General features: G+C 45.7%; 100 protein-coding genes and 4 pseudogenes (2 of these 104 running past the window's edge). 82 read left to right on the top strand and 22 right to left on the bottom strand.

Features of this window, described 5'->3' with window-relative positions; genetic code table 11:
- The 4 genes in view from purM to purD are tightly spaced (at most 15 nt apart) and all read left to right on the top strand, a layout consistent with a single transcriptional unit that may run on beyond the window.
- Window positions 1–991, top strand: the 3' portion of a protein-coding gene (gene purM / locus MKX38_RS03535) for a phosphoribosylformylglycinamidine cyclo-ligase (protein WP_003233945.1). 50 nt of this gene lie to the left of the window's left edge; the window shows 991 of its 1,041 coding nt (coding positions 51–1,041); the start codon falls outside the window, past its left edge; its stop codon occupies window positions 989–991.
- Complete coding sequence (gene purN, locus MKX38_RS03540) at window positions 988–1,575, top strand: phosphoribosylglycinamide formyltransferase (RefSeq protein ID WP_015252651.1); 588 nt, start codon at window positions 988–990, stop codon at window positions 1,573–1,575. The genes purM and purN overlap by 4 nt, the downstream gene beginning before the upstream one ends.
- Window positions 1,572–3,110, top strand: coding sequence for a bifunctional phosphoribosylaminoimidazolecarboxamide formyltransferase/IMP cyclohydrolase (gene purH / locus MKX38_RS03545; RefSeq protein ID WP_167407941.1), 1,539 nt, complete (start codon window positions 1,572–1,574; stop codon window positions 3,108–3,110). The genes purN and purH overlap by 4 nt, the downstream gene beginning before the upstream one ends.
- Before the next feature lie 15 nt (window positions 3,111–3,125).
- The gene (gene purD, locus MKX38_RS03550; protein WP_339188627.1) at window positions 3,126–4,394 is read left to right on the top strand and encodes a phosphoribosylamine--glycine ligase; all 1,269 of its coding nucleotides are present in this window, start codon (window positions 3,126–3,128) and stop codon (window positions 4,392–4,394) included.
- 38 nt (window positions 4,395–4,432) lie between these two features.
- Here the strand turns inward: purD and MKX38_RS03555 are convergent, their stop codons facing one another.
- A complete protein-coding gene (locus MKX38_RS03555) occupies window positions 4,433–4,855 on the bottom strand; it encodes an Lrp/AsnC family transcriptional regulator (RefSeq protein ID WP_069322430.1) in 423 nt (140 codons plus the stop codon).
- Window positions 4,856–4,998: 143 nt separating this feature from the next.
- Between MKX38_RS03555 and MKX38_RS03560 the strand changes: the two genes are divergently transcribed.
- On the top strand, window positions 4,999–6,273 hold the full coding sequence (locus MKX38_RS03560; protein ID WP_095252637.1) for an amino acid permease: 1,275 nt from the start codon (window positions 4,999–5,001) through the stop codon (window positions 6,271–6,273).
- A 14-nt stretch (window positions 6,274–6,287) separates the two neighbouring features.
- Here MKX38_RS03560 and MKX38_RS03565 read toward each other — a convergent pair whose 3' ends face one another.
- Window positions 6,288–6,515 carry a DUF2892 domain-containing protein gene (locus MKX38_RS03565; RefSeq protein WP_003233931.1) on the bottom strand — a complete coding sequence of 76 codons (228 nt, stop codon included), beginning with the start codon at window positions 6,513–6,515 and terminating at the stop codon, window positions 6,288–6,290.
- Between the two features lie 128 nt (window positions 6,516–6,643).
- Here MKX38_RS03565 and MKX38_RS03570 point away from each other — a divergent pair, with 128 nt between their 5' ends.
- Genes MKX38_RS03570 through MKX38_RS03580 form a run of 3 tightly spaced genes read left to right on the top strand, consistent with a single transcriptional unit; the run spans window position 6,644 to window position 9,725 of the window.
- A complete protein-coding gene (locus MKX38_RS03570; RefSeq protein WP_339188632.1) occupies window positions 6,644–8,386 on the top strand; it encodes an adenine deaminase in 1,743 nt (580 codons plus the stop codon).
- A gap of 26 nt (window positions 8,387–8,412) precedes the next feature.
- On the top strand, window positions 8,413–9,408 hold the full coding sequence (locus MKX38_RS03575; protein WP_339188633.1) for a DUF3048 domain-containing protein: 996 nt from the start codon (window positions 8,413–8,415) through the stop codon (window positions 9,406–9,408).
- Between the two features lie 2 nt (window positions 9,409–9,410).
- On the top strand, window positions 9,411–9,725 hold the full coding sequence (locus MKX38_RS03580) for a YerC/YecD family TrpR-related protein (RefSeq protein WP_003219429.1): 315 nt from the start codon (window positions 9,411–9,413) through the stop codon (window positions 9,723–9,725).
- 37 nt (window positions 9,726–9,762) lie between these two features.
- Here MKX38_RS03580 and MKX38_RS03585 read toward each other — a convergent pair whose 3' ends face one another.
- Window positions 9,763–11,340, bottom strand: coding sequence for an FMN-binding glutamate synthase family protein (locus MKX38_RS03585; RefSeq protein ID WP_339188635.1), 1,578 nt, complete (start codon window positions 11,338–11,340; stop codon window positions 9,763–9,765).
- Window positions 11,341–11,604: 264 nt separating this feature from the next.
- Here MKX38_RS03585 and MKX38_RS03590 point away from each other — a divergent pair, with 264 nt between their 5' ends.
- The 5 genes from MKX38_RS03590 to MKX38_RS03610 all read left to right on the top strand — a co-directional run bounded on the left by MKX38_RS03590 (window position 11,605) and on the right by MKX38_RS03610 (window position 18,980).
- Window positions 11,605–12,291, top strand: coding sequence for a heptaprenylglyceryl phosphate synthase (locus tag MKX38_RS03590; protein WP_339188637.1), 687 nt, complete (start codon window positions 11,605–11,607; stop codon window positions 12,289–12,291).
- A 61-nt stretch (window positions 12,292–12,352) separates the two neighbouring features.
- A complete protein-coding gene (gene pcrA / locus MKX38_RS03595) occupies window positions 12,353–14,572 on the top strand; it encodes a DNA helicase PcrA (protein WP_339188638.1) in 2,220 nt (739 codons plus the stop codon).
- 23 nt (window positions 14,573–14,595) lie between these two features.
- Complete coding sequence (gene ligA / locus MKX38_RS03600) at window positions 14,596–16,602, top strand: NAD-dependent DNA ligase LigA (protein WP_024573222.1); 2,007 nt, start codon at window positions 14,596–14,598, stop codon at window positions 16,600–16,602.
- A 15-nt stretch (window positions 16,603–16,617) separates the two neighbouring features.
- Window positions 16,618–17,808 (top strand): CamS family sex pheromone protein, encoded by a 1,191-nt coding sequence (locus MKX38_RS03605; RefSeq protein ID WP_003242795.1) that lies wholly within the window; start codon window positions 16,618–16,620, stop codon window positions 17,806–17,808.
- Window positions 17,809–17,969: 161 nt separating this feature from the next.
- Window positions 17,970–18,980, top strand: coding sequence for a phosphotransferase enzyme family protein (locus tag MKX38_RS03610; protein ID WP_015252640.1), 1,011 nt, complete (start codon window positions 17,970–17,972; stop codon window positions 18,978–18,980).
- Window positions 18,981–19,017: 37 nt separating this feature from the next.
- Here MKX38_RS03610 and MKX38_RS03615 read toward each other — a convergent pair whose 3' ends face one another.
- Both MKX38_RS03615 and opuE read right to left on the bottom strand, forming a co-directional pair.
- Entirely contained in the window at window positions 19,018–19,716 is a 699-nt protein-coding gene (locus MKX38_RS03615) for an MgtC/SapB family protein (RefSeq protein WP_076458657.1), read from the bottom strand.
- Window positions 19,717–19,821: 105 nt separating this feature from the next.
- Window positions 19,822–21,300, bottom strand: a complete 1,479-nt coding sequence (gene opuE / locus MKX38_RS03620) for a proline transporter OpuE (RefSeq protein WP_339188640.1) — start codon at window positions 21,298–21,300, stop codon at window positions 19,822–19,824.
- A 413-nt stretch (window positions 21,301–21,713) separates the two neighbouring features.
- Here opuE and gatC point away from each other — a divergent pair, with 413 nt between their 5' ends.
- The 3 genes from gatC to gatB are packed head-to-tail and all read left to right on the top strand — an operon-like array spanning window position 21,714 to window position 24,921.
- Entirely contained in the window at window positions 21,714–22,004 is a 291-nt protein-coding gene (gatC, locus tag MKX38_RS03625; RefSeq protein WP_003219442.1) for an Asp-tRNA(Asn)/Glu-tRNA(Gln) amidotransferase subunit GatC, read from the top strand.
- 15 nt (window positions 22,005–22,019) lie between these two features.
- Window positions 22,020–23,477 (top strand): Asp-tRNA(Asn)/Glu-tRNA(Gln) amidotransferase subunit GatA, encoded by a 1,458-nt coding sequence (gatA, locus tag MKX38_RS03630; RefSeq protein WP_003233901.1) that lies wholly within the window; start codon window positions 22,020–22,022, stop codon window positions 23,475–23,477.
- Window positions 23,478–23,490: 13 nt separating this feature from the next.
- Window positions 23,491–24,921 carry an Asp-tRNA(Asn)/Glu-tRNA(Gln) amidotransferase subunit GatB gene (gene gatB / locus MKX38_RS03635; protein ID WP_029317417.1) on the top strand — a complete coding sequence of 477 codons (1,431 nt, stop codon included), beginning with the start codon at window positions 23,491–23,493 and terminating at the stop codon, window positions 24,919–24,921.
- Between the two features lie 14 nt (window positions 24,922–24,935).
- Here the strand turns inward: gatB and MKX38_RS03640 are convergent.
- Window positions 24,936–25,806: pseudogene (locus MKX38_RS03640) on the bottom strand (TetR/AcrR family transcriptional regulator).
- Between the two features lie 131 nt (window positions 25,807–25,937).
- Between MKX38_RS03640 and srfP the strand changes: the two are divergent.
- The 8 genes from srfP to MKX38_RS03680 all read left to right on the top strand — a co-directional run bounded on the left by srfP (window position 25,938) and on the right by MKX38_RS03680 (window position 36,392).
- Entirely contained in the window at window positions 25,938–29,096 is a 3,159-nt protein-coding gene (gene srfP / locus MKX38_RS03645) for a surfactin resistance protein SrfP (RefSeq protein ID WP_128738584.1), read from the top strand.
- A gap of 153 nt (window positions 29,097–29,249) precedes the next feature.
- Window positions 29,250–30,161, top strand: coding sequence for a diacylglycerol kinase (locus MKX38_RS03650; protein ID WP_003233894.1), 912 nt, complete (start codon window positions 29,250–29,252; stop codon window positions 30,159–30,161).
- A 255-nt stretch (window positions 30,162–30,416) separates the two neighbouring features.
- A complete protein-coding gene (gene rlmD / locus MKX38_RS03655; protein WP_153255770.1) occupies window positions 30,417–31,796 on the top strand; it encodes a 23S rRNA (uracil(1939)-C(5))-methyltransferase RlmD in 1,380 nt (459 codons plus the stop codon).
- Window positions 31,797–32,193: 397 nt separating this feature from the next.
- Window positions 32,194–32,577: a hypothetical protein gene (locus MKX38_RS03660; protein WP_024572635.1), complete on the top strand. Its 384-nt coding sequence runs from the start codon at window positions 32,194–32,196 to the stop codon at window positions 32,575–32,577.
- A 97-nt stretch (window positions 32,578–32,674) separates the two neighbouring features.
- Window positions 32,675–33,496, top strand: a complete 822-nt coding sequence (locus MKX38_RS03665) for a hypothetical protein (protein ID WP_024572636.1) — start codon at window positions 32,675–32,677, stop codon at window positions 33,494–33,496.
- A 16-nt stretch (window positions 33,497–33,512) separates the two neighbouring features.
- Entirely contained in the window at window positions 33,513–34,229 is a 717-nt protein-coding gene (locus tag MKX38_RS03670) for a hypothetical protein (protein ID WP_024572637.1), read from the top strand.
- A gap of 817 nt (window positions 34,230–35,046) precedes the next feature.
- Complete coding sequence (locus MKX38_RS03675; RefSeq protein WP_024572639.1) at window positions 35,047–35,691, top strand: ATP-binding cassette domain-containing protein; 645 nt, start codon at window positions 35,047–35,049, stop codon at window positions 35,689–35,691.
- Complete coding sequence (locus MKX38_RS03680; protein WP_024572640.1) at window positions 35,691–36,392, top strand: hypothetical protein; 702 nt, start codon at window positions 35,691–35,693, stop codon at window positions 36,390–36,392. The genes MKX38_RS03675 and MKX38_RS03680 overlap by 1 nt, the downstream gene beginning before the upstream one ends.
- Window positions 36,393–36,497: 105 nt before the next feature.
- On the opposite strand, the pseudogene MKX38_RS03685 reads toward MKX38_RS03680, so the two are convergent.
- Window positions 36,498–37,541: pseudogene (locus MKX38_RS03685) on the bottom strand (T7SS effector LXG polymorphic toxin); the annotation flags it as partial.
- A gap of 165 nt (window positions 37,542–37,706) precedes the next feature.
- On the opposite strand from MKX38_RS03685, the gene MKX38_RS03690 reads away from it, so the two are divergent.
- The 36 genes and pseudogenes from MKX38_RS03690 to MKX38_RS03865 all read left to right on the top strand — a co-directional run bounded on the left by MKX38_RS03690 (window position 37,707) and on the right by MKX38_RS03865 (window position 74,563).
- Window positions 37,707–38,045, top strand: coding sequence for a hypothetical protein (locus MKX38_RS03690; protein ID WP_024571793.1), 339 nt, complete (start codon window positions 37,707–37,709; stop codon window positions 38,043–38,045).
- A 12-nt stretch (window positions 38,046–38,057) separates the two neighbouring features.
- A complete protein-coding gene (locus MKX38_RS03695) occupies window positions 38,058–38,978 on the top strand; it encodes a DUF5655 domain-containing protein (RefSeq protein ID WP_024571794.1) in 921 nt (306 codons plus the stop codon).
- Between the two features lie 156 nt (window positions 38,979–39,134).
- Window positions 39,135–40,295, top strand: coding sequence for a lysozyme inhibitor LprI family protein (locus MKX38_RS03700; protein ID WP_024571795.1), 1,161 nt, complete (start codon window positions 39,135–39,137; stop codon window positions 40,293–40,295).
- Window positions 40,296–40,442: 147 nt separating this feature from the next.
- A complete protein-coding gene (rapH, locus tag MKX38_RS03705; protein ID WP_339188650.1) occupies window positions 40,443–41,573 on the top strand; it encodes a response regulator aspartate phosphatase RapH in 1,131 nt (376 codons plus the stop codon).
- The gene (gene phrH, locus MKX38_RS03710) at window positions 41,563–41,736 is read left to right on the top strand and encodes a phosphatase RapH inhibitor PhrH (RefSeq protein WP_003242557.1); all 174 of its coding nucleotides are present in this window, start codon (window positions 41,563–41,565) and stop codon (window positions 41,734–41,736) included. Before rapH ends, phrH begins: the two co-directional genes overlap by 11 nt.
- A gap of 159 nt (window positions 41,737–41,895) precedes the next feature.
- On the top strand, window positions 41,896–42,615 hold the full coding sequence (locus MKX38_RS03715) for a YebC/PmpR family DNA-binding transcriptional regulator (protein ID WP_003242611.1): 720 nt from the start codon (window positions 41,896–41,898) through the stop codon (window positions 42,613–42,615).
- 133 nt (window positions 42,616–42,748) lie between these two features.
- Window positions 42,749–43,186, top strand: coding sequence for a spore coat protein YeeK (gene yeeK, locus MKX38_RS03720; protein WP_003244206.1), 438 nt, complete (start codon window positions 42,749–42,751; stop codon window positions 43,184–43,186).
- Window positions 43,187–43,300: 114 nt separating this feature from the next.
- The gene (locus MKX38_RS03725) at window positions 43,301–43,885 is read left to right on the top strand and encodes a TetR/AcrR family transcriptional regulator (RefSeq protein WP_235120614.1); all 585 of its coding nucleotides are present in this window, start codon (window positions 43,301–43,303) and stop codon (window positions 43,883–43,885) included.
- A gap of 78 nt (window positions 43,886–43,963) precedes the next feature.
- Window positions 43,964–44,410, top strand: coding sequence for a nuclear transport factor 2 family protein (locus MKX38_RS03730; RefSeq protein WP_339188653.1), 447 nt, complete (start codon window positions 43,964–43,966; stop codon window positions 44,408–44,410).
- Window positions 44,407–45,272 (top strand): annotated as a pseudogene (locus MKX38_RS03735) (NmrA family NAD(P)-binding protein). Before MKX38_RS03730 ends, MKX38_RS03735 begins: the two are co-directional and overlap by 4 nt.
- Window positions 45,273–45,398: 126 nt before the next feature.
- Complete coding sequence (gene cotJA / locus MKX38_RS03740; RefSeq protein ID WP_003219489.1) at window positions 45,399–45,647, top strand: spore coat-associated protein CotJA; 249 nt, start codon at window positions 45,399–45,401, stop codon at window positions 45,645–45,647.
- Window positions 45,631–45,894, top strand: coding sequence for a spore coat protein CotJB (gene cotJB / locus MKX38_RS03745; protein ID WP_003219491.1), 264 nt, complete (start codon window positions 45,631–45,633; stop codon window positions 45,892–45,894). The genes cotJA and cotJB overlap by 17 nt, the downstream gene beginning before the upstream one ends.
- Window positions 45,895–45,908: 14 nt before the next feature.
- The gene (cotJC, locus tag MKX38_RS03750; RefSeq protein ID WP_003233850.1) at window positions 45,909–46,478 is read left to right on the top strand and encodes a spore coat protein CotJC; all 570 of its coding nucleotides are present in this window, start codon (window positions 45,909–45,911) and stop codon (window positions 46,476–46,478) included.
- A 124-nt stretch (window positions 46,479–46,602) separates the two neighbouring features.
- Window positions 46,603–47,145: a GNAT family N-acetyltransferase gene (locus tag MKX38_RS03755; protein WP_339188656.1), complete on the top strand. Its 543-nt coding sequence runs from the start codon at window positions 46,603–46,605 to the stop codon at window positions 47,143–47,145.
- Window positions 47,146–47,167: 22 nt separating this feature from the next.
- A complete protein-coding gene (locus MKX38_RS03760) occupies window positions 47,168–47,470 on the top strand; it encodes a YesK-like family protein (protein ID WP_339188657.1) in 303 nt (100 codons plus the stop codon).
- Between the two features lie 114 nt (window positions 47,471–47,584).
- On the top strand, window positions 47,585–48,214 hold the full coding sequence (locus tag MKX38_RS03765; RefSeq protein WP_339188659.1) for a YesL family protein: 630 nt from the start codon (window positions 47,585–47,587) through the stop codon (window positions 48,212–48,214).
- On the top strand, window positions 48,211–49,944 hold the full coding sequence (gene yesM, locus MKX38_RS03770) for a two-component system sensor histidine kinase YesM (RefSeq protein ID WP_339188660.1): 1,734 nt from the start codon (window positions 48,211–48,213) through the stop codon (window positions 49,942–49,944). Before MKX38_RS03765 ends, yesM begins: the two co-directional genes overlap by 4 nt.
- Window positions 49,944–51,050, top strand: coding sequence for a two-component system response regulator YesN (gene yesN, locus MKX38_RS03775; RefSeq protein ID WP_339188663.1), 1,107 nt, complete (start codon window positions 49,944–49,946; stop codon window positions 51,048–51,050). Before yesM ends, yesN begins: the two co-directional genes overlap by 1 nt.
- 103 nt (window positions 51,051–51,153) lie before the next feature.
- Entirely contained in the window at window positions 51,154–52,437 is a 1,284-nt protein-coding gene (locus MKX38_RS03780) for an ABC transporter substrate-binding protein (RefSeq protein WP_339188665.1), read from the top strand.
- Window positions 52,434–53,363 carry a sugar ABC transporter permease gene (locus MKX38_RS03785; RefSeq protein ID WP_003233835.1) on the top strand — a complete coding sequence of 310 codons (930 nt, stop codon included), beginning with the start codon at window positions 52,434–52,436 and terminating at the stop codon, window positions 53,361–53,363. Before MKX38_RS03780 ends, MKX38_RS03785 begins: the two co-directional genes overlap by 4 nt.
- A 3-nt stretch (window positions 53,364–53,366) precedes the next feature.
- Entirely contained in the window at window positions 53,367–54,257 is an 891-nt protein-coding gene (locus MKX38_RS03790; protein ID WP_339188668.1) for a carbohydrate ABC transporter permease, read from the top strand.
- A gap of 15 nt (window positions 54,258–54,272) precedes the next feature.
- Window positions 54,273–55,307, top strand: coding sequence for a rhamnogalacturonyl hydrolase YesR (gene yesR, locus MKX38_RS03795; protein ID WP_017695606.1), 1,035 nt, complete (start codon window positions 54,273–54,275; stop codon window positions 55,305–55,307).
- 22 nt (window positions 55,308–55,329) lie between these two features.
- Window positions 55,330–57,615, top strand: a complete 2,286-nt coding sequence (gene yesS, locus MKX38_RS03800) for a transcriptional regulator YesS (RefSeq protein WP_339188672.1) — start codon at window positions 55,330–55,332, stop codon at window positions 57,613–57,615.
- A 13-nt stretch (window positions 57,616–57,628) separates the two neighbouring features.
- Window positions 57,629–58,327, top strand: coding sequence for a rhamnogalacturonan acetylesterase (gene rhgT / locus MKX38_RS03805; protein WP_339188675.1), 699 nt, complete (start codon window positions 57,629–57,631; stop codon window positions 58,325–58,327).
- Window positions 58,320–58,982 (top strand): YesU family protein, encoded by a 663-nt coding sequence (locus tag MKX38_RS03810; RefSeq protein WP_212059996.1) that lies wholly within the window; start codon window positions 58,320–58,322, stop codon window positions 58,980–58,982. The genes rhgT and MKX38_RS03810 overlap by 8 nt, the downstream gene beginning before the upstream one ends.
- A complete protein-coding gene (locus MKX38_RS03815) occupies window positions 58,979–59,605 on the top strand; it encodes a YesL family protein (protein ID WP_339188678.1) in 627 nt (208 codons plus the stop codon). The genes MKX38_RS03810 and MKX38_RS03815 overlap by 4 nt, the downstream gene beginning before the upstream one ends.
- Before the next feature lie 120 nt (window positions 59,606–59,725).
- Window positions 59,726–61,588, top strand: coding sequence for a rhamnogalacturonan lyase (rhgW, locus tag MKX38_RS03820; protein WP_339188681.1), 1,863 nt, complete (start codon window positions 59,726–59,728; stop codon window positions 61,586–61,588).
- A gap of 46 nt (window positions 61,589–61,634) precedes the next feature.
- Entirely contained in the window at window positions 61,635–63,473 is a 1,839-nt protein-coding gene (rhgX, locus tag MKX38_RS03825; protein WP_339188683.1) for a rhamnogalacturonan exolyase, read from the top strand.
- A gap of 158 nt (window positions 63,474–63,631) precedes the next feature.
- Window positions 63,632–64,285, top strand: coding sequence for a rhamnogalacturonan acetylesterase (locus MKX38_RS03830; protein WP_339188685.1), 654 nt, complete (start codon window positions 63,632–63,634; stop codon window positions 64,283–64,285).
- A gap of 8 nt (window positions 64,286–64,293) precedes the next feature.
- Window positions 64,294–66,285, top strand: a complete 1,992-nt coding sequence (gene yesZ / locus MKX38_RS03835; protein WP_339188688.1) for a beta-galactosidase YesZ — start codon at window positions 64,294–64,296, stop codon at window positions 66,283–66,285.
- A gap of 43 nt (window positions 66,286–66,328) precedes the next feature.
- A complete protein-coding gene (locus MKX38_RS03840) occupies window positions 66,329–68,902 on the top strand; it encodes a hypothetical protein (RefSeq protein ID WP_339188691.1) in 2,574 nt (857 codons plus the stop codon).
- A 121-nt stretch (window positions 68,903–69,023) separates the two neighbouring features.
- Window positions 69,024–70,532 (top strand): extracellular solute-binding protein, encoded by a 1,509-nt coding sequence (locus MKX38_RS03845; protein WP_015252604.1) that lies wholly within the window; start codon window positions 69,024–69,026, stop codon window positions 70,530–70,532.
- 54 nt (window positions 70,533–70,586) lie between these two features.
- A complete protein-coding gene (locus MKX38_RS03850; protein WP_017695596.1) occupies window positions 70,587–71,543 on the top strand; it encodes a sugar ABC transporter permease in 957 nt (318 codons plus the stop codon).
- A 13-nt stretch (window positions 71,544–71,556) separates the two neighbouring features.
- A complete protein-coding gene (locus tag MKX38_RS03855) occupies window positions 71,557–72,444 on the top strand; it encodes a carbohydrate ABC transporter permease (RefSeq protein WP_003242715.1) in 888 nt (295 codons plus the stop codon).
- Window positions 72,445–72,452: 8 nt separating this feature from the next.
- Window positions 72,453–73,793 carry an alpha-galacturonidase LplD gene (lplD, locus tag MKX38_RS03860; protein ID WP_339188696.1) on the top strand — a complete coding sequence of 447 codons (1,341 nt, stop codon included), beginning with the start codon at window positions 72,453–72,455 and terminating at the stop codon, window positions 73,791–73,793.
- A 74-nt stretch (window positions 73,794–73,867) separates the two neighbouring features.
- Window positions 73,868–74,563, top strand: a complete 696-nt coding sequence (locus MKX38_RS03865) for a DUF421 domain-containing protein (RefSeq protein ID WP_014479125.1) — start codon at window positions 73,868–73,870, stop codon at window positions 74,561–74,563.
- 36 nt (window positions 74,564–74,599) lie between these two features.
- On the opposite strand, the gene hmoA is transcribed toward MKX38_RS03865, so the two are convergent.
- From hmoA to MKX38_RS03880, 3 genes are all read right to left on the bottom strand, one after another.
- Window positions 74,600–74,926: a heme-degrading oxygenase HmoA gene (gene hmoA, locus MKX38_RS03870; RefSeq protein ID WP_014479126.1), complete on the bottom strand. Its 327-nt coding sequence runs from the start codon at window positions 74,924–74,926 to the stop codon at window positions 74,600–74,602.
- A gap of 102 nt (window positions 74,927–75,028) precedes the next feature.
- Window positions 75,029–75,391, bottom strand: coding sequence for a VOC family protein (locus MKX38_RS03875; RefSeq protein WP_339188699.1), 363 nt, complete (start codon window positions 75,389–75,391; stop codon window positions 75,029–75,031).
- Window positions 75,392–75,482: 91 nt separating this feature from the next.
- Window positions 75,483–75,977 carry a hypothetical protein gene (locus MKX38_RS03880; protein ID WP_003233802.1) on the bottom strand — a complete coding sequence of 165 codons (495 nt, stop codon included), beginning with the start codon at window positions 75,975–75,977 and terminating at the stop codon, window positions 75,483–75,485.
- A gap of 197 nt (window positions 75,978–76,174) precedes the next feature.
- On the opposite strand from MKX38_RS03880, the gene MKX38_RS03885 reads away from it, so the two are divergent.
- The 4 genes from MKX38_RS03885 (at window position 76,175) to MKX38_RS03900 (ending at window position 79,115) form a co-directional block, all read left to right on the top strand.
- A complete protein-coding gene (locus tag MKX38_RS03885; RefSeq protein WP_029317447.1) occupies window positions 76,175–77,047 on the top strand; it encodes an STAS domain-containing protein in 873 nt (290 codons plus the stop codon).
- 154 nt (window positions 77,048–77,201) lie between these two features.
- Window positions 77,202–77,369 carry a YezD family protein gene (locus MKX38_RS03890; protein WP_003244522.1) on the top strand — a complete coding sequence of 56 codons (168 nt, stop codon included), beginning with the start codon at window positions 77,202–77,204 and terminating at the stop codon, window positions 77,367–77,369.
- 109 nt (window positions 77,370–77,478) lie between these two features.
- Window positions 77,479–78,123, top strand: coding sequence for a Bax inhibitor-1 family protein (locus MKX38_RS03895; RefSeq protein ID WP_041056996.1), 645 nt, complete (start codon window positions 77,479–77,481; stop codon window positions 78,121–78,123).
- Window positions 78,123–79,115, top strand: coding sequence for a DMT family transporter (locus tag MKX38_RS03900; RefSeq protein ID WP_041851198.1), 993 nt, complete (start codon window positions 78,123–78,125; stop codon window positions 79,113–79,115). Before MKX38_RS03895 ends, MKX38_RS03900 begins: the two co-directional genes overlap by 1 nt.
- Window positions 79,116–79,138: 23 nt before the next feature.
- Here the strand turns inward: MKX38_RS03900 and yetL are convergent, their stop codons facing one another.
- Window positions 79,139–79,642 (bottom strand): transcriptional regulator YetL, encoded by a 504-nt coding sequence (yetL, locus tag MKX38_RS03905; RefSeq protein WP_003233796.1) that lies wholly within the window; start codon window positions 79,640–79,642, stop codon window positions 79,139–79,141.
- A gap of 162 nt (window positions 79,643–79,804) precedes the next feature.
- Here yetL and MKX38_RS03910 point away from each other — a divergent pair, with 162 nt between their 5' ends.
- A complete protein-coding gene (locus MKX38_RS03910) occupies window positions 79,805–80,914 on the top strand; it encodes an FAD-dependent oxidoreductase (RefSeq protein WP_339188707.1) in 1,110 nt (369 codons plus the stop codon).
- Window positions 80,915–80,948: 34 nt separating this feature from the next.
- Here the strand turns inward: MKX38_RS03910 and MKX38_RS03915 are convergent, their stop codons facing one another.
- Complete coding sequence (locus tag MKX38_RS03915; protein WP_003233793.1) at window positions 80,949–82,019, bottom strand: DUF3900 domain-containing protein; 1,071 nt, start codon at window positions 82,017–82,019, stop codon at window positions 80,949–80,951.
- 149 nt (window positions 82,020–82,168) lie between these two features.
- Between MKX38_RS03915 and cypD the strand changes: the two genes are divergently transcribed.
- From cypD to MKX38_RS03950, 7 genes are all read left to right on the top strand, one after another.
- Window positions 82,169–85,354 carry a bifunctional P-450/NADPH--P450 reductase gene (cypD, locus tag MKX38_RS03920; RefSeq protein ID WP_339188712.1) on the top strand — a complete coding sequence of 1,062 codons (3,186 nt, stop codon included), beginning with the start codon at window positions 82,169–82,171 and terminating at the stop codon, window positions 85,352–85,354.
- A gap of 446 nt (window positions 85,355–85,800) precedes the next feature.
- Window positions 85,801–87,720, top strand: coding sequence for a lipoteichoic acid synthase LtaS1 (ltaS1, locus tag MKX38_RS03925; protein ID WP_003243930.1), 1,920 nt, complete (start codon window positions 85,801–85,803; stop codon window positions 87,718–87,720).
- A 235-nt stretch (window positions 87,721–87,955) separates the two neighbouring features.
- A complete protein-coding gene (locus MKX38_RS03930; protein ID WP_003244408.1) occupies window positions 87,956–88,720 on the top strand; it encodes a glucose-1-phosphate cytidylyltransferase in 765 nt (254 codons plus the stop codon).
- A gap of 6 nt (window positions 88,721–88,726) precedes the next feature.
- Window positions 88,727–89,695: a GDP-mannose 4,6-dehydratase gene (locus MKX38_RS03935; protein ID WP_080529050.1), complete on the top strand. Its 969-nt coding sequence runs from the start codon at window positions 88,727–88,729 to the stop codon at window positions 89,693–89,695.
- Between the two features lie 23 nt (window positions 89,696–89,718).
- Window positions 89,719–90,630 (top strand): putative nucleotide-diphospho-sugar transferase, encoded by a 912-nt coding sequence (locus tag MKX38_RS03940; protein ID WP_144483507.1) that lies wholly within the window; start codon window positions 89,719–89,721, stop codon window positions 90,628–90,630.
- 28 nt (window positions 90,631–90,658) lie between these two features.
- On the top strand, window positions 90,659–91,837 hold the full coding sequence (locus MKX38_RS03945; RefSeq protein ID WP_003233779.1) for a glycosyltransferase family 2 protein: 1,179 nt from the start codon (window positions 90,659–90,661) through the stop codon (window positions 91,835–91,837).
- A complete protein-coding gene (locus MKX38_RS03950) occupies window positions 91,838–92,773 on the top strand; it encodes a putative nucleotide-diphospho-sugar transferase (protein ID WP_181216883.1) in 936 nt (311 codons plus the stop codon).
- Between the two features lie 30 nt (window positions 92,774–92,803).
- Here the strand turns inward: MKX38_RS03950 and MKX38_RS03955 are convergent, their stop codons facing one another.
- The 3 genes from MKX38_RS03955 to MKX38_RS03965 form a co-directional block, all read right to left on the bottom strand.
- Window positions 92,804–94,033: an MFS transporter gene (locus MKX38_RS03955; RefSeq protein ID WP_174223584.1), complete on the bottom strand. Its 1,230-nt coding sequence runs from the start codon at window positions 94,031–94,033 to the stop codon at window positions 92,804–92,806.
- A 111-nt stretch (window positions 94,034–94,144) separates the two neighbouring features.
- The gene (locus tag MKX38_RS03960; protein ID WP_021481231.1) at window positions 94,145–94,852 is read right to left on the bottom strand and encodes a YjjG family noncanonical pyrimidine nucleotidase; all 708 of its coding nucleotides are present in this window, start codon (window positions 94,850–94,852) and stop codon (window positions 94,145–94,147) included.
- A gap of 92 nt (window positions 94,853–94,944) precedes the next feature.
- Window positions 94,945–96,330: an amino acid permease gene (locus MKX38_RS03965; protein ID WP_015715491.1), complete on the bottom strand. Its 1,386-nt coding sequence runs from the start codon at window positions 96,328–96,330 to the stop codon at window positions 94,945–94,947.
- Window positions 96,331–96,579: 249 nt separating this feature from the next.
- Here MKX38_RS03965 and yfmT point away from each other — a divergent pair, with 249 nt between their 5' ends.
- From yfmT to MKX38_RS04000, 7 genes and pseudogenes are all read left to right on the top strand, one after another.
- Window positions 96,580–98,037, top strand: a complete 1,458-nt coding sequence (gene yfmT, locus MKX38_RS03970) for a benzaldehyde dehydrogenase (RefSeq protein WP_116316374.1) — start codon at window positions 96,580–96,582, stop codon at window positions 98,035–98,037.
- 13 nt (window positions 98,038–98,050) lie between these two features.
- Entirely contained in the window at window positions 98,051–98,911 is an 861-nt protein-coding gene (locus MKX38_RS03975) for a methyl-accepting chemotaxis protein (RefSeq protein WP_015252586.1), read from the top strand.
- Between the two features lie 133 nt (window positions 98,912–99,044).
- Window positions 99,045–100,934, top strand: a complete 1,890-nt coding sequence (locus MKX38_RS03980) for an ABC-F family ATP-binding cassette domain-containing protein (protein ID WP_339188720.1) — start codon at window positions 99,045–99,047, stop codon at window positions 100,932–100,934.
- 122 nt (window positions 100,935–101,056) lie between these two features.
- Entirely contained in the window at window positions 101,057–101,503 is a 447-nt protein-coding gene (locus MKX38_RS03985; RefSeq protein ID WP_003243426.1) for a YfmQ family protein, read from the top strand.
- 124 nt (window positions 101,504–101,627) lie between these two features.
- Window positions 101,628–102,050 carry a MerR family transcriptional regulator gene (locus MKX38_RS03990; protein WP_043857940.1) on the top strand — a complete coding sequence of 141 codons (423 nt, stop codon included), beginning with the start codon at window positions 101,628–101,630 and terminating at the stop codon, window positions 102,048–102,050.
- A gap of 66 nt (window positions 102,051–102,116) precedes the next feature.
- Entirely contained in the window at window positions 102,117–103,307 is a 1,191-nt protein-coding gene (locus MKX38_RS03995) for an MFS transporter (RefSeq protein ID WP_339188723.1), read from the top strand.
- 291 nt (window positions 103,308–103,598) lie between these two features.
- Window positions 103,599–103,685: pseudogene (locus tag MKX38_RS04000) on the top strand (hypothetical protein); the annotation flags it as partial.
- Between the two features lie 157 nt (window positions 103,686–103,842).
- Here the strand turns inward: MKX38_RS04000 and MKX38_RS04005 are convergent.
- Window positions 103,843–105,399 carry an ABC-F family ATP-binding cassette domain-containing protein gene (locus tag MKX38_RS04005; protein ID WP_014476110.1) on the bottom strand — a complete coding sequence of 519 codons (1,557 nt, stop codon included), beginning with the start codon at window positions 105,397–105,399 and terminating at the stop codon, window positions 103,843–103,845.
- A gap of 172 nt (window positions 105,400–105,571) precedes the next feature.
- Between MKX38_RS04005 and MKX38_RS04010 the strand changes: the two genes are divergently transcribed.
- Both MKX38_RS04010 and MKX38_RS04015 read left to right on the top strand, forming a co-directional pair.
- Complete coding sequence (locus tag MKX38_RS04010) at window positions 105,572–106,702, top strand: DEAD/DEAH box helicase (RefSeq protein ID WP_339188726.1); 1,131 nt, start codon at window positions 105,572–105,574, stop codon at window positions 106,700–106,702.
- Between the two features lie 68 nt (window positions 106,703–106,770).
- Complete coding sequence (locus MKX38_RS04015) at window positions 106,771–107,217, top strand: GNAT family N-acetyltransferase (protein WP_015252579.1); 447 nt, start codon at window positions 106,771–106,773, stop codon at window positions 107,215–107,217.
- A gap of 52 nt (window positions 107,218–107,269) precedes the next feature.
- Here the strand turns inward: MKX38_RS04015 and MKX38_RS04020 are convergent, their stop codons facing one another.
- Both MKX38_RS04020 and MKX38_RS04025 read right to left on the bottom strand, forming a co-directional pair.
- Window positions 107,270–108,289: an NADP-dependent oxidoreductase gene (locus MKX38_RS04020; protein ID WP_033883243.1), complete on the bottom strand. Its 1,020-nt coding sequence runs from the start codon at window positions 108,287–108,289 to the stop codon at window positions 107,270–107,272.
- A 481-nt stretch (window positions 108,290–108,770) separates the two neighbouring features.
- Window positions 108,771–109,991, bottom strand: a complete 1,221-nt coding sequence (locus tag MKX38_RS04025; protein WP_003233743.1) for an MFS transporter — start codon at window positions 109,989–109,991, stop codon at window positions 108,771–108,773.
- A gap of 336 nt (window positions 109,992–110,327) precedes the next feature.
- On the opposite strand from MKX38_RS04025, the gene MKX38_RS04030 reads away from it, so the two are divergent.
- Window positions 110,328–111,791, top strand: coding sequence for a formylglycine-generating enzyme family protein (locus MKX38_RS04030; protein WP_003244287.1), 1,464 nt, complete (start codon window positions 110,328–110,330; stop codon window positions 111,789–111,791).
- A 571-nt stretch (window positions 111,792–112,362) separates the two neighbouring features.
- Here MKX38_RS04030 and yfmF read toward each other — a convergent pair.
- From yfmF to yfmC, 4 genes are all read right to left on the bottom strand, one after another.
- On the bottom strand, window positions 112,363–113,163 hold the full coding sequence (gene yfmF / locus MKX38_RS04035) for a Fe(3+)-citrate ABC transporter ATP-binding protein YfmF (RefSeq protein ID WP_003233737.1): 801 nt from the start codon (window positions 113,161–113,163) through the stop codon (window positions 112,363–112,365).
- Between the two features lie 12 nt (window positions 113,164–113,175).
- A complete protein-coding gene (gene yfmE, locus MKX38_RS04040; protein ID WP_213415009.1) occupies window positions 113,176–114,177 on the bottom strand; it encodes an iron chelate uptake ABC transporter family permease subunit in 1,002 nt (333 codons plus the stop codon).
- Window positions 114,174–115,175 (bottom strand): Fe(3+) dicitrate ABC transporter permease FecD, encoded by a 1,002-nt coding sequence (gene fecD, locus MKX38_RS04045; RefSeq protein ID WP_015482945.1) that lies wholly within the window; start codon window positions 115,173–115,175, stop codon window positions 114,174–114,176. The genes yfmE and fecD overlap by 4 nt, the downstream gene beginning before the upstream one ends.
- Before the next feature lie 71 nt (window positions 115,176–115,246).
- Window positions 115,247–115,343, bottom strand: the final stretch of a protein-coding gene (gene yfmC / locus MKX38_RS04050) for a Fe(3+)-citrate ABC transporter substrate-binding protein YfmC (protein ID WP_015715495.1). The gene runs 851 nt beyond the window's last position; only the last 97 of its 948 coding nucleotides appear in the window; its start codon lies beyond the right edge, outside the window; its stop codon occupies window positions 115,247–115,249.

Consider the following 115,343-nt stretch of genomic DNA (forward strand, 5'->3'; position numbering starts at 1 on the left):
AGCTGTAAAACGAATGAAAAAACACGTGGAGCGCACGAAACGGCTTGGCGTTATGGGCAGCCTTGGCGGTTTTGGCGGCATGTTTGACCTGTCTGAGCTTTCTTATCAAAAACCAGTTCTCATTTCGGGAACGGACGGTGTCGGCACAAAATTAAAGCTCGCTTTTTCCATGGATAAGCATGACACGATTGGCGTGGACGCTGTTGCAATGTGTGTCAATGACGTGCTGGCACAAGGTGCAGAGCCGCTGTTTTTCCTCGATTATTTAGCGGTCGGCAAAGCGGACCCAGTGAAAATTGAACAGATTGTACAAGGTGTTGCGGAAGGCTGTGAGCAGTCAGGTTCAGCCTTAGTCGGCGGTGAAACGGCTGAAATGCCGGGGCTCTATACAGCTGATGAATACGATATTGCCGGTTTCTCAGTCGGAGTGGCAGAAAAGGACGAAATCGTGACTGGAGAAAACATTGAAGAGGGCCATCTGTTGATCGGCCTCAGCTCCAGCGGCCTTCACAGCAACGGCTTTTCCCTTGTCAGAAAAGTGCTTCTGGATGATGCGGAGCTGGACCTCGATACAACATATGAGCCGTTTGAACGCCCGCTTGGCGAGGAATTGCTTGAACCGACAAGGATTTACGTGAAGCCTGTGCTTGCCGCGGTCAAAAGCGGAAAAATCGACGGCATGGCGCACGTGACAGGCGGAGGATTTATTGAAAATATTCCGCGTATGCTTCCGGAAGGCTTAAGTGCGGAAATTGATCATGGCTCATGGCCGATCCCGCCAATTTTTTCTTTCTTGCAAGAGTACGGCAAGCTGAAGGAAGAAGACATGTTCAACGTCTTTAATATGGGTATCGGTTTTGTTTTGGCTGTCAAAGAAGAGCATCTGACAGATGTGATCGGAACGCTTGAAAGCCATGGCGAAAAAGCCTATTTAATCGGGCGAGTGAAAAAAGGTGAAGGCGTCACATTCGGCGGTGCGGCACTTTCATGAAAAAGTTTGCGGTATTTGCATCAGGAAACGGTTCAAACTTCGAAGCCATTGTCACGCGTTTGAAGGAGGAGAACTGGGATGCGTCAGCAGCGCTCCTCGTTTGCGACAAACCGCAGGCGAAAGTCATCGAACGGGCGGAAGCATTCCACATTCCATCCTTTGCATTTGAGCCGAAGTCTTATGAAAACAAGGCCGCATTTGAACAAGCCATCATTGAACAGCTTCGTCTTCACGAGGTTGAATTGATTGTTCTTGCCGGCTATATGAGGCTGATCGGTGATACGCTCCTTCAAGCATATGGAGGAAAAATCATTAACATTCACCCGTCGCTTCTTCCGGCGTTTCCTGGGATCGACGCAGTCGGACAGGCGTTCCGGGCGGGTGTGAAGGTGGCCGGAATCACCGTGCATTATGTCGATGAAGGAATGGATACAGGTCCGATCATCGCTCAAAAGGCAATCGAAATTGATGAACATGATACATTGGAAACAATCGAACAGCGGATTCACAAGCTTGAGCATAAATGGTATCCGAGTGTGATTAAACAGCTATTAGGATTAAATAACAGAGGTGAAAAGGCATGACCATTAAACGTGCGTTAATCAGTGTTTCAGATAAAACAAATCTCGTTCCTTTCGTAAAAGAACTGACAGAGCTTGGCATTGAAGTCATCTCCACAGGCGGAACGAAAAAGCTTCTTCAAGAAAACGGTGTGGATGTGATCGGAATTTCTGAAGTGACAGGCTTCCCTGAAATTATGGACGGCCGGTTAAAAACCCTTCACCCGAATATTCACGGCGGCCTTCTGGCGGTTCGCGGCAATGAAGAGCATATGGCGCAGATCAATGAACACGGGATTCAGCCGATTGACCTCGTTGTCGTCAACCTCTATCCATTTAAAGAAACGATTTCTAAGGAAGACGTCACATATGAAGAAGCGATCGAAAATATCGACATCGGCGGACCTGGCATGCTGCGTGCGGCATCAAAGAACCATCAGGATGTCACGGTTATCGTCGATCCGGCCGATTACAGCCCAGTGCTGAATCAAATCAAAGAAGAAGGCAGCGTATCTCTTCAGAAAAAACGCGAGCTCGCGGCAAAGGTATTCCGTCATACTGCGGCATATGATGCACTGATCGCTGACTATCTGACAAATGTTGTCGGTGAAAAAGAACCAGAGCAATTCACTGTGACATTTGAGAAAAAACAATCGCTTCGCTATGGAGAAAACCCGCATCAGGAAGCAACTTTCTATCAAACAGCTCTTCCTGTCAAAGGCTCCATTGCGCAAGCAGAACAGCTTCACGGAAAAGAGCTTTCTTACAACAACATTAAAGACGCGGATGCGGCAGTTCAAATCGTTCGTGAATTCACTGAACCGGCTGCGGTTGCCGTGAAGCATATGAACCCGTGCGGCGTGGGAACAGGAAAAACGATCGCCGAAGCGTTTGACAGAGCGTTTGAAGCGGATAAAACATCTATCTTCGGCGGCATTATCGCGTTGAACCGTGAAGTGGATAAGACAACTGCCGAATCGCTTCATAACATTTTCTTAGAAATCATCATTGCGCCTTCATTCAGCCAAGAAGCGCTCGACGTCCTGACTGCGAAGAAAAATCTCCGCCTGCTGACGCTTGACGTATCTGCTGCTGTTCAAAAGGAAAAACAGCTGACATCCGTTCAAGGCGGGCTGCTGATTCAAGATTTAGATATGCACGGCTTCGATGATGCTAAGATTAGCATTCCGACAAAAAGAGAGCCGAACGAGCAAGAGTGGGAAGACTTGAAGCTTGCTTGGAAAGTCGTGAAGCATGTGAAATCAAATGCGATTGTTCTCGCGAAGGACAACATGACAGTCGGCGTGGGAGCAGGCCAAATGAACCGCGTCGGATCGGCAAAAATCGCAATCGAGCAAGCAGGGGAAAAAGCGAAAGGCAGTGCGCTCGGATCTGATGCATTTTTCCCAATGCCGGATACTGTTGAAGAAGCAGCAAAAGCGGGCGTTACAGCCATCATTCAGCCGGGGGGATCTGTGCGTGACGAGGATTCCATCAAAAAAGCGGATGAATACGGCATTGCCATGGTATTCACCGGCATCAGACACTTCAAACATTAAGGGGATGAAAACGACGTGAATGTATTAATTATCGGTAAAGGCGGAAGAGAACATACGCTGGCGTGGAAGGCAGCGCAAAGCAGTCTCGTCGAGAATGTATTTGCAGCTCCTGGAAATGACGGCATGGAAGCTTCCGCACAGCTTGTAAACATTGAGGAAAGCGACCACGCAGGGCTTGTCTCGTTTGCAAAAGAAAACCAGGTCGGCCTGACCATTGTCGGCCCTGAGGTTCCTTTAATTGAAGGTCTGGTGGATGAATTTGAAAAAGCGGGTCTGCGCGTGTTCGGCCCGTCAAAAGCCGCGGCGATCATCGAAGGAAGCAAACAGTTCGCTAAGGATTTAATGAAGAAATACGACATTCCGACCGCAGAATACGACACGTTTACATCCTTTGATGAGGCGAAGGCATATGTGCAGGAAAAAGGTGCTCCGATTGTGATAAAAGCAGATGGACTTGCGGCTGGAAAAGGCGTTACTGTTGCTATGACAGAGGAAGAAGCAATTGCGTGTCTGCATGACTTTCTTGAAGATGAAAAGTTCGGTGATGCGAGCGCGTCCGTTGTCATTGAAGAATACCTTTCTGGTGAAGAATTTTCTCTAATGGCCTTTGTCAAAGGAGAAAAAGTGTATCCAATGGTGATTGCCCAGGATCACAAGCGTGCGTTTGACGGAGACAAAGGCCCGAATACGGGCGGAATGGGCGCTTACTCTCCAGTTCCGCAAATTTCGGAAGAAACGGTTCGCCATGCTGTAGAAACGATCGTTAAGCCGGTCGCAAAAGCAATGGTACAAGAAGGCCGTTCCTTCACTGGCGTTTTGTACGCTGGATTGATGCTTACTGAAAACGGCTCGAAGGTCATTGAATTTAATGCCCGTTTCGGCGATCCGGAAACACAGGTCGTGCTTCCGCGCATGGAATCTGATCTGGTACAGGTGCTTCTTGATCTTTTAGATGATAAGGAAGTTGACTTAAGATGGAAGGATACCGCTGCTGTTAGTGTGGTGCTTGCTTCTGAAGGATATCCGGAAAGCTACGCAAAAGGCACGCCGATCGGCAGCCTTGCTGCGGAAACTGAGCAGGTCGTGGTCTTCCATGCCGGAACGAAAGCAGAAGGCGGAGAGTTCGTTACAAACGGGGGGCGCGTTGCCAATGTGACAGCTTTTGATGAATCGTTTGAAGCGGCTAGAGACCGAGTGTACAAAGCGGTTGATGAAATATTCAAACCGGGACTCTTTTTCAGAAAAGACATTGGGGCACGCGCTTTACAGGCTGCCCAAAAATAAGTGAGGAAAACCCGCAGATGAAGCTGCGGGTTTTTTTATTATGTAAAAGCGGGGTGGTGAGCGGAAGAAGAAAGGACAACGAGCGTGGTCGGTTTTCCATGGGCCATAGAGGCGTCAATAAAATCTTCAAGCGTATGTACCGATTCAGTCACGACCTTTGTCACATAGCTGTACATCCCCGTGATGCGGTGATTTTCTGCTACATCAGGATGCGATGTTGCAAAGGCGGCGTAGTGCTTGCAGCTTTTTGGCTCCATGAGAATAAAAGCGGTGACATGCTTGTTTAGTTTTTCGTAACAGATATTCGCACTGTACCCGGTAATCACTCCTTTGTCTTCAAGCTTCCTGACACGCTCCGCCGCGCTAGGCGAGCTGAGTCCGACAAGCTTTCCCAGCTCAACCATCGTTAATCTGCCGTTTCGCTGCAAATGCGAGAGAATCTGAAGGTCTGTATCGTCCATTTGTCCGGCTCCTTTACATATTTAGGCGAATGAATGAAAATTCCTTTGATCATAAGGCAATGCTGTTGACTTACCTTCATTGTAGCATATGGATGCCGTCTTATTTTTTCTATAATAAAGCCATCAATCAGAGAGGAGGCATCATGTTGCCAGAATTACAGCGCTCTATTACTTGGATACAAGGGACGGCGTTAACGATTGGGGCGGTTTTAGGATGCGGGATATTAATTTTGCCGTCTGTTACCGCGGATACGGCCGGTCCGGCTTCTTTATTTGTCTGGGTATTCATGTCTTTTTTATCTTTTCTTCTCGTCGGCACGCTGGCACGGCTTGTGAAAATTGCGCCTAGTGCGGGAGGAATCACTGCTTATGTGCAGCTGGCCTTTCAGAAAAAAGCCGGGGCTATTTTGGGCTGGATCATGTTAGGGTCCGTTCCGATCGGCGTTCCCATCATCGCTTTGACTGGCGCGCATTACGTCAGTTACGTCACAGAGGCGGCCGATTGGCAGGTTACATCGATTGCTGGTTGTATGCTGGCTATATCTATTTTGCTTCATATGAAAGGGATTCAACTATCAGCAAACATCAGTACACTCGTTATATGTGTCATTGTATTTCTGCTTGTCACTTCTATTGCTGTGTCATTGCCACACGTCACGATAGCAGAATTCAAACCGTTTCTTCCGCATGGCTGGTCTGCCGCGGGATCTGTTTCTGTTATGATTTTTTTCTCTTTTGTAGGCTGGGAAATGATTACCCCATTGGCTGAGGAGTTTCATCGCCCTGAAAAAGATATCCCGCTCAGCTTGTTTTTGGCAGCGTCTTGTGTGGCGGGGCTGTATATCTTGCTGTCATTTGTGACGGTGGGAACTCATTCATACGGAGAGAATGGAGAAATTGCCTCGCTTGCCATGCTCATCTCAAAAGGAGCAGGGGAAAGCGGTGTATATGTTACGGTATGTTTAGCGCTGTTTATTACATTCGCCACCATCCATGCCAATATTGCTGGTTTTTCAAGAATGGTGTACGCATTGGCGAGAGAGGGGCACATACCCGTATTTTTTGGAAAACTCAGTGCGACAAAACGTACGCCTATTCGCGTTTTGACAGCGATGGCCGCAGTGTTTGGCTTAGTGCTTGCGGCGCATGGCCTGTTTCAAATCGATTTGACGACTCTGTTGAAAGGGCCGAGCGCGGCTTTTATCGCATCTTACATATGTACAATGGCGGCAGCACTGAAACTGCTGGGCAGGAGAGATATAGGCTGGTGGATGGCGCTCGGGGCATTTGCGGCGTGCGCGGTGATTTATTCATTCAGCGGCTGGGCACTGCTTTATCCGGCAGTGCTGGCAGCTGCAGGATATTTCTATATGAAAACAAAGGGTGGGCATAAAAAAAAGCTTGATCACGTTTTGTGATCAAGCTTTTTCATTTATCCGTTTTGATGCTCGTTATTTCCAGAATCACTGTGTTGAAACATGTAGGTCACAGGGCAGAATCGAAGGATTCCCGAACCCGCTTTCATGGCCCCCATAAAGATGTAAAAGAGATGCATTCTGCACCAAGGTTTTTTCGTAAACTTTGCGCTTGCGGCTGACATAATCGTCAATCCGCAGGCGATTCTGAACACGGCGTTGATGAGACTGATGTTTGGCTTCAAGGAAATCCGCTCCTTTTACTTAAAAAAGTTTTTTAACCGAACCTTCAAAAATTTGTAACGTTTTTATCGTGCGTGATGAGGAAGGATGTGATACCATGAGTCTAATACATGTAAAGGAGAGTATGTGAATGTCCGAACGCACCTTTAACTGGAAAAACAAAGACATCAGGGCACAGGTTGATGTTGTAGACTCAAAGCTGCTTCCAACGCTCCTTTTACGGAATGCTCTCGTCTTAAATCCATATGTAAAACAATGGCTGAAAAAAAACATTTGGATTTATCAGGACCGCATTGTTTATGTGGGTCATGAACTTCCGGATAGAGCCGAAGAAATTCATACGATTGATTGTGAAGAAAAATACATTGTGCCAGGTTATATTGAACCGCACGCACATCCTTTTCAAATATATAATCCCCAAACACTGGCGGAATATGTGTCTCAATATGGAACAACGACATTCGTGAATGATAACTTATTTTTGCTTTTGCAAAGCGGAAAAAAGAAAGCGCTTACGATTTTGAATGAACTCAAAAAGCAGCCTGTCCAGTATTTTTGGTGGTCACGCTATGACCTCCAGACCGAGGTTCTGAACGAGGACCACGTCCTTCCATTTGACGTCAGAAAACAGTGGATTGAACATCCGGATGTGATTCAAGGCGGAGAAATGACCGGATGGCCTCGCCTGGTAGATGGTGATGATTTAATGCTCCACTGTATGCAAGCTACAAAGAAACAGAGAAAACGCATTGAAGGGCATTTTCCCGGCGCTTCTGATAAAACGCTTACAAAAATGAAGCTGTTCGGAGCGGATTGTGATCATGAAGCGATGACAGGTGATGAAGTGATGAGAAGGCTGGAACTGGGCTATTATGTTTCCCTTCGGAACTCTTCCATTCGCCCTGATGTAAGAAAAATCTTGCAGGAGCTGCATGAGAAGGGCTTCCGCTATTATGACCACTTCTTTTTCACGACAGATGGCGCAACCCCGAATTTCTATAAAGGCGGCATGACAAACGAGCTGATTCGCATCGCGTTAGAAGAAGGCGTACCTGCAATCGATGCCTACAATATGGCATCATTTAATATCGCAAAGTATTACCAAATGGATGATTATTTAGGAGTTGTCGGACCGGGCAGACTGGCATCGCTGAACATATTGGAAGATCCGTTAAATCCGAATCCCGTGACTGTTCTGTCAAAAGGGACCATTCTGCGTGAAGACGGCTGTGATTTGAAGGCGTTTACAAAGACGGACTGGCGCAAAGGCGGTCTTGTCCCGCTTGAGCTTTCATATGATATGACGATGGATGACTTGCAGTTTTCTATGCCGATGGGCGTGAAAATGCGGAATGCGGTCATTATGGAGCCGTATATGGTTGAGATCGACAATTCGATGGAACAGCTCTCGTTTGACCATGATGAAAGTTATTTGACGATGCTCGACAGACACGGGAAATGGCGCGTCAATACGATGATAAAAGGGTTTGCCTCAAGCGTGCAGGGATTTGTAAGCTCCTTTACGACGACGGGCGACATTGTCGCGATTGGAAAAAATAAAGCGGATATGCTGCTCGCTTTTGCCCGCATGAAAGAAATCGGAGGAGGAATTGTTTTAGCGGAGAACGGAAACATTCTGCATGAAATCCCGCTTGCGCTGTGCGGCTGCGCCTCTTCGGAAGCGTATGAAGACGTGCTTGAGAAGGAACAAAAGCTGAGAGATCTTTTGACTGAAAGAGGCTATGAGTTTTGCGATCCTATCTATACGCTGCTCTTTTTACAAAGTACGCACCTTCCGTATATACGCATTACGCCAAGAGGAATCTTCGACGTCATGAAAAAAACTGTACTCTTTCCATCGATAATGCGTTAAAATATAAAAGAGCAGGGAGCCGACATATGAAAAAATGGATGACAGTTTGCGCGCTGTGTTTCGTGTTTTTTCTGCTGGTATCCTGCCAGCAGAAGGATGCTGTCCCGGATACTGCAAAGAAGCTGAAAGCTCCTTTAACGGGGCTAAAGAGTGAACAGAAGGTGACTGAACGCCGGCCTGTTGCTGTTGTGGTGAACAATCACCCGAAGGCGAGGCCGCAGTCGGGTCTGTCTAAAGCCGACATTGTCATAGAAGCGCTAGCCGAAGGGCAAATCACAAGATTTCTGGCCATTTTCCAAAGCCAGATGCCTGAAACTGTCGGACCTGTGCGGAGCGCGCGGGAATATTTCGTCACTCTCAGCAATGGCTTTGACAGCATATTTGTCCATCACGGCTGGAGTCCCGGCGCCAAAGAGCAGCTGGAATCCGGAGCTGCCGATTATATGAACGGATTGGATTTTGACGGAAGCTTATTTTGGAGAGCTGATTTCAGCAAACCGCCCCACAATTCCTATACGTCTTATGATTACATAAAAAAGGCGGCGGAACAAAAGGGTTATAAGCTGAAGCAGGAAACAAATCCGCTGCTGTTTCAAACATCAGATGCAAAACCTGCAAATGAATCTTACAATGTTCGGGTAGATTATGGAACAAAAAACGTTACAAATCTTGTCGAATACAACTATGATAAAAAAGCTGAATCTTATACAAGAAGCTCTGATGGTGTCATAACGACAGACCGGGAAACCGGAAAGCCGGTTGCAATGCAAAATATTTTCATTGTTGAAGCCAGCCATCATATTATTGATCAAGATGGAAGGCGGGACATCGACTTGGAATCAGGGGGAAAAGGTCTGTTGTTTCAGCACGGAAACGTCATTGAAACAGACTGGAAACAAGTGAATGGCAGAATTGTGCCGGTAAAAGACGGCAAGTGGCTTCCGTTTGTGCCAGGAAAGACTTGGATCAATATCGTACCTGATCTTGATGCGGCTTCCATTAGTAAAGGAGAAGGTGTGTAACGATGCAAATCGATAAATTACGCGGCAAAGAGCTGGACCAGTTATTTAACTCGATCTTATCGCTGAAAGACCTGGAGGAATGTTACCGATTCTTCGATGATCTATGCACAATTAACGAAATTCAATCGCTGGCTCAGCGCCTTGAAGTGGCGCGCATGCTTCGCGAAGGAAACACGTATCATAAGATTGAAACAGAAACAGGCGCTTCCACGGCTACGATTTCCCGTGTGAAACGCTGCTTAAATTACGGAAATGACGCTTATGAAATGGCGCTTGACCGTGTGAAGGAGACGGAAACTGAGTCTTCTTCAAAATAACATAGAACCGCCCTGCCGTTCGGCAAGGGCGGTTTCTTTATGAAACAAATTGATGGATCAGGTTGTCGATATCGATGAGACTGCCATCCTCTTTCCGATAGACAACATGCTCCTTGGAAAAATGAATCGGCGAATTGATCCCTGCTGCGGCTGCAAGGTTAAACAGCCCCTCGCGCAGGGAAATGACGTAGTTGCAGACACGATGCTGTTTTTCCTCAACGCTCAACGCTTTTTGCAATTTCGGATCTGTCGTCGCCACACCTGCCGGACAGGTGTTGGTGTGGCAGACGAGAGCGCGGATGCAGCCAACGGAAAACATCATGCCGCGTGCGATGTTGACAAAGTCAGCGCCGAGGGCTAAGGCGACCGCGATTTTATCAGGAGTCAGGAGCTTTCCGGAAGCAAAGATTTTCAGCTGGCTGCGCAAGCCGTACTGTTTAAGAAGCGTGTCAACAATAGGCAGCGCTGTCATAATCGGAAGGCCGACTGTATCCGCGAGCTCGTAAAAGGAAGCTCCGGTACCGCCTTCACTTCCGTCGATCGTGATAAAATCCGGATGCTTTCCGCTTTTCTGCATATAAGAGAAAAGCTCATGCAATTCTTCAGGATGCCCTGCGACAAGTTTGATGCCGACTGGCTTTCGCCCGACATCTCTAAGTTTTTCAATAAAATCGAGCATTTCATGAGGGTTTGAGAATTCATAAAAACGGTTCGGGCTGTCAATCGACTTTCCAGGTTCGACATTCCGAATGTCTGCCACTTCCTCTGATACTTTGGCGCCGTCCACATGGCCGCCCCGGGTTTTCGCTCCTTGTGCCAGCTTTAGCTCAAACGCTTTAATCTGGTCAATCCTGCTTTTTCTTTTAAATTCCTCCCATGAAAATTCCCCGTTTCTTTTGCGCACGCCGAATAGGCCCGGTCCGATTTGGCAAATGATATCGGCGCCGCCCTTTAAGTGATACTCAGACAATCCTCCTTCACCTGTATTCATCCAGGTTCCGCCTGCCTGATGGAGCCCTTTTGAGAGCGCCGTAACAGCCCGTTCTCCAAGAGAACCGTAGCTCATGGCTGACTGGCCGACTAAGCCCTTCACATAAAATGGCTTCTCGCATGTATGCTCGCCAATCACCTGCACATCATCAGGATGGAGAAAGTACGGGTCTGCCTTGATATGTTCGGCATGCTCCTTGCGTTTGAACAGATTGTCAGCATCCATTTTATAGATTTGGGTTTCAATTTTTGGCGTTTGATTTACGTGCATTTCTTCCCTTTGTTTTGGAAACATAGCGTTACGGATATAATAGCCAGGTTTATCAAAATCTCTTACAGATCCAAAGCCCATCATTCTGCTTTTGTATTTGCCGGAGATGACGGTTTGCTCATATTCCTTTCGAGAAAAAGGCTGCTCCTCATTGTCATTGCTGTATAAATACTGCCTCAGCTCCGGCCCGATTTTTTCAAGGATATACCGAAACCTTCCGATGACGGGATAGTTGCGAAGAATTGAGTGCTCCTGCTGTTTTTCATCCTTTATGTAGATCCAGGCAAACAAGACGATCGGGATAGCGATGATCCCAATGATAAATGCGATGAGTGCTATTATGATGGTTTCCATCTCTCAGCCTCCCTTTTTATGTAACCATTTCCACAGTAGAACACTTTCCAAACAATAGCAGAAGGAATCTGGTGAAAAATGTGTGCTCCTGCCGATACAGGACTCACCATGCAGGTACTGCCATATGCTCTCTTTTTTTATGAAAATAGAATCAAAACACCTTTTTCAGTGAATAACGAGATTAACGGCTTTTTCCGTTTTTCCGCGCTATGTGAATTTGTTATAATGTTTAAATGGTAACAAACGAATGGAGGAACGTATGACGTGTACGATGTAACAGAGTGGAAGCATGTCTTTAAACTCGATCCAAATAAAGATTTCCCTGACGAACAGCTGGAGATTCTTTGCGAATCAGGAACGGATGCGGTCATTATCGGAGGCAGTGATGGTGTGACAGAGGATAATGTCCTGCGGATGATGTCTAAGGTAAGACGGTTTTTGGTACCGTGTGTCCTTGAGGTATCAGCGATTGAAGCGATCGTTCCCGGCTTTGACTTATATTTTATTCCGAGTGTATTAAACAGCAAAAACGCGGATTGGATTGTCGGAATGCACCAGAAAGCCATGAAGGAATACGGAGAACTGATGTCTATGGAAGAAATCGTGGCGGAGGGCTACTGCATCGCAAATCCAGATTGCAAAGCCGCGGCACTGACTGAAGCGGACGCCGATCTGAATATGGATGATATTGTCGCCTATGCGCGTGTGTCGGAGCTGCTGCAACTGCCGATTTTTTATTTAGAATACAGCGGCATGATTGGAGACATAGAAGCTGTCAAGAAAACGAAGGCTGTATTGGAAACGTCAACCTTGTTTTATGGCGGCGGCATCAAGGATGCGGAAACGGCCAGACAGTATGCAGAGCATGCGGACGTGATCGTTGTAGGCAATGCGGTGTATGAAGATTTTGACAGGGCTTTGAAAACAGTAGCGGCTGTGAAAGGCGAGTAGTAAATTGTACGGATTTGGTTTATGATAGAACATATGTTTTGTATAGGCGGGTGAACAAATTTTGAATTATATTAGCAATCAATTACTAAGCGGTTTAAACCCCGTTCAGCAGGAAGCTGTCAAAACAACGGACGGGCCTCTTTTGCTGATGGCGGGAGCGGGAAGCGGAAAGACGCGTGTCCTGACCCATAGAATTGCTTATTTAATGGCAGAAAAGCATGTGGCGCCGTGGAACATTCTGGCGATCACATTTACAAATAAAGCGGCACGCGAAATGAAAGAACGTGTGGAAAGCATCCTTGGACCCGGCGCTGACGATATCTGGATTTCCACATTCCACAGCATGTGCGTGCGGATCTTGCGCAGAGATATCGACCGGATTGGGATCAACCGAAATTTCTCCATCCTTGATACGGCTGACCAGCTTTCAGTGATCAAGGGGATTTTGAAGGAGCGCAATCTTGATCCGAAGAAGTTTGACCCGAGAAGCATCCTCGGCACGATCAGCAGTGCAAAAAACGAATTGACCGAACCGGAGGAATTCTCTAAAGTTGCTGGCGGCTACTACGATCAGGTGGTCAGCGATGTATATGCTGATTATCAGAAGAAGCTATTGAAAAACCAGTCGCTCGATTTTGACGATTTGATTATGACGACGATTAAACTGTTTGACCGAGTGCCGGAAGTGCTTGAATTTTATCAGCGCAAATTCCAGTACATTCACGTTGATGAGTATCAGGATACGAACAGGGCGCAATACATGCTCGTTAAGCAGCTTGCCGAGCGTTTCCAGAACCTTTGCGTTGTGGGGGATTCTGATCAGTCAATCTACAGATGGCGCGGCGCGGATATCACCAACATCCTTTCATTTGAAAAAGATTATCCGAATGCAAGCGTGATTTTGCTAGAACAAAACTATCGTTCAACGAAACGGATTTTGCGCGCGGCAAACGAGGTCATTAAAAACAACTCTAACCGCAAAGCGAAAAATTTGTGGACGGAAAACGATGAAGGCATCAAAATTTCCTATTATCGCGGTGATAATGAATTCGGTGAAGGGCAGTTTGTGGCCGGTAAAATTCATCAGCTTCACAGCTCAGGCAAGCGGAAGCTGTCTGATATCGCCATATTATACAGGACAAACGCGCAGTCCCGTGTGATTGAGGAAACGCTTCTCAAAGCGGGCTTGAACTATAACATTGTCGGCGGCACAAAGTTCTATGACAGAAAAGAAATTAAAGACATTCTTGCGTACCTGCGCCTCGTATCCAATCCGGATGACGATATCAGTTTCACGCGCATTGTCAATGTGCCGAAGCGCGGAGTCGGCGCGACATCACTTGAAAAAATCACTTCGTATGCGGCCATAAACGGCTTGTCATTTTTCCAAGCGATTCAGCAGGTTGATTTTATCGGCGTCAGTGCCAAAGCGGCAAACGCGCTTGACAGCTTTAGACAGATGATTGAAAACCTGACCAATATGCAGGATTACTTATCTATTACAGAGCTGACAGAAGAAATTCTTGATAAGACGGAATACAGAGAAATGCTGAAGGCTGAGAAATCGATCGAAGCCCAAAGCCGTTTAGAAAATATCGACGAGTTCTTGTCTGTTACGAAAAACTTTGAACAGAAAAGTGAAGACAAGACACTCGTTGCGTTCCTGACAGACTTGGCGTTAATCGCAGATATTGATCAGCTCGATCAGAAGGAGGAAGAGTCAGGCGGCAAGGATGCGATCACCCTGATGACACTGCACGCCGCGAAAGGACTGGAGTTCCCGGTTGTTTTCTTGATGGGGCTTGAAGAAGGCGTCTTCCCGCACAGCCGTTCTCTCATGGAGGAAGCGGAAATGGAAGAAGAACGTCGCCTTGCGTACGTTGGGATTACAAGGGCGGAACAGGAGCTTTATCTGACCAATGCTAAAATGCGCACCTTGTTTGGCCGGACAAATATGAACCCGGAATCTCGCTTCATTGCTGAAATACCGGATGATTTATTGGAAAACCTAAATGAGAAAAAAGAAACGAGAGCGACGTCTGCGAGAAAAATGCAGCCGAGACGCGGCCCTGTTTCACGCCCGGTATCCTACGCCAGCAAAACAGGCGGCGACACCTTGAACTGGGCAGTCGGAGATAAGGCGGGCCATAAAAAATGGGGAACAGGAACTGTCGTCAGCGTGAAAGGCGAAGGAGAAGGGACAGAGCTTGATATTGCCTTCCCGAGCCCTGTCGGCGTGAAACGCCTGTTAGCAGCATTTGCTCCTATTGAAAAGCAGTAATTGAAGAGGAAAGGAAGAAGCAGATGGACAAAGAAACAGCGAAGCAGCGGGCAGAAGAACTGCGCCGCACCATCAACAAGTATAGCTATGAATATTACACCTTAGATGAACCGAGCGTCCCAGATGCCGAATACGACAGATTGATGCAGGAGCTGATTGCGATCGAGGATGAGCACCCAGACCTCAGAACGCCTGACTCTCCTACGCAGCGCGTCGGCGGAGCCGTGCTTGAAGCGTTTCAGAAAGTCACCCACGGCACACCGATGCTCAGTTTGGGCAACGCCTTTAATGCTGATGATCTTCGTGATTTCGACCGCCGTGTGCGCCAAGCCGTCGGCGACGATGTGGCGTATAATGTGGAGCTGAAAATAGACGGTCTTGCTGTTTCTCTCCGTTATGAAGACGGCTATTTTGTCAGAGGGGCCACAAGAGGTGACGGAACGACGGGAGAGGATATTACGGAGAACCTGAAGACGATCCGCAATATCCCGCTCAAAATGAACCGTGAGCTGTCAATCGAAGTGCGCGGAGAGGCGTATATGCCGAAACGTTCGTTTGAAGCACTCAATGAGGAACGGATTAAAAATGAGGAAGAACCGTTCGCTAATCCGCGAAATGCCGCGGCGGGATCACTTAGACAGCTTGATCCGAAAATTGCAGCGAAACGAAACCTCGATATCTTCGTCTACAGTATAGCGGAGCTTGACGAGATGGGTGTAGAGACGCAAAGCCAGGGGCTTGATTTTCTCGACGAACTCGGATTTAAAACGAATCAGGAACGAAAAAAATGCGGCAGCATAGAAGAAGTCATAGTGCTGGTCGATGAGTTTCAGGCGAAGCGCGCTGACCTGCCGTATGAAATAGACGGCATTGTCATTAAAGTCGATTCTCTCGATCAACAGGAGGAGCTCGGTTTTACGGCGAAAAGCCCGCGCTGGGCCATCGCGTATAAGTTTCCTGCTGAAGAGGTCGTGACGAAGCTTCTCGATATCGAATTAAATGTCGGCAGAACGGGTGTGATCACGCCGACCGCGATTCTTGAGCCGGTAAAAGTTGCCGGCACAACGGTCTCAAGAGCATCCCTTCATAACGAAGATTTAATTAAAGAGAAGGACATTCGGATTTTGGATAAGGTTGTCGTCAAAAAAGCGGGCGATATCATCCCGGAAGTTGTGAATGTCCTCGTTGAACAGCGCACAGGAGAAGAAAAGGAATTCAGCATGCCGACGGAATGTCCTGAATGCGGCAGTGAGCTCGTCCGGATCGAAGGAGAAGTGGCGCTTCGCTGCATTAACCCTGAATGTCCGGCGCAAATCCGGGAAGGGCTGATCCATTTCGTTTCCCGCAATGCCATGAACATTGATGGGCTCGGCGAACGAGTGATCACACAGCTGTTTGAGGAAAACCTTGTCCGCAATGTGGCAGATTTATATAAGCTGACGAAGGAACGAGTCATCCAGCTCGAGCGCATGGGCGAAAAGTCCACTGAAAACCTGATCAGCTCCATCCAAAAATCAAAAGAAAATTCGTTAGAGCGCCTGCTGTTTGGGCTTGGCATCCGTTTTATCGGATCAAAGGCCGCAAAGACGCTTGCCATGCATTTTGAAAGCTTGGAGAACCTGAAAAAAGCCTCTAAAGAGGAACTTCTCGCGGTAGATGAAATCGGTGAAAAAATGGCTGATGCTGTGATCACCTATTTTCATAAAGAAGAAATGCTTGAACTCTTGAATGAACTTCAGGAGCTGGGCGTAAACACGCTCTACAAAGGCCCGAAAAAAGTAAAAGCAGAGGACAGCGACTCTTACTTTGCCGGTAAAACAATTGTTCTGACAGGAAAGCTGGAAGAGCTGTCAAGAAACGAAGCCAAAGCGCAAATCGAAGCGCTGGGCGGAAAGCTGACTGGAAGCGTCAGCAAAAACACAGACTTAGTCATCGCCGGAGAAGCGGCGGGAAGCAAGCTGACAAAAGCACAAGAGCTGAACATTGAAGTGTGGAATGAAGAACAGTTAATGGGAGAGCTAAAGAAATAAGAGGAGTGTTTTCTATTGAAAAAGACGTTGGCATTGGCGGCAACGGCGGCAGTATTAATGCTGTCTGCCTGCTCGTCAGGTTTCGGGGGGGAGAAGGAGGAAGAGATTACGCAAAAGACGGCGAAATCGTCAGAAAAAGCGATTGTCCCGAAATATAATATCTCTGACTCCTATTACAAAATGGTGCTGCCGTTTAAGGCAGGCAAAGCGCGCGGCTTAACAACGGAACAGCTGAACACTAGGCTGGACATTGACGAGTTTGAAACAGGGCTGATGCGTCTTGCCCAAGATTCTTTCTCGACTGACGATTATCTGTTCCAAGAAGGACAATATTTAGATGAGGATACAGTATTAAGCTGGCTGGCACGGAAAAAAACGGGCTCTGATTTGAAAAAAGCCGAAAAAGAAGATAAAAACTTCAAAAATGAAGGCTTGAACCCGGCGCTCCCGAGCTCTGGTTCAACAGAAGAAAAGAACGAAAGCAGCCCGATTTATTTAGCATCCATGCTTGAGCACGATTATTTAGTCAGAAAAGATAAGAATTCTATCCAGCTTGGCGGCGTCATGATCGGACTGGCGTTAAACTCAGTGTATTACTATCGTGAAAAAACTGGCGACCCGCAAAAAGAAGTGGAGATTAAAGACAGCACGCTTCGCCAGCAGGGAGAAAAAATTGCACAGGAGGTTATTAACCGCCTCCGCAAAAAAGATAACTTGAAGAATGTGCCGATTACCGTCGCGCTCTACAAGCAGGCGTCAAAAACATCGATTGTGCCGGGGAACTTCATCGCCAAAACAGAGGTCAAAGCAGGCTCTACTGATATCTCAAATTGGGATGACATCAATGAAAAATATGTATTCTATCCGGCGGATACAACCACAGCAGAAAAGTACCCGGATGACACCGAGGTCTTTAAGCGGTTCAAAAACTCAATTGAAGAATATTTCCCAAACTATACAGGCGTTGTCGGTACAGCGCTGTATGAAAATGATGAAATGAAGAAAATGAAGATTGACATACCAATGCAATTCTATGGAAAAAGTGAAGTTGTCGCGTTTACCCAGTTCTTAACGGGTGAAGTGATGGACTACTACTCTAAGAGCTCAGTTGATGTCGAAGTCAATATCACGTCCTCAGACGGACAGGAAGCGGTCATTATCCGCAATGCCGGAGATAAAGAGCCGACTGTTCACATTTATGACTGACAGAAGACCCTTGTGCCATATTGGCACAAGGGTTTTTATGTTACAATTAACAGGAAAAGGGAAAATGTTTCCACTTCTGCCGAAACACAAATCAAGGGGAGGTATGTTGATGCTGGAAATCGTGTGAAAACAATCATTATCAAATCTATAGCAATGAAAGGATGTTAGACGTGCATAAAGATATCAAAAAAATATTTCATGAAGAGCAGGTTTTGGCAGAAGCTGCAGCGAGATACGGTTTCTCAAAAGATCAGGTGCGTTTTCTGGCTGATGCGGAAAACTATGTATATGAATGTATGAAAGACAATCAACCTTATATATTAAAGATTACCCATACGATTCGGAGATCTTCTGATTATATAATGGGAGAGATGGAATGGCTCCGTCACCTTGCAATAGGGGGAATTTCAGTAGCCAAACCGCTCCCGTCGCTGAACGGAAAAGACGTAGAAGCAGTGCCGGACGGAAACGGCGGGTCATTTTTATTGAGAGTGTATGAGAAAGCGCCGGGGCAAAAAGTGGATGAATCGGACTGGAATGAAACGCTATTTTATGAGCTTGGCAGATACACAGGCAGCATGCACAGCCTGACAAAAAGCTACAAATTGAGCAATCCCGCTTTCAAAAGACAGGAATGGGATGAAGAGGAGCAATTAAAGCTGAGAAAATATGTGCCTGAAGATCAGATAAAGGTGTTTCAGCAAGCCGATTCTTTGATGAATGAACTGCGGAGGCTCCCGAAAAGCCAGGACAGCTACGGCTTGGTGCATGCGGATCTGCACCATGGCAATTTTAACTGGGATCATGGCAAAATCACGGCATTTGATTTTGATGATATCGGCTACAATTGGTTTGTTAACGATATTAGCATTCTTCTCTACAATGTCCTGTGGTATCCGGTTGTGCCATATGATGATAAAGCTGCGTTTACAGAAGAATTTATGACGCATTTTATGAAAGGGTACTGGGAGGAAAATGAGCTTGACCCTGCATGGCTGATGATAATACCTGATTTCCTCCGCCTTCGCCATATGCTGATTTACGGATTGCTGCACCAGATGTTTGACCTTAACACAATAGGAGAAGAGGAAAAAGAAATGCTGGCCGGTTTCAGAAACGATATAGAGAATGGCACGCCGATTACAGCATTTGATTTTTCAGCACTGGTGTAGATAGAAAAAGCCAATGGGATTCCAGTCCCATTGGCTTTTATAATGTATCACACTTCACGCCGACTACGCCTTCAATGGCTTTAATGTCATAGTAGACGTCGGTCGTGTATCTGTTTTTATGGACGCGGACCTTCACTTCCATAATTGGAAAATCCTTTTCGCCTAGGTCGTCGATCCGAACGGAGTGTGCTTTGATATCTCTTCTTTTCATTTCTTTTAAAATCTCTGTCATTTTGTCTTTATCAGAAAGTGACATTCTGATGCGGATGTCTTTTTCCTGCAGGCGGTCGGGGCCGATTTTTCTGACCACCCATGGGAGAAATTCCACGCTGATCAGGATGAACAGAAGACTGGCAAACGCTTCTTTATAAAAACCGGCTCCCGTAGCCAGCCCGAGCCCCGCTGCCCCCCAGATCATGGCCGATGTCGTCAGGCCGGAAATGACATCATTGCTTTTTCGCAGGATGACACCGGCTCCGATAAACCCGACGCCGGAGATGATTTGTGCCGGCAGACGAAGCGGATCCATCATGATGCGGTAGTATTTAGGGAAATGATATGCCGCATTAATACTGACGATCGTCAGCATGCATGAGCTGACTGCGATGACAATACAGGTTTTTAATCCGAGCGGCTTATTTTTTAATTCGCGTTCAAGCCCGATGACCATGCCAATCAATGTGGCAATGCCCAATTTCAATAAAATATCAGGATCAATGTACCAGCTCATCAGCAACTTCCCCCTTCTCTAAGGTGTTTTTAAATAAATATGATTTTCTCACAGTATTTATAGCAAAACAAGAGCACAAAAGCCACCAAGCTGCGCTTGATGGCTTATTGCTTACTTTTTGCGTTTTAACAGCTTTTCCATGACACCGAATAATCGGTAAGAGGCTTTTGCAGGACGTTTTGTGATCATGCTGACAATGATGCCGGTAATCATACTGAGAATAAACCCAGGGATGATTTCGTACACACCGGTTGATTTTGCCAGGCCGGTTGTAATCCAGATCAACACGGTCGCAGCCCCGACAATCATGGCAGCAAGCGCGCCCCATTCGTTCATTCGCTTCCAATACAGACTGAGCAGAATCGCAGGTCCGAAAGCTGAACCGAAGCCGGCCCAAGCGTATCCGACCAAATCAAGAATGGTGCTGTTCGGGTTCAATGACAAGAGTACCGCGATAACGGCAATGACTAAGACGGACAATCGCCCGATCATGACCAATTCTTTATCAGAAGCTTTTCGTCTGAAAAATGACCGGTATAAATCCTCTGTTACAGCACTTGCTGTGACCAAGAGCTGCGAGGAGATGGAACTCATGATTGCAGCCAAAATAGCTGACAATAAGAACCCTGTAATTAATGGGTGGAACAAGATTTTAGAGAAGATAATGAAAATCATCTCCGGATCTTTTACAGCAACTCCGAATTTATGGGCGTATGCAACACCGATTAAACCCGTCAGCACGGAACCTAGAACTGTAATGATCATCCAGCTCATACCGATTCGGCGTGCAGGTTTTAAATCTTTAATGTCTTTAATGGCCATAAATCGGACGATGATATGAGGCTGGCCGTAGTAGCCCAACCCCCAGGCTAAATAGGAAATAATGCTAATGACGCTCGCGCCTTTAAAAATATCCAATAAATGTGGATTAACAGCGTCGATTTCATGGAAAGTCGGAGCAACGCCGCCCACATGGGTAAAAGCAACGATCGGCACAAGCACTAGTGCTGCAAACATGATCGCACCCTGCACGAAGTCAGTCAGACTGACAGCAAGGAAACCGCCAAACAGTGTGTATAACACGACAACTGCAGTGGTCAGAAACAGGCCTAATTTGTAATCCGCACCAAAAGCAGATTCAAACAGCCGTCCGCCAGATACCATACCGGAAGAGGTATATAATGTGAAAAAGATCATGATGATCAATGCAGATACGATTTTCAGCAGTGATGAAGAATGCTGGAATCGTTTATCAAAGAAATCAGGAATTGTAATCGCATCATCCGCCGCTTCTGTATAAGCACGCAGCCTTGGAGCCAGCAGCAAGTAATTTGAGTACGCCCCGATTGTAAGACCTAAAGCAAGCCATAAGGTGGACAGCCCTGTCGCAAACATCGCGCCGGGAACACCCATCAGCATCCATCCGCTCATATCGGCCGCACCGGCAGACAAAGCAGTAACGAATGGTCCGAGGCCTCTTCCTCCAAGCATGTAATCATTGATGTCAGTGGTTTTCTTGAATGCATACCAGCCGATTAACAGCATGGCAATAAAGTAAATTCCTAAAGATATAATAATTTCAATACTCACGTTTTACCCTCTCTTCATTTCTAATAATGTTGCATCACCTCTCAAATTGATGGTGCCAGTTAAGCAGCCTGGCGTAAGTGCAAAGCAAAAGAAATTCTTTTGCGGGTGCACTTGGTAACTTAACCTAACAAAGTATTCCCGGCCATTCAAGCGATGAAACCTTGATCATGAGCGAGAAATACCGTTGCAAACCTAGAAGGGAATAAAGAATAAAACGCTTTCAAAAAATAATTAAAGTAAAAATATTCAGAAAAATATTTCGTTTCTCCTTCGCCTCATTTTAGTATAAAATATATAGGGTATTGTTTCGAAAACACAGGCCTGTCTTAAGGCGTTTTGTTGCTTTAAAGGGCTTGTTTTTGATATGATCAGTATTATATGACTTAACGGAGAAATATGTGGAGGTGGATCATATGTCACGAATTTCAATAGAAGAAGTAAAGCACGTTGCGCACCTTGCAAGACTTGCGATTACTGAAGAAGAAGCAAAAATGTTCACTGAACAGCTCGACAGTATCATTTCATTTGCTGAGGAGCTTAATGAGGTTAACACAGACAATGTGGAGCCTACAACTCACGTGCTGAAAATGAAAAATGTCATGAGAGAAGATGAAGCGGGTAAAGGTCTTCCGGTTGAGGATGTCATGAAAAATGCGCCTGACCATAAAGACGGCTATATTCGTGTGCCATCAATTCTGGACTAAAGGAGGGACACAAGAATGTCATTATTTGATCATAAAATCACAGAATTAAAACAGCTCATACATAAAAAAGAGATTAAGATTTCTGATCTGGTTGATGAATCTTATAAACGCATCCAAGCGGTTGATGATAAGGTACAAGCCTTTTTGGCATTAGATGAAGAAAGAGCGCGCGCATACGCGAAGGAGCTTGATGAGGCGGTTGACGGGCGTTCTGAGCACGGTCTTCTTTTCGGTATGCCGATCGGCGTAAAAGATAATATCGTAACAAAAGGGCTGCGCACAACATGCTCCAGCAAAATTCTCGAAAACTTTGATCCGATCTATGACGCTACTGTCGTTCAGCGCCTTCAAGACGCTGAAGCGGTCACAATCGGAAAACTGAACATGGACGAATTCGCCATGGGATCATCTACCGAAAACTCAGCTTACAAGCTGACGAAAAACCCTTGGAACTTAGAAACAGTTCCCGGCGGTTCAAGCGGCGGATCTGCGGCTGCGGTTGCTGCGGGAGAAGTTCCGTTTTCTCTTGGATCTGACACAGGCGGCTCCATCCGTCAGCCGGCATCTTTCTGCGGCGTTGTCGGATTAAAACCTACATACGGACGTGTATCTCGTTACGGTCTGGTCGCATTTGCGTCTTCATTAGACCAAATCGGGCCGATTACACGTACGGTTGAGGATAACGCGTTTTTACTTCAAGCGATTTCCGGCGTAGACAAAATGGACTCCACGAGTGCAAATGTGGACGTGCCTGATTTTCTTTCTTCATTAACTGGCGACATCAAAGGACTGAAAATCGCCGTTCCGAAAGAATACCTTGGTGAAGGTGTCGGCAAAGAAGCGAGAGAATCTGTCTTGGCAGCGCTGAAAGTCCTTGAAGGCCTCGGCGCTACATGGGAAGAAGTGTCTCTTCCGCACAGTAAATACGCGCTTGCGACATATTACCTGTTGTCATCTTCTGAAGCGTCAGCGAACCTTGCACGCTTTGACGGCATCCGCTACGGCTACCGCACAGACAATGCTGATAACCTGATCGACCTTTACAAGCAAACGCGCGCTGAAGGTTTCGGAAATGAAGTCAAACGCCGCATCATGCTCGGAACGTTTGCTTTAAGCTCAGGCTACTACGATGCGTACTACAAAAAAGCGCAAAAAGTGCGTACGTTGATTAAGAAGGATTTCGAGGACGTATTTGAAAAATATGATGTTATTGTTGGACCGACTACACCGACACCTGCGTTTAAAATCGGTGAAAACACGAAGGATCCGCTCACAATGTACGCAAACGATATCTTAACGATTCCGGTCAACCTTGCCGGCGTACCGGGAATCAGCGTGCCATGCGGATTAGCAGACGGTCTTCCGCTCGGCCTGCAAATCATCGGAAAGCACTTTGACGAAAGCACTGTATACCGCGTTGCTCATGCATTTGAACAAGCGACAGACCATCATAAAGCAAAACCTGAACTGTAAGGGGTGAAAAGAATTGAACTTTGAAACGGTAATCGGACTTGAAGTCCACGTTGAGTTAAAAACAAAATCAAAAATTTTCTCAAGCTCTCCTACGCCATTCGGCGCGGAGGCGAATACGCAGACAAGCGTTATTGACCTCGGATATCCGGGCGTCCTGCCTGTTCTGAACAGAGAAGCCGTTGAATTCGCAATGAAAGCCGCTATGGCGCTCAACTGTGAGATCGCAACGGATACGAAGTTTGACCGCAAAAACTATTTCTATCCTGACAACCCGAAAGCGTATCAGATTTCTCAATTTGATAAGCCAATCGGCGAAAACGGCTGGATCGAAATTGAAGTCGGCGGCAAAACAAAACGCATCGGCATCACGCGCCTTCATCTTGAAGAGGATGCCGGAAAACTGACGCATACGGGCGACGGCTATTCTCTTGTTGACTTCAACCGTCAAGGAACGCCGCTTGTTGAGATCGTATCAGAGCCGGACATCCGCACGCCGGAAGAAGCGTACGCGTATCTTGAAAAGCTGAAATCCATCATCCAGTATACAGGCGTTTCTGACTGTAAAATGGAAGAAGGCTCACTTCGCTGTGACGCCAATATCTCTCTTCGTCCGATCGGCCAAGAGGAATTCGGCACAAAAACAGAATTGAAAAACTTGAACTCCTTTGCGTTTGTTCAAAAAGGCCTTGAGCATGAAGAAAAACGCCAGGAGCAGGTTCTTCTTTCCGGCGGCGTCATCCAGCAAGAAACTCGCCGTTATGATGAAGCAACGAAGAAAACCATTCTTATGCGTGTCAAAGAGGGATCTGACGACTACCGTTACTTCCCAGAGCCGGATCTAGTCGAGCTCTACATTGATGATGAATGGAAGGAACGCGTAAAAGCAAGCATTCCTGAGCTTCCGGATGAGCGCCGCAAGCGTTATATTGAAGAGCTTGGCTTGCCTGCATATGACGCGATGGTTCTGACGCTGACAAAAGAAATGGCTGATTTCTTCGAAGAAACCGTTCAAAAAGGCGCTGAAGCCAAACAAGCGTCTAACTGGCTGATGGGTGAAGTGTCAGCTTACCTAAACGCTGAGCAAAAAGAGCTTGCCGATGTTGCCCTGACACCTGAAGGCCTTGCCGGCATGATCAAATTGATTGAAAAAGGAACCATTTCTTCTAAGATCGCGAAGAAAGTGTTTAAAGAATTGATTGAAAAAGGCGGCGACGCTGAGAAGATTGTGAAAGAGAAAGGCCTTGTTCAGATTTCTGACGAAGGCGTGCTTCTGAAGCTTGTCACTGAGGCGCTTGACAACAATCCTCAATCAATCGAAGACTTTAAAAATGGAAAAGACCGCGCGATCGGCTTCCTAGTCGGACAGATTATGAAAGCGTCCAAAGGACAAGCCAACCCGCCGATGGTCAATAAAATTCTGCTTGAAGAAATTAAAAAACGCTAATAAAAAAGCAGCCCTTAGAGGCTGCTTTTTTTATGGTCAAATCGAGATAAAGACAGAGATGAGGGCCCGAAGCCTTTCAACTTCTTTGTCGTTGGTTCCGGTCAAATTGGACAGCATGCCTTTAATAATCGGTTTGCGCGGTTTATCCTGAGTCAATTCTTCCTCGATAACATCAAGTGACACGGTGATATCCTCGGGCAGCGTGCTGTTTTCTTTCACTTTCTGAATGTCCTCAAGCAGCTGGTCTTTTTCCGCAGGCATCGGGTTGAAAATGTCTTTTGATACAATCGGATTGAGTGCGGAACGGCTCAGCCCCTGTACAAGATCATCCAGTCTCTCAATAATAAAGGCTGAGATTTCTTCTGCATCGATATTAAGCTCACCGTTAAATACCATCACGTTCATATAGGAATGCACAATGCCTCTTGCCATGATGGACAGATCTGCGACATACCGCTCGATTCCTTCGCCATAGGATACCAGCAAGGCGTTCCGGTACAGCTTATCCGTCTCCATGGTTACTTTGTAAAAGTATTGCTTGATTTCTTGATTTTCCGGAATGATATTTTCGGTAAGCAAAAGAACGATAAAATCTTTATGATCGCGAAAATCCTCAAATTGAGCGCCAATTTGCTTTTTTAACACTTCCTTAGGCGGCTTTCCGGCGAGATCTTCTTCTATATTTTTCATTTTGTTCATAGACATACCGATATAATATTCACAGGCAGATAACAGCAGCGCTTCTTTCGATTTGAAGTGCAAATAAAAAGCGCCCTTCGAAATGCCGCATTCACTGGCGATTTCTTGGATCGTCGTAGCTGCGAATCCTTTTTTCGCAAATAAACGAATGCTGGTTTTTATGATTCTCTCTTTTTTTTCATTCATGACGTGCTTCCCCTTAATCCTTGAAAAATTTAGTAAAATTTTCTGGTATATGAGTTGACGTTGTTGCGTTATAACGTTTAGTATTATATAGAATGACCAGTCAGTCAATAAAAAATGTAATGGAGGATATGATGAATCACGTTATTAATTTCGTTCTGAAAAACAAATTCGCCGTATGGCTGATGACGATTATTGTAACGGCAGCCGGCTTGTATGCGGGTATGAATATGAAGCAAGAGTCTATTCCTGACGTGAACATGCCTTACTTGACGATCAGCACGACATATCCGGGTGCGACACCAAGCCAAGTGGCTGATGAAGTGACCAAACCGGTTGAACAAGCCGTGCAGAACTTGGACGGTGTCAGTGTTGTGACGTCGACGTCCTATGAAAACGCATCGTCGGTCATGATTGAATATGATTATGAGAAAGATATGGACAAAGCGAAAACAGAAGCAGCTGAAGCGTTAGAAAACGTCAACCTGCCTGATGACGCGAAGGATCCGGAGATTTCACGCTACAGCTTGAATTCATTCCCGATTCTGACGCTGAGCGTGTCCAGTGATAAAGATAATCTACAAGAGCTGACGAAACAAGTGGAGGACAGCCTCGTTTCTAAACTTGAAGGCATAGAAGGCGTTGCGTCCGTCCAAGTATCAGGCCAGCAGGTGGAAGAGGTTGAATTCTCTTTCAAAGAAGACAAACTGAAGGAATACGGCCTTGATGAAGATACTGTGAAGAAAGTGATTCAAGGTTCAGATGTGACAACTCCGCTTGGATTGTACACATTCGGAAATGAAGAAAAATCTGTCGTCGTCAGCGGCGATATTGAAACAATTAAAGATTTGAAGAATATGAGAATCCCGACGGCATCTGCTTCAAGTGCAGGCAGCAGCGCAGCATCTCAAGCGGGTGCGCAGAGTGCTCAAGCAGCCCAAAGCGCACAAGCGGCAGCACAGGCGCAGCAAAGCGCAAGCACAGCAGTGCCGACAGTCAAGCTTTCTGACATTGCTACAATTAAAGATGTGAAAAAAGCTGAATCTGTTTCACGCACAAATGGCAAAGACAGCATCGGCATCAATATCGTCAAAGCAAACGATGCGAATACGGTAGAGGTTGCCGACAATGTCAAAGCTGAGCTGAAGAAGTTCAAAGAAGACCATAAAGGCTTCAATTACAGCGCAACTCTCGACATGGCGGAGCCGATCACACAGTCAGTTGACACGATGTTAAGCAAAGCCATCTTCGGTGCTATTTTTGCGATTGTGATTATTCTCTTATTCTTAAGAGATATCAAATCAACATTAATTTCTGTTGTTTCAATTCCATTATCATTGCTGATCGCACTCCTTGTGCTGCAGCAGCTTGATATCACATTGAATATTATGACGCTCGGCGCAATGACCGTTGCCATCGGACGTGTAGTCGATGACTCCATCGTTGTGATCGAGAACATTTACCGCCGCATGAGACTCAAAGATGAGCCGCTCCGCGGAAAAGCCTTGGTTCGTGAAGCGACGAAGGAAATGTTTAAACCGATCATGTCATCAACGATTGTGACAATCGCGGTATTCCTGCCGCTCGCACTTGTAGGCGGACAAATCGGTGAATTGTTTATTCCATTTGCCTTAACGATTGTTTTTGCGCTTGCCGCATCCCTGGTGATTTCAATCACGCTTGTGCCGATGCTCGCACACAGCCTGTTCAAAAAATCATTAACGGGCGCGCCGATTAAAGCGAAAGAACACAAACCTGGCAGACTTGCAAACATCTATAAAAAAGTATTGAACTGGGCGCTGAGCCACAAATGGATCACGTCTATCATCGCTGTTCTGATGCTCCTCGGAAGCTTGTTCCTTGTACCGCTAATCGGTGCCAGCTACCTGCCGTCCGAGGAAGAAAAAACGATGCAGCTCACATACAGCCCAGAACCGGGTGAAACGAAAAAAGAAGCCGAAAATGAAGCTGAAAAAGCAGAAAAAATCCTGCTTGACCGCAAGCATGTCGATACGGTTCAGTATTCATTAGGCTCTGGCAGCCCGCTTGCCGGAGGAGATTCTAACGGTGCGTTATTCTATATCAAATATGAAAGCGACACACCTGACTTTGATAAAGAAAAAGATAACGTTCTGAAGGAAATCCAAAAGCAATCTGACCGCGGAGAATGGAAGTCACAGGACTTCAGCTCTTCAGGCAATAACAACGAATTAACATACTATGTGTATGGCGATTCTGAAAACGATATTAAAGACACGGTCAAAGACATTGAAAAAATCATGAAAGATGAAAAGGATCTGAAAAACGTAAATTCAGGCCTTTCCAGCACATATGATGAGTACACATTTGTCGCTGACCAAGAAAAACTAAGCAAACTCGGTTTAACCGCGTCTCAAATTTCTCAGGCCTTAATGTCACAAACATCGCAAGAACCGCTCACCACCGTGAAAAAAGACGGCAAAGAACTTGATGTGAACATTAAGACAGAAAAAGACGAGTATAAGAGTGTGAAAGATTTAGAGAATAAAAAGATCACTTCCGCGACTGGCCAGGAAGTCAAAATCGGCGATGTGGCAAAAGTGAAGGAAGGATCAACATCAGATACCGTGTCAAAACGTGACGGAAAAGTCTATGCGGATGTCACAGGTGAGGTTACATCTGACAACGTCACAGCCGTATCAGCTGCTATTCAGAAGAAAATCGATAAGCTAGACCATCCTGATAACGTATCGATTGACACAGGCGGCGTATCAGCGGATATCGCTGATTCCTTCACGAAGCTCGGTTTAGCGATGCTGGCAGCAATAGCGATCGTTTACCTTGTGCTCGTGATTACCTTCGGCGGAGCACTAGCGCCATTTGCGATTCTGTTCTCATTGCCGTTCACAGTCATCGGTGCCCTGGTCGGACTTTACGTATCAGGTGAAACGATCAGTCTGAACGCCATGATCGGTATGCTCATGCTGATCGGTATCGTTGTCACGAATGCCATTGTCTTAATTGACCGCGTGATTCATAAGGAAGCGGAAGGCCTGTCTACGAGAGAAGCGCTCCTGGAAGCCGGCTCTACACGTCTCCGTCCGATCCTGATGACAGCCATTGCGACAATCGGCGCCTTGATTCCATTAGCACTCGGCTTTGAAGGCGGAAGCCAGGTCATTTCAAAAGGACTCGGCGTCACGGTTATCGGCGGTTTGATCAGTTCAACGCTTCTGACGCTCCTGATCGTGCCAATCGTATATGAAGTATTGGCGAAGTTCCGCAAGAAAAAACCGGGAACGGAAGAAGAGTAAAAAAAAACAAAAAGCCTCAGCTTCGCTGGGGCTTTTGTGCGTTTTCACCTGTAAGATTATGTACATTTTGTTGCGATTTTTTTAACTCATAGTATAATTAAAGGTTGTTAGTGTAAAAATGGATCGGATACTCTTAAGTAGGATGATGAGATAATGAAACGTGCACGCATAATATACAATCCGACTTCAGGACGGGAGATCTTTAAAAAGCATCTTGCCCAGGTCCTGCAAAAATTTGAACAAGCCGGCTATGAAACCTCCACCCATGCCACGACATGCGCGGGAGACGCAACGCACGCCGCCAAGGAAGCGGCATTGCGTGAGTTTGACTTAATCATTGCGGCAGGCGGGGACGGAACGATCAACGAGGTCGTCAATGGGCTTGCGCCTTTAGACAATCGTCCGACACTCGGTGTGATTCCTGTCGGCACAACGAACGACTTCGCCAGAGCGCTCGGCATTCCGCGAGAGGATATTTTAAAAGCGGCAGATACGGTCATTAACGGCGTCGCCCGCCCGATTGATATCGGACAGGTCAACGGCCAGTATTTTATCAATATCGCCGGAGGAGGCCGTCTGACCGAGCTGACGTACGACGTGCCAAGCAAACTCAAAACAATGCTCGGCCAGCTTGCTTATTATTTAAAAGGAATGGAAATGCTGCCTTCACTTCGTCCGACAGAAGTCGAGATTGAATATGACGGCAAGCTGTTTCAAGGTGAAATCATGCTGTTTTTGGTCACGCTGACAAATTCCGTCGGCGGGTTCGAAAAGCTCGCGCCGGATTCCAGCCTGAATGACGGCATGTTTGATTTGATGATATTAAAGAAAGCAAACCTTGCTGAATTTATCAGGGTCGCTACGATGGCGCTTCGCGGCGAACATATCAACGACCAGCACATTATTTATACAAAAGCGAACCGCGTGAAAGTCAATGTATCAGAAAAGATGCAGCTGAACCTGGACGGCGAGTACGGCGGCATGCTGCCGGGCGAATTCGTGAATCTGTACCGGCACATTCACGTCGTCATGCCGAAGGAGAAAGCGGAACAGCTGGATGACTAAAACTTGGCTTTGTAAGCCAAGCTCAGAATGTTGACAAAATCCTAAAACAGTTTTCGTTTTAGGATTTTGTCATCTTTTCAGCGTGATTGAAAACCTTTGAAGTCTAGGAAGGGCGAGCATCGGAGCACAGCGAATGTTGAATTCGTGAGCACCGAAGCACAGGACTGACAACGAATGCGAAGGTTTGCCTACACGCTGAAACTTGGCTTGAATAGGCCAAGTTTTTCTTTCGCTTAAAACAAGAGGTGAACATACATGAAAATGAAACCCCCAGTAGAAAAAAATGAATACTACGACGTGACATTTGAGGATTTGACACATGAAGGAGCGGGTGTCGCAAAGGTACAGGGCTTCCCGATCTTCGTGCCGAACGCCCTGCCGGAGGAAAAAGCGCAAATCAAAGTGACACGCGTCAAAAAAGGTTTTGCTTTCGGACGCTTGATTGAGCTGAAGGAAGAGAGCCCGCATAGAACGGACGCCCCATGCCCGATTTACAAACAATGCGGAGGCTGTCAGCTTCAGCACATGACCTACGAAGGCCAGCTCCTGTTTAAACAGAAACAAGTCAAAGACGTCTTAGAACGCATCGGCAAGCTGGACCTTTCAAACGTCACCGTGCACCCGACACTCGGCATGGAAGACCCTTGGAACTACAGAAACAAAGCACAGGTGCCGGTAGGAGAACGGGAAGGCGGACTCGTCGCCGGATTTTATCAGCAAAGAAGCCATGACATCATCGATATGAGCGCCTGCCTGATCCAGCAATCCAAAAACGACGAAGCCGTCCAAGCCGTCAAAGACATTTGCGCAAACTACGGCGTCAAAGCCTACAACGAAGAACGCCACAAAGGCTGGCTCCGACACATCATGGTCAGATACGGCGTTGTTACGGGCGAAATGATGATCGTCTTCATCACAAGAACGAACGATTTTCCGCACAAAGCGAAGATCATCGAAGACATCACAGCGCAATTCCCGCACGTCAAATCCATCGTGCAAAACATCAACCCAAACAAAACAAACGTCATTTTTGGCAACGAAACAAACGTCATCTGGGGCGAAGAATACATCTACGACCTCATCGGAGACGTCAAATTCGCCATCTCCGCCAGATCGTTCTATCAGGTGAACCCGGAGCAAACAAAGGTGCTCTACGACAAAGCGCTGGAATACGCGGAGCTTCAAGGTGAAGAAACCGTCATCGACGCCTACTGCGGCATCGGTACAATTTCTCTCTTTCTGGCAAAGCAGGCGAAAAAAGTGTACGGTGTAGAGATTGTACCGGAAGCAATTGAAGATGCGAAACGAAACGCAGAATTAAACGGCATCACAAACGCAGAGTTTGCTGTTGGAGAAGCGGAAACCGTGATTCCAAAGTGGTACGAAGAAGGCATCACAGCAGATACGCTAGTCGTCGACCCGCCAAGAAAAGGCTGCGACGAAGCCCTCCTGCGGACGATTGTGGAGATGAAGCCGAAGCGGGTGGTGTATGTGTCCTGTAATCCGGGGACGCTTGCGAGAGATTTGCGGGTGCTTGAGGATGGCGGGTACGTGACGCGCGAAGTGCAGCCTGTGGATATGTTTCCGCATACGAATCATGTGGAGTGTGTGGCTGTGCTGAAAATCAGACAATGAAGTGACTCTGTTAAGTACAAAGACATAATAATAAAATAAACAAACCTTAGTTTATATAAACTAAGGTTTGTTTATTTTATTAAAAATTCAGGTAATCCTCAAAAGCTGTACCTACTGAAGTAATGTAGAGTATGAATGTAAACTAGTATAAAAGCAAAAGTTGATATATGCTCACAGGGTGTATTTATTGATCAACGATAAAATGATTTTAAGTTGTAGTATTTTATTAGGTAAAGACTATAGGATATATTATCCTTCGTATTGAAGTCTATTTGACCATAGGGATAGAAAAAGAGAGAATAGTTTCGTATTTTTTGAAGAAAATACAAAAAGCAATCTTGAAATTAAAAGAATTATATGCAATAATAACCATTGTAAAATAAAAGGAGGAATTTAGATGAAAAAGAAAATTGTAGCTGGTGTTTTAGGATTAACATTATTAATGCCTCTTGGGGCTGGAGCTGCTTACAAAAGTTATACAGGATATGTTTTAGGAGCCCATAGTACAAATAACTATACATCATATCATACAAAAGGAACTTCTAACCAACATATTATGAATACTGTAGAAAATTTCCAAAATGCTTCTTCAGCCAATTTTTGGGCGCAAAGAAGCGGTGCAGATACTGTTTCTTCTAAATACAACCAGAAAAAAGGCAATACAACTAAAATTAAATTCGATGATACAGTTAATAAAGGCAAACAAGTTAGATTAGCAATGGAAAACGCAAACTGGTGGGGTTCTAGAGCATTTGTAGCTGGACGAGCTGATTTTAGATAAGTAATTTATTAAATTTTCTTTAAAGCACTTTATTCATAAAGTGCTTTATGTTATTTTATTATTAGAAAATTTAACTTGAAAAAGAAGGAAGATAGGGATGAAATTTAAATATGAGATTAAAAATTGTTTAGCTAGAAGAGAAATACATTTTATTTTTAATTTGTTAATGATTCTTTCTATTATAGGGTTTTTAATGGAATGCATTGCAGTATATAATAAGAAAATGTCTTTTCTGAGATCTTCGGCAGAATCGAGTTTAATACAGGGAACTTATTCAGTATCAATAATGGGAACAGTTTTGATTATGTTACCAATTTTAAGTGGTATTATTTTTTCGGATTCAATACATACTGAATTTAAATCTGGTGTTTATAAGAGTATCTTAACTAGAGTCCCTAAGAAAACTTATGTGTTAACTAAGGCAGTTGTAATTTCCGTTACTACATTTTTTGTATTCTTTATTCCTTTTATAGTAAATCAGTTACTTTGTACCCTATTCTTTCCGATTGAGGGATATGACAATATTTATTCACTCCCACCTTATGATATAGGGTTTCAAAATTTTCATTACGAGTATTTATTTGATTTCTTAAGAGTTCAACACCCAATTATTTATAATTTGTTTTTTGCTTTTTTAATTAGTCTTTTTGCTAGTGCTGTAGCTGTTTTAACATATTCTGTCTACTTTTTTACTCTAGAAAAAAATCGAATAGCAGGAATTGTTCTAGTATTCGGAGCTTATATTGTATCTACTATATTATTCAGTATTATAAGGTTGGATGGTTTCTCACTTTATGACCAAATTAAACCTGGACACATAGGTGATTCGGTTGGATTAATACTTTGGTTCATTTTTTTATTAGTATTATCATCATCCTTAATTATCTCCAAGGGCGTAAGAAAAGAATGGGAGTTATAATTGGAGGTAAAAATGAATGAATGGATTCACTAAACAAATCATTATTAATTTTCTAAATAATAAAAAGAATTTAATGGTCTTTTTAGGTATTTTATTTTTGCAGCTATACAATACTATGAAAGTAAATCAAGAATATTACTCTTATGATTATCTTTTAATACACCATTCTTTATTTAATAGTTCTCTATTACTTATTTTAATCTTACCAATATATATGTATTTTGTTATGGAATTATTCGGGGAATTCAACTACTTGTTGGTTTTCGTTAGATTTAAAAATGGTAAGCCATGGAGAGTTCAAAAAAGTATAGTTTTACTAGGTCTCTCTTTTTTGTTTACCCTCCTACTACACTCTGGAATGTTTCTATATTTAATCTTAAACAATTTTAATTCTTTGTTAGAAGAAACTAGTTTGATTATTCTTGGTTTTGTTTTATGTACTATAGGTTTTTATTTAATAGGAGAGATTATACTTTTTCTTGAAATTATATTAAAAAACAAGATAATATTAATATCCAGTCTTTACATAGTTTTTTTAGTTCCAGAATTTATAAAAGGGATTTTTTATTTACCTGTATATAATTATTTTGATTTTATTTTCTACCTCAATATTAGTGATTATAAAAATATAGTTATGTGCTTAATTTTCAATTTAATATTAATAATAATGTTAATAGTGAGTATTAGATTTATAGTTTATATTTTTGATAAAAAGAGAGATTTAATGAGATAGAAGGTGACCTAATATTAATGTTCCTTATAAAAATATATTTATGATACTTATTCTAAGTATACTAGTTAATCTATATCAATTGAATAGCTATCAATTTTATAGTTCTACAACCAAAGACGTTGGTTTTTGGGTGTTATTAACATTCGGGTATTTAGAGCCGGATAACTTGCTAGAGATTATCCCTCTATTAGCTTGGTTTCTTCCTCAATTATTTTTGATCCTTAAACTTGGCAATTATATTGATCTTGAAATGAATAGAAATGCTGTATACATATTCACAAGAACTAACAATAAAGTTGGTTGGCTTATAAAAAGGCATGTAGAAATATTTATATATACTACTTTTTATTACTTTCTATTTTATTTATTTACTATTTTATTTAGCTTATCTATGCATTTGAATATACACCTGAATGATTTTGTTGTTATTTTGTTTGTATTCATTATGCAAATAATAACTATTTATTTCATTCTTGTAATTGTAAATACAATAACAGTATATCTTCCGACCAATTTGAGTTATGTGGTTTTTTTAGGAGGATATTTTATTCATATTTTATTAATTGGAACAGTTATCAATAAAATGCAAAATAAATTCTTTATCTCGAATATTTCACCTTTTATTAACTCGATGGTTGGTTGGCAAAACAATAGTATCATACATGACATACAAATAAAAAATTCTTTCTTTATTTTAAGAAGTTCAAATTCAGCTATTTTATTATTAATTATAGCAATTTTAAGTATAATTATAATTTTAATAAGTGCTTTATTATTTAGGCGTAAAGATATACTTTAAAATGAAGGAGTACTTAAATTGATTGAGTTAAATAATGTAAATAAAATTGTGAAAAAAAATAAAGTTTTAGATAATATTAATTTAAAAATTGAAAGTAATAAAATATACGGATTTTTAGGGAGTAATGGATCGGGAAAAACTATGCTATTCAGAGCTATATGTGGTCTTATACGTCCTACTACAGGCGAAGTTAAGATTAATAATAAAATTCTGCATAAAGATATAGAAATTCCTGAAGATTTAGGCGTTATAATTGAAACAGTTGGTTTTTGGGATAACTTAACTGGTTTTGAAAACTTGAAATTATTATCAAAGATAAAAAATAAGATAAATGATACTGAAATAAAAAGTGCACTAACAAGAGTGGGGCTTAATAGTGAAGATATAAGAACATATAAAAAATATTCCTTAGGGATGAAACAAAGATTAGCTGTTGCGCAGGCTATTATGGAAAAACCTAAATTATTAGTGTTAGACGAGCCTACCAATGCTTTAGATGAAGACGGTGTGGAACTAATAAGAAACATTATACTACAAGAGAAAGAAAGGGGAGCAACAGTTTTAATTGCAAGTCATAATAAAGATGATATTAATTTACTTTCAGACAAAAAGTTCAGAGTGAAAGATGGACGATTAACTGAAATGGAAGGAAACATAAGTTAATGAAAACAGGTATTAAGATTTTATATTTATTTACTACTCTTTTGTTTGTTTCCAGTATTATATTCGGTTTAATTATGAAAAGTTCTTTAATTGATAATGTTAATATAAAAAAAGATTTACGTGAGTTTGATGGATATACTGTGTCCCTAAATTATACACCTGAATATACAAATATATATTTTGATAATAATATCAAAAATTTAAAAGAACTAATATCAAAATCTGATTTAGTAGTAGTAGGTACAGTCGGCGAAAATAGACAAAATTATAATCAAGCGCTCAAATCAAATTTTAAAGTTGAAAAAACAATAAAATCAAAGAGTAAAGATAATTTAAAGAATGTCGTGATATATGAACCGAGCAACTTTTCCTCTGGAACTTACAACGTTGAATCTGGATATAATGTTATGGAACCAAATAAAAAATATTTATTATTCCTAAAACACCTTAAAATTCCAAGCGGTTATAAATATAAAAATAATGAGGCATTGACATATATGCCTGTCTCAAGTTTTTATGGAAAGTATACTGTGAATGAAAATAAAGAACATACTAAACTAATTGATATTAATACAATTGAAACTAAAACTTATCATAATATAAAAGAATACGAGATCTTAACTGATGATAAAAATATTTTACAGAGGTTAAATGATTTAAAAGCTGAGATTAGTAAAGAAAAATTTCAGAGTAAGAATTGAAGTCTCTCATATTATCGAAAAGGGCTCTTAGGCTGTCAAATATTCCTTGACAGCCTATTTGAATTAATGTTAATTTTTATAGTTACTTTTTTGTGCGTGCTATACTTTTTGGTATAATTCTTCGATTGCCGCTGAAATGGCTTCATACGTTTTGATCGGGTGAGCCACAGCCCCTGTAATCGCTTCAACAGTTCCGCCCGGATCTGTGATCATATCCCATAGTCCTACGACCGCGTCTTTCCCGGAATCATAAAGGCCGACGGCAACCCCTTTGAAGCCTGCTTCAAGCTCATGCGTGTTTTCAATCTGGGTGAAGTATCTCTGCTGTTCTGCTGTCAGATTTTCATAGCCGATCGTTTTTGCCATTTCGTAGAATTCATCGGCATCTGCATAATCGTAGTTTTTCAGTCTTTCTTTCAGTTTCTCAATCTCGCGTTCCTTCGCTTCCTCTTTCTTAATCTTCAAGTAAGCCTCAGCCCGCTTTTCAATGTCGTCTTTTTTCTTATGTATGTCACTCTCACGGTACGCCTTGGCGTTGTAGTGGATGGGTGTGGCGTTTTTGCCTTTGCCCGTTGCTTCTTGGAGCTTTTGGAAGTCGGATTTGATAAATTGTTCGTTCGGTTCTGACAGGGCGTATTCTGTTTTCAGGTCTTCGTCCAAGGCGTCCAATTTTTCCAGTTTTTTTTTGCGTTTGTCGTTGGCATCTGCCAGCTCGTCTTTGAAGGTTTCTGTTGAAAACAGGTCGAGCGGGAGGATGTCGTCGATATCGTTCAGGATGTCTTTCATCGCTTTTTTCTGTTCGGACATGATGGATTTTGATTTTTTATTGGCATTTGCCAGTTCGTGCTCCAGGAAGGATTCTTCGATGTATGCGTCTGAGAGGCCTTTGTCCTCGGCGGCTCCGGCGATGCTGTTGAAAAATGCGATTTTCATGTCGATGTAGTCGATCCATTGGTCGGTGACGCCGAAGTGGTCGTGATAGAAGGCTTTGATGTTGCTGGCGCCTTTTCCTGAAAATTCGCTGTCACTGAGATCAGCTACGCTTTTTAACGCTTTTCTCAAATTTACCATTTGCGTTCTTAGTTCTTTATACTCTTTTGCACGGTCTGTCGCTTCCGAAAGCAGTGTTTTCGCTTCAAATACTTTCATGACCATTTCCCTTCTTTTGTTCACTCAATATCAAAATTTTACCACGGGGTGGGATGAGGGTGGGGTGAGAACGTGTTTTGGTGGAAAAATGAGTCATTTGGCATGTGTCTAAGTACACGGTTTTGATATGATGATGATAGATCAATTAAAAGGGGAAGAGCTCATTTGGATAAAGATTTCTTAATCATAAAGATCAAGGATATTCAAAAAGGCGACACGCTAACGAACCGCGCCTGCGGGAACTGGGATATGAAATTGTCCAGAGCAAAAGAATGTAAACTGGCAATTGTTGTTCGGAGCGGTGTGATTTTAAATGTTTACAAGATCGTTGACGCTTGGGAATCAGATGAACCCGCCAAGCTCACTAAAACGAATAATAGAGTTCGGTTTCAATTGGCAGAGTGCCGTGACTATTCTTATATGATTGGCGGTACGCTGAAAACGAAAACGCAAAATCCGGTTTCGAGTCTATCCTTAGAAACCTTAATGGAACTAGTAAAATAAAAGGAGCCCGGCATGTATCTCTATAAAGTAAACAGCCAAAACCAAATCGAAGATATTCGCGAGAAACCGTTTAAAAAAGAAAAAGAGATTCAGGATTTATGTGAAATCAATCTTCAGCGGATGTTGGGGCTCAGGTTTGTGAAATCTGAATTCAGGATCAGCAATTTCCGCATTGATACGTTAGCGTTTGATGATGAGACAAATGCTTTCGTGATTATCGAGTATAAAAATACGAAAAACTTCAGTGTTGTTGACCAGGGCTACGCCTACTTAGCGGCAATGCTCAATCATAAAGCAGATTTCATTCTTGAGTACAATGAGAATCATGATCTTCCGTTAAAGCGGGATGATGTGGATTGGTCGCAGTCGAAGGTCATTTTTATTTCACCTGTTTTTACGGTGTATCAAAAGCAATCCATCCATTTTAAAGACCTGCCAATTGAATTATGGGAGATTAAAAGGTACGAAAATGATCTGATCCAGTTGAATCAAATGAAGGCTGATGGCGTCTCCGAGTCGATTAAGACCATTTCGCAGCAAAGTGAGACCATTCAAGAGGTTAGCAAAGAAATAAAAGTGTTTACTGAAGAGGATCACCTTGCAGATAAGCCGTTTGACATCATAGAGCTTTATCAGAAGCTAAAGGAATTCATTTTTAATTTGGACGATCATATTTCAATCAAACCGACCAAGCTTTATATTGCGTTTACATCTAGTAAGCGAAACTTCGTTGATATTCTACTTTTAAAAAGCGGACTTAAGGTGTGGGTGAATATGAAAAAGGGAGAATTGCATGATCCCGAGGAGAAAATGCGCGATGTCTCTGAGACCGGTCACTGGGGAAATGGAGACTATGAGATTTTCATAAAAGATGACGAACACATTGAATATATTATGGGGTTGATCAAACAATCCTATGAGAAAAATAAGTGAGAACTTCCATTGAGAAGTTCTTTTTTATTGTGGCATAGCTAAAGAAGAATTCATTTCAGTCTCTTTCTGCCTATGTAAAAATCAAATGTACAAACCTACAAAAGACCTATAAAATAAGAAAGCTACCATGAGAGAGCAGAAGGGTGAGAAGAGACAATGAGTTATAAATTGGGTGCGCTGCTTTTATCTATTTTATTCCTATTATCGGCGTGTTCTGATAGCGGAGCTTCTGATAAGGATCAGGAAAAGCAAGCAGTGAAGAAAGCGAGCGTTGCGATGCTGACGGAGCAGGAAGTAAAATCAGCTTTGAAAAACGATATAGATTCGATCTTCAATGCATTTGATAAAGCGGGAACAGAAAACGGCTGGAGCACGGCGAATAAGGCTGATTTCAGCAAGCTGCGGCCTAGTCTGTTGCCTTATGCAACAGAGACGTTTGCAGATCAGACCTTAAAGGATTTGGCTGGGGAGTACTTTTGCGAGTGTGATGCTCCTTTTCAACCCGGCACTGATTTTGATGTGCGTTTTACATATGAACAGAACAAGAATAAGATAGATTCTACATCAATAGATCCGGCAACAGAATTAAACAACATGGGCACGTTATGGACGTTTGAATTGGTGAAGGAAGATGGCGATTGGAAGATCAACAAATGGGACAGCAAGTCGCTTCAAGGGGATGATATCAAGCTGACAAAAGAAGAAGCGAAAACGATTCTGTCTAGAAACGGTGAAACGGCGGAATTTGTGAAGTCCTATGAATCGAAGGCTGCCGGCGGAACAGCTTATCTTTTCAATGTGAAAAGTTCAAATGGGGAAAGACAGGCGGCGATCAGCTCAAAGGATACCAGTATAGTGAGTGATAATGAAGACGAGACTGAGGCTCCGGAGCAAGAAAAAGTTCAAACGGCTGAGGAAACCGAGTCATCAGATAACGCGGATACACAGAGCAGTGAGCAGGAAAAGAGAAACACAAAAGCAGATTATGCTGCCAAATTGTCAGCGACAGAACAGAAAGAAAAGCACAATGACTATCAAAGTGATTATCAGATGATTGAGGATTACGGTTACAATTATCAAATGTGGGACGGATTGCTGAACGAGATATACGGCGTGCTGCAAAAACAGCTTCCTGCTTCAGACATGGCGGCATTAAAAGTGAAACAGCGCCAATGGATAAAGGATAGGGATGCTGCGGCCCAGAAACGATATGATGAGGAGGGCGGCGGTTCATTATCCCGAGTCGTCCAAACGGAAGAGCTTGCCAAACAGACGAAAGAGCGCTGTTACGAGCTCGTGAATACGTATATGAAATAAGATTGATATGGACCCTTGCATAAAGGGTTCTTTTTTACGAAGAAAAACAAATTGACAGGATGAAAAAACAATTTCTTCCTTCTTTGTTGTTTTCAAAATTTGGGATTGATAGAATATGACATATCTCATAGAGAAGGAGGGAAGCCGTTGAGTCAAGCCATACCGTCTTCGCGTGTAGGTGTTAAGATTAATGAATGGTATAAAATGATTCGCCAGTTCAGTGTTCCGGATGCTGAGATTCTGAAAGCGGAGGTGGAGCAGGACATTCAGCAGATGGAAGAAGACCAGGATTTACTGATCTATTATTCTCTGATGTGTTTTCGTCACCAGCTGATGCTGGATTATTTGGAGCCGGGAAAAACATACGGGAATCGCCCTACAGTGACAGAGCTTCTTGAAACGATTGAGACCCCTCAGAAAAAACTCACAGGCCTTTTGAAATACTACTCTTTGTTTTTCCGCGGCATGTATGAATTTGATCAAAAAGAATATGTGGAAGCGATCGGGTATTATCGCGAGGCGGAGAAAGAACTGCCGTTTGTGTCAGATGAAATTGAGAAAGCGGAATTCCATTTTAAAGTGGCCGAAGCGTATTATCACATGAAGCAAACCCATGTGTCGATGCATCATATTCTTCAAGCCTTAGACATTTATCAAAAAAATCCCCTATACAGCATTAGAACGATACAAAGCTTGTTTGTGATCGCCGGCAACTATGATGATTTCAAACATTATGATAAAGCGCTCCCGCATTTAGAGACGGCGCTGGAATTGGCAATGGACATTCAAAATGACAGGTTTATCGCCATTTCTCTATTGAACATCGCGAACAGCTATGACAGATCAGGAGACGATCAGATGGCTGTAGAACATTTCCAAAAAGCGGCGAAAGTAAGCAGAGAGAAAGTGCCTGATCTGCTTCCGAAAGTCTTGTTTGGATTAAGCTGGACATTATGTAAAGCGGGCCAAACACAGAAGGCGTTTCAGTTCATAGAGGAAGGATTAGACCATATCACAGCACGTTCTCACAAATTTTATAAAGAATTGTTTCTGTTCTTGCAGGCCGTGTACAAGGAGACTGTTGATGAACGAAAAATTCATGATCTTTTAAGCTATTTCGAAAAAAAGAACCTGCACGCTTACATTGAAGCATGTGCCCGGAGTGCTGCCGCTGTTTTTGAAAGCAGCTGTCACTTTGAACAAGCAGCTGCGTTTTATCGGAAAGTGCTGAAAGCCCAAGAAGATATTCTAAAAGGAGAGTGTTTATATGCCTATTAAGAAAAAAGTGATGATGTGTCTGGCTGTTACTCTAGTTTTCGGAAGCATGTCGTTTCCAACCCTGACAAACTCCGGTGGATTTAAGGAATCGACAGATCGAAATACGACGTATATCGATCATTCCCCTTACAAACTTAGTGATCAGAAGAAAGCCCTTAGCTAGGGCTTTTTCTTGCTTTACGGAAGACGTTCCATTTTCCACATCGCGGCATTCCTTCTATTTCTAACGCAAGACACTCGAAACAACCAAACCATTTGAGGTATAATGGATAAAGTGAATAACAGTATTTAGATTGATATATATGAAAGAGAGTGGAACATCATGGGCCGTAAGTGGAACAATATTAAAGAGAAGAAGGCGTCTAAGGACGCAAATACGAGTCGGATTTATGCGAAGTTTGGCCGTGAGATTTATGTGGCGGCGAAACAGGGCGAGCCTGATCCGGAATCCAACCAGGCGCTGAAGGTTGTGCTTGAGCGTGCGAAGACTTACAGCGTGCCGAAAAACATCATTGAACGTGCGATCGAGAAGGCGAAGGGCGGAGCGGAAGAGAATTACGATGAGCTTCGTTATGAGGGCTTCGGGCCGAACGGATCAATGATTATCGTTGATGCGCTGACGAATAATGTAAACCGTACGGCGCCGGAAGTGCGTGCGGCGTTCGGGAAAAACGGCGGAAACATGGGTGTGAGCGGATCTGTTGCTTACATGTTTGACGCGACGGCTGTAATCGGTGTGGAAGGCAAAACGGCTGACGAAGCGCTTGAAATCCTGATGGAAGCGGATGTTGATGTACGTGACATTTTAGAAGAGGATGACAGCGCGATCGTGTATGCCGAGCCTGATCAATTCCATGCGGTGCAAGAGGCGTTTAAAAACGCGGGTGTCGAGGAATTTACAGTAGCGGAGCTGACAATGCTTGCGCAAAGTGAAGTAACGCTTCCGGATGATGCAAAGGAACAGTTTGAAAAATTGATTGATGCATTAGAAGATTTGGAAGATGTTCAGCAGGTATATCATAACGTTGATTTAGGTGAGTAAGGAGTGAGCAGGCTGTTATGGCCTGCTTTTTTTGTCCCGGAAATTGTTTTAGCTGTATGTAGGCGGCCGCCTATACGATCTATAAGATATTCTCATACTCTGGACTGTAACCTATGTGAAGGAGAGAGTAAATATGACTGATACAAGACATATGTATGGCGGACCTGGTTTTGGTCATTATCAGGGCTTTGGTATTGGCCACCCGGGCTATGGCATGCAAAGCACAGGCTATCCGGGCTATGGCATGTATGGAGGCCACCCGGGCTATGGCATGCAAGGCTACCCAGATCACGGCATACATGGAGGAGTCGGCGGCTATCCGGGATATGGTGGGTACGGCGGTTACCCAAGCGGCGGCTATGGAGGCTCTCCGGGAACTGGAAGCTATCCGAGCATGCACCATGAAAATGATGGCCATCACCACTATTATCACCATCATCATGATGGAAAAGATAATCTTCATCACCATCATCACCATGTTGGAAAGGATAATCATCACCACCATCATGATGGTCATTATGGCCACCATCATCACCATATGGGCCACTGGGGAAAAGACGGTTATAAATAAAGAAGATGATGATAAAAAGAGGACACTCTTGCAGATCAAGAGTGTTTTTTTAGCTTTTTTCTTGACTGTTCAGTCTGGAAAATGGTAACATTTGTTTCAGGAGGTGATCATTTTTTGGGGAGGAATAAAGAATTTGATACGGCGCTTGTTCTTCACAGGGCGATAGAGGTTTTTGGAGAGTATGGCTACGAAGGAACGTCTCTTCAGGATCTGCTCTCTCATTTAGGCATTGCGCGCCAAAGTTTGTATGATACGTATGGAACGAAGCGTGATTTGTTTTTGTCCGCTGTGAAATCGTATCTTGAAGGGAAAAACGCTGCCGTTATGGAAAGGCTTGAAGCGCCAGGATCTGTAAAGGAAGCCATTCGTGATATTTTTCAGGAGGGTGTCAATGCCCTGAGGGATCCGGAACGGGCGAAGGCGTGCTACATTATTAACAGCGCGATTGAACAGATCCCGCATGACCCTGAGCTTGCCCGGTATTTTGAAAGACAATCCAAGCAGCTTGAGGACGCTTTTTATCACGGGCTTTTAAGAGCGAAGGATCAAGGAGAATTGAATGGCGAAGATACTGATATATCTGCGCTTGCTCGGTACCTGAATCAAAGCAGGCTGTCACTGACATTTGTTGCGAAAGTGACGGCTGATATGGATCGGCTTCAGGACCATGTTGACGTGAGTTTATCAGTGCTTGATTAACATGTGGTAAAGAATTCTTTGCCCATGTATGTACTTTTTGGACTGAATAGTCTAGAAATAAAAATGAGGTGATGATGAATGTTGATGAATGAGTTTGAAAAAGCATGTGAAACATTGAGAAAGTTTATGGCTTATTTGCTTGAGAAGGACATGAAGAGCTGGGTGGAGCTTTGGGATGAGAATGCTGTATTTGAGTTTCCTTATGCGCCGGAGGGATCACCAAAAAGAATAGAAGGAAAAGCGGCCATTTACGATTATATTAAGGATTATCCTAAGCAGATCCATCTTTCTTCATTTACCGCTCCGACAGTGTACCGTTCAGCAGATACGAATACGATGATTGCGGAGTTTCAATGTGACGGCCATGTGGTTGAGACTGGGCTGCCTTATCGCCAAAGCTATATCAGTGTCATCGAAACGAGAGATGGCCGCATTGTGCGTTATAAGGATTATTGGAATCCGCTTGTTGTAAAAGAGGCCTTTGGAGGATCATTTTTGCAAACAGAGGAGAGTGGAAAACGATGAAACAGAATCCGATTTTAATCACAGGCGGGACTGGCACAACCGGCAGCCGAATCGCCAGCCGTTTAATAGAGCTGGGGCACAGGGTGCGTATTGCGAGCCGGAAAAAGGGCGCGCTTGCTGATGCTGAGTATGTGTATTTTAATTGGAAGGACGCCTCCAGTTTTACGCCTGCTCTGGAACAGGTAAAACAGATCTATCTTGTTGCTCCGGTCGGTGTATTTGATCCGGCTCCCTATGTGCTCCCCTTTTTAAAGGAGGCAAAGCGTCTCGGTGCAAAGCGTGTAGTGATGCTAAGTGCGTCTGTTGTCCCTGAGAATGGCCCCGTGTTTGGCGCGATTCATCAGGCAGTGCGCGAATTTCCCGAATGGACGGTGCTGCGGCCTTCATACTTTATGCAAAATTTCATCAATGTCCAGCATCGAATGTCGATTCAAACTGAGGGGCGCATCATCACGGCTTCGGGTGAGGGAAAGCTAGGATTCATTGATGCTGATGACATTGCAGAAACAGCCGTGCGTGCTTTGACTGATGCCGTCCCTCATCAGACACATCATATCCTGACAGGACCTGAGGCGCTCAGCTATGCCGAAGCGGCAGAGATTATCGGTGCTGCGGCGGGACGCCGGGTGGAGCATGTCAGCATTTCTCGTTCCGAGCTGCAGAATCGGATGGAGGCAGCTGGTTTGCCGGCTGATTATGCGGGATTTATGGCGGGGCTTGATGAGGCAATCAGCCATGGTGCGGAACATCGGGTAACGGATACAGTGAAGCGTGTGACGGGAAAAGAACCTCGTTCACTGTCAGAGTTTGCGGCTGCTCATGCTGTGTATTGGAAACACTGATCTCATTTTGGACTAAGTAGTCTAGAAAGACCTTCGGCGCTTCCGAAGGTCTTCTTATTGAAAAAGCTAAGTCGTGTTTCAGTCATAATCATGCCTCCTGCCTCATACCTATTAAGGTCATTGTTTTTGAGAAAGGAGGAGTCGGAATGAAGGATATGCAGCCGTTTACGCCTGTCAAATCATATACGCCCTTTCACAGCCGTTTTGATCCCTGTCCGCCCATAGGGAAGAAATATTACAGAACGCCCCCTAACCTTTATATGACCTTTCAGCCTGAGCATATGGAGCAGTTTTCGCCGATGGAGGCTTTGAGGAAAGGCACCCTTTGGAAGGATCTCTATGATTTTTATGAAAACCCTTATCGAGGGGGAGACGCACATGGCAAAAAAGGTTGACGCCGAATATTATCGTCAGCTTGAGCAAATACAGGCTGCTGATTTTGTGCTTGTTGAGCTGAGTCTTTATTTAAATACACATCCTCATGATGAAGATGCGCTGAAGCAATTCAATCAATATTCCGGCTATTCAAGGCACTTAAAAAGACAGTTCGAATCCTCTTACGGACCGCTTCTGCAGTTCGGCAACAGCCCCGCGGGCAAGGATTGGGATTGGGGAAAAGGGCCATGGCCGTGGCAAGTATAAGGAGGAATGCCTGAATGTGGGTGTATGAAAAGAAGCTGCAATACCCTGTCAAGGTCAGTACGTGCAACCCGACGCTGGCGAAGTATTTGATTGAGCAGTATGGCGGAGCGGACGGCGAGCTGGCCGCGGCTCTCCGGTATTTGAACCAGCGTTATACGATTCCTGATAAGGTCATCGGCCTTTTAACAGATATCGGCACGGAGGAGTTTGCCCATTTGGAAATGATTGCGACCATGGTCTATAAGTTAACGAAAGACGCCACACCGGAGCAACTGCGTGAAGCTGGGCTTGGCGATCATTACGTCAATCACGACAGCGCGCTTTTTTATCATAATGCGGCGGGCGTGCCGTTTACCGCGAGCTATATCCAAGCGAAGGGCGATCCGATTGCCGATTTATACGAAGATATTGCCGCAGAAGAAAAGGCGCGGGCGACGTATCAATGGCTGATTGATATTTCGGATGATCCTGATTTAAACGATTCCCTGCGTTTTTTGCGTGAGCGTGAAATCGTACACTCTATGCGCTTCAGAGAAGCGGTTGAAATTTTAAAAGAAGAACGGGATAAAAAGAAGATTTTCTAATAGGCAGATTGGCCTCTCTTTCATACACCCTTTTACATACAGAGAAAATGGTCTGTTTTTGCAGTTTGGTCTGCATTATAATCAAGGTGTGTGTGCAAGCTTACTTTTTGATTGGGAGGCCTTTATGTCAGCTTTTAAGATTGAGAACGAAACGATTGCAGATGGATTTTACGCGTGTCCGGCCGTCTATGAGGATGCAGAATCGATTACCGGGTTGCTCGTCCGAACAGCTGAATGGCTCCGGGATCGGGGTTCTAACCAATGGAGCGGACTTCTGAAAGGGCAAGATATACATGATATCACGGGGTCAATTGAAAAGGGACATGTGTTTGTGTTTAAAAAAGATGAAGAGCTTGCGGCTGTCGTGATGCTGCTGCCTGAACCGAGCGAGTGGGACCGGACGCTTTGGGGAGACGATGGGCATGAGGAGTCCATTTATTTACACCGCCTCGCAGTAAGCCGCCGGTTTGCGGGACAAGGGCTAGGAGCCTGCGTCCTTCAGTGGGCGGAGACGGGCATACACTTTCCGGAAAAAACGCGGATCCGGCTTGACTGTGTCGCTGATAGCGACGCCCTGCATTCCTTTTATCGGCGTATGGGATATGAATTCATGGGTGCTGATGCGTCCGGATATCATTTGTTTGAGAAAGAGATTACGGCAGAATAAGCGTCCTTTGCAGGGGGCTTTTTTGTCTTTTTCTAAAAGGGAGGCAGGCGATGTGTGGCCAATATTATCTGTGACAGGGATTGTGACGGCTTGTCTGTTTGCTGGCGTATCCGTTTTGATGCGGATGAGATTTCCTGACAAAAGTCGGCCGGAATGGATGTTGGCCGGGCTGATCGTCCTTGGTGTGTTTGCGATCTGGTACAGCCTCGTGTATGTACGCGGCTGGGAAGGGGCTACGCTCGGAATGCTTGGATTCAATGTCATTTTCGGAGCCATTGCCGGATATTTGATCGATAAGGCCATCCGGCGTTACAGGAAAAGATAAGGCTGCTGCCGTCTCTCATCATGTCGAAATTTTCACAGACCGGCAGGAATTTTCTTTCGAAAGGAGAAATACATATTACTTTAAAATGAAAGCGTTTTCCAAAGCGGGAAGGTGATGTTGATGATACACAGTGTGACAAATGGGCTGAATCGTTTTTGTACGTGGGTGATGAGACTGGCCTATTTGAATGTGCTTTGGATTTTGTTTTCTCTTGCAGGCCTGGTTGTGTTTGGGCTGATGCCCGCTACTGCCGCGATGTTTACAGTGGCGAGAGAATGGGCGAAGGGGAATACAGATGCCCCGGTGTTTTCTGTCTTTTTTCGGACGTTTAAAAAGGAATGGCGGGCATCACAGATCCTCGGGCTTATCGTTGTGACGGCTGCCCTGTTTCTGTTTGCGGATATGCGGATAGCGGCTCAGATGGACCAGCCTGTGCTCGTCAATGTATTCGTGAGCATTAGTTTGATTTTCGCGTTTGTTGTGCTGTATGTGTTCCCGGTATTTTCTCATTTTGACGTAAAAATCAGAGAGGTGCTGAGCATCAGCTTTTTCATTGCCTTCAGCCGTCCGGCGGTGACGCTTTTAATGGCGGCGGGCGCTGTCGGTGTGCTTTGTCTCGTTCTGTTTCATGTCACGTTTCTATTGTTTTTCAGCGGGAGTTTACTCAGCCTGATCTTAACGAAGCTGTCCTTTAAAGCATTTCGGTCAATGGATCAGCGGCAGGAGAAAGAACAGGCGGCATGAAGAAAAGAGTTGCTGGCTGGTACAGGCGGATGAAGATTAAGGATAAGCTGTTTGTGTTTCTATCGTTGATTATGGCCGTATCCTTTCTGTTTGTATACAGCGGGGTCCAGTATGCCTTTCATGTGTATGATGAGCAGATTTACCGCAAGTCCTCGGAGGTGCTTCGGATGTCTTCTGAAAGGATCGAAGACGAGCTGAAGAAGATAGAGGATGTGTCATATGAAATCATTACAGACGAACAGATTCAGCGCATCCTGAGCATGCAAAATCGGGATGATACGTATGATCAATATCAAATGAAGCAGGAGCTGTGGGATCAGCTTGCGGGATATGCCAGCGATGAAAAGTACATCGATTCCATTCATGTGATTGATGCCCGCGGCTCAGAGTATTCAGCCGGAAGCAGTTCTTCAGATCTTTTGAAGCAGGAGCAGGAAGAGGTATTTAAGCGAGCGAAAGCGAAAAATGGAAGAAATCTTTGGATGACGCTCGGCGGGTCAGATCCTGTCCTGATTTCAGCACGGCAGATCAGGTCCTATCACCAGCTGAGTCTGAACGGCTTGGGCATGGTGCTGATCCAAGTCAATGTAAAACAGATGATTCGTGATGTGCCGAAGGATTGGGGCGATTCAGTCGGAGACATTATGATTGCTGACCAAGGCGGTAATTTGGTGTATACGGCACATGCATCAGCGCATGTTCCTGAGGCAGCAAAAGAGACGCTGAAGCACCCCGGTTATGACTTGATAAAAAAGAATGACAAACGTTACTTTATTTCTTACCTTCAATCATCCTACCAAAATTGGAGCTACTATAACGTTATCCCCTTTGATCAGATGTTCGCGAAAATTTCCTTTATGAAAACAGTGATTGGCACATGCTTTCTCCTCTTTTTCTGTGTGGTTTTGCTTTTCGGAAGGAAAATCGCCAACAGCATCACGGAGCCGATTGAACAGCTTGTGACCGCGATGAAATCGGTGCAGCACAGCGGCATTGAAGCAGGTGTGTCGCTTTCTCTGCCGGAACATACACAGGATGAGGCCGGCATGCTGAACCGCCATTTTACTGTCATGATGAAACGGATTAATGAGCTGATGGAAGAAAATGTGGAAAAACAGCTCATTATTAAAGAAACCGAATTGAAAGCACTGCAAGCCCAGATCAATCCGCATTTTTTATATAACACGCTCGAGTCCATCAATTGGCTGGCTAAGGCGAATCAGCAAAAGCAAATCTCAAAAATGGTGGAATCGCTCGGTTTTCTTCTGCGAAACAGCATACATATGAAAAAGGATATCGTGACCATTCAGGATGAGGCGGACATTGTACGTCACTATATGACCATTCAGCGATTTCGATTTGAAGAGCGCCTGAATTTCACGTTGGATATTGACGATGAGGTGAAGCATTGCCTCATTCCGAAACTGACGCTCCAGCCGCTTGCGGAAAATGCGATTCAATACGCGCTTGAACCCTTTACAAGGCCATGCGCCATCCGGATTCAGGCCAAAAAGGCGAAGGGCTGTGTCTGTATTACGGTCGAAGATAACGGCCCTGGCATGGATGGACGGATTCTTGAATCAACGGGCGGAAGAGGAATCGGACTTTGGAATATTCGCGAGCGCATCAGCCTGACATTCGGAGAGCCATACGGATTGCGGATTCATAGTGAGCATGAAAAGGGGACGAGGATTGTGATCACAATACCGTGCCGAAATGAGGTGGTGTGATGTATAAAATACTGCTGGCTGATGATGAGAGGATTATCCTTGATGGAATGGCGGGAATCATTGAGTGGGAGTCGCTTGGCGCCTCATTGATCGGTAAAGCGCAGAACGGACATGAAGCATATGAAAAGATTGTACATAAGCAGCCGCATATCGTCATCACAGATGTCAAAATGCCCGGCATGGACGGGCTTGAGCTGATCAAAAAGGTGTCAGCCGTCAGCCCGTCGGTGCAATTTATCGTCCTGTCCGGGTTTGGAGAGTTTGAGTACGCAAAGGAAGCCATGAAATATGGGGTGAAGCATTATTTGCTGAAACCCTGCAATGAACAGCAGATTATCAGCTCGCTGGAGGAAATCATTGCTGAGCTGAAGCGGCAAGATGTGCACAAAAAGAAAACAGCCCATCTAAAACACGAGCTCGACCATATTCGTTCCTTTGCAGCCGATCAATACTTGGAAGGCTTGATCGCCGGTGTGGTCCAGCTTTCTCCGCCGCCTTCACTTGCCGGAAAAAAGATCCGCCTCTTGATCTTAAAAGGGGAACAATCTATTGATGCTGTAGCCAGAGAGGCACTCGGATCGGCACTGACAGCAGTTTGCAGCAGCGGAGAATGGACCGTACTCGCCGTAGAGGAGAACGCCGCTGAAAAGGTGGAGGAGGTTTTTGCGGACCGCAAGCTGGTCATCAGTCAGGCGGGAGAACTCCGGCACGCGGGGCAGCTGTTTCGGGACACAGCTGAAGCGTCTGGTGACCTGCATGGGAGCGCAGTGATTTCGAAAATGATCAGGCTTATTGCCGACGAGCTCGGAAATCCGAATCTGTCCTTAAAATGGGCGGCGAAGGATATGTTGTTTATGAATCCTGATTATCTCGGGAAGTTATTTAAGCAGGAAACAGGCGAGAAATTTTCCCAATATGTTACACGAGTGCGTCTTGAACATGCGATGAAACAGATGAAAATGAGGCGGGACGCGAGTGTATCAGAAATTGCTGAAGAAATCGGGTTTGGCGATAATCCGAAGTATTTCAGTCTTGTTTTTAAAAAATATACCGGTCTGACACCGTCAGAATTCAGAAGAAAACAGGGAGGCGCTTCCGCAGGATAGCCATCTCTGTTTTTTTGACTTTCGCCACTGTTTTTTGAGTGTTTCGCCCTATCCGAACGCTTTAAAATAAAATGTAAGCACTTACATTAAAGGGGGGATTGGTTTGAAGAAGATTTATTACGTGCTGTTATCCCTTGTCTGCGTCTTTTTTTTCAGCGGATGTTCAGCGGGTGAAGAGGCCTCGGGAAAAAAAGAAGACGTTACACTCAGAATCGCGTGGTGGGGTGGGCAGCCAAGGCATGATTATACAACAAAGGTAATTGAACTTTACGAGAAAAAGAATCCGCACGTCCATATTGAAGCGGAATTTGCGAACTGGGATGACTACTGGAAAAAGCTCGCGCCCATGTCTGCCGCCGGCCAGCTTCCGGATGTCATTCAAATGGATACCGCTTACTTAGCCCAATACGGAAAGAAGAACCAGCTGGAGCATTTAACGCCGTATACAAAGGATGGAACGATTGACGTCAGTTCAATCGACGAGAATATGCTGTCGGGCGGAAAAATCGACAATAAGCTTTATGGATTTACGCTAGGTGTCAACGTGCTGTCTGTGATTGCCAATGAAGATTTGCTGAAAAAAGCCGGTGTGTCTATCAATCAGGAAAACTGGACGTGGGAGGATTACGAGAAGCTGGCGTATGATCTTCAGGAAAAAGCCGGTGTCTACGGTTCCAACGGAATGCATCCGCCTGATATTTTCTTCCCTTATTATTTGCGCACAAAGGGTGAGCGCTTTTATAAAGAAGACGGCACTGGCCTCGCGTATCAAGATGATCAGCTGTTTGTCGATTACTTTGAACGGCAGCTGAGGCTGGTGAAAGCGAAAACGTCCCCAACACCTGATGAAAGCGCACAGATTAAAGGGATGGAAGACGATTTTATCGTCAAAGGCAAGTCAGCGATTACATGGAACTACTCCAATCAATATTTGGGCTTTGCCCGGCTGACAGACTCGCCGCTGTCTCTCTATCTGCCGCCGGAGCAAATGAAGGAAAAGGCGCTGACATTGAAGCCGAGTATGCTGTTTTCCATTCCGAAAAGCTCTGAGCATAAAAAAGAGGCAGCGAAATTTATTAATTTCTTCGTGAATAATGAGGAAGCGAACCAGCTGATTAAAGGCGAGCGAGGCGTTCCAGTCTCCGACAAGGTGGCGGATGCGATTAAACCGAAGCTGAATGAGGAAGAAACCAACATCGTGGAGTATGTAGAAACCGCGTCAAAAAACATCAGCAAAGCCGATCCGCCAGAGCCTGTGGGAAGCGCGGAGGTCATCAAGCTGCTGAAGGATACGTCAGATCAGATTCTGTATCAGAAGGTATCGCCGGAAAAAGCCGCCAAAACGTTCCGGAAAAAGGCCAATGAGATATTAGAGAGGAATAATTGACGGGAAATGGGGCTGACGCAATGAAAAAAAGCCGGAGTATAAGAAAAGACAATCTGGCGGGATATGCTTTTATTTCTCCGTTTATCATCGGGTTCCTATGCTTTACGGTGATTCCGATGGGGGCGTCCCTGTTTCTGTCCTTCACGAGCTATGACTTGTTTACGGCGCCGAAATGGATCGGGCTCGACAACTTTAAGGAAATGTTTACGGGTGACGAAAAGTATTGGCAGTCTCTGAAGGTGACGTTTACGTATGTGCTTGCCGGGGTTCCGCTCCGCCTCGGCTTCGCGCTTTTTATCGCTGTCATTTTAAACAATGCAGCAAAAGGAACGGCCATTTACAGAACGCTCTTTTATCTGCCTTCGATCATCGGCGGGAGCGTCGCCGTGGCGATTATGTGGCGCAATATTTTTGGCAATGACGGGGTCATCAATGCGCTGCTGTTTTTTGTCGGGATTGATCAAAAAATTCTTTGGTACCAGAATCCGACAAGTGCGCTGTGGACATTGATTCTGCTGTCCGTCTGGCAGTTCGGGTCGTCAATGCTGATTTTTCTGGCCGGGCTGAAAAACATTCCGTCTTCGTATTTGGAAGCGGCAAGTGTGGATGGGGCAAATCGGGTGCAGCGTTTCTTCAAGATCACGCTTCCGATTCTTACACCGATTATTTTCTTTAACCTAGTGATGCAGACGATTTCTGCTTTTATGACATTTACACCTGCCTATATCATTTCGAAGGGCGAGGGCGGGCCGCTTGACGGGACACTTCTCTATTCGCTCTATTTGTTCCAGCGTGCGTTTAACTATTTTCAAATGGGCTACGCATCGGCGATGGCGTGGGTCATGCTTGTCATTGTCGGGCTGATTACGCTCATATTGTTTAAAACATCGTCATATTGGGTTCATTACGAGTCAAAGGAGGAATGACGGATGGAGCCGGTCAACGAGCCTGTCAGAAAAGCCCCGGTTTTAGAAAGAAAAAAAGCCGGGCGCGTCAGTCCCAAACGCATACTGTTCCATGTTTTTACGGCAACGCTGGCGGTGTTTCTGCTGTACCCGGTCATTTGGCTGTTTGTCAGCTCGTTTAAAGAAAGCGCCAGTATTTTTACAACCTCACATTCTCTCATTCCCGACCCTTTTATTCTCAGTAACTATGCTGAAGGGTGGAAGGGTATCGCGGGACAGCCGTTTCTGACGTTTATTAAAAACTCGGCGATCATTGTCGGACTGTCAACAATCGGTGCCGTCCTGTCATCGGCTGTCATTGCGTACGGATTTGCGCGTATTCCGTTTAAGGGAAAAAAATTTTGGTTTGCGTGCATGATGGGGACGTTAATGCTGCCTCATGAAGTGTTGATGATTCCGCAGTATATTATATTTGCGAAATTAGACTGGCTGAATTCCTTTAAACCAATTGTCGTTCCGCAATTTTTCGGGCATGCGTTTTTTATCTTTCTGATGATCCAGTTTATCCGGACGATTCCCGAGGAGCTGGATGAAGCCGCGCGAATCGACGGATGCGGGCGCTTTGCCTGCTTTTGGCGAATCATTCTCCCGCTGATTGCCCCCGCGCTTGCGACGTCTGCGATTTTCTCCTTCTATTGGAAGTGGGAGGAGCTGATTCAGCCGCTTTTGTATTTGAATAAGCCGGAGCTTTACCCTGTTTCACTTGCGCTGAAGCTTTTTCTCGATACAGAGTCGGCTTCGAACTGGGGCGCGATGTTTGCCATGTCGGCCGTCTCGTTATTGCCTGTGATTCTTGTTTTCTTTTTGTTTCAGAAATATATCGTTCAGGGCATCAGTACGACCGGATTAAAATAAAAAGGAGTGTTGCAGATGGCACAGCTTATCTTTGATGAAGAAAAGGTGACGTCCGTCATTGACCGGATCGTGAAACGGACATTTCAGATGGATTTTGCGTGGGATTGGCCGGGCGGCGTCGCGTTTTACGGTGTGGCGGAGGCCTATGAAGCGACGGAAAACGAGGAATATATCAATCTGTTAAAAACGTGGGTGGATGAACAGCTGGAGGATGGGCTGCCGCCGCTTTCGATCAACGGAGTTTCCATTGGGCATACGCTTTTGTTCCTCCACAAGGTGACGGGTGATGAGGTGTATTTGGAAACAGCGGCCGAGATGGCGGAATATGTGCTGCATAAGGCGCCGCGCTTTGGCGAGGGTATCCTTCAGCATACGGTGAATGCAGCAGAATACGTGTTTCCTGAGCAGGCATGGGCGGATACGCTGATGATGGCTGGGCTGTTTATGCTGAGAATCGGGCGGATCATGGAGCGTGAGGATTATTTTGAAGACGGCCTGCGCCAGTTTCACGGACATGAGGACGTGCTTCAGGACCCTGTCACGAATTTGTACTACCACGCCTGGGACAACAAAGCGCAAAATCATCTGTCGGGGATTTATTGGGGCAGAGCGAACGGCTGGGCGGCACTCACGATGGCAAAGGCGCTCCCCCTTATTGAGGTGACACATCCTTCCTTTATGATCATCGACGGATCGCTCAGAGACCAACTGAGCGCGCTTGTCCGGCTTCAGGATGAATCAGGGCTGTGGCATACGATTTTGGATGATCCGGATTCTTATCTGGAGGTTTCGGCATCAGCGGGTATTGCTTCTGCTCTGATGTCGAGCGGAAAGCTGTATACAAAATATGTGCAGAAATCGCTTGCCGCCATTTTGGATGCGGTGGAAGAGGACGGACGGGTCAGCAAGGTATCGGCCGGGACAGCCGTCATGAAAAATGCCGAAGGATACAAACAGGTGCCTTACAAACGAATACAAGGATGGGGGCAGGGACTTGCGCTGACGTTTCTTGCTGATGTTTTGAAAACGAAAAAACGCGTGTATCAGTAAAGACAGCGGCGGGGGGAAAGGGATGAAAAAACAGCCTCAACAGAAGGAACGGGTTTCTCGCTGGAAGGGAACGTATTTCAAAAGAAACTTTGTCTTCATTTTGCTGATTGCCTGTATTCCCGGATTGCTGACTGGCGGCGCAATCTACTTTCTTTCGATCGACAAGGTGGAGAAAGAGCTGCAGAGATCGCATGAAACACAGGTGGCGCGTGAGGTCAGCCGAATGGATGAGAAGCTGGGAGTGCTTGAACTGGCTCTCACCCAGATGGCCTACGATTCTTCACTGATGAATGGATTGGCCGAGAGGGATTTGGAGAAAGATTATACGTTCTCCTATCAATTAACGAAAAAGCTGTTTCTTTTGCGGGATCAGCAGCCGCTGATCGAGCAGGCTTCCATCTTTCTGAACAGCCCCCGGCCACTTGTGCTGAGCCCTGAATACAGCGCTTTGACAGAACAAGAGGGCCTTCGCAAGTATCGCTCGCTGCTTGCCTCAGACCACAGCATTTATTGGAAACGGTCGGGAAATCAAGCGATGCTGATCCAGCTCATTCCGGGCGCGGCGGAGAAACCGTTCGGCGCGATCATGCTGGCGGTTGATTCGAAAGAAATGGAATCAATCCTGCAAAGCTTGTCCCCCTATCCTGATGGCAGTGCGCTGCTTTTAGATCAAAATCAAGAGGTGCTGTTTCATGAAGGGGAAAAAGATTTTGAAAAGACTTTACTTCAAGAGATAAAAAAACAGCCTGCTGAGAACGGCCATTTTCAGATGGATTGGGAAGGCAAGGTGTATTCTGTCTCCTTTGGAGAAATGAACCGGATGCATCAGCAATGGACCTTTGTGTCAGCGGCGCCTCTTTCAGCTATTACAGCGCCGATGGTGTTTTTATCAAAAGTGATCATCGTGATGCTGGTCATTTGCATCGGTTTGGCGGTGTGCATGACATGGTATGCATCAAAAAAAATCTATCGTCCCATCCAGCATTTGCTTGGCTTGTTTACCGGAGGAGAGAAGAAAACATGGCAGGCGTCCGGGCAGGATGAATTCAAATGGATTGAAAAGAGATGGCAGGATCTATCCCTTGAAAGCCGGAAGCTCCAACAGCAGCTCCTGCGGCAGACGCCCCATATGAAAAAAAGTTTTTTGCAGCATCTCTTGCAGGGCGATTTTTACTATGACAACGAGGAAAGCCTCAGATTGCGGATGGAGGAGGCTGGCTGGAACATCGGCGGAAACGTGTTTCATGTGCTTGATCTACAGGTGACAGGGCTCCGTTGTGAAAAAAGCATCTTCCGTGAAGGTGATGAACAGCTTGCCGTGTTTACCCTGACCAATCTGGCTGAGGAATTGGCGGATAAACACGTTTTTCAGCTCTCCATACTTGATATCGGCCGGCTTTCTGTCACCGTTCTTGTGATGAAAACAAACAGCTCTGATCTGAAGGCGTATATAACGGAGCTGGCACGCCAATTTGGGGATGTAACCGGACTATGCCTGACCTCGACATTGAGCAGCAAAACGGAGCGTGTCACGGAAATCCCTTCTTTATTTCAGAATGTGAAATGCGGCAAATCCCGCAGGAAATTTGCTAACCGGGATCAGGTCATTGATTTGCAGGCCGACTTCCCTCGGGATGAGCAGTTCGCTCCTTATTACCCTTTTGAGCTGGAAAAACAAATTGTTCAGGCCATCCGTCTGGAAAGAAAACAGGAAGCCAAGGAACTGATAGATGGATGTATGAGGGAACTGGCGGAAAAGGCGGCCATAGACAGGCATGTGCATTCCGCCCTGATTCAGCTGTTTTCCCGCATTCAGGAGGATATTTTGCATTCCGGGCTCAATCCCAGCGAACTGTTTCAGAACCGGAATCCATTTCTTGATATTTCAGAATTGCGCGAACCTAACGAAGCGGCGGCCTGGCTGATGGATGTAGTGGTGACGCCTTACCTTTCCAAGCTTGAGGGCAGAAAAAACAGACAGCAAAAGCAGCTGGCAGAACGTGTGATTGCGATGATTCACGAACAGTATATGGCGGACATTTCATTGGAAAGCTGTGCCGATGCGCTTGGCATGAATTCCTATACGTTAAGCAAGGCATTTAAGCAAGTGACCGGCATTAATTTTATCGATTATGTGACCCAGATCAGAATCGAAAAGGCGAAAGAACTGCTGGTCAATACGAATAAAAAAATTCATGACGTGTCAGAAGAAGTCGGCTACCGCCACAATTACTTCAATCGGATTTTTAAAAAACAGGTCGGCATGCCGCCGGGTGTCTTCAGGCAAATGTATCAGGAAACGCCGTGAAAGGAGAGAACATGTGATGAAAAAACCGATTCAAGTATTTTTAGCGGGAGATTCCACTGTGAGTGACTGCCCGCCTCATGAAGCGCCGATGGCGGGGTGGGGGCAGGTATTCGGGAAATTGTTTTCTGAAGATGTGCTGGTCCGCAATCATGCCAAAGGAGGAGCGAGCACCAATTCTTTTGTGGAGGAAGGAAGGCTTCAAGCAATTGCCGAACGCATCACACAAGGCGATTATTTGTTGATTCAATTCGGCCACAATGACCAAAAACCGCGGGGGACGAAGCCGTACTCCACATTTCAGCAGTTTCTTACCTTGTTTGCAGATACGGCACGCGAAAAGGGCGCGCATCCTGTGTTCGTCACATCGGTGCAGCGCCGCCGCTTTGATGAAAACGGACGGATCGAGCATACGCTCGGTGAGTATCCCGATGCGATGAAAGCACTGGCGAAGGAGCTCGATGTACCTGTGATTGATCTGCTTGCGAAAACAAAGGTGCTGTATGAAGCATACGGGCCGGAGGAGTCGAAGCGATTGTTCGTTTGGTTTCAGCCAAATGAACATCCGAATTACCCGGACGGCATTGAGGACAATACGCATTTTTCGGAAGAAGGTGCAATGGAGGTTGCGAAGCTTGTGGCAGAAGGCATTGAAGAGCTCGGACTTCCGCTTAAGGACCACCTTGTGAGCCGGGAGGGGAAAGAACATGTATAAGGAAGGCGCGTGCCTGTACCGCAACCCGCTCCGGTCTAAAAGCGATGTGAAGGACTGGCGGATGGAGGGAGGCGGACAGATCTCATTTGACGATCACAGCTTGCACCTGTCACATGTCCAGGATGAAGCGCACTTTGTCTTTTGGTGTCCGGAAACCTTTCCAGACGGCATCATTGTGACATGGGACTTCTCTCCGATCGAGCAGCCTGGACTGTGTATGCTGTTTTTTGCCGCTGCGGGAATGGGAGGCGAGGATTTGTTTGACCCAAGTCTCAGGAAAAGAACAGGAACATACCCTGAGTATCATTCAGGAGATATCAATGCCCTCCACCTGTCGTATTTCCGCAGAAAATACGCGGAGGAAAGAGCGTTCCGCACCTGCAATTTAAGAAAAAGCCGCGGTTTCCACCTCGCCGCAATGGGGGCCGATCCGCTGCCTTCTCCAGACGACGCTGATTCTCCGTATCGTATGAAGCTGATCAAAGACAAAGGCTATGTGCACTTTTCAATCAATGGTCTGCCCATTCTTGAGTGGATGGACGACGGCAGCACATATGGGCCTGTGTTAACAAAAGGAAAAATCGGGTTCCGGCAGATGGCCCCCATGAAAGCCGTTTACAGGGATTTTGCCGTGCATCAAGCGGTGAGAAGATGAAGACGACTGTAACGGATGCGCTTTATGCAGGCTGCGAAGCGGTGGTGAAAATAGCATGGCTCAACGGGCTGTGGCTGTTGTTTACACTTTTGGGCGGCGTTCTTTTCGGATGGGCGCCGAGCACAGCTGCGATGTGTGCCGTTATAAGGAAATGGCTGATGGGGCAAAAGGATGTCCCGGTATTACCGTTATTTCTCGATACCTATAAAAAAGAGTTTCTCAAGGTTAATGCGATCGGATTGGCGTTTTCGGCTCTTTTGCTCATATTGTCCGCGAACTATCATTATTTTTCTGCCAGTACGGATTGGCTGTCCTTTGCCGTAACAAGCTGCACGCTGCTTGCAGGGCTTTTGTATATCATCGCGCTGATGTATGTGTTTCCCCTTTATGTGCATTACCAGCTCCCGCTTCGCAAATATATACCGCAGGCACTGCTGTTTGGCGCCATGAGGCCGCTGACGACCGGCTGTATGCTGATCGGGTGCGGATTTGTCCTTTATTTGCTGTATACGCTTCCTGGCCTGATCCCATTTTACGGCCCGTGTTTATTTGAGCTTGTGTTGATGTTTTTTGCTCTTAGGGGATTTCAAAAGACGGAGGCCCAGCATCATCAAGCCGGGTAACAAAAAAATGACAAATACGCAAAAAAGTGCATTGTCCGAAATAGGCAGATGCAAAAAAGTGAAATTGAAGACAGCTCACACAGCGCATAAAATCCAATTTAGGTAAGCGCTTACAGATAAATGAGAAGGAGCTGTCTGATGATTACACGAAGGAAACGCATGTTTACCGCTGTTACGTTGCTGGTCTTGTTGGTGATGGGAGCCTCTGTATGTCCTGTGAAAGCTGAAGGGGCAGCGCGGCAGATGGAAGCGCTGAACCGGGGGCTTGTAGCGGTCAAGACGGACGGGGGCATTTTTGTCAGCTGGCGGTTTCTTGGAACTGAAAACGCATCTGTTTTGTTCAATGTGTACAGAGACGGGCAAAAACTGAATGCTGCGCCTGTCAAAACCACGAACTATGTGGATAAAAACGGTTCGGCGGGCTCAACGTATACGGTTCGGGCTGTTGTAAACGGTACCGAACAGCCGGCTTCTGAAAAAGCCTCCGTATGGGCGCAGCCGTATCATTCCGTCCCGCTGGATAAACCGGCTGGCGGCACGACGCCAAAGGGTGAAGCTTACACGTACAGCGCTAATGACGCAAGTGTTGGCGATGTGGATGGTGACGGGCAATACGAGCTGATTCTGAAATGGGACCCGTCTAACTCAAAAGACAATTCACAGGATGGCTATACGGGTGACGTGCTGATTGACGCGTATAAACTGGATGGCACAAAGTTATGGCGGATCAATCTCGGCAAAAACATCAGAGCGGGCGCGCACTACACCCAGTTTATGGTGTATGACCTTGATGGTGACGGAAAAGCGGAAGTGGCAATGAAAACGGCAGACGGGACAAAAGACGGCACGGGAAAAGTAATTGGAAATGCCAATGCTGATTACAGAAATGAACAGGGGCGTGTGCTTTCAGGCCCTGAATATCTCACTGTGTTTCAAGGTTCAACCGGGAAAGAGCTTGTCACCGCAAATTTTGAACCGGCGCGCGGCAATGTGTCGGATTGGGGAGACAGCTACGGCAACCGTGTTGACCGTTTTCTCGCCGGCATTGCCTACCTTGATGGACAGCGGCCGAGCCTGATCATGACCAGAGGGTATTACGCTAAAACCATGCTAGTTGCCTATAACTTCAGGGATGGAAAGCTGTCAAAGCTTTGGACGCTGGACTCCTCAAAGTCAGGAAATGAAGCGTTTGCCGGACAGGGGAATCACAACCTGAGCATCGCGGACGTTGACGGGGATGGAAAAGATGAGATTATTTTCGGCTCAATGGCTGTTGATCATGACGGGAAAGGCATGTACTCGACCGGCTTAGGCCATGGGGATGCCCTCCATACAGGAGATCTTGATCCGGGCCGGCCGGGGCTTGAGGTGTTTCAAGTTCATGAGGACAAAAATGCAAAATACGGCTTATCTTTCCGGGATGCTGCAACTGGAAAAATCCTTTGGGGCGTTTATGCCGGCAAGGATGTAGGCCGGGGAATGGCTGCTGATATTGACCCGCGTTATCCGGGACAGGAAGTGTGGGCAAACGGTTCTCTCTACTCAGCGAAAGGGGTCAAAATCGGAATCGGGGTTCCGTCCTCGACCAACTTCGGCATCTGGTGGGACGGCGATCTGCTCCGGGAACAGCTGGACAGCAACCGAATTGATAAGTGGGATTATCAAAACGGCGTATCGAAAAATGTGCTGACTGCATCAGGCGCAGCGGCTAACAACGGCACAAAAGCAACACCAACGCTTCAGGCTGATCTGCTCGGTGACTGGCGCGAGGAAGTGGTGTGGAGAACGGAGGACAGCAGTGCACTGCGCATTTACACGACGACCATTCCGACTGAGCACAGGCTGTATACGCTGATACACGATCCGGTGTACCGGCTTGGCATCGCCTGGCAAAATGTCGCCTATAACCAGCCGCCGCACACAAGCTTCTTTTTAGGAGACGGCATGGCGGAACAGCTAAAACCAAATATGTATACGCCTTAACTGAAAGGGGGAAGGAACGGGCTGCGCGCAGCCCGTTCCCATTAAAATGAAACCAAAAAAGAGGCAAATGGAATACCTGACCAGAGGTTTGATTGCGGTAAAGACAGAACAGGGCGTGTTTGTCAGCTGGCGTTTTCTCGGCACGGATCATGAGACGACGGCTTTTCACCTTTATCGGGATGGAAAGCGGATCACCCGCGATCCAATCGCTGAAAGCACTAATTTTCTCGATCAAAATGGAACGGCTGACTCTGTTTATCAAGTGGCGGCTGTCAATAAAGGACGGGAAGAAAAGCTTTCCAAGGAAGCTCGTGTTTGGCAGGAAAATGTCCTGGAGGTTCCGCTTGCCAAACCGGAAGGCGGTGTGGCGCTGGACGGAAAGCCGTACACTTACAGCGCCAATGATGCCAGTGTCGGGGATATAGACGGGGATGGAGAATATGAAATGATCCTGAAGTGGGACCCATCCAATTCAAAAGACAACGCTCATGACGGTTATACCGGGGAGGTGCTCATAGATGCCTATAAACTGGACGGCACCTTTTTGTGGCGCATCAACCTCGGCAGAAACATCAGAGCGGGCGCTCATTACACGCAATTTATGGTGTATGACCTTGACGGTGACGGAAAAGCAGAAATCGCCATGAAAACAGCTGACGGCACAACAGACGGGAAAGGACATATCATCGGTGATGAGCATGCCGATTTTAGAAATGAACAGGGAAGGATTCTGTCCGGACCGGAATATTTGACGGTGTTTAAAGGAGAAACCGGTGAGGCGCTCACGACCGTGGAATATGAACCGCCCCGCGGCAAACTGGAGGATTGGGGAGACGGCTATGGAAATCGGATGGACCGTTTTCTCGCCGGGATCGCTTATTTGGATGGGGAGCGGCCGAGCCTCGTGATGGCGCGGGGCTATTATACGAGAGCCGTTCTCGTAGCATACGATTTCAGAAACGGAAGGCTCAAAAAACGCTGGCTATTTGACTCCAACCAGCAGGGCCATGAAGCGTACGCAGGACAGGGGAACCACAGCTTGAGCGTGGCAGACGTTGACGGAGACGGAAAAGATGAAATCATATACGGCGCAATGGCTGTCGATCATGACGGAACCGGCCTGTACTCAACGGGGCTCGGGCACGGAGACGCGATGCATGTAGGGGATCTGGACCCGTCACGAAAAGGGCTTGAAGTGTTTCAGGTGCATGAGGACGCCACGAAGCCGTACGGACTGTCACTGCGAGATGCCGGAACCGGTGAGATATTATGGGGCGTCCATGCTGGAACTGACGTTGGCCGGGGCATGGCAGCTCATATTGATCCAAGCTACAAAGGGTCGCTCGTCTGGGGAATTGATCCGCCGGGCAATGATGGCATGTCGTATGGGCTTTTCACGAGCAAAGGCGAAAAAATCAGCGACAAAGCGCCCGCTTCAGCCAATTTCGCCATCTGGTGGGACGGTGATTTGGTCAGAGAACTGCTTGATCATGACTGGGACGGAACGATTGGCAGGCCAAAGATTGAAAAATGGGATGCTGAAAACGGCTGTCTGAAGACGATATTTCAGCCGGCCGGCGTGCTGTCCAACAACGGCACGAAAGGAAACCCGGTTCTTCAGGCCAACCTGTTCGGAGACTGGCGGGAAGAAGTGATATGGAGAACGGAAGACAGCAGCGCGCTCCGTATCTATACAACGACACATCTCACCCGCCACCGCTTTTACACGCTGATGCATGATCCAGTTTACAGGCTCGGCATCGCCTGGCAGAATACCGCCTACAACCAGCCGCCGCACACGAGCTTTTACCTCGGAACGGGAATGAAAAAACCGCCGAAGCCCGCCCTGTACATAGCGGGAAGTAAAGCGGAGGCGCCGCTGTAGGAGGACTAAGGGATAAGACGCAAAGGCTGAACGCTACGACAAGATGATTAACGAACGGGCAGGACGAACCAATGCTCAAGAGCTGTACGCACCGGTCTTTTTCAAGGGAAGAGCTATCCGTGATGGAAGCTGTATAAAAAACGAGGGGGAATGAAAAAATGGCAAATCATATTTATCTTGCCGGCGATTCGACTGTTCAAACGTATGGAGACAGCACAAATCAAGGGGGCTGGGGGCAGTTTCTCGGCTCGCATCTGCCGGAGCATATTCAGGTGATCAACAGAGCGATCGGGGGAAGAAGCTCGAAAACATTTGTGGAAGAGGGCAGGCTTCAGGCGATCCTTGATGTGATTGAGCCGGATGATTGGCTGTTCGTGCAGATGGGCCATAATGATGCGTCGAAAAATAAGCCGGAGCGCTACACCGAGCCCTATACTACTTATAAACAATATTTAAAGCAGTATATCGCAGGCGCGCGGGAAAAAGGCGCCCATCCGCTTCTCATTACCCCCGTAGCCCGCTTTCATTACGAAAACGGCGTGTTTTTGAACGATTTTCCAGATTACTGCATTGCCATGAAGCAGACGGCTGAAGAGGAGAATGTCCAGCTCATTGATCTGATGGAGAAAAGCCTTGCTTTCTTTACTGAGAAGGGCGAGGAAAAAGTATACACCTATTTTATGATTTCAGAAGGGATTAACGATTACACGCATTTTACAAAAAAAGGCGCAAATGAAATGGCGAAACTTGTGGCAAAAGGCATAAAGGAGCTCGGCCTGCCATTGACAGAATCGATCATCAAAGAAGGGTGAAAAATGTGATGAGAAAACTGTATCATGGCGCTTGCTATTATCCGGAATTATGGGATGAAGAGACGATTCAGCAGGACATTGACATCATGCGTGAAGTTGGCGTAAATGTTGTGCGGATCGGCGAATTTGCCTGGTCTGTCATGGAACCTGAAGAAGGAAAAATTGACGTCGGTTTTTTCAAAGAAATCATCGCCCGGCTGTATGACAGCGGGATCGAAACGATCATGTGCACGCCGACGCCTACCCCGCCGATTTGGCTGTCACACGGCCGGCCCGAACGCATGCATGTCAATGAAAAAAGAGAGATCATGGGGCATGGCTCCCGTCAGCACGCCTGCACGAACAACCCGTATTTTCGAAAAAAAGCCGCCATTATCACCACAGCCATCGCCAAGGAGCTTGGCCGGCTCCCGGGGCTGATCGGCTGGCAGCTAGATAATGAGTTTAAATGCCATGTTGCAGAATGCATGTGTGAGACATGCTTGCGCTTATGGCATGACTGGCTCAAAAATCGCTATGGGGTGATTGAGCGGTTGAATGAAGCTTGGGGAACCGATGTGTGGAGCGAAACCTATCAGACGTTTGAGCAAGTCCCGCAGCCGGGACCGGCCCCGTTTCTGCATCATGCCTCTTTAAGCACTATGTATCAGCTGTTTTCGATGGAGATGATCGCTTCGTTTGCGGATGAACAGGCCAAAATCATCCGCTGCTATTCAGATGCGCCGATCACGCATAACGGATCAGTCATGTTCAGCGTGGACAATGAGCGAATGTTTCAGAATCTCGATTTTGCCTCCTATGACACGTACGCTTCGCAGGAAAACGCCTCTGCCTTTTTATTGAACTGTGATTTATGGAGAAATTTGAAACAGGGGCGCCCGTTTTGGATTTTGGAAACGAGTCCGTCGTATGCTGCCTCGCTTGAAAGCTCCGCTTACCCGCACACAGACGGGTATTTGCAGGCCGAAGCCGTATCGTCCTACGCCTTAGGAAGCCAGGGGTTTTGCTACTGGCTATGGCGACAGCAGCGTTCAGGCAGCGAGATTTCCCACGGTTCGGTTCTCAGTGCCTGGGGCGAACCCACCATCGGCTACCAAAATGTGCTGGCGGTTGAGCGGGCAAGAAAGGAAATCGAGCCTGTTATTCTATCGACTGAACCCGTTCAAGCCGAGGCGGCGATGACTTACTCTGACAGAGCAAAAGCATTTATTAAAACTGAGCCTCACCGGGGACTCCGGCATCGTTCGCTTGTGACGCATTTTTATGAACGTATTCTCAACACGGGGATTCACCGTGACCTTATTCCGGAAGGCGCTCCACTGGACGGCTATCGCTTGCTGTTTACGCCATTTGTGCCGTATTTGTCTTCTGAATTTATCAAAAAGGCTTCGGCATTTGCTGAAGCGGGCGGCATCTGGATCACCGGGCCGCTGACAGGAGGGCGCACATGCGAGCATACCATTCATACCGATTGCGGACTTGGCGAACTTGAGAAAACGTCAGGGATCAAAACACTTTTTACCTTTCCGATGAATGAGAACGTGAATACAGGAAAAGCGTTTGGCATCACGGCGCCGCTCGGACTATGGAGCGCGGTGTTTGACACAGAGAGCGGAAACACCCTTGGCACGGTTGAATCAGGACCGGGGGCGGGCCATGCATTTCTGACGGAACGGAATTACGGCGAGGGGAAAATTGTCATGCTGGGCTCGCTTCCATCCGGGAAAGAAGGGGATGCGATGCTGGAAGCGCTCGTTAGGCATTACGCGGAGGAAGCTGTTATTTCCAGCCGGTCGGATGTTACGCCCGGCACGATCGTTGCCCCGCGCAAAGGCGATAACGGCCTTGTGTGGATCATCGTGAATATGGATGGAAAAGGAGGAAGTGTGACACTGCCGGAAGCGGGAACAGATCTGTTGACGCACCGCTTGGAAAAGGCGGGGAGGCTGGCGGTCGGACCGCATGAATACCGTGTGATTCAATTTGACAATCCCAGCTGATTCTTTGCATCGAATCAGCTTTTTTCTATGGAGGGAGAGACCGATGAAAAAGATCAAATGGTTATCAGGACAGCCAAAGGTGATAAGCGGCGTGACGTGGGGCGTGCCATGGAAAAAAGGAGAATTAAAAAAGGGTGACCGTCTGGCGCTTATGAATAAAAACGCGGAAACGCGATATGTGCAAAGCGAACCGTCGGCCTATTGGCCGGACGGGAGCATCAAGTGGACAAAGCACGCGGCGGTGTTTGGCGGTAAGGAAAACCAAAACTTTATCGTGCAAAAAAGAGAAGTCCCGCAGCCAACTGAATCGCTCAGTATTCATGAGACAGAGCATGATTTCCAAGTGGATACAGGAGCACTCGTTTGTACCATTGATAAAACAGGATCTGATTTCATTCAATCATTGCAGATCAATGGAAAGCCGATCGCCGCAGGCGGGAGGCTCGTTGCGATAAGAGAAACGAGAAAGGAGTCAGCGGCGGAAACGGTTCTTTTGCATGAAAGGTCTGTCAGCTTTATCAAACGGGCGGCGATTGAGCAGAGTGGTCCTGTCAAAGCAGTAGTCAAAATCGAGGGAGTGCATGTGCTCCATAAAACGAATGAAGAATGGCTGCCGTTTGTTATCCGATTGGCGTTTTATGCCGGGCTGTCTGAGATCGGCCTTGTGCACACGCAGCTGATTGACAGGAGCGGTAAACAAGCATTTATTAAGGGACTCGGCATCGAATTTGACCTTTTTTTGGAGGGGGAGCCGTACAACCGCCATTTCCGGTTTGCGGGAGAGAAAGGGATGTACAAAGAACCCGCCCAGCTGTTTGGCACACGTAAATTCAATGAACGGTATCCGCTTTATGAAAAACAAATCAATGGCGAAATGCTGTCTTCAGATGAAGAGCATAAGGAATGGTTTGCACATGGCACACAGAATGCGGTTTGGGACGATGTCAAGCTCGTGCAGGATTCCAGCGATCATTACAGCCTGTCAAAACGGACCGGAAAAGATTATGCGTGGGTTGGAATGCTGCATGGCAGCCGGGCGAAGGGGCTCTGCTATGCGGGCGGAGAAAATGGCGGTGTGGCTCTCGGCCTGCGGTATTTCTTTGAGAAATATCCGTCAGCACTGGAAATCACAGGTCTTGCCGGCAGCCGCCCCAAAATGACTATCTGGCTTTGGCCCCCGGACGGCGAAGCGATGGATTTGCGGCATTATACAGGAAACACCCACGTGGCCAGCGCGTATGAAGGCTTTGATGAAATGCGCTCTGATCCGACAGGCATTGCGAACACAAATGAAATCAGCCTGGCGTGCTTTTCGCACATGCCGTCTGACGAAGTCCTCAATGCGCTCGCTGACAAATGGCAGGCGCCGCCGCTCATTGTATGCGAGCCGGACGTCTATTACGAATCAAAAGCACTCGGGGTTTGGAGCATCATTGACACATCCCATCCGCTCAAAAAAGAGCTGGAAGAACAGCTCGATGCGGCCTTTCTGTTTTATAAAAAGGAAGTAGAGCAACGCAGATGGTACGGTTTTTGGCATTATGGCGATGTCATGCATACGTATGACCCGATCCGGCATATGTGGCGGTACGATCTCGGCGGATACGCATGGCAAAACAATGAGCTCGTTCCGGCCCTATGGCTGTGGCAGGCGTTTTTCCGCTCAGGCAGAGAGGATATCTTTCGCATGGCAGAAGCCATGACCCGCCATACGAGCGAAACGGACAGCTTTCACCTCGGTGAATACGCAGGACTTGGTTCACGGCATAACGTTGTGCACTGGGGATGCGGCTGCAAGGAAGCGAGAATCAGCATGGCCGGGCTTTATAAATTCTATTATTATCTGACGGGTGATGAGCGGACGGGAGATCTTTTGACAGAAGTGAAGGATGCCGATTATGCCCTCGTCAAAACCGATCCGATGCGCGCTTTTTACGAGAAAGGCAAGCACCCGACTCACGCCAGAACGGGACCGGACTGGGCGGCGTTTTGCTCGAATTGGCTGGCGGAATGGGAGCGGACCGAAAATCCGGAATATCTCCACAAAATCCAAACGGGAATCAACTGTCTGAAGCGGCTGCCGCTCCGCTTAATATCCGGCCCGACATTTGAATATGACCCGGCGACCTCGATGCTTCATCACATGGGAGACGGCATTGCGGGCGGATATCATATGATCATTGCCTTCGGCGCGCCGCAAGTGTGGATGGAGCTGGCTGAGCTTCTTGATGACCGGGAATGGGAGGATATGCTGAGTGAATTCGGCGAATTTTACACACTCAGTGATGAGGAAAAACGGAAAAAAAGCGGAGGCGCTCTTCATGACGGGCATTTTCACTGGCCGATGTTCGCCGCCGGTATGACAGCCTACGCCGCGAGAAAAAAACAAGATCCTCATCTCGCCGCCAAAGCGTGGAATCTTTTGCTAGAAGATAAGCTCAGCCATACGCCGCTTCCGATCAAACCGGAGCGCATCGAGACATGGACGCAGCTAGAGGAGCTTCCATGGGTGACAACGAACACTGTCTCTCAATGGTGTTTAAATGTCATAGCGGCGCTGGAACTGATCGGAGATTCCCTTCCGGCAAAAAAAGAAACATCGGGCAAAAAAGGATAACAGCCGGAATTTCATAGGAGAAATGGTGCAAAAAATGAAGATTGCAAGAATTTATGTAAGCGCTTTATATTGAGAGGGGCAAAGGGGAAATGCAAATTGAAAAAAGGGGGACTTACGCAACATGAAAATAAGAATGCGAAAAAAATGGATGGCCTTGCCGCTTGCTGCCATGATGATCGCCGGATGCAGCCATTCGGAAACATCCAATTCAGCAAGCGGTTCGAAAGATACGATCAAAATTATGGCGCCGCTCTTATCGCCGGAAAGCCCAAGTGATAAGAGCCCTTCATTAAAAGCGCTCGAAAAATACACAGGCAAAGAGATTAAGGTCACATGGGTGCCTGATTCATCCTACAACGACAAATTCAACATCGTCATGGCTTCAGGAGAGATGCCTCACGCGATTGTCATTAAAGATAAGTCAGCCGGCTTTATCAAATCTGTCAAAGCAGGGGCGTTTTGGGAGCTGTCTCCTTATTTAAAAGACTACAAGAATTTAAGCCAGGCAGATGAAAAGATTTTGAAGAACAGCTCGGTGAACGGCGAGGTGTACGGAATCTACAGAACGAGGGATCTGATCAGGGCGTGTATGATCATCAGAACCGACTGGCTGAAAAATGTCGGTCTGGATATGCCGGAAACGCTTGATGATTTCTATGAAGTGCTGAAAGCCTTTAAGGAAAAAGATCCTGACGGAAACGGCAAGGATGATACGTACGGCATGGTCGTGCCGAAATGGATGGGACTCGGCAACGGAAGCCCATGGGATGTTCTGCAAATCTGGTTCGGCGCTCCGAACCGCTACGGTGTTGAAAACGGAAAGCTGATTCCAGATTTTACAACGAAGGAATACATGGATGCGCTCACGTTTTTTAAAAAGCTCTATGATGAGGGCTTGATCAATAAGGACTTTGCTGTCATGGATTCTGCGAAGTGGAATGATCCGGTTGTAAAAGGAAAAGCGGGTGTCATCGTTGATACAGGCTCAAGAGCGTCTCAAATCCAAAGCGCGATGGAGGAGGCGGATGAGTCGAACAAGGATATCATTGATATCGTCGGCTCGCTTGAGGGACCGAATGGCAAGCGCACCTTCCCGACATCTGGTTATTCAGGCATGATCACGATACCAAAATCAAGCGTCAAAACCGAAAAAGAGCTGAAAGAGGTGCTGTCCTTCCTCGATAAGATGAATGATAAGGAAGCGCAGATTCTCACGAACAACGGAGTGAAGGGCCGCAATTACGAGCTCAAGGACGGCGTATTCACCTCACTTGAAAAAAACAATAAATCTCTCCTGTATGAGCATGAAGGCTTGGCACAGTTCAGCATGTCGATTCCGAAAAGCGAGTATTACATCGAAGACCAGAAAACCAAGCTCTTCCAGCATCGCAAGGACATCATAACCGAAGGAGAAAAAATAGCCGTCTTTAACCCGGCTGAGTCGCTTGTATCTGATGTCTATACCCAAAAAGGAGCCCAGCTTGACAACATCATCCTCGACGCGAGAACACAATTTATCATTGGAGAAATTGATGAAAAAGGGTTCGCTGATGCAGTGGAGCTTTGGAAAAAAAGCGGCGGCAATGACCTGATGAAGGACTTGAACAAATTGTACCAATCGTCAAAATAAACCGATGCGCCTGCCTTTCGGCGGGCGCCCCGGTATCACGAAAGGAGAACAGATATGGAAACAGTGCCGAAGAAGGGAGATGCACCTGTTCTCACCGCTGGAAAAGGCATCAGCTGGATGGCTGCGCTCAAACGGGACAAATGGCTTTATCTTCTTCTTATTCCCGGTCTGCTTTATTTCTTGATTTTCAAATACTTGCCGATGTGGGGTGTGCTGATCGCTTTTAAAGACTATTCGCCATATCTCGGCTTCTGGAAAAGCGAATGGGTCGGCTTTGATTATTTCAAAGACTTTTTTATGAATCCGGATTTTTTCCGGCTGCTGCGCAACACCCTCATGCTGGCGAGCCTGGATCTTTTGTTTGCCTTTCCCGCGCCTCTCATTTTGGCCCTGCTTTTGAATGAGGTAAGAAAGGCCGTGTATAAAAGATGTATCCAAACCTTTATTTACGTACCACATTTTGTATCATGGACAATTGTGGTCAGCATCACCTTCGTTTTTTTTACTGTCGATACAGGTGTGATCAACAAAATGATCATGAGCCTGACAGGTGAGCAGATTTCTTTCTTGTCGGATGCAGACTGGTTCCGGCCGATGATTGTGATGCAAAGCATTTGGAAAGAGACAGGCTGGGGAACGATTCTATTTTTGGCAGCGCTTGCTACGGTTGATCAAGAGCAGTATGAAGCGGCCATCATGGACGGAGCGGGGCGGTTCAGGAGAATGTGGCATATTACGCTGCCGGCGATTAGAAGCACTATTATCGTTTTGTTGATTTTAAGAATCGGCAGCTTTTTGAATCTAGGCTTTGAACAGGTGTATTTGATGACGAACTCGCTCAACCGCAGTGTAGCTGACATCTTCGACACGTATGTGTACATGATGGGGATTACCCAAGGGGCGTATAGCTACAGCACGGCGGTCGGTTTGTTTAAATCAGTTGTCGGGATTATCTTGATTTTTGGCGCCAATTACATTGCGAAAAAGTTTGATCAGGAAGGATTGTTTTAGAGGAGGGAGAGGTATGGCTGAAATTCACACGATGCACAACACCAAAGCCGGACGGGTGTTTGACGTCTGCAACATTCTGTTTCTCGGCGGTGTCGGCGCGATTACCATTTTGCCGTTTTTATATATTATCGCCGGTTCCTTTGCGACAGAAGCGGAACTTGCCCAGCGGAGCTTCTTTATTTTCCCGAAAACCTTTACACTTGATGCTTACAAGTATGTGTTTTCGACACCGACGTTCCTTCGAAGCATGGGCGTGTCCATCTTCATCACGGTGGTTGGGACGGCTGTACAGCTATTTTTCACCTTCACGATGGCGTATCCGCTGGCGAAGCGGCATGTGAAGGGACGGAATCTGCTGTTGAATCTGGTGATTTTCTCCATGCTGTTTTCAGGCGGCATGATTCCGACGTACCTTGTCGTAAAATCACTTGGCCTTTTGGATACGTATTGGGCATTGATTCTGCCGATGGCGATTAATCCGTTCAACCTTATTATTATCAAAAACTTCTTTCAGCAGCTGCCGCGCGAGCTGGAGGAATCAGCAAAAATTGACGGCTGTTCCGAAATCGGCGTCTTCTGGCGGATCGCCCTGCCACTGTCAAAGCCGGTTATAGCGACCTTTGCGCTGTTTTATGCGGTCGGGATTTGGAATGATTTCTTCCACGCTCTCTTATATATCAATGACAGTGCAAAATGGCCGCTGCAAATGGTGCTTCGCCAAGTCACGATTTTATCGGATTTAACGGCGACCAATGGCGATACGATGCAAAATGCCGTTCCGCCGGAGCAGGGAATTAAACTCGCTGTCATTGTCATAGCGACGCTGCCGATTTTGGCGGTCTATCCATTTTTACAAAAACACTTTGCAAAGGGAATGCTGATCGGTTCGGTGAAAGGCTGAGAAAGGGAGTGTTTCATATCAGTACATTAGATCAGATTAAGATTGCCTATATTGGCGGGGGGTCCCAAGGCTGGGTCAGAAGCCTGATGAGTGATTTGTCGATTGATGAACGGATGTCAGGCACGGTGGCGCTCTATGATCTTGATTTTGAAGCCGCTCAGAAAAATGAAGTGATCGGCAATCACAGCGGGAACGGCAGATGGAGATATGAGGCTGTTTCTACTTTGAAAAAGGCGTTATCAGCCGCGGATATCGTCATTATTTCCATTTTGCCGGGATCACTGGATGATATGGAAGTCGATGTCCACTTGCCTGAGCGCTGCGGTATTTATCAGTCTGTAGGTGATACTGTCGGGCCTGGAGGGATCATCAGGGGCTTGCGTGCTGTGCCGATATTTGCGGAAATTGCCCGGGCAATAAGAGACTACGCACCTGAATCATGGGTCATTAATTATACAAACCCGATGTCTGTCTGTACAAGAGTGCTGTATAAAGTGTTTCCCGGCATCAAAGCGATTGGCTGCTGCCACGAGGTATTCGGGACGCAAAAGCTATTGGCGGAAATGGTCACGGAAAGGCTGGGGATAGAGGTGCCGCGGCGTGAGGATATCCGCGTTAATGTGCTCGGCATTAACCATTTTACATGGATCACAAAAGCCTCTTACCGCCATATTGACCTGCTGCCTATATTCCGTGAATTCAGCGCGCACTATGGGGAATCAGGATATGAGCTGGAGGGGGAAAGCTGGAGGGACAGCGTCTTTTGTTCGGCACACCGTGTTGCGTTTGATTTATTTGAAACGTATGGCTCCATCCCTGCTGCGGGAGACAGGCATCTGGCAGAGTTTCTTCCCGGCCCATACCTCAAACAGCCTGAAGTATGGAAATTTCATCTCACACCTATATCATTCAGAAAACAAGACAGAGCTGAGAAACGACAAGAAACAGAACGGTTGATCGTGCAACAACGGGGCGTTGCTGAGAAAGCTTCGGGAGAAGAAGGCGTGAACATCATAGCGGCTCTTCTCGGATTGGGTGAACTCGTCACAAATGTAAATATGCCGAATCAAGGCCAGGTCTCAAACCTTCCTATACAAGCCATTGTCGAAACAAACGCATTCATCACAAGGAACCGTGTCCAGCCGATTTTGTCCGGAGCGCTTCCGAAAGGTGTGGAAATGCTGGCGGCTAAGCATATATCCAATCAGGAGGCAGTGGCGGACGCAGGTTTAACAAAGGACACTGGCCTCGCGTTTCAAGCCTTCCTCAATGACCCGCTTGTCAAGATTGACCGCAGTGATGCAGAGCAGCTTTTCAATGACATGCTCCAATTCACCATGCAACGTTGAGCGGAGCTTTTCCGGTTTAGAAAGGAAAGCATTGACCATACTGATAGTATAATCAAGAAGTAGGTGCTATCAATATGGGAAATTATTTAAGTGTTGCGGTAGAACTGGTCTGCGGTTTAGGCATTTTATTTATCATCTTAAAGCTTCTCGGGAAAACCCAATTTTCTCAAATTACGCCGTTTGACTTTATCTCTGCTTTAATTTTAGGAGAATTGGTCGGAAATGCCGTTTACGATCATGAAATCAAAATCAAAGAAATTATTTTTGCTTCGCTATTGTGGGGCGTGCTGATTTATATTATTGAATTTATCACGCAAAAAATGAAATCATCGCGAAAGTTCTTGGAGGGCGAGCCGAATATCGTCATCCGCAAAGGGGAGCTTCAATATAAAGTATTGAAGAAAAATAAGATGGACATTAACCAGCTTCAAAGCCTTTTGAGGCAAGCGGGGAGCTTTTCGATTCAAGAAGTAGAATATGCGATTTTGGAAACAAACGGGATGGTCAGTGTGCTTCCAAAATCCGACTTTGACAAACCGACAAATAAGGATTTGCAGATTCCTTCGAAGTCTGTTTCCCTGCCGATCACTTTAATCATAGATGGAGAGATTGTCCGGGATAATCTGAAGGAAGCAGGTGTGGATGAACAGTGGCTGAAGCAAGAATTGAAAAAGAAGAACATTGATAAGACGGAGGACGTGTTATTTGCAGAATGGCATAAAAATAAGCCGCTGTATACCGTAACATACGAACAAAGCAGATCAACATGACTCTTAGAAAAAAGCTTGCAGCAAGGCGCAAGCTTTTTATTGATTGTATGTCCCTTGTTTGACAGCACGTACATGGTACATGCTCACTTCAGTGCTGATCAGATAGTCAGGCTTTGGTTTGCCTTTGTTTGCTTTATGGCCAGCGATATGCGCATCGCTTTTTTCCCATTGCTTCCAGCGATCCTCTGATTCCCAGCGAATCATGACAACAACTTCCTCATCACCGCGGCGTACGTTTTTCTCAAGCACTGTCACATCAATTAAACCTTCTTGTTTTTCAATGATTCCTTCAGCGCTGAAACGTTCTATGACTTTATCTGCAAAGCCTTCTTTAACCGTCATTTTTCTTAACTGTACAAACATTTGTCTCACTCCAATCATTCTCACATATGAATAATTGTAAATGAAATTCATTCTCAATGTCAAAGAAAGCGCAGGCGGAATCGAACCGCCGTGCGCAACAGTTTATTCTTTTAATAAAAACACATTTCCGTCTTCGTCCTTAAATTGAACGAAGGTGCCCCACTCCATTTGATTGGGCTCACCGAGAAATTCTACACCGTTTGTCTTCATTTTCTCGTATGTACCAAAGATGTCTTCGCATTCAAACACAATAGAAGTCTTCATTTGCTCTGAGCCTTTCATCATGGCTTTCGGGTAAATGACTAAACGAGTCTCGGCTCCTTTTGGCGCAACCTCCAGCCAGCTTGCTTCAGGTCCCATTGGGTGGTCCGCTGCAATATCAAAGCCTACCTTCTCTGTCCAAAATTGCTTCGCTTTCTGCTGGTCCTCGACATATACAGCAACAGTGCCAATTTGTTTGATCATAGGGAAACCTCCAAGTTGAAAAGATAATAATACTATAACCTGTTTACGGACGAAGTAACATAAAAAAATCAGCCGGGAAACCGGCTGATTATTAAAATGAGCAGCTCACAACATCGATGTGATTTGTGTCTAAGGCGAAATAAACCCAGCGGCGCCGTGAGGAATCCCAATAAAAGCCGCCGACGGATCTTCTGCCAAGGATGATCGGGTAAAACCAAAATGAGCGGCCATTGGTTAACCAGACATAGGTAAATCGGAAAAGGCAAGGACGAATGGTGATTGGTTCAACTAACAAAACGGCTCCTTGAGAACCCTGCGGTTTTGGGGGTTTCGCTGGTATTTGGGAAGGAGGAGGTCCCTGCGGCGCACCGCCGAAGCCTGGGCTGGCACCGCTGCCAATACCAGGGCCGGAGCCGCCGCCAAAGCCTGGAACAGCGCCACCGCCAATGCCAGGGCCGGAGCCGCCGCCGAAGCCCGGAACAGCGCCGCTGCCAATGCCAGGCCATGGATATCGGTATTCATATTCAAAAGCAGGCCAAGGCTCATAAAAATGCCCCGCAAACATATAAGGATCAACATAATACATGTGATAACGTCCTTTCTCATTGTAAACTGTACATTGCAGTTTATGCGGGCGGACTCTTATTGGTGCATTCGCCTAAGGATATGAAGCAGGAATGCTCTCAGAGAGCAGAATCATTTGATTTTTCTCTAGTCTTATTCACAATTCCGATTTATCATTTTATAATGAAAGTGCTTCTATTACGAAAAAGGAGACAGACCGTGAATATCGATCAATTATTATATCAATATATCATAGACAACACTGCGGATATTACTGAGAAATGGTTCAGTTTGCGTTGCCAGCTAAAAGGCGAGCTATATTCCGCCAGCCATTTAAGTGAAGAAACGAAAACACTTTTAACCGAGCAGCATACATTTACCAATATAACAATCGCAAGCGCATTTCTGGAGGATCAAACCGATTTTCAAGAAAACATGACAAAATGGGCGCAAAACGTTGCGAAAAACAGGGTAGAGCAGGATGTTCAAGTTCATGAGGTCGTAGAAGCCATATCCAATTCAAGAATCTCATTCTGGGACGCAGTCGTCACATTTATAAAAGAGAATCAGGAGATTGTGACAAATGAGGATGCAGACCGATGGAACCGCATTGTGAATCAGTCGTTCGATAAGCTGATTATTGAATTCTCCGAGCAGTACCAAAAATTCATGCTGATGAGGCTCACATCTCAGCAGGAATTGATCTCAGAGCTTGGCTGCCCGGTTATTTCCATTGCCGATGGAATCGGGATATTGCCGCTTATCGGCTCAATTGATACAAAACGGGCACAAGTCATTTTAGAAACAGTGCCGGTCCGCTGTGTCGAGAGAAAAATCACAAGCCTCGTCGTTGATCTTTCGGGTGTTCCGATTGTGGATACCATGGTGGCTCAGCAATTGTACAACCTGTCTAAAACACTTTTCTTATTAGGCGTCAAAGCCGTATTTTCAGGGATTCGCCCTGATGTGGCCCAAACATCGATTCAATTGGGGCTTGATTTTAGTGAATATGAAACGTACGGCACGCTGAAGCAGGCATTAGAAAACATGGGTGTCCGCTGTATTGTTGAGGAATTGGAAGAAAACAAATAGGAAGTTTCCAGGCATATGATTGTCCGTCACCGGGTGATCATATGCCTTTTTGATTTGAACAGAAATCACCATTGATTTATCGAAAAAAACATAATATTATAATTCTTATAAGAATACTGTGAATTAAAACCTATTCAACAGGGGGGAAGGTCTTTTGGTTTCAAAATCAACGATTGATCCGGAAGTGATTGAAAAAATCATCAGCTCGCTGGAAACACTCGATTTCGGCACAGTTCAGATTACGGTTCATGATTCTCAGATTACCCAAATTGAGAAAATAGAAAAGCACCGTTTTTCGCTGAAAAGGAAAGAATCAAAATGATAATGTAAAGGGCGTTTGTTTTCATTAAATTCTCCTTAAAACATATACATATTTCATCCAATTTTTATATAATAGACCTTTAAGATCATTTTTTAGGAGGATTTTTGACATGCAAGCTACGGTTCACGAGAGTAAGCAATCGATCATGCAACGCATTTTGACAGTCTTTGTCTTCACATTGCTGATCGCGACTGTCGGCCTTTTTATCGGCCAATTTGTTCCTGTCGCTTTGATGCTGCCGCTATCTATTCTTGAAGTGGCGATGATTATTCTGGCCTTCTGGATGCGCAGAAGAAAAGCGGTCGGGTATGCGTTTGTATATACATTCGCGTTCGTTTCCGGCATTACCTTATTTCCGATCGTCAGCCATTACGCTTCCATCGCCGGCGCCTATGTCGTGCTTGAAGCCTTTGGCTCTACATTTGTCATTTTTGCCGTCTTAGGCACAATCGGAGCAAAAATGAAGAAGGATTTATCCTTCCTGTGGTCCTTTCTGCTGGTAGCGGTGCTCGCCCTCGTTGTGGTAGGGATTTTCAACATTTTCAGCCCGTTAAACTCAGCGGCGATGATGGCGTATTCCGTGATCGGAACCATCGTCTTTTCCCTTTACATTTTGTATGATTTGAATCAAATCAAACACCGCCACATTACGGAAGACTTGATTCCGGTTATGGCGTTATCGCTGTACCTAGACTTTATCAACTTGTTCATCAACCTGCTCCGCTTCTTCGGCATTTTGAGCAGTGATGATTAATGAAAAAGCGCCTGTCTTTGGATAGGCGCTTTTTGCCATACATCAAAAAGGCAGGTGGAGTATTGGTGAAAAAACAAATGGGCGCATATGTATCTCTGGCAGCAGCTATGGCGATCGTCGGCAGTTCTGTCGTTGTCGGCAAGCTGATGGTCGAACGGATTCCGGTCTTTCTTTCCTCAGGATTGCGTTTTTTGATCGCTTCTGTCGTATTGCTCATGCTGCTGTTTTGCATTGAAAAAGGGTTTCCGGCTTTGACGAAAAAAGATGTGTTCGTATTACTGGTGCAATCATTCACAGGCGTGTTTTTGTTCAGTATTTGCCTGCTGTATGGGGTTCAATATACGACGGGAACGGAAAGCGGCATTTTGACAAGCACAACCCCCATGGTGATCGGTATTTTATCCTTTTTCCTGCTTAGAGAAAAAATTGAGAAAAAGACGCTGATCGGCATTTTGCTGGCGGTTTGCGGCGTAATGGCGATTAATTTGTTTGGAGCCGGGAGCCAAGACGGGACGCCGCACGCCTTATTCGGGAACATGCTGATCATTGCTGCAGTCATTGGCGAAGCGTTGTTTACATTGATGGCCAAGCTGCTATCCCCGCATATTTCGGCACTGGCGATTTCGACCTTCGTATCGCTCTTCGGCTTCCTGTTTTTTCTCCCGTTTGCTTTGTTTGAGGCCTCTTCATTTGATTACAGCGTGCCGACTGTTTTGGATTGGTCGTATGTGCTGTATTACGCGCTTTTTGTCACTGTTTTGGCGTTTTACTTATGGTATAGCGGGGTGACGAAGGTGCCGGCGGGTGTATCGGGCATTTTCACATCCGTTCTTCCGGTCTCCGCTGTCATTTTGTCAGGCGTGATATTGAAGGAGCCATTTGAGTTTGTGCATTTCATCGGCATTGCATGTGTCATCGGCGGCATATTTGTTACGGTCATTAAGAAAAAACAGCCGGATGCGTATCCGGCTGCAGAAGAAAAGACGCTATAGCCTGTCCGGATCGGACGGGTTTTTTAGTCTTTAAACACGCTCAGCCTTTCAAAAAGATCACCAAGCATCTTCACGAACATGTCTTTTTCCTCGTCGCTGTAGTTTTCCATGACAGCGGATATTTTGCTGAAATGGCCGGGCAGAAATTGCTCCAGGCGTGCTTTGCCTTCTGTTGTCAGTTCAATGCTGATTTTTCGTTTATCCTCTGTGTGATGCCTGCGGCTGACAAAACCGTCTCTCGCCAGCCCGTCTAGCAGGCCTGTAATTGTTGCTTTCGTGACATTTGACCGCTTGGCAAGCTCTGTCGGACTTAACCTATGATCCTTGGCATCAAAGAGCAGCATCAGGATTTTGAATTTTCCTTCTGAAAGCCCTCGGCCAGCAAAGTAATGCTCCATCACATGATTCATTTTTTTTGAAATATCAAAAAGAGATAAAAACAATTCAAGAGAGCCGGCGTCAATATTGGCATACGTTTCGGCGTGCTCTGTTATATGCTTATATTTCGGTAAATGTTTTAATTCCATCGCAATTAGCTCCCGTACATTCGTTGTGACACGATTATAAAGGAGGGAAAACCATAACGCAACTTGGCTTGGAGATGATTGACAGCTTTTCTTGGGACATAGTAAGGTAATATAGTTAGGTGCCTAACTAATACATATAGAGCTGAAAAGGTGGTTATTGATATGAAACATATGTTAATAGCAGGAGGCGGAATCGGCGGCTTGTCAGCGGCCATTTCTCTCCGTAAGGCAGGGTTTTCCGTCACCTTATGTGAAGCGGCTTCAGAAAATCGAAAAACAGGTGCGGGGATTCTTCAGCCGCAAAACGCACTGGCGGTGTTGAAAGAACTGGGCGTATTCGAAGATTGCTGTAAGCACGGCTTTCAAACAGAATGGTTTAAAACGTTTGATGAACAGGGGAATTTGCTGTTTCAAGTCAGTGAATCCTTTTTAGACGATTCACTTCCGGGACGCAATAATATCCTGCGCAAAACTTTAAATGACATTCTCATGAAGCATGCCGAGGCAGTGGGTGTAGACATCAAGTGGGGGAAAAAGGTTGTCGCCTATGAAGAAACTGCTGAATCGGTCACTGCCTTATGTGAAGATGGAGAAAAGATGCAGGCTGACATTCTGGCGGGCTTTGACGGCATTCACTCCGTTGTTCGTGATAAGATGCTGCAAAAGGAGACGGAAAAAGAGCATCTCGGCATGGGAGCGTGGCGCTTTTATATCGAACTTCCTGATTACACATTCGAGGACGCAACATTCATGTATAGAAGCGGAGACACACAAATCGGGGTGGTGCCATTGGCACAACACGCTGGCTATGTCTTCGTCCTCCAGCCTTGCACGAGCGATTACTGGGATGAGGAAGATACCCGGTTTGATAGAGTAAAAGAGATTCTTTCTGGTTTTCGGGGGCTGGATTTTGTCACAAAGCACATGTCAAAACAGCATCCTGTCATCTTTAACAAACTGGAGCAGGTCGCCGTGCAGGAGCCATGGCATAAAGGCCGCGTCATCATCGGAGGAGACGCCGCCCACGCCGGTGCGCCAACCCTGGCACAAGGAGCGGCAATGGCGATCGAGGATGCCATCGTCCTCGCCGAAGAACTCCAAAACCACGCCGACCACGAAACAGCATTACAGGCGTACTACAAAAGAAGAGCCCCACGAGCGCTCAAAGTCCAGAATCTATCTTCAGAAATCGTCCGCCGCGGGCTGAAAGGAGAGCCGGGAGCGGAAGAACTGATTGGGGAGTGCTATGCGGTGTTGAGGGAAGGGTATTAAATAGGAAAAGTCCAGAAAGTGATTTCTGGACTTTTTAGTCTTGCTCTGTTTTATTCCTTATCCGCTCAATCACCTCATGCAGCCCCTCAGGCTTATAAAACTCCACCGGTGAACTGCCTTTCTCAAACGAAATCGTCTCGGCTTCAATCAGCGCGACATAGCGCCCGTTTACTTTTGCGAGATGAATAGAATCGCCAAAATCCGCTAGCAATCCCTTAATCTCTGTTTCTCCGACTTTCATTTTCAGCTGGGCCTCTGGCGTGTGCTCGATGATTTGGGCGGAGGCTTCGATGACTTGATGGGTGTCGAGGCGCTCTTGGATTTCCCGTTTTTCGCTTGCTTCCCAAATCTCAATGTCGTGCTCGAACTGCTTGAGTTCTTCGCTGTTGTCTTCAAATGTCTCGTAGACGTGCTCTTGTACCATGTTCATGACCTGATTTTTCATGATTTCTGGCATCGATTCTCCGTACTCGACGAATTTCAGAAAGTCCTCAAAATAGCGGGCGTGTGAGGCCTGGTGGATTTTCAGTTCACCTTCCTCGACCATTCCTTCCTCTGGCATGTACGGGTATTGGATGCTTTTCATGTTTTTTGTCGTGATCGCCATTTCGACTTTTTTAATGAGAGAAGACGCGTCAGAGATGCGGGCGACCTTCGGCTCAAAATCACATTTCATAATGAAGACAAATGACTCGTCAAAGTATTTTCTCGGTACGGCCGAAGCGACGAGAAACACGCCGCCGCGAACCGCGCTTGTGTCAAGGTACGTGCGGACGAACTGCTCGCTCAGCTCATTGAAGTCTTCTTTTGTTTCCGCCAGACGCGCGCGGTTGAACATGTTGTAGTTTGGGTTGGAATCGAGCTCGTGGCCGGGCTCGACGATAAAATGGCCGATTTTCGTCGGCACCTGCTCGGACTGCGGATGGCGGTCTGCTTTCCGTTTGACGATTTTTTTCAGTTCCCCGTCGAGAAAGTCCTTCAGCTCGCTTTCTTCAAATTCGCCCGTATCAAGGGTCTGGAAGTGCTTGAACTGCTTGTTCGCCTGCTCATCTTTGCCTTCCACCTGTATGACATAAAAGGATAAAAACCGAATTTCAAAATCCATATATAAACTCACCTTATTCGCGTATTGTACAGCTTCTCAAGTATAGAAAAAACAGCGATCATGCGTCAATTGGGAGAACGGAATAATCATGACCATGAAAGGGAAATGTAGTCAAATAGAAGGCATCTCATACGGAAAGGAATGGTTCGATGAAGGAAACAAGCCCGATTCCTCAACCGAAGACGTTTGGGCCGCTCGGCAATTTGCCTTTAATCGATAAAGACAAGCCGACGCTTTCGCTGATCAAACTGGCGGAAGAACAGGGCCCGATTTTTCAAATCCATACACCCGCGGGCACGACCATTGTAGTGTCCGGCCACGAATTGGTGAAAGAGGTTTGTGATGAAGAACGGTTTGATAAAAGCATTGAAGGCGCCTTGGAAAAGGTTCGCGCATTTTCCGGTGACGGATTGTTTACGAGCTGGACGCATGAGCCTAACTGGAGAAAAGCGCACAACATTCTGATGCCGACGTTCAGCCAGCGGGCCATGAAGGACTATCATGAGAAAATGGTCGATATCGCTGTTCAGCTCATTCAAAAATGGGCAAGGCTCAACCCGAATGAAGCAGTCGATGTCCCGGGAGATATGACCCGGCTGACGCTCGACACCATTGGGCTATGCGGGTTTAACTACCGCTTTAACAGTTACTACAGAGAAACGCCCCACCCGTTTATCAACAGCATGGTGCGGGCGCTTGATGAAGCGATGCATCAAATGCAACGGCTTGATGTTCAAGATAAGCTTATGGTCAGAACAAAGCGGCAATTCCGCCATGATATTCAAACGATGTTTTCGTTAGTCGACAGCATTATTGCAGAGCGCAGGGCGAATGGAGACCAGGATGAAAAAGATTTGCTCGCCCGCATGCTGAATGTGGAAGATCCGGAAACGGGTGAAAAGCTCGACGACGAAAATATCCGCTTTCAAATCATTACGTTTTTGATTGCCGGCCATGAAACAACGAGCGGCCTGCTTTCCTTTGCGACTTATTTTTTATTGAAGCATCCTGACAAACTGAAAAAGGCGTATGAAGAGGTCGATCGGGTGCTGACGGATGCAGCGCCGACCTATAAACAAGTGCTGGAGCTTACATACATACGGATGATTTTAAATGAATCACTGCGCTTATGGCCGACAGCTCCGGCTTTCAGCCTTTATCCAAAAGCAGACACAGTCATTGGCGGGAAATTCCCGATCACGACGAATGACAGAATTTCTGTGCTGATTCCGCAGCTTCATCGTGATCGAGACGCTTGGGGAAAGGACGCAGAAGAATTCCGGCCGGAACGGTTTGAGCATCAGGACCAAGTGCCTCATCATGCGTACAAACCATTCGGAAATGGACAACGGGCCTGTATCGGCATGCAGTTTGCCCTTCATGAAGCCACACTTGTGCTGGGCATGATTCTAAAATATTTCACGCTGATTGATCATGAGAATTATGAGCTTGATATCAAACAAACCTTAACACTTAAGCCGGGCGATTTTCACATCAGGGTTCAAAGCCGTCATCTGGAAGCCATTCATGCAGACGTCCGGGCAGCTGAAAAAGCCGCGTCTGATGAGCAAAAGGAGAAAACGGAAGCAAAGGGCACATCAGTCATCGGTCTTAACAACCGCCCGCTTCTCGTGCTGTACGGCTCAGATACCGGCACCGCAGAAGGCGTCGCCCGGGAGCTTGCTGATACTGCCAGTCTTCACGGCGTAAGGACAGAGACAGCACCTCTGAACGACCGGATTGGAAAGCTGCCGAAAGAGGGAGCGGTTGTCATTGTGACCTCGTCTTATAATGGAAAGCCGCCAAGCAATGCCGGACAGTTCGTGCAGTGGCTTCAAGAAATCAAACCGGGTGAGCTTGAGGGCGTCCATTACGCGGTATTTGGCTGCGGCGACCACAACTGGGCGAGCACGTATCAATACGTGCCGAGATTCATTGATGAGCAGCTTGCGGAGAAAGGCGCGACTCGGTTTTCTGCGCGCGGGGAAGGTGATGTCAGCGGTGATTTTGAAGGGCAGCTTGACGAGTGGAAAAAAAGCATGTGGGCGGACGCCATTAAGGCATTCGGACTGGAGCTGAATGAAAACGCCGATAAGGAACGAAGCACGCTAAGCCTTCAGTTTGTCAGAGGGCTGGGCGAGTCTCCGCTCGCTAGATCGTACGAAGCCTCTCACGCATCCATTGCCGAAAATCGTGAACTCCAGTCCGCAGACAGCGATCGAAGCACTCGCCATATCGAAATTGCATTGCCGCCGGATGTTGAATATCAAGAGGGCGACCATCTTGGCGTATTGCCAAAAAACAGCCAAACCAATGTCAACCGGATTCTCCACAGATTCGGTCTGAAGGGAACCGATCAAGTGACATTGTCTGCAAGCGGCCACAGTGCGGGGCATCTGCCATTGGGCCGTCCTGTCAGCCTGCATGATCTTCTCAGCTACAGCGTCGAGGTGCAGGAAGCAGCCACAAGAGCGCAAATACGTGAACTGGCCGCTTTTACAGTGTGTCCGCCGCATAAGCGCGAATTAGAAGAACTGACAGCAGAGAGTGTTTATCAGGAGCAAATATTGAAAAAACGAATTTCCATGCTGGATCTGCTTGAAAAGTACGAAGCATGTGACATGCCGTTTGAACGATTTTTAGAGCTATTACGCCCGTTAAAACCGAGATATTATTCGATTTCAAGCTCTCCAAGAGTGAATCCGGGGCAAGCATCAATCACAGTCGGCGTTGTGCGCGGCCCTGCGTGGAGCGGCCGTGGCGAATACAGGGGTGTGGCATCAAATGATTTAGCTGAGCGTCAAGCCGGTGATGATGTCGTGATGTTTATCCGCACACCGGAATCCCGGTTTCAGCTTCCGAAAGACCCTGAAACGCCAATTATTATGGTCGGGCCAGGCACGGGAGTCGCGCCATTTCGCGGTTTCCTTCAAGCCCGCGATGTTTTAAAGCGGGAGGGGAAAACGCTCGGTGAGGCTCATCTCTATTTTGGATGCAGGAACGATCGGGATTTTATTTACCGAGATGAGCTTGAGCGGTTTGAAAAAGACGGAATCGTCACTGTCCACACAGCCTTTTCCCGCAAAGAAGGCATACCGAAAACGTATGTCCAGCATGTCATGGCTGCCCATGCGGAAACGTTAATATCAATTTTTGATCGCGGAGGCAGGCTTTATGTATGCGGTGATGGCAGCAAAATGGCCCCGGATGTGGAGGCGGCACTTCAAAAAGCGTATCAGGCTGTCCATGGAACCGGGGAACAAGAAGCGCAAAACTGGCTGAGACATCTGCAGGATACCGGTATGTACGCTAAGGATATCTGGGCAGGGATATAGATAAAGAAGACTGGAGACATCCAGTCTTTTTAGTCCTTTCGAAAAAATGGTGATCGCGCTAAACATTGATGCATACAATAACTTCAGTCCGCCGGAAGGGCGGGCTGTCTGCAAAACCTATTTTTCGTTTTTGCTAGTTTATGTTATTCTTATACTCGGTATCTATTTCTTTTTTCAAAGGCACACATGACAAAAGAAATCCTTTTTTTATTTCCGAGAAAAAAATGTGAAACGAAATGAAGGTTTCTTTCGTCCAGTGATTGGTTTCCAAATGGTTGTAATAAAAATGATATGGTGCGAAACATAAATATTCCGGCTTGCCGCGGTGTATTTATTGTTGTGTGATGCCTTGATTTTGTTTGGAAAGAAGGAATTGGAAGGCAGGATATAAAGAGCAGGTAAATATGAATGAAGAACTTAAAGTGTTTAAGAAAGTAGAGGTTGCCATGAAGAAACTTTTTTCTTACAAACTTAGCTTTTTTGTGCTGGCTGTTATACTGTTTTGGGCAAAAACGTATTTATCCTACAAGACTGAGTTTAATCTTGGGGTAAAAGGCACAACTCAGGAGATCCTCCTGATATTTAACCCATTCTCAAGCGCCGTCTTCTTTTTAGGACTGGCTTTGCTGGCGAAAGGGCGTAAATCAGCCATTATTATGCTGATTATCGATTTCTTGATGACATTTGTGTTATATGCAAATATTTTATTCTATCGTTTCTTTGACGATTTCTTGACGTTCCCGAACATTAAACAGTCCGGAAACGTTGGAAACATGGGAGACGGGATTTTCAGTATCATGGCCGGTCATGATATTTTCTATTTCTTAGATATTATCATTTTGATTGCGGTATTGATCTGGAGACCTGAATTAAAAGAATACAAAATGAAAAAACGCTTTGCGTCTTTAGTGATCCTTTCTGGGATCGCACTGTTTTTCATCAACCTGCACTATGCGGAAAAAGACCGTCCGCAGCTGCTAACAAGAACGTTTGACCGCAATTATATCGTGAAGTATTTAGGTCTTTACAACTACACCATTTATGACGGTGTGCAGACGGCTCAAACAGAAACGCAACGGGCCTATGCAAGCAGCGATGATTTAACAAGTGTCGAGAATTACACGACGTCTCATTATGCGAAACCGAACGCCGAGTACTTCGGCTCTGCCAAAGGCAAAAATATCATTAAAATCCACCTCGAAAGCTTCCAGTCATTCCTGATTGACTACAAGCTAAACGGTGAAGAGGTGACGCCTTTCTTAAATAAACTTGCGCACGGCGGGGAAGATGTGACGTATTTTGATAACTTCTTCCATCAGACAGGCCAGGGAAAAACATCTGATGCCGAGCTGACAATGGATAACTCGATCTTCGGTCTTCCTGAAGGCTCCGCGTTTGTGACGAAAGGCGAAAACACTTACCAGTCGCTTCCTGCGATTTTAGACCAGAAGGAAGGCTATACAAGCGCCGTCCTGCATGGTGATTACAAATCGTTCTGGAACCGTGACCAGATTTACAAACATATCGGATATGACAAGTTCTTCGACGCAAGCACGTATGATATGTCAGATGAAAATGTGATTAATATGGGGCTTAAGGATAAGCCGTTCTTTACAGAATCGATTCCAAAGCTTGAATCTCTTAAACAGCCATTTTATGCGCATTTGATTACATTGACAAACCATTATCCGTTTAACCTTGATGAAAAAGACGCGTCTCTTAAAAAAGCGACAACAGGCGATAACACAGTTGACAGCTACTTCCAGACAGCGCGTTACCTTGACGAAGCGCTTGAGCAATTCTTCAAGGAGCTGAAGGAAGCCGGCCTGTATGACAACTCAGTCATCATGATTTACGGTGACCATAACGGTATTTCTGAAAACCATAACCGAGCGATGAAAGAGATTCTTGGAAAAGAGATCACAGATTATCAAAACGCACAGAACCAGCGTGTGCCGCTGATGATCCGCGTTCCTGGCAAAAAAGGCGGAGTGAACCATACGTATGGCGGCGAAATTGACGTCATGCCGACACTTCTGCACTTAGAAGGAATTGATTCTCAGAAATATATCAACTTTGGTACTGATTTATTCTCTAAAGACCACGACGATACGGTGGCATTCAGAAACGGAGACTTCGTAACGCCGAAGTACACATCAGTCGACAATATCATTTACGATACGAAGACAGGTGAAAAACTGAAAGCGAATGAAGAAACGAAGAATCTGAAAACAAGAGTGAACCAGCAGCTGAGCCTTTCAGACAGTGTCCTGTACAAAGACTTGCTGAGGTTCCATAAACTAAATGATTTCAAAGCCGTTGATCCGTCAGACTATCATTACGGCAAGGAGAAAGAAATCAAATAAGATGAAAAAGAGCCTTGAGCGGGCGCATTGCCTTCGCTCAAGGCTCTTTTTTTGGTTATACAACCAACTTGAAAAAATAGATTCCATTTGGTCACCAAGGCTGGCTTTCTCTCATATCATTACAGTAGATTTTGAAACCGGATTGAAATCGGACAAATTATCGGGGAAATGCCTTGATAGATTGTGAAGATGTACCAGGTTTCGAACTCAATATTCATAGAGATGAGGGGTAGAGATGAAAGCGGTCATTCTCTGCGGCGGAAAAGGAACGAGAATGAGTGAAGTCACGAATGACATTCCTAAACCGCTCGCCATGATAGGCGGCAAACCGATTCTATGGCATATTATGAAAATTTATCAGTACTACGGAGTAAACGAGTTTATTCTGCTTTTGGGCTATAAAGGAGAAAAAATCAAGGAATACTTTCTCGACTATGAATGGAAGCACAACAGCCTGACACTCGACAGCTCTACGGGAGAGGTACAGATGCTGGGGCAGCCTGAAACGTGGAAAATTACGTTTTTGGAGACTGGGGTAGATACGCTGACAGCCGGAAGAATCTTGCAGGCGAAAGACTATATCGGTGATGAAACATTTCTGCTCACCTATGGAGACGGGCTGGCCAATATCAATCTTTTCCATCTCATCAGCTATCATCAGACAAAAGGTGCTGCCGCGACTGTCACCGGCATTGACAAAGTCTCGCAGTTTGGCACCTTGACAGTTGAGGATGGCATGGCGAAAACATTTTCTGAGAAGACATCAAGTGATGGAATCATCAACGGCGGATTCTTCGTTCTTAGTCCAAAGGTTTTCGATTATTTGCCGAAGGACGGGAACACGATGTTCGAAGATGAACCGCTGAAGAACCTTGCCAAAGATGGGGAGCTTGCTGTGTACCGCCATTACGGATTTTGGACGGCCATCGATACGTATAAAAATCTCTTAGAAGTCAACAAAATGTGGAATCAAGGACAACAAGTATGGAAGGTATGGTGAATTGATTTGAGTTTCTGGAAAAATAAAAACGTATTTGTCACGGGATGCACAGGTCTTTTAGGAAGCTATTTGGTGAAAGAGCTGATCGAACAGGGCGCAAACGTTACGGGGCTAGTCAGGGATCATGTGCCTCAATCCAATCTTTATCAGGGAGAACATATCAAGAAAATGAACATCGTGCGGGGCTCTCTTGAGGACTTGGCTGTGATTGAACGCGCGCTTGGCGAGTATGAGATCGACACAGTCTTTCATCTTGCTGCACAAGCGATTGTCGGCGTGGCAAACCGCAACCCGATTTCTACCTTTGAAGCGAATATCCTCGGCACCTGGAATATTCTCGAAGCCTGCCGCAAGCATCCGTTAATTAAGCGGATCATTGTCGCTTCAAGTGATAAAGCTTACGGCGATCAAGAAAACCTTCCATACGATGAAAACATGCCGCTGCAAGGCAAGCACCCGTACGACGTCTCAAAAAGCTGCGCAGATCTGATCAGCCACACCTATTTTCACACGTACGGGCTTCCGGTCTGCATTACGCGCTGCGGAAACTTATACGGCGGCGGAGATTTGAACTTCAACCGCATCATTCCTCAGACGATTCAGCTTGTGCTGAACGGGGAAGCGCCGGAAATCCGAAGCGACGGCACATTTGTACGGGACTACTTCTATATTGAAGACGCCGTTCAGGCTTATCTGCTTCTTGCAGAAAAAATGGAAGAAAACAATCTTGCCGGAGAGGCCTTTAACTTCAGCAATGAGATCCAGCTGACCGTACTTGAACTGGTAGAGAAAATATTAAAGAAAATGAACAGTAATCTGAAACCTAAGGTGCTGAATCAGGGAAGCAATGAAATCAAACATCAATATTTATCCGCGGAAAAAGCAAGAAAGCTGCTGAATTGGACACCGGCCTACACTATTGATGAGGGACTTGAAAAAACGATTGAGTGGTATACGGAATTCTTCAAAAAGTAATGTGAAACGAGGTGAACAAGACTGTGACCAGCGCGTATTGCACCGTTTTATCAAAAGGAAGATTATATCAGGCAGTCGCTTTGTTTAAGTCGTTAGAGCAAGTTGATCAAGACAGTCCCATTTTTATACTTTGCATGGATGAAGATACGCACCGCGTGTTACAGAAGCTGAAGATGAAGCAGCTGAACCTTGTGCCGGTGGCCGCTCTTGAAAATGAAATGCTGCTGAAGCTGAAGGAAACTAGAGATCAAAGTGAGTATTGCTGGACGATGAAGCCGATCTTTCTGCAAGCTGTGCTGAACAGCAATCCTGAGCTGGAGCGCGTGACGTATATTGACGGGGATCTCTTTTTCTATGCAGATCCATCGCCGATTTTTGAAAACCAGCCGGACTGCTCGGTGCTGCTTTCACGGGGGGATATTGTAATCCCTTCTTTTGAGAAAGAGCAGATTGACATGCTGCAGCGTCTTTTAGGCAGATATAATTCCGGGTTTATCAGCTTCAAGCATGATGATGCAGGCACGGATTGCTTGGAGTGGTGGAAGGAACGCTGTCTTGAGGAATGCAAAAATGCACCGGGTGAAGGGAAATTCGGTGATCAGGGCTATTTGGATTATATGTCTGAGCTGTTTCCGAATGTGTGTGACATTACAACACCCGGCGTGAACATCGGCCATTGGAATTATGGACAGCATACGTTTTCCTGGAAAGATGGCCGGATCGTGCTGGAGGATGGCAGTCCGCTGATCTTTTATCATTTCAGCGGATACCGAATCGTCAGCATCAATGAAATCAAACAGATTCATGAAACAACCCGCACAGATCTGCCGTTTGTGCATGAACTGTATCAAGAGACACTGCCGCATATCATTCAGCACATGAAAACGTTAGACCCTGAATTTAACGGTTTTGCTTCAAAAGATGACAACAAATAAATGAGTAAATACAGGAAGTGAAAATGAAGTGAAAGCAAGCGTTATTATTCCTGCATATAATTCAAAGGAGCGTCTTTACAACAGCCTTCTGTCATTAAACCAGCAGGAGTGTGATGAAGAATTCGAAGTCATTGTAGCGGACAATGGCTCTGAGGACGGGACGCTCTCGATGCTTGAGTCATTTCAAGCTGATTTTCCGCTGATCTTTACACGGATTAAAGAAAACAGGGGCATTGCGTACGGACGAAATCAGGCGCTTCGCAATGCCAGAGGAGACATCCTGATTTTCCATGACAGCGATATGCTTGCGGCAAAGGACCTTGTGGCAAAACATATTAAAGCCCATGAGAACGAAGAGAATCTCGTCGTTTGCGGGTTGTTTTGGAAACGGATCTACAGTTTTTACTATGAACGGTTTGAAGAAGAACATAAGGAACAGCTCGCAAAGCTCACAGGTGAAATGCCGAAGAAAGACAAACAAAAGCTGCTGGAGGAAGCGGACATCAAAAACGGAAGCTTTCTTGATAAAAGCTTTGACCTCGATACCGACTTTATAGACGTGCTCAAGAAGATTTTAGATGAGTACGGCGATGACTTGAAAGGCTATCATATGCCATGGCGCTTTTTTATCACGAATAATTCCTCTGTGAAACGCAAGCATGTGGTTGACCTCGGTTTATTTGACGAAGGCATTGTGCGGTACGGGTTTGAGGATTATGACCTCGGGATCAGGCTTCATCAGGCCGGATTGACCTTCAGGCTTCGCCGTGATATTGTCAGTGTTCATCAGGAACATCCAAGCAATTGTAAGTCTGTAGACGATATTCGGGCAAACATTGCCTATATGTGCGATAAATACAATAACATCCGCTCCTTAGACGTTCATCTCGCATTTAATGGGCCGTTCCCGCCTGACATGACGAACAGAATCATGGCTGATATTCAAAAGCTGCTGGAATCACAGAAATATGATATGCTGCTGAATCTGTTTCTTGAGCTTCTGCATGTTGTTAAAGAGCGCAACATTGATCCGGATTGGAGAAAGAAATCCCCAAGGGTGACGGCGAAAAGCTTTGATTTACAAACTGTCCGCAAGCTTCTGCCGAAAGCGAAGAAAAAGCTAGGCGTGAACGATTTTGCCAACGCACTGTATGCGCTTGTCAACGATTTGCTGCACGTGGATCTTAGATCATTGGATGTGGTATAAGTGAGTACATTTCATTTTTCAACGATAGTGTCAAGGACACATATCTTTAAGCTCATGCCTATGATTCATTCTCTCCATGAGCATTGCGATGATTTTCATGTATATGTGCTGTGTGTCGACCAGAAAGCGTATGAATTGCTTCAGCATGTTCCATGGGAGCATGTAACCTTTGTGCAGCTGCATGAAATGGAAGACCCGGAGCTGCTGAAAGCGAAAAGCAACAGAACGTTTCATGAATATTGCTGGACGTTAAAGCCCGCCTTTTTGTTTCATGTGATGAGCAAGTGGGATGACGCTGAATACTTTGCCCATATGGATACGGATCTATTTTTCTTTTCTGATCCGGCACGTATTTTTGCAGAAAACCCAACGGCGTCTCTGTATTTGACTGATCATCGTAATTCGCCGCGCTTCATGTCCTACTACGACCGAACCGGACGCTTTAATACAGGCTTTGTCGGTGCCGGTAATACAAAGGAAGCATATGAAGCGGTGTGGCAGTGGAGACAGGACTGTATTGAATTTTGCACGGTCGAAATGGATACGGAACGCAAGACATACGGTGATCAAAGATATGTGGAGAAATGGCCGGAGCAGTTTAAAGGTGTTCATGTTGTCAAATCAATAGGAGCCAATACAGCGCTTTGGAATATCGAAAACTATAAGGTCGGGCAAAAGGACGGCCGCGTGTATATAGATGAAACGCCGCTGATTTTCTATCATTTCTCTGGGTTTACACTGGTGACAGAAAAAGAGTTTAATCTTTGCTGGTACTACCGGATTGAAGACGAAGCGACAATTGAGATGATTTATATGCCGTATATATTAAATCTGAAAAGATGGATTGATGAAATACAGTCGGCGTTTCCGGACTTTGCGGATGGCTTTATCCCGAAGCACGCAGTGCCTGACACTCATTTTATCCAGCTGGATTAAAAAACCCCCTGCCGCCTGGCAGGGGTTTTTTCAGCTATGCCATTCTCTCAGCTTCTGGTCACTTGGCAATAGGAAGGCAAGGATGCCGAGGACAGGGAGAAAGGCAATGGCGATCATCGTCGGGGTCAGGCCCGCGGCGTCAATCAGAGCGCCCAGCGCCACAGCGCCGATTGCGCCCATCCCGAAGGCAAGCCCGACGGTTAAACCGGACATTGTGCCGATTTTTCCAGGAACTAGCTCCTGTGCATAGACAACCGTTACAGAAAAGCTCGACATCAGAACCAAGCCAATCAAGGCAAGCACGCCATAGGCGAGAACCGGGCCGGCAAATGGCAGCACAATCGCCAGCGGCGCCGAGCATAACAGCGAACCGAGGATAACGAAGCGTTTTCCAAAACGGTCTGCAAGCGGGCCGCCGAGAAACGTGCCGATTGCGCCGAATAGCAAGAAGACAAAAATATAGCTTTGTGCCTGCTGAATGCTTACGTGATATGTATCCATCGCGTAAAACGTGTAAAAGTTACCGATCGCACTCGTATACCAAGAACGAGCAAAAATGAGAAATATAATAATAATAAGAGCAGATACAACAGATTTGGTGATGGCCGTGTTTTCAGCCGTTTTCTTTTGTTTGCCTGATTTCTGGGCAAGGCTGCCGAGACGTGAGGCGTACCATTTCGCGATATACATGAGAAACATAACAGCAAGCGCGGCGACAAGCGTGAACCAAACAGCGCCGAATTGCCCGAGCGGCACAAGAATCAGCGCGGTGATCAGCGGCGCCATCGCCTGGCCTGAGTTTCCGCCCACCTGATAAATCGACTGGGCGAGCCCGCGTTTTGTGCCGGCGGCCATATACGCCACACGGGAGCCCTCCGGATGGAAAATGGCCGAGCCTAATCCAATGAAAAACACACAGCATAAGATCGTTATGAATGACGGGGCAAATGCAAGGCCCAAAATGCCAAGCATGCTGGCGGTCAAACCGACTGGCAGCGCATACGGCCGCGGCCGTTTATCGGTATACCAGCCGACGATAGGCTGCATGACGGATGACACCATGTTTAATGTGAAAGCGATGATGCCAAGCTGTGTAAACGTCAGGCTCATGGAGCGCTCCAAAATAGGGAACATGGCCGGAATCACAGCCTGAAGCGAATCGTTGAGCATATGGCAGATTCCGATAATAATCAAAATCGGATACACCGTGGTGCCTGGTTTTTGAACTGTTTTTTCTTTTAACGGGGCGGCGATAGCCAATTGAGTCTCCTCCTTACATATATAACCAAAGCATACCACCATATTATTCATAAGGTGAAGAATTTATCAAGAGGAAAAAAGACTCTTATGAAAGAAACGCCGTCAGCCTGATTAGCAGCTGACGGTATTTTCGATATTCAAAATGTGATATAGCTCTTCAAGCTTACGAATCTCATAGGTTGGTATGATCTCTGGCACATTCGGCTTCATGTCAGGGTTCATCCAGCAAGTATCAAGTCCGGCGAGCTGTCCGCCTTTGATATCAGCAGTCAGTGAATCCCCGATGATTAATGTGTGCTCTGCTGAAAATTGAGGAATCCGTTCAAACACGTAATCGAAATATTCCTTCATCGGCTTTTGGAAGCCTGTGTCTTCAGAAACGAAAATGTCCTTGAAGAATGGAAATAATCCTGAATCACGGAGACGCTTATATTGTGTGTGAGACACACCGTTTGTCACGATGTACAAATCATACTGTTGCTGCAGATTTGAGATGAGATCAAATGCACCGTCAATAAGCTGATGTCCTTCTTCAAGAAAGCGGCGGTATTTTTGCTCAAGCAAGGTGCCGTCCGCCTCGTAACCGTACTCCTTGAGCAAAGCGGAAAAACGCGTGTTTACGACTTCATCCCTTGTCATCTTACCTTCTTCAAAGGCTCTCCAGAGACCTTGATTGATGGTTTTATACTGCGCCTTCATGTCATTTGTTAAAGGAATGTTCTGATCTTCAAACAGCAAACGCAGGGCTAAAGCTTCTGCCGCTTGAAAATCAAGGATGGTATCATCTACATCAAATAATAAAGTGCGGTATCGTTTCATCTGTGTGTCTCCCTTTCCTCATATGTATTCAAAGTATAGCACATAAAAAAAGGAAAAAGCCGGCGGGTGAGGCACCGCCGGCTGAAAAGAGATTATTTGTTTAATAAGCTGTGTTTTCTCGAATATAGGAAGTAAACCAGCGTTCCGACAGCGATCCAGATGACAAATGAAAGCCATGTGACGCCGGGAAGGCTGTACATGAACCAAAGGCAGATGCCTGCGCTGATAATTGGCACAACCGGAACGAACGGCACTCTGAAGGACGCCTTGATTTCAGGATGTTTTTTTCTTAGCACAATGACAGCAACGGAAATGACCGTAAACGCGGCAAGTGTTCCCATGTTCACCAGATGGGCCAGCGTTCCGAGGTTAATAAAGCCGGCGATTCCCGCTGCAACGATCCCTGTCAGCCATGTGTTGCGGAACGGGGTTTTAAATGACGGATGAACCTTTGCGAACAATCCAGGCAGAAGGCCGTCTCTGCTCATGGCAAATGTCAAACGAACCTGAGCGTACAGCAAAGCGAGCATCACCGTCGTAATCCCGATAATCGCACCGACAGAAATAATTCCGGCAACAGCGTCCTGTCCGACGAATTTCAGCGCAAAAGATACAGGATCTCCGACATTCAATTTGGCATAAGGCATCATGCCTGTCAGCACAAGCGATACCGCGATGTACAGAACCGTGCAGACGGCTAGAGCTGAAATAATGCCGACGGGCATGTTTTTTTGCGGATTTTTCACTTCCTCTGATGCGTTTGAAACCGCGTCAAACCCAAGGTACGCGAAGAATACAGTGGCAGCGCTAAGTATGACGCCTTTCATCCCGAATGGCATAAAAGGAGACCAGTTGTCCGGTTTCACATAGCCGATGCCGACAATAATGAACAATAAAATGATCGCGATTTTCATCAGTACAATAACGTTGTTAAAGCGTGTGCTTTCCTTGACGCCTCTGCTGACAATCGCAGTGATGAGGAGAATGATCACCGCAGCCGGAAGGTTAAATACGGCGCCCGCCGTGCTTCCCGGCGCTCCTGTCAGTGCAGCCGGAATATGAAGATTGAAGCCGGCAAGCAGTGATTGAAAGTATGAAGACCAGCCGGTGGCAACCGCCGACAGTGCAATGACATATTCAAGCATGAGATCCCATCCGATCAAAAAGGCGAGCAGCTCTCCAAGTGTCACGTATGAGTATGAGTACACGCTTCCCGAAATCGGAATGGAAGACGAAAACTCAGCATAACAGAAAGCAGCCAGCGCACAGGCGAGCCCCGCTAAAATAAACGATATGATGAGGGCGGGACCTGCACCGGTCGCTGCCACTGTTCCTGTAATGACAAAAATCCCTGTACCGATGACACAACCGATACCGAGCAAGGTTAAATCAAATGCGCTTAACGTACGGGCAAGGCTTTTTGACTTGCTCTGCGCACTCAATGTTTCAAGCGGTTTTTTTCTAAATAATGAACTCATCAAAAGTTCCTCCTAGAAATATTCAAAATATTCTAATCATTATATGCATTTCTTGTTGTATTATATTGTCGAAATTTGACGCAGTCAATAAAATATTTTTCTGCTTTAAATGATAGAAGCGAAACAGCGTTGTCGTATCATAGGATAGTAATTTTTACTAATCGTATATTCAATTTTATGCGAGATGAACCGATAGAAAAAATAGATTCGCCCATATTTTGATTTGCGGTTATAAAGGAGATGCTGACCATGTTTCAATATGAAGAGTTGAATAAACAGTTTATCGGTGGGAAATGGCAGGAGGGCAGCAGCCCAAATGTATTGGAAAACAAAAATCCTTATACTCAAAAAACATTCACAACATTCCGTAAAGCGACTGCTGACGATGTAGATGAAGCGTATCGGGCAGCGGCGCTGGCAAAGAAAAAATGGGATGCGGTCAACCCGTTCGAGAAAAGAACCATTTTAGAAAAAGCCGTCACGTATATTGAAGAAAATGAAGAAGCCATTATTTATTTGATTATGGAGGAGCTAGGCGGTACAAGGCTCAAAGCAGCTTTTGAAATCGGTCTTGTCAAAAACATCATAAAAGAAGCGGCAACGTTCCCAATCCGCATGGAGGGGAAAATTCTTCCGTCCACAATAGATGGCAAGGAAAACAGATTATATCGCGTGCCGGCAGGCGTTGTCGGTGTCATCAGTCCGTTTAACTTCCCATTCTTTTTATCTATGAAATCAGTGGCGCCTGCACTCGGAGCCGGCAATGGCGTTGTGCTAAAGCCGCATGAGGAAACGCCGATTTGCGGCGGAACGCTGATTGCGAAAATTTTTGAGAACGCGGGAATTCCGGAGGGGCTGCTGAATGTTGTTGTCACAGACATTGCTGAAATCGGCGACAGCTTCGTTGAGCATCCAGTGCCGCGGATCATCTCATTTACCGGTTCTACGAAAGTCGGCAGCTACATCGGACAGCTTGCGATGAAGCATTTTAAAAAGCCGCTTCTTGAGCTTGGCGGGAACAGCGCCTTCATCGTGCTTGAGGATGCAGATATAGAATATGCGGTCAATGCGGCGGTGTTCAGCCGATTTACACATCAAGGACAGATTTGCATGTCAGCCAACCGCGTGCTTGTTCATTCTTCTATTTATGACAAGTTCCTTGAGCTGTACCAGGCAAAAGTGGAATCGCTGAAAGTAGGCGACCCAATGGATCCTGATACGATTATCGGGCCATTAATCAACAGCAGACAGACGGACGGGCTGATGAAGACTGTTGAGAAAGCAATTGAAGAGGGCGCTGTACCAGTGAAGCTTGGCGGATTTAACGGGACGATCGTTGAACCGACGATCTTAAAAGACGTCAAACCGTTCATGAGCATTGCCAAGGAAGAGCTGTTCGGACCAGTCGTCTCCTTTATGAAGTTTGATTCAGAAGACGAAGCGGTGGATATCGCAAACGAAACCCCGTTTGGCTTGAGCGGTGCCGTACACACGTCAAATCTTGAGCGCGGCGTGGCTTTTGCGAAACGCATTGAAACAGGCATGATTCACGTCAATGACACGACCATCAATGATGAACCGAATGTAGCCTTCGGCGGTGAAAAGCAATCAGGCCTCGGCCGTTTAAACGGTGAGTGGAGCCTCGAAGAATTTACAACGCTGAAATGGATCTCGGTCCAGCACGAAAAACGCAGCTTCCCTTATTAATGAAAAGGAGTGAATGGAATTGACCATAAACACGGAAAAAGAAACCGCAGATATTCTGGACGCATTTATCAAAGTAGCCCCTTATTTAAACAGCCTGGTTCAGGATGATATTACAATCGGCATTTATGATACGGAAAAACTGCTCGTGAATATACCGGCCAAAACCTTTTCGCTGAACGTAAAAGCCGGCGATCCGCTGCAGGAAGGGGATATTATCACTGATGCCATCCGCAGCAATGAGAAGAAGACGAGTATGGTTCCGAAAGAATTGTTCGGCTTTCCATTGATCGCGCGTGCCATCCCGCTGCACGACGAGAATGGAAGAGTCATTGGAGGCGTCGGCCTCGGAACGAGCCTTGAGGAGTCGTCAAAGCTGCATGATGTGGCGGAAAGCTTATCGGCTGTCGTTGAACAAACGGCCGCGGCTATTTCCGACATTTCTGAATCAATTAACGGGTTTTCAACTCAAATGTCGGGCATTTCCTCTCAGGCGAAAAAAGTAAGCGAAAGCGCCGGTGAAATCGCCGATATTTCAGTAACTGTTAAAGGCATCTCGGACCAAAGCAATCTGCTAGGCTTGAATGCCGCGATCGAAGCGGCAAGAGCAGGGGAGTCTGGAAAAGGATTCTCTGTCGTCGCAGATGAGATCAGAAAGCTAGCGACGCATTCAAAAGAAAATGTCGGCCAAATTGACCAGATTACGAAAAAAATCCACAGCCTGCTGAAAGGGCTGGAGGAATCCATTGAGTCGATTAATCAGCATACAGACGGACAAGCCGCTGCCGTTGAACAAATTTCCGCCACGATGCAGGAGATATCAGGAAGCGCGCAGCATCTTGCAAAAATGGCTGAAAAAGCGCTTGAGGAAGAGTAAAAGACCGGGGACAAATGTCCCCGGTCTTTTACTATCCTGCATTTCCATGAAATTTGTCTGACGTTTTACTAGTTTTATTCCAGCGGCTGATTTAAAATGTACACATGAACTTACGTGAGGATTGATAGGAACCATGAGCATATTAAAAGCGGAAAATCTTTATAAAACATACGGAGATAAAACATTATTTGACCATATCTCCTTTCATATTGAAGAGAATGAGAGAATCGGATTAATCGGGCCGAACGGAACAGGAAAATCAACGCTGCTGAAAGTGATTGCCGGCTTGGAATCTACCGAAGAAGGAGAAATCACGAAATCCGGAAGCGTGCAGGTCGAATTTCTTCATCAAGACCCGGAGCTGCCTGCGGGGCAAACAGTGCTGGAGCATATCTATTCCGGTGAATCGGCTGTGATGAAAACCTTGCGTGAATATGAAAAAGCGCTGTATGAACTGGGGAAAGATCCCGAAAATGAACAGCGCCAGAAACACCTGCTGGCAGCACAAGCGAAAATGGACGCAAACAATGCATGGGATGCAAACACCTTGGCAAAAACCGTATTGTCTAAGCTGGGCGTCAACGACGTAACAAAACCGGTCAATGAGCTCTCAGGCGGCCAGAAAAAACGGGTGGCCATTGCCAAAAACTTAATTCAGCCCGCTGATTTGCTCATTTTGGACGAGCCGACAAACCATTTGGATAATGAAACGATTGAGTGGCTTGAAGGGTATTTAAGCCAATATCCCGGCGCCGTCATGCTGGTGACGCACGATAGATATTTCTTAAACCGTGTCACCAACCGCATTTATGAGCTTGAAAGAGGCAGCCTCTACACGTACAAAGGCAACTATGAAGTGTTTTTAGAAAAACGCGCGGAACGGGAAGCGCAGGCTGAGCAAAAGGAAACGAAGCGGCAAAACCTGCTGCGCCGCGAGCTGGCCTGGCTCAGACGAGGAGCGAAAGCCCGCTCAACAAAACAAAAGGCGAGAATTGACCGGGTAGAGACGCTTAAAGAGCAGACAGGCCCTCAGTCATCAGGTTCACTCGATTTTGCCATTGGCTCGCACCGTCTCGGAAAACAGGTTATTGAAGCGGAGAACGTCATGATCGCTTATGACGGCCGCATGCTCGTCGACCGTTTTAATGAACTTGTCATACCAGGTGAACGGATCGGGATCATCGGGCCGAACGGCATCGGGAAAACAACGCTGTTAAATGCCCTTGCCGGCCGTCATACGCCGGACGGAGGCGATATTACGATCGGACAGACGGTCAGAATCGGCTACTATACTCAGGATCATAGTGAAATGAACGGTGAGTTAAAGGTCATTGACTATATAAAAGAAACGGCGGAGGTCGTAAAAACGGCAGATGGCGATATGATTACAGCTGAACAAATGCTCGAGCGTTTCCTCTTCCCGCGTTCGATGCAGCAGACGTATATCCGCAAGCTGTCCGGCGGGGAAAAACGCCGTTTATACTTGCTTCAGGTTCTCATGCAGGAGCCGAATGTCCTGTTTCTCGATGAGCCGACGAATGATTTGGATACTGAAACATTAAGCGTTCTTGAGGATTATATTGACCAGTTCCCTGGCGTCGTCATCACCGTATCCCATGACCGCTATTTCCTTGACCGCGTCGTCGACCGTTTGATTGTATTTGAAGGAAATGGCGTCATTTCCCGCTTTCAAGGCTCCTACAGCGACTATATGGAGGAGTCAAAAGCGAAAAAAGCGGCCCCAAAACCGGCAGCTGAGGAAAAAACGGCTGAAGCCGAGCCGAAGAAAAAACGGAAAAAGCTTTCTTACAAAGACCAGCTGGAATGGGACGGCATCGAAGATAAAATTGCCCAGCTGGAAGAAAAGCATGAACAGCTCGAAGCTGACATCGCCGCAGCAGGCAGTGATTTTGGCAAAATCCAAGAGCTGATGGCCGAGCAGGCGAAAACTGCGGAAGAGCTTGAGGCTGCTATGGACCGCTGGACAGAATTGTCCCTCATGATTGAAGAACTGGAAAGCTAAAAAGCGTGGCCGCAGCAGGCCGCGCTTTTTTTCACATAATGGACAAAAACGAACCGGCCTGCTTATGTTAGGATAAAATTGTGTGTCAGCGGCACATGGAAAACTAACGGAGATGATGAAGTATGACATGGGCGATCGTGATGTTAATTCTCATGAGTCTGGTGAAAATCGTATTAACCTGTCTTCCTACAGGCGTCATAGAATGGCTGCTCGGCAAATTTGAAGTGCACGCCAAGCTGAGTGACGAAAATGCGAGTCTCTCTCTAGATGGAAAACGCCTCGAGGGTGCAGAGAAGCAGAAAGTGATTGATCAATTTAACGAAGCTATCTTCCTGGAAAAATATTATATCTATCCAGGTGATGAAGAGCGTTATTTACATCCGGAAAATGGCGGCACGCCGCTGGTGATAGATACAAAAAAAGGAAAAAAAGACGTGAAGCTGTTCGTGTACCGCTACGACGACCATATCGACGTCGTGAAACAGTACAAGAAGAAAGTGATCGCGTATCGAGTGCTTTCTGAAAGCCTTCAAAAAGAGTCTCTGTCAGTGGCGGGAAGTTTAGCTTAAACAGGAAAGTGAAAGACGGGTGCTTTATGCTGCTCGTCTTTTTTATTGTTTTTTAAAACTTAACGTTTACGTTAAGGTTCAAAAGGTGTATAATGGTAACAGAAACGGCGAAGGGGGATTTACCTTGGAATGGATGAAGATTGATCAAGTGGCCAAAAGAAGCGGACTGACAAAGCGGACCATCCGGTTTTATGAAGAAATCGGCTTGATTCCGGCGCCGAAACGGACAGACGGCGGTGTAAGGCTTTATTCAGAGGATGATATGGAGGAGCTTGAGAAAGTCATCAGCACAAAAGAGGTGCTCGGTTTTTCCCTTCAGGAGCTTCAGCATTTCATGGAAACCAGCCGCCAGCTAGAGTTAAACAAAGAGGGGTATTTGTTGTCACTGGATCCTAAGGAACGGAAAGAAAAACTGGAGGAAATTCAGGAAACCCTGAATCACCAGCTGAGTTTGATTGATGAGAAAATCCGCACATTCCAAAGCTTTAAAGAACGCCTGCAAGGCATGAAAAATAAAGCGGAACGCGCCATTCAATCAATCGAATGAAAAGTTTGCCAAACGCTATTTTTGTAGCGTTTCTTTTAATGGAATTAAAGATGGAGGTCAGGTCAAATGGATAAGACAAAACAAGTGAATCAGAAAACAGGTTTGCTCAGCCAGCCGAAAGCGGTATGGGCTGTCGCGTTTGCCTGTGTGATTTCCTTTATGGGAATCGGGCTGGTTGATCCAATTCTTCCGGCCATTGCCGCACAATTACATGCTTCACCTAGTGAAGTATCACTCTTGTTTACAAGTTATTTGCTTGTAACCGGATTTATGATGTTTTTCTCAGGAGCCATTTCCAGCCGCATCGGCGCGAAATGGACATTAATTCTCGGACTTATTTTTATTATTGTGTTTGCGGGGCTTGGCGGCAGCTCAAGTTCAATCGCTCAGTTAGTCGGCTATCGCGGCGGCTGGGGGTTAGGGAATGCTTTGTTTATTTCAACAGCGCTTGCGGTCATCGTCGGCGTATCAGTCGGCGGCAGCGCCAAAGCGATTATTTTGTATGAGGCTGCGCTCGGTCTCGGGATTTCTGTCGGGCCGCTTGCAGGCGGAGAGCTTGGAAGCATTTCATGGCGCGCACCGTTTTTCGGAGTATCTGTCCTGATGTTTATTGCGTTAATCGCGATTTCTTTCATGCTTCCGAAGCTGCCGAAACCTGCGAAACGCGTCGGTGTGTTTGATGCGATGAAGGCGCTCAAATATAAAGGCCTTTTAACAATGGCGGTATCGGCATTCTTATACAACTTTGGATTTTTTATTTTGCTTGCTTATTCTCCGTTCGTTCTGGATTTAGATGAACACGGTCTTGGATATGTCTTCTTCGGCTGGGGCCTTCTGCTGGCGATTACGTCAGTCTTTACGGCGCCGCTCGTGCACAAAGCGCTGGGCACAGTGCGTTCGCTCGTCGTTCTCTTTATCGCCTTTGCGGCCATTCTCGTTATTATGGGGATCTGGACAGACCATCAGACTTTGATTATTACATGTATCGTTGTCGCTGGTGCTGTCCTCGGTATGGTGAATACGATCATGACAACCGCTGTGATGGGTTCTGCGCCGGTTGAACGTTCAATCGCGTCTTCAGCCTACAGCTCAGTCCGCTTCATCGGCGGCGCGCTCGCCCCGTGGATTGCAGGAATGCTGTCAGAACACTTTACTGCAAGCACACCATATACAGTAGGCGGAATCGTCGTTTTTGTCGGCATGCTTGTCCTTCTCATGGGACGTAAACATCTTGCTGGAATTAAGGCGGGGCATTAATAACGAAAGACACTGCGAAGATGCAGTGTCTTTTTATTCGTTATAATGCATCATAATCGAATTGGTGCAGGAAAGGACAACCTTTATGACACAATTTTACTATTTTTCGGCTGAAAACTCCCTTTAGAAACCGGTTTTTTCGGTCAGCAAGAACGGCGTTCGCGGAAAGGGCATCCGCTTCGGTCAGGCATTGATGCGGCTGGGATTTATCTTGGAGAAGCTGAGAATGTGTCCGTTCATTTACGATTGCCATTTCAAGTGATGGTTCATGCTGTAGAGGGGACGTTTGCCATGAAGGCAAAGCCTGACGAATATGATCAGAAATGTTTAGAAACGCTCTATCAATACATACACAGCGTCATGAAAAACAGCTTTTCTGTAGAGTGGTCACCGCTTGTCTGCCAAAAGAGGGCTTGACACTTGATGAATTCACATCTCCATTGCAGCTCATTTTAAAAGACAGAGAGCTTTTGAGAATCGTTCAGAATAAATGGCAGTAAAAACCCGCCCTTTAGCAGGCGGGTTTTTTTATAAATTAAAGCACTTTCGTCGTCCAAGACTCGCAGTTCCACGTTTCTGTCGCAATATCCATATAAAAGTCTGGCTCGTGGGAAATGAGCAGAATGGAGCCTTTATATTCTTTCAGGGCGCGCTTGAGCTCTTCCTTGGCATCGACATCCAAGTGGTTTGTCGGCTCATCGAGCACCAGCAGGTTTGTTTCTGAGTTGATTAGCTTGCACAATCTGACTTTCGCTTTTTCGCCTCCGCTTAATACGGAGACGCGGCTTTCGATATGCTTTGTCGTCAGTCCGCATTTTGCCAGAGCGGCACGGATTTCATACTGCGTATAAGAAGGGAATTCGCTCCATACTTCTTCGATGCACGTATTGTTGTTTGTTTCCTTGACCTCTTGCTCGAAATAGCCGGTATAGATGTGCTCACCGCGTTCTACAGAGCCTTCGAGCGGCTGGATTTCACCAAGCAAACTTTTCAACAACGTCGTTTTTCCGATCCCGTTTGCGCCGTAAAGGGCGATTTTTTGGCCGCGCTCCATGCGGAGGTTGAGCGGACGGGACAGCGGGGAATCGTAACCGATCACGAGGTCCTTCGTTTCAAAAATCAGCTTGCCTGACGTTCTCGCCGGCTTAAAGTGGAATTCCGGCTTTGGCTTTTCTGCCGCAAGCTCGATCATATCCATCTTATCGAGTTTCTTTTGGCGGGACATCGCCATGTTTCTCGTGCTGACGCGCGCTTTGTTGCGGGCGACGAAATCCTTCAGCTCTGCGACTTCCTGCTGCTGCTTTTTATAGGCCGCTTCAAGCTGTTGTTTCTTCACCTCGTAGACTTCCATAAACTGATGGTAGTCGCCGACATAGCGTGTCAGCTCTTGATTTTCAACGTGATAAATCAGGTTGATGACACTATTCAAGAACGGAATATCGTGGGAAATCAGGATGAACGCGTTCTCGTATTCCTGCAGGTAGCGTTTCAGCCATTCAATATGCTGTTCATCAAGATAGTTGGTCGGCTCATCGAGAAGCAGAATTTCCGGCTTTTCAAGGAGCAGCTTAGCGAGAAGGACCTTTGTGCGCTGTCCGCCGCTCAAATCGGTGACATCTCGCTCTAAACCGATATCGCTCAAACCGAGACCGCGGGCAATTTCTTCCACCTTGGAATCAATGACATAAAAATCATTGTTTGTCAGCGCGTCTTGAATGACGCCGACTTCTTCAAGCAGCTTCTCGAGCTCATCGGGATCAGCCTCGCCCATTTTGTTGTATATCTCGTTCATTTCCTCTTCCATCGCAAATAAATAATGGAATGCATCTTTCAGGACGTCGCGAATAGATTTTCCTTTTTCCAGCACGGTATGCTGATCAAGGTATCCGACACGGACGTTTTTTGACCACTCGACTTTTCCCTCATCAGGTTCAAGCTTTCCGGTAATAATATTCATGAAGGTTGACTTTCCTTCACCGTTTGCGCCGATCAAGCCGACGTGCTCGCCTTTTAACAGGCGGAAGGAAACGTTATTAAAAATGGCCCGGTCCCCGAAGCCGTGGCTTAAATCCTTTACAGATAAAATACTCATGTTTACACCTCTATCGTTATCAAACACGCACAATCGTCGTGTAATATTCACCCTTTTGATTATAAAGGAGGATTCGGAATGTTGAAAGGTATAGGAAAGAAAAAGAAAAATTGCGTTCCGGGCGAGGTTTTGAGATACTATGGAATAGATTTCAGGAATTGAGGAGAACAAAATGACGCAAACTTGGCCATTTTTACATAATGCACAATCATTTATACAAGAGAATTGGAATGCTTCCGGCTTTCAAACGCCAACCCCTGTTCAAGAGCAGGCAGCCCAGCTGATCATGGACGGAAAGGATGTCATTGGAGAATCGCCGACAGGCACAGGGAAGACGCTGGCGTATGCGCTGCCGGTCTTGGAGCGGATCAAACCAGAGCAAAAGCATCCGCAGGCGGTGATTTTAGCGCCTTCCCGTGAGCTGGTGATGCAGATTTTTCAGGTGATTCAGGATTGGAAAGCGGGCTCAGAGCTGCGCGCGGCTTCCTTAATCGGCGGGGCGAATGTGAAGAAGCAGGTCGAAAAGCTAAAGAAACATCCGCATATCATTGTCGGCACGCCAGGCAGGGTATTTGAACTGATTAAAGCAAAGAAACTCAAAATGCATGAAGTGAAAACGATTGTACTTGATGAAGCGGATCAGCTTATCCTGCCGGAGCATCGCGAGACGATCAAACAAATTATTAAAACGACATTAAGAGACCGCCAGCTTCTATGTTTCTCTGCCACGCTTAAAAAGGAAACAGAGGATGTGCTCCGCGAATTGGCGCAAGAGCCTGAGGTGTTGAAGGTGCAGCGAAGCAAGGCAGAGGCAGGGAAAGTGAAGCATCAATATCTCATTTGTGACCAGCGTGACAAAGTAAAGCTGCTGCAAAAGCTGTCAAGGCTTGAAGGCATGCAGGCACTCGTATTTGTGAGAGACATTGGCAACCTGAGTGTATATGCGGAAAAGCTGGCATATCACCACGTTGAACTCGGCGTTTTGCACAGCGAAGCGAAAAAAATGGAGCGGGCGAAAATCATTGCCGCATTCGAAAACGGAGAGTTTCCTCTTTTATTGGCGACTGACATTGCCGCACGCGGTTTAGACATTGAAAACCTGCCATACGTGATTCATGCTGATATTCCAGATGAAGATGGCTATGTCCACAGATCAGGACGAACAGGCCGGGCCGGAAAAGAAGGCAACGTGCTGAGCCTTGTGACAAAATTGGAGGAATCAAAGCTGAAAAAAATGGCGAAGAAGCTTGGTGTTGAGCTGAGTGAAGCTGTGTATGCAGGCGGAAAACTGAAGACGAAATAAAAAGGAGGGCGGAAAGCCCTTTTTTTTGTTGTAAAATAATAGAAAAGATTTTGCGCGGAGGTGGGAAAATGGCTTCAATAGACAGGTTTCAAGTAATGCAGGAGCCAGAGCTGAAAATACTTGAACACTGGTTTGAGAATGAGGATACCAGACGGAGAATGGATGGGATGCTGCCATTAGATGAGTGGTACGCACGAGTAAATAAAGATAAACACGATACTGTCATCATGGCGTATGATGGACAGCTGCCGGCAGGGATGGTCGTTATTGAGTTCGGAGAGGAGCGGACGTATATTGGATTGATCGTCAATCCTTTGTACCGGCTTCAAGGGTACGGAAAACGGATACTGCAAAAGCTGATGACCGAACCTGATTTTACTAGCGTGCGGGAATGGGTGGCATGCATTGAAGAAGACAATCGAATCAGTTTAGCTTGCTTTCAAGCAGCAGGATTCACTTTAGAAGACACGGAACCTGATGAAGATGGTTTTCTTACGCTGATTCTTCGCAACTGATCTCATCGAAACACAAAAGGAGGGCAAAAAGCCCTCCCGTTTTCATCTTCATTCAGCTCGGATCACTGACCTTGATCAGCTGTTTCCCTTTATTTTCTCCCTTAAATAAACCGAGAAACGCGTCAGGAATGTTTTCGAAACCTTCTGTGATGGTTTCCTCGTAATGGAGTTTACCAGCCTTCAGCCATTCGGCCAGCTGTTTTGCTCCCTCAGAAAAACGATCGGAGTAGTCGCTTACGATAAAGCCTTGCATCAGCGACTTCGTTTTAATGAGTTTTGATTGGACACGAGGGCCCATGTCATCTGCTTCGCTTTTTGCGTTATAGGAAGAAATGGCGCCGCACACCGGAATGCGGGCAAATTCATTGAGCAGATTCATCACCGCGTCTGAAATCGGTCCGCCGACATTGTCAAAATACACATCGACACCGTCAGGACAAGCGTTTTGAAGCGCTTTTTGGATATCATCCGCTGTTTTGTAATTGATGGCTTCGTCAAACTGAAGCTCCTGTTTTAAATAGTCGATTTTTTCATCAGAGCCCGCGATGCCGACGACTCGCGCGCCTTTGATTTTGGCAATTTGCCCGACTGTTGAACCGACGGCTCCAGCAGCTCCGGAGACAACCACGGTTTCGCCTTCCTTCGGGCGTCCGATGTCCAGCAATCCGAAGTATGCTGTTAAGCCGGTCATTCCCAAAATGCCGAGATAGGCCGAAGCGGGAGCAAGGCTTGTATCAATTTTTCGCAAGGCAGACTCGCTCACAGCGGAAAATTCCTGCCAGCTGAGATTTCCGATGACGATATCGCCTTTTTTCAGATGATTCCCGTCTGACACAACTTCAGCGATAACCCCGCCAGAAAGCGCTTTATCCAAGGCGAACGGCTCAACATATGACTTCGTATCCTGCATACGGCCGCGCATATAAGGGTCAACCGATACATAAAGCGTTTTGACAAGCACTTCCCCTTGCTTGGGTTCAGGAACCGGTATGGTTTCAAAGCGAAAGTCTTCATGAACAGGAATACCTTGTGGACGTCTTGCTAATTGAATTTGCTGCTGAGATGCTGTCATTTTCATCCTCCTATCACTTGGTTGACACCACTGTAACATGGACAGGAGAGGAAATACAAAAGGTAAGCTGGCATACAAAAAAGGTTATAGATGAGCTTATGCTTTCTACAAGCTCTTTTGTTTTAAAAGTTCTCTTTAGTCATTTATCATTATTAGAAAACAGAACAGAAAAAGAGCTCCTGTACACCTAGCTAAGATTGGCTAGTGTGTATGTCGATTCTTTTTCATATTCTTGCAAGCATCTGCGAGGGGGAGCTTAGTCGTTCACATTTTGCTTTCGCATCAATCTGCAATAGCAAAGTCTATGCGATTTTTTTACATCAGCAAAGATTTGTTCAATTTTTTCCTTTTATGCCGAGTTTTTCTGAAACAGATAATTGATGGTACTCAACCATTTTCTTTTGGTCAATAAAGTAATGTTTACTTATTAATTAAACACGCGAAAAAGCAAACGAAAACATAATTAAATTTTATATATTTATTAAAAGCTTATATGTTTATTTACCTTTTTTTTGAATTGTAATTGAGAAAATCCATATATTGCGGACACTAATAAAAGAATACCTGCTGAAACATAAACTAAACGAACTCCAAGGAAATCTGAAATAGCCCCTATAGCCAGAATTGAAAACATAAAAATGAACTGTACTAAAGAAGACCTTGCAGACATTATATTAATTCGAGTTTGCTCGGTTGTTATGTTCTGAATAAGTGTTTCTTGTGTAAGATCTCTTAATATATAAGCCGGCCCCATAAAGAGAACCAAAATTAGAGCTAAGTATGAATTACTTATAAAACCATATATTAAAGTTAAACTTCCATATGAGACAGCGCCAATTAACATAAAATTAATTAACTTATTTTGAAATCTCTCCGACAGCTTATATATTATAAATCCCCCTATCATCGAACCTAAATAATATGCTCCATTAATAAATCCCCACCATGATTCTCCTTTATGCAAGACTTCGTTAACGAAAGCTAAAGAGACAGATCCTATCCAAATCATTCCTGCCCATGACTCAATTAAATCCATAATAATAATTGTTCTAAGTTTCTTTTGGCTAAATAAATACCGCCAACCACTTACTATACTCTTATTGGGAGAATTTTTTTCACGTATGACAGAATTAGCGTGGCCATGTGGTAGACAAAATAAAAGAGAAAGAAGAGATGTAAACAACAAAAAGATAGTAAGTATAATGGTATATCCCTCACCTAAAAATGCAATTATGAGACCACCTAAAGACCAGCCTACAAATTGAAAAGTTTGGTCCACTGTAGATAATAATCCATTTGCTTTTACTCTTCTATCAGGAGAGATTATTTCCCCTATAATTGCACTTTTTAAAGGTGAGAACCATCCATTAAAAAAGGAAATACAGCTAATAATAATAAAGACTAAAATGAGAGTTTGATTAGAGTAAGTTCTTAATAAAGCATAGAACAAACATATTAATAACAGCATTTGTATCAATTGAGAAATAATTATTGTAAGAGGCAGTTTTAATCGAATTGTTATTAACGGTAATATAGCACTTCCAAAAATACGAAAAATAATACTTATTAATGTCACCATAGAGGCGATGGTTGTCGAATTGGTCATTTTAAACAAAAACGAAATCACTACCATAGTATATAGAGAAAAACCTAAATTTGTAGTGGTCTGGCTAAATAAAATAGAATAATAACCTTTACTCATATGTATCCTCCCTTGGAATAATTTTTCTCGGTAAAGAGCTTAAACATATTTAAACACCTTAAAACAACAAAAGTAAAGAAAAAATTTCCTTGTAAACTATTTACTTTTATTCTATTTATTGTTATTGTTTATTTAAGTTCTCTGACTATTCTATCAATATTCAGGGAACCACATATCTTATTAAAGGGGGGGAAAACCATGAGAAAATTAAGAAAAAACTGGAGAAAATCGATTGTTAGCCCGGTTCTTTATACTAATGAAAAATGGTAAACACTTAGGGAATAGCATTTAATGCTATTCCTTATTTCAACAAACAAATCGGGAGGTTATCGTAATTTGACTCTATTAATGCAAGATCATAAATCAATTTACAATAAAGATATAGAAATATTAATTGAAGTTGAAGAACTTATTACTTCTGTTCCAGAAAATAAAAAAAATGATTTTAAGAGTTTAATCGATAATAGAATTATGACTCTACTAAATAAAATTCAACACCCTGTAGCAGCGGAAAATGTGTTTGGGATGTGTATTGCTTATCCGAATACTTACATAAGGTATAGATTAATTGATTTCGTTGAAAAATGGGTACCTTATTTCTCTGCTGTAGAAACTATAATCAATCTAACCCAGGATCCGGATGATTTAGTTTCTTTTAAAGCTATGGATGTCTGTGCAAATCATAAAATTGAAGAATCTGTAGCATATTTGTCTTCGATTATTGATGATGTCCGGGAGAGTATAAGCTACCCTAAAAAACCTGTGGGATTAGGGGCCCAAAAAGTATTAAGTACATTATTAGATATATTCGGTGTTGAAAAACATGAAGAGCTAGTAATGCTAAAAAATTATTTTGATCAAAATGGTATACTTCCTAATAACTTTGACTTTGAAGAAAAAATTCCTCAAAGTCTAATAGAGGAATTCGAAAAAACAGAAGAAGATGGGATGATTTTAATTCCGGGTGGCTTTTTTGAATTCGGTTTAAATGAAAATGAAATTCCTGACAAAACATTTAATTGGAAAGATGCTGTTCCTAGACAAAAAGTATGGTTACCTCCATTTTTTATCGATAAGTATCCTGTTACAAATAAAGATTATGATATCTTTACCGAGTTCATAGAGGAAAATGGGCATATATTCTGTCATCCTAATGAACCGCAGAATAAACAACATAGAAGAAATACATATTGGGATGATAGGTATTTAGATAATCATCCCGTTACAGGTATAGATTTTTATGATGCATTTGCTTACGCAAGATATAAGGGGAAAGAATTGCCAACCGAGTTTCAATGGGAAAAAGCTGCTCGAGGCGAAAAGGGTAATGTCTGGCCTTGGGGAGATAAATTTGATCCTGCAAAGGTTCAATATGCTGGAAGTCTTTATAATGAACCCATTACTTCTTTAAAGTCCTGGAGAGAAAATTTATTAAAAGCTCATGCTGATAAAGAATTAAATCATTTAACAAGTGATATTTTTGAACAAAATGGTGAAAGTCCCTATGGAGTATGCGGTATGATCGGCGGAACATGGGAGTGGACTAGAAGTGAGCTTAAAACAAAGAGAGCTTTCCACCCTATTTTTGAGAATGTACCATTTAATAGTGTTAACTCATTTGCCGTTCTTAAAGGAGGATCATTCTTCTCTCATCCAGGCTTAATGTTCCCTTCTTTTAGAGCAAAAGATATTCCTTTCTGTCGACACAATGAAATGGGGATTAGATGCGTAAAGAATATTCCAGTATATAAAATTAGAGAATCAATTAATGGGCCAATTACTAATAAAGCAATTTATTAATCATTCTAGGTTAGAGACTTGATAAAAGTATACTAACATTGTGTAATAATGTTCAGCTTGTAGAAAAAACAATGTTTTTTCTACAAGATTTTATTTTAAATGCTTTTCAAAATTATCAGGGATTGAGAATCAGAAAAAGAGCCATTAAGCTCGATCTTAGCTAGGTATTACGATCTTCTGTATATTATTGTGAGAAATATAGAAGATTCAGTTAGTTAGCATTTCGATTTTAAGCTGAGCCTGCAATAGCAAAGCATCTGTTTTGATTATTCTTTTTCTGATACATAAGCTAATTTTGTCGCTTTTCTTTTTTGTCTTTTCACGCATTTCGAGGATGACTTACTATAATTCTTTCAGCTTTCTATGTGTTAAGATTCGAATAGATGAAATAACTTTAACAAGTTGGTCAATAAGAACAGATTTAACTTTATGTTAAAAGAGTATCTCGTATAGAACATAAGAAGAATGACGAGTTTTTTAAGATTATCATCAATTATGTGAGAATAAAATATTATAAGGGAAAATGAAGGCTGTCACGTTTCTCGACAGCCCTAGGGATTTCCTCTCCTTTTCATTTCGCCCGTAATTTCGGGCACAGTCCCGTCGGCAGGCACATTGGCTTCTGGTCGATCGGGCTTCTCATGATGCAGCATTCCAAGCCGAAGACTTCACGGAAAAATGGCTGGGTGAACACATCTTCCGGTGTTCCGGCGTTGTATATTTTTCCGTCCAGCACACTGATCAGATAGTCAGCATATTGAGCGGCTTGGTTTAAATCATGGAGCACCATGACAACGGTGCGGCCATGGTCGCGGTTCAGCTTTTTCAGCAGTTCAAGCACTTCAATCTGGTGTGAGATGTCTAAATACGTGGTCGGCTCATCAAGCAAAAGCAAATCAGTGCCTTGCGCAAGTGCCATGGAAATCCAGGCTCTTTGTCTTTGACCGCCTGAGAGGGCATCAAGTGTCCGATCCTTCAGTTCAATCATGCCCGTTGCTTCCAGTGCCCACTCTACCATGTCATGATCCTCTTGGGTATGCTTGGATAACAGCTTTTTGTGAGGATGTCTGCCAAAATAGCATAATTCCTCTACCGTCAATCCTTCAGGAGCCTGAGGAGATTGTGGAAGAATGGCCAGTTTTTTTGCGACTTCTTTTGATGGCTGGCGGTGGATGTCTTTTCCTTCTAGTAGCACTGTACCGCTTTTCGGGGCCATCAGCCTGGCGAGCGATTTGAGGATTGTTGATTTACCGCAGCCATTAGCGCCGATGAGCGCAGTGATTTTTCCTTCTTCTATCTTTAAGTCGACTCCGTCAATAATCACTGTACTGTCATATGAAAGAGTGAGCTGGTCTGCAGCCAGTTTTCCCATGGTATCCTCTCCCTACTGTTTCCTCGCTTCGAATTTCAATAAATATAAGAAATAAGGCGCGCCGATCACGGCTGTCAGTATTCCGGCAGGTATTTCAACCGGAGGCATGATGCCGCGCCCTAACGTATCTGCAATTAATAATATAATAGCACCAATCAATGCCGATGCAGGCAGTAAATATTTAGCTTTTTCTCCGGTAAGCCGTCTGGCGATATGCGGAGCAAGCAAGCCGATAAAACCGATTGAGCCGACGACGGCTACACAGCTTCCCGCCAGCGCCACCGCGGTGAAAATCAGGATGAATCTCAGCCGGTTTGCGTTTTCTCCGAGACCCTGTGCAAGCTCATCCCCGAGTGACATAAGATCCAGCTTCGGTATGAGTATGCAGATGATCGGAAAAAGAATCAAAAGCCATGGCGCAAGCAGCTTGACTTCTTCCCAGTTTCTTCCCCAGAGGCTTCCTGTCAGCCAAATGAGTGCAGCATTCACGTCGCCTGGAAACTTGACCATCATATATTGCATTCCGGCGTGGCAGACCGCGCCTAAAGCAATGCCTGATAAAGCCAGTGAAGAGGGCTGAATGCTCTTTTTTCGGGCTATCATTAATAATAGTACAGCAATAATGGCGGCTCCGGCAAATGCGGAGAACGGAAGCACGTATACCGGCGACTCAGGAAAGATGAGAATCACAGCCATCGCCGCAAGTCCGGAGCCTTTTGAAATGCCGACAACGTCTGGGGAAGCGAGCGGATTTCGGATCACACCCTGTAAAATCGCTCCGGCAGCGGCAAGCCCAGCACCGGCCAAAATCGCTAATATGATGCGGGGCAGACGATATTGCTGGATGATAAATTCAAAGGAATGATCCAGTCCCAGCAGATTCGTCACTACTGCATCAGGTGAAATGTATAATGCACCGATTCCAATGCTGATGACGGACAGAACGATTAAAATCACGGCCAATATGAGTATCGCCAGCAAGGGGCGTTTTTGTTTTCTGGTTGTTTTCTTCATTTCAGATGCCGCCCTTTCCTTGCCAAATATAAGAAAAACGGCGTTCCGATAATCGCGGTGACAATGCCGACCGGTGATTCATAAGGAAATGCAATCCATCTGGCCAGAACATCTGCGTACACCAGCAAAATGGCACCGAACAGTGCCGAAAACGGAAGCACGTATTGATAATGTTCTCCGATCAGCTTGCGGACAATATGCGGGACGAGCAGCCCGACAAAGCCAATCGGCCCGGCGACGGCTACGGAAGCGCCGGAAAGGATTAAAATAATCAAACTGATCAGAATCCGGATGCCGTTCATATTTTGTCCAAGCCCTTTTGCTGTTTCGTCTCCGAGACCGAGAACAGAAACAGAACCGGAAAATACGAGGGCAAGCCCGATGCCAATGACAGAAAACGGAGCGATGGTTATGACGTCCTGCCAGTTGCTGCCGTCGATTGCGCCTGTCATCCAGTACAGAACATCCTCACCTGACTCATTTAAAATAATGATGGCCTGTGTCATAGAGGAGAGGAACAAGTGCACGGCCATTCCCGACAGCGCCAGCTTGACAGGTGTCATTCCGCCGGATGAGGCAATCATATATACAATCGCGCCGCCTGCTGCCGCACCCGCAAAAGCGAATATAACAGATGAATAGGGCGATGCCGGCAGAATGACGAGAGAAGCAACGACAAAAAGCGATGCACCCGCATTCACACCGAAAATTTGGGGTGAAGCCAGAGGATTTCTGGTCATAGCCTGCATCAGCGCCCCTGCTACAGCTAGGCTGGCGCCGACAAAAACGCCGATTAATGTGCGGGGAAGGCGAAGAGTAGAGATGATGAGCTGTTCCTTTGAACCGTCCCATACAAAAAGATATTTCAATGAATCTATGATGCCGATGTCTGAGGCTCCTACTGAAAGATTCAGCCCAAGCCCAAATATAAAAATAATCAGTGCAATGATGAACATCATCAGTCTTGATGATGAGCGCCGTTTGGCTGAATGATACAACAGTCTCACTTCCTTACTGCGTCTGGTGGCAAAAACGAAGAAGCAAGGATTCCCCTCGCTTCTCATTTGTCCTATTTATTATACACTTTTTTAAGCACATCTTTGGCGCTTGTTTCACTAGACTTGATGCCTCTGAATCTTGTCCAAGTGTCACGGTCCGCATCATAG

Origin of the sequence: Bacillus sp. FSL M8-0025 (assembly GCF_037975475.1) — a bacterium.
GTDB lineage: Bacteria > Bacillota > Bacilli > Bacillales > Bacillaceae > Bacillus > Bacillus subtilis.

Excerpts from the sequence above, each read along its gene's own strand:
- MKX38_RS03670 (WP_024572637.1), top strand. The coding sequence starts at position 33,513 with ATGAATGGATTCACTAAACAAATCATTATTAATTTTCTAAATAATAAA.
- MKX38_RS04015 (WP_015252579.1), top strand. The coding sequence starts at position 106,771 with ATGGCTTCAATAGACAGGTTTCAAGTAATGCAGGAGCCAGAGCTGAAA.
- phrH (WP_003242557.1), top strand. The coding sequence starts at position 41,563 with ATGCCTATTAAGAAAAAAGTGATGATGTGTCTGGCTGTTACTCTAGTT.
- yfmE (WP_213415009.1), bottom strand. The coding sequence starts at position 114,177 with ATGAAGAAAACAACCAGAAAACAAAAACGCCCCTTGCTGGCGATACTC.
- MKX38_RS03865 (WP_014479125.1), top strand. The coding sequence starts at position 73,868 with ATGGGAAATTATTTAAGTGTTGCGGTAGAACTGGTCTGCGGTTTAGGC.
- rlmD (WP_153255770.1), top strand. The coding sequence starts at position 30,417 with ATGAAAATGAAACCCCCAGTAGAAAAAAATGAATACTACGACGTGACA.
- MKX38_RS03855 (WP_003242715.1), top strand. The coding sequence starts at position 71,557 with ATGGCTGAAATTCACACGATGCACAACACCAAAGCCGGACGGGTGTTT.
- MKX38_RS03560 (WP_095252637.1), top strand. The coding sequence starts at position 4,999 with ATGTTGCCAGAATTACAGCGCTCTATTACTTGGATACAAGGGACGGCG.
- MKX38_RS03765 (WP_339188659.1), top strand. The coding sequence starts at position 47,585 with ATGTTGATGATACACAGTGTGACAAATGGGCTGAATCGTTTTTGTACG.
- MKX38_RS03715 (WP_003242611.1), top strand. The coding sequence starts at position 41,896 with ATGGGCCGTAAGTGGAACAATATTAAAGAGAAGAAGGCGTCTAAGGAC.
- yeeK (WP_003244206.1), top strand. The coding sequence starts at position 42,749 with ATGACTGATACAAGACATATGTATGGCGGACCTGGTTTTGGTCATTAT.
- cotJA (WP_003219489.1), top strand. The coding sequence starts at position 45,399 with ATGAAGGATATGCAGCCGTTTACGCCTGTCAAATCATATACGCCCTTT.
- rhgX (WP_339188683.1), top strand. The coding sequence starts at position 61,635 with ATGAAACCAAAAAAGAGGCAAATGGAATACCTGACCAGAGGTTTGATT.
- MKX38_RS03610 (WP_015252640.1), top strand. The coding sequence starts at position 17,970 with ATGTTAGACGTGCATAAAGATATCAAAAAAATATTTCATGAAGAGCAG.
- MKX38_RS03985 (WP_003243426.1), top strand. The coding sequence starts at position 101,057 with ATGACATGGGCGATCGTGATGTTAATTCTCATGAGTCTGGTGAAAATC.
- MKX38_RS03585 (WP_339188635.1), bottom strand. The coding sequence starts at position 11,340 with ATGGAAACCATCATAATAGCACTCATCGCATTTATCATTGGGATCATC.
- MKX38_RS04005 (WP_014476110.1), bottom strand. The coding sequence starts at position 105,399 with ATGAGTATTTTATCTGTAAAGGATTTAAGCCACGGCTTCGGGGACCGG.
- MKX38_RS04025 (WP_003233743.1), bottom strand. The coding sequence starts at position 109,991 with ATGAGTAAAGGTTATTATTCTATTTTATTTAGCCAGACCACTACAAAT.
- MKX38_RS03875 (WP_339188699.1), bottom strand. The coding sequence starts at position 75,391 with ATGATCAAACAAATTGGCACTGTTGCTGTATATGTCGAGGACCAGCAG.
- MKX38_RS03730 (WP_339188653.1), top strand. The coding sequence starts at position 43,964 with ATGTTGATGAATGAGTTTGAAAAAGCATGTGAAACATTGAGAAAGTTT.
- MKX38_RS04020 (WP_033883243.1), bottom strand. The coding sequence starts at position 108,289 with ATGACAGCATCTCAGCAGCAAATTCAATTAGCAAGACGTCCACAAGGT.
- MKX38_RS03580 (WP_003219429.1), top strand. The coding sequence starts at position 9,411 with ATGCAAATCGATAAATTACGCGGCAAAGAGCTGGACCAGTTATTTAAC.
- hmoA (WP_014479126.1), bottom strand. The coding sequence starts at position 74,926 with ATGTTTGTACAGTTAAGAAAAATGACGGTTAAAGAAGGCTTTGCAGAT.
- MKX38_RS03975 (WP_015252586.1), top strand. The coding sequence starts at position 98,051 with ATGGAATTGACCATAAACACGGAAAAAGAAACCGCAGATATTCTGGAC.
- MKX38_RS03840 (WP_339188691.1), top strand. The coding sequence starts at position 66,329 with ATGAAAAAGATCAAATGGTTATCAGGACAGCCAAAGGTGATAAGCGGC.
- MKX38_RS03930 (WP_003244408.1), top strand. The coding sequence starts at position 87,956 with ATGAAAGCGGTCATTCTCTGCGGCGGAAAAGGAACGAGAATGAGTGAA.
- gatC (WP_003219442.1), top strand. The coding sequence starts at position 21,714 with ATGTCACGAATTTCAATAGAAGAAGTAAAGCACGTTGCGCACCTTGCA.
- MKX38_RS03650 (WP_003233894.1), top strand. The coding sequence starts at position 29,250 with ATGAAACGTGCACGCATAATATACAATCCGACTTCAGGACGGGAGATC.
- purN (WP_015252651.1), top strand. The coding sequence starts at position 988 with ATGAAAAAGTTTGCGGTATTTGCATCAGGAAACGGTTCAAACTTCGAA.
- MKX38_RS03980 (WP_339188720.1), top strand. The coding sequence starts at position 99,045 with ATGAGCATATTAAAAGCGGAAAATCTTTATAAAACATACGGAGATAAA.
- yesR (WP_017695606.1), top strand. The coding sequence starts at position 54,273 with ATGGCACAGCTTATCTTTGATGAAGAAAAGGTGACGTCCGTCATTGAC.
- yesS (WP_339188672.1), top strand. The coding sequence starts at position 55,330 with ATGAAAAAACAGCCTCAACAGAAGGAACGGGTTTCTCGCTGGAAGGGA.
- MKX38_RS03910 (WP_339188707.1), top strand. The coding sequence starts at position 79,805 with ATGAAACATATGTTAATAGCAGGAGGCGGAATCGGCGGCTTGTCAGCG.
- yesM (WP_339188660.1), top strand. The coding sequence starts at position 48,211 with ATGAAGAAAAGAGTTGCTGGCTGGTACAGGCGGATGAAGATTAAGGAT.
- yesZ (WP_339188688.1), top strand. The coding sequence starts at position 64,294 with ATGAGAAAACTGTATCATGGCGCTTGCTATTATCCGGAATTATGGGAT.
- MKX38_RS03850 (WP_017695596.1), top strand. The coding sequence starts at position 70,587 with ATGGAAACAGTGCCGAAGAAGGGAGATGCACCTGTTCTCACCGCTGGA.
- MKX38_RS03965 (WP_015715491.1), bottom strand. The coding sequence starts at position 96,330 with ATGAGTTCATTATTTAGAAAAAAACCGCTTGAAACATTGAGTGCGCAG.
- yesN (WP_339188663.1), top strand. The coding sequence starts at position 49,944 with ATGTATAAAATACTGCTGGCTGATGATGAGAGGATTATCCTTGATGGA.
- MKX38_RS03915 (WP_003233793.1), bottom strand. The coding sequence starts at position 82,019 with ATGGATTTTGAAATTCGGTTTTTATCCTTTTATGTCATACAGGTGGAA.
- MKX38_RS03900 (WP_041851198.1), top strand. The coding sequence starts at position 78,123 with ATGAAAAAGCGCCTGTCTTTGGATAGGCGCTTTTTGCCATACATCAAA.
- MKX38_RS03895 (WP_041056996.1), top strand. The coding sequence starts at position 77,479 with ATGCAAGCTACGGTTCACGAGAGTAAGCAATCGATCATGCAACGCATT.
- yfmT (WP_116316374.1), top strand. The coding sequence starts at position 96,580 with ATGTTTCAATATGAAGAGTTGAATAAACAGTTTATCGGTGGGAAATGG.
- cotJC (WP_003233850.1), top strand. The coding sequence starts at position 45,909 with ATGTGGGTGTATGAAAAGAAGCTGCAATACCCTGTCAAGGTCAGTACG.
- cotJB (WP_003219491.1), top strand. The coding sequence starts at position 45,631 with ATGGCAAAAAAGGTTGACGCCGAATATTATCGTCAGCTTGAGCAAATA.
- ligA (WP_024573222.1), top strand. The coding sequence starts at position 14,596 with ATGGACAAAGAAACAGCGAAGCAGCGGGCAGAAGAACTGCGCCGCACC.
- MKX38_RS03665 (WP_024572636.1), top strand. The coding sequence starts at position 32,675 with ATGAAATTTAAATATGAGATTAAAAATTGTTTAGCTAGAAGAGAAATA.
- purH (WP_167407941.1), top strand. The coding sequence starts at position 1,572 with ATGACCATTAAACGTGCGTTAATCAGTGTTTCAGATAAAACAAATCTC.
- MKX38_RS03815 (WP_339188678.1), top strand. The coding sequence starts at position 58,979 with ATGAAGACGACTGTAACGGATGCGCTTTATGCAGGCTGCGAAGCGGTG.
- MKX38_RS03960 (WP_021481231.1), bottom strand. The coding sequence starts at position 94,852 with ATGAAACGATACCGCACTTTATTATTTGATGTAGATGATACCATCCTT.
- MKX38_RS03790 (WP_339188668.1), top strand. The coding sequence starts at position 53,367 with ATGGAGCCGGTCAACGAGCCTGTCAGAAAAGCCCCGGTTTTAGAAAGA.
- yetL (WP_003233796.1), bottom strand. The coding sequence starts at position 79,642 with ATGGAATTAAAACATTTACCGAAATATAAGCATATAACAGAGCACGCC.
- MKX38_RS03660 (WP_024572635.1), top strand. The coding sequence starts at position 32,194 with ATGAAAAAGAAAATTGTAGCTGGTGTTTTAGGATTAACATTATTAATG.
- MKX38_RS03700 (WP_024571795.1), top strand. The coding sequence starts at position 39,135 with ATGAGTTATAAATTGGGTGCGCTGCTTTTATCTATTTTATTCCTATTA.
- MKX38_RS03755 (WP_339188656.1), top strand. The coding sequence starts at position 46,603 with ATGTCAGCTTTTAAGATTGAGAACGAAACGATTGCAGATGGATTTTAC.
- MKX38_RS03555 (WP_069322430.1), bottom strand. The coding sequence starts at position 4,855 with ATGGACGATACAGACCTTCAGATTCTCTCGCATTTGCAGCGAAACGGC.
- MKX38_RS03575 (WP_339188633.1), top strand. The coding sequence starts at position 8,413 with ATGAAAAAATGGATGACAGTTTGCGCGCTGTGTTTCGTGTTTTTTCTG.
- rhgW (WP_339188681.1), top strand. The coding sequence starts at position 59,726 with ATGAGAAGGAGCTGTCTGATGATTACACGAAGGAAACGCATGTTTACC.
- MKX38_RS03810 (WP_212059996.1), top strand. The coding sequence starts at position 58,320 with ATGTATAAGGAAGGCGCGTGCCTGTACCGCAACCCGCTCCGGTCTAAA.
- MKX38_RS04010 (WP_339188726.1), top strand. The coding sequence starts at position 105,572 with ATGACGCAAACTTGGCCATTTTTACATAATGCACAATCATTTATACAA.
- MKX38_RS03570 (WP_339188632.1), top strand. The coding sequence starts at position 6,644 with ATGTCCGAACGCACCTTTAACTGGAAAAACAAAGACATCAGGGCACAG.
- MKX38_RS03845 (WP_015252604.1), top strand. The coding sequence starts at position 69,024 with ATGAAAATAAGAATGCGAAAAAAATGGATGGCCTTGCCGCTTGCTGCC.
- MKX38_RS03880 (WP_003233802.1), bottom strand. The coding sequence starts at position 75,977 with ATGTATTATGTTGATCCTTATATGTTTGCGGGGCATTTTTATGAGCCT.
- cypD (WP_339188712.1), top strand. The coding sequence starts at position 82,169 with ATGAAGGAAACAAGCCCGATTCCTCAACCGAAGACGTTTGGGCCGCTC.
- yfmF (WP_003233737.1), bottom strand. The coding sequence starts at position 113,163 with ATGGGAAAACTGGCTGCAGACCAGCTCACTCTTTCATATGACAGTACA.
- MKX38_RS03995 (WP_339188723.1), top strand. The coding sequence starts at position 102,117 with ATGGATAAGACAAAACAAGTGAATCAGAAAACAGGTTTGCTCAGCCAG.
- MKX38_RS03695 (WP_024571794.1), top strand. The coding sequence starts at position 38,058 with ATGTATCTCTATAAAGTAAACAGCCAAAACCAAATCGAAGATATTCGC.
- ltaS1 (WP_003243930.1), top strand. The coding sequence starts at position 85,801 with ATGAAGAAACTTTTTTCTTACAAACTTAGCTTTTTTGTGCTGGCTGTT.
- srfP (WP_128738584.1), top strand. The coding sequence starts at position 25,938 with ATGAATCACGTTATTAATTTCGTTCTGAAAAACAAATTCGCCGTATGG.
- MKX38_RS03680 (WP_024572640.1), top strand. The coding sequence starts at position 35,691 with ATGAAAACAGGTATTAAGATTTTATATTTATTTACTACTCTTTTGTTT.
- gatA (WP_003233901.1), top strand. The coding sequence starts at position 22,020 with ATGTCATTATTTGATCATAAAATCACAGAATTAAAACAGCTCATACAT.
- MKX38_RS03830 (WP_339188685.1), top strand. The coding sequence starts at position 63,632 with ATGGCAAATCATATTTATCTTGCCGGCGATTCGACTGTTCAAACGTAT.